General features: G+C 68.8%; 96 protein-coding genes and 1 pseudogene (2 of these 97 cut by a window edge). 63 read left to right on the forward strand and 34 right to left on the reverse strand.

Features of this window, described 5'->3' with window-relative positions; genetic code table 11:
* The 10 genes from AC6CH2_RS10385 to AC6CH2_RS10430 form a co-directional block, all read left to right on the forward strand.
* Positions 1-1958 carry the 3' portion of a RelA/SpoT family protein gene (locus AC6CH2_RS10385; protein ID WP_498269186.1) on the forward strand. 229 nt of this gene lie to the left of the window's left edge, so the window shows 1958 of its 2187 coding nt (coding positions 230-2187); the start codon falls outside the window, past its left edge; it ends in the stop codon at positions 1956-1958.
* A gap of 237 nt (positions 1959-2195) precedes the next feature.
* Entirely contained in the window at positions 2196-3818 is a 1623-nt protein-coding gene (locus tag AC6CH2_RS10390) for a hypothetical protein (protein ID WP_498269187.1), read from the forward strand.
* A 211-nt stretch (positions 3819-4029) separates the two neighbouring features.
* Entirely contained in the window at positions 4030-5037 is a 1008-nt protein-coding gene (locus AC6CH2_RS10395) for a glycosyltransferase family 2 protein (protein ID WP_498269188.1), read from the forward strand.
* Position 5038: 1 nt separating this feature from the next.
* Positions 5039-5983 carry a glycosyltransferase family 2 protein gene (locus tag AC6CH2_RS10400; RefSeq protein WP_498269189.1) on the forward strand — a complete coding sequence of 315 codons (945 nt, stop codon included), beginning with the start codon at positions 5039-5041 and terminating at the stop codon, positions 5981-5983.
* 485 nt (positions 5984-6468) lie between these two features.
* Positions 6469-8880: a penicillin-binding protein 1B gene (gene mrcB, locus AC6CH2_RS10405; protein WP_498269190.1), complete on the forward strand. Its 2412-nt coding sequence runs from the start codon at positions 6469-6471 to the stop codon at positions 8878-8880.
* A gap of 3 nt (positions 8881-8883) precedes the next feature.
* Complete coding sequence (locus AC6CH2_RS10410; RefSeq protein WP_498269191.1) at positions 8884-9516, forward strand: hypothetical protein; 633 nt, start codon at positions 8884-8886, stop codon at positions 9514-9516.
* A gap of 7 nt (positions 9517-9523) precedes the next feature.
* A complete protein-coding gene (yoaA, locus tag AC6CH2_RS10415) occupies positions 9524-11644 on the forward strand; it encodes a DNA repair helicase YoaA (RefSeq protein WP_498269192.1) in 2121 nt (706 codons plus the stop codon).
* Between the two features lie 20 nt (positions 11645-11664).
* The gene (locus tag AC6CH2_RS10420; protein ID WP_498269193.1) at positions 11665-12096 is read left to right on the forward strand and encodes a VOC family protein; all 432 of its coding nucleotides are present in this window, start codon (positions 11665-11667) and stop codon (positions 12094-12096) included.
* Positions 12097-12200: 104 nt separating this feature from the next.
* On the forward strand, positions 12201-12938 hold the full coding sequence (tsaB, locus tag AC6CH2_RS10425) for a tRNA (adenosine(37)-N6)-threonylcarbamoyltransferase complex dimerization subunit type 1 TsaB (RefSeq protein WP_498269194.1): 738 nt from the start codon (positions 12201-12203) through the stop codon (positions 12936-12938).
* 74 nt (positions 12939-13012) lie between these two features.
* Positions 13013-13252: a hypothetical protein gene (locus AC6CH2_RS10430; protein ID WP_498269195.1), complete on the forward strand. Its 240-nt coding sequence runs from the start codon at positions 13013-13015 to the stop codon at positions 13250-13252.
* A gap of 216 nt (positions 13253-13468) precedes the next feature.
* Here the strand turns inward: AC6CH2_RS10430 and AC6CH2_RS10435 are convergent, their stop codons facing one another.
* Together AC6CH2_RS10435 and gshB are read right to left on the reverse strand one after the other, a co-directional pair.
* The gene (locus AC6CH2_RS10435) at positions 13469-14350 is read right to left on the reverse strand and encodes an energy transducer TonB (RefSeq protein WP_498269196.1); all 882 of its coding nucleotides are present in this window, start codon (positions 14348-14350) and stop codon (positions 13469-13471) included.
* On the reverse strand, positions 14347-15306 hold the full coding sequence (gene gshB / locus AC6CH2_RS10440; protein ID WP_498269197.1) for a glutathione synthase: 960 nt from the start codon (positions 15304-15306) through the stop codon (positions 14347-14349). Before gshB ends, AC6CH2_RS10435 begins: the two co-directional genes overlap by 4 nt.
* A gap of 336 nt (positions 15307-15642) precedes the next feature.
* Here gshB and pilG point away from each other — a divergent pair, with 336 nt between their 5' ends.
* From pilG to AC6CH2_RS10480, 8 genes are all read left to right on the forward strand, one after another.
* Entirely contained in the window at positions 15643-16041 is a 399-nt protein-coding gene (pilG, locus tag AC6CH2_RS10445) for a twitching motility response regulator PilG (RefSeq protein ID WP_031372856.1), read from the forward strand.
* Positions 16042-16060: 19 nt separating this feature from the next.
* Positions 16061-16426 carry a response regulator transcription factor gene (locus AC6CH2_RS10450; protein WP_435395704.1) on the forward strand — a complete coding sequence of 122 codons (366 nt, stop codon included), beginning with the start codon at positions 16061-16063 and terminating at the stop codon, positions 16424-16426.
* Between the two features lie 4 nt (positions 16427-16430).
* A complete protein-coding gene (locus AC6CH2_RS10455) occupies positions 16431-16982 on the forward strand; it encodes a chemotaxis protein CheW (RefSeq protein WP_498269198.1) in 552 nt (183 codons plus the stop codon).
* 50 nt (positions 16983-17032) lie between these two features.
* A complete protein-coding gene (locus AC6CH2_RS10460; protein ID WP_498269199.1) occupies positions 17033-19051 on the forward strand; it encodes a methyl-accepting chemotaxis protein in 2019 nt (672 codons plus the stop codon).
* 156 nt (positions 19052-19207) lie between these two features.
* Complete coding sequence (locus tag AC6CH2_RS10465; protein WP_498269200.1) at positions 19208-26161, forward strand: Hpt domain-containing protein; 6954 nt, start codon at positions 19208-19210, stop codon at positions 26159-26161.
* Entirely contained in the window at positions 26154-27956 is a 1803-nt protein-coding gene (locus tag AC6CH2_RS10470) for a chemotaxis protein CheB (protein ID WP_498269201.1), read from the forward strand. Before AC6CH2_RS10465 ends, AC6CH2_RS10470 begins: the two co-directional genes overlap by 8 nt.
* Before the next feature lie 131 nt (positions 27957-28087).
* A complete protein-coding gene (locus AC6CH2_RS10475) occupies positions 28088-28597 on the forward strand; it encodes a chemotaxis protein CheW (RefSeq protein WP_498269202.1) in 510 nt (169 codons plus the stop codon).
* Positions 28594-29733, forward strand: a complete 1140-nt coding sequence (locus AC6CH2_RS10480; protein ID WP_498269203.1) for an acyltransferase family protein — start codon at positions 28594-28596, stop codon at positions 29731-29733. Before AC6CH2_RS10475 ends, AC6CH2_RS10480 begins: the two co-directional genes overlap by 4 nt.
* Before the next feature lie 204 nt (positions 29734-29937).
* Here the strand turns inward: AC6CH2_RS10480 and AC6CH2_RS10485 are convergent, their stop codons facing one another.
* Positions 29938-30675, reverse strand: a complete 738-nt coding sequence (locus AC6CH2_RS10485) for a 16S rRNA (uracil(1498)-N(3))-methyltransferase (protein ID WP_498269204.1) — start codon at positions 30673-30675, stop codon at positions 29938-29940.
* Entirely contained in the window at positions 30666-32093 is a 1428-nt protein-coding gene (gene bioA, locus AC6CH2_RS10490; protein ID WP_498269205.1) for an adenosylmethionine--8-amino-7-oxononanoate transaminase, read from the reverse strand. The genes AC6CH2_RS10485 and bioA overlap by 10 nt, the downstream gene beginning before the upstream one ends.
* Positions 32094-32143: 50 nt before the next feature.
* On the opposite strand from bioA, the gene nudE reads away from it, so the two are divergent.
* From nudE to AC6CH2_RS10515, 5 genes are all read left to right on the forward strand, one after another.
* Positions 32144-32713 (forward strand): ADP compounds hydrolase NudE, encoded by a 570-nt coding sequence (gene nudE / locus AC6CH2_RS10495; RefSeq protein WP_498269206.1) that lies wholly within the window; start codon positions 32144-32146, stop codon positions 32711-32713.
* Entirely contained in the window at positions 32710-33549 is an 840-nt protein-coding gene (gene cysQ / locus AC6CH2_RS10500) for a 3'(2'),5'-bisphosphate nucleotidase CysQ (protein ID WP_498269207.1), read from the forward strand. Before nudE ends, cysQ begins: the two co-directional genes overlap by 4 nt.
* On the forward strand, positions 33542-34381 hold the full coding sequence (gene mazG, locus AC6CH2_RS10505) for a nucleoside triphosphate pyrophosphohydrolase (protein WP_498269208.1): 840 nt from the start codon (positions 33542-33544) through the stop codon (positions 34379-34381). Before cysQ ends, mazG begins: the two co-directional genes overlap by 8 nt.
* 154 nt (positions 34382-34535) lie before the next feature.
* The gene (locus AC6CH2_RS10510) at positions 34536-34841 is read left to right on the forward strand and encodes an Mpo1-like protein (protein WP_498269209.1); all 306 of its coding nucleotides are present in this window, start codon (positions 34536-34538) and stop codon (positions 34839-34841) included.
* A 110-nt stretch (positions 34842-34951) separates the two neighbouring features.
* Positions 34952-35581 (forward strand): hypothetical protein, encoded by a 630-nt coding sequence (locus tag AC6CH2_RS10515; protein ID WP_498269210.1) that lies wholly within the window; start codon positions 34952-34954, stop codon positions 35579-35581.
* Between the two features lie 84 nt (positions 35582-35665).
* Here AC6CH2_RS10515 and AC6CH2_RS10520 read toward each other — a convergent pair whose 3' ends face one another.
* Positions 35666-36007, reverse strand: a complete 342-nt coding sequence (locus tag AC6CH2_RS10520; RefSeq protein ID WP_435395691.1) for a DMT family protein — start codon at positions 36005-36007, stop codon at positions 35666-35668.
* 106 nt (positions 36008-36113) lie between these two features.
* Between AC6CH2_RS10520 and AC6CH2_RS10525 the strand changes: the two genes are divergently transcribed.
* The 15 genes from AC6CH2_RS10525 to AC6CH2_RS10595 all read left to right on the forward strand — a co-directional run bounded on the left by AC6CH2_RS10525 (position 36114) and on the right by AC6CH2_RS10595 (position 50956).
* Positions 36114-36824 carry a response regulator transcription factor gene (locus AC6CH2_RS10525; protein WP_031373577.1) on the forward strand — a complete coding sequence of 237 codons (711 nt, stop codon included), beginning with the start codon at positions 36114-36116 and terminating at the stop codon, positions 36822-36824.
* Positions 36825-36836: 12 nt separating this feature from the next.
* On the forward strand, positions 36837-38168 hold the full coding sequence (locus AC6CH2_RS10530; RefSeq protein ID WP_498269211.1) for a sensor histidine kinase: 1332 nt from the start codon (positions 36837-36839) through the stop codon (positions 38166-38168).
* Between the two features lie 194 nt (positions 38169-38362).
* Entirely contained in the window at positions 38363-39940 is a 1578-nt protein-coding gene (locus AC6CH2_RS10535) for an efflux RND transporter periplasmic adaptor subunit (protein WP_498269212.1), read from the forward strand.
* Entirely contained in the window at positions 39937-40644 is a 708-nt protein-coding gene (locus tag AC6CH2_RS10540; RefSeq protein WP_498269213.1) for an ABC transporter ATP-binding protein, read from the forward strand. The genes AC6CH2_RS10535 and AC6CH2_RS10540 overlap by 4 nt, the downstream gene beginning before the upstream one ends.
* The gene (locus AC6CH2_RS10545) at positions 40641-41879 is read left to right on the forward strand and encodes an ABC transporter permease (RefSeq protein ID WP_498269214.1); all 1239 of its coding nucleotides are present in this window, start codon (positions 40641-40643) and stop codon (positions 41877-41879) included. Before AC6CH2_RS10540 ends, AC6CH2_RS10545 begins: the two co-directional genes overlap by 4 nt.
* Before the next feature lie 110 nt (positions 41880-41989).
* Positions 41990-43183, forward strand: coding sequence for a hypothetical protein (locus tag AC6CH2_RS10550; RefSeq protein ID WP_498269215.1), 1194 nt, complete (start codon positions 41990-41992; stop codon positions 43181-43183).
* 1574 nt (positions 43184-44757) lie between these two features.
* Positions 44758-45153 carry a diacylglycerol kinase gene (locus AC6CH2_RS10555; protein ID WP_498269216.1) on the forward strand — a complete coding sequence of 132 codons (396 nt, stop codon included), beginning with the start codon at positions 44758-44760 and terminating at the stop codon, positions 45151-45153.
* Positions 45154-45288: 135 nt separating this feature from the next.
* The gene (locus AC6CH2_RS10560; RefSeq protein ID WP_498269217.1) at positions 45289-46032 is read left to right on the forward strand and encodes a TerC family protein; all 744 of its coding nucleotides are present in this window, start codon (positions 45289-45291) and stop codon (positions 46030-46032) included.
* A gap of 187 nt (positions 46033-46219) precedes the next feature.
* Positions 46220-46843, forward strand: coding sequence for a LemA family protein (locus tag AC6CH2_RS10565; protein ID WP_498269218.1), 624 nt, complete (start codon positions 46220-46222; stop codon positions 46841-46843).
* A 58-nt stretch (positions 46844-46901) separates the two neighbouring features.
* Complete coding sequence (locus tag AC6CH2_RS10570; protein ID WP_498269525.1) at positions 46902-47780, forward strand: TPM domain-containing protein; 879 nt, start codon at positions 46902-46904, stop codon at positions 47778-47780.
* Positions 47780-48271, forward strand: coding sequence for a TPM domain-containing protein (locus AC6CH2_RS10575; RefSeq protein ID WP_498269219.1), 492 nt, complete (start codon positions 47780-47782; stop codon positions 48269-48271). Before AC6CH2_RS10570 ends, AC6CH2_RS10575 begins: the two co-directional genes overlap by 1 nt.
* A 198-nt stretch (positions 48272-48469) precedes the next feature.
* Positions 48470-49363 (forward strand): prolipoprotein diacylglyceryl transferase, encoded by an 894-nt coding sequence (lgt, locus tag AC6CH2_RS10580; RefSeq protein ID WP_498269220.1) that lies wholly within the window; start codon positions 48470-48472, stop codon positions 49361-49363.
* 4 nt (positions 49364-49367) lie between these two features.
* Complete coding sequence (locus AC6CH2_RS10585) at positions 49368-50162, forward strand: thymidylate synthase (protein ID WP_498269221.1); 795 nt, start codon at positions 49368-49370, stop codon at positions 50160-50162.
* Between the two features lie 96 nt (positions 50163-50258).
* Positions 50259-50438 carry a hypothetical protein gene (locus AC6CH2_RS10590; protein WP_498269222.1) on the forward strand — a complete coding sequence of 60 codons (180 nt, stop codon included), beginning with the start codon at positions 50259-50261 and terminating at the stop codon, positions 50436-50438.
* Positions 50435-50956 carry a dihydrofolate reductase gene (locus AC6CH2_RS10595; RefSeq protein ID WP_498269223.1) on the forward strand — a complete coding sequence of 174 codons (522 nt, stop codon included), beginning with the start codon at positions 50435-50437 and terminating at the stop codon, positions 50954-50956. Before AC6CH2_RS10590 ends, AC6CH2_RS10595 begins: the two co-directional genes overlap by 4 nt.
* Before the next feature lie 172 nt (positions 50957-51128).
* Here the strand turns inward: AC6CH2_RS10595 and AC6CH2_RS10600 are convergent, their stop codons facing one another.
* The 7 genes from AC6CH2_RS10600 to lptD form a co-directional block, all read right to left on the reverse strand.
* A complete protein-coding gene (locus AC6CH2_RS10600) occupies positions 51129-51833 on the reverse strand; it encodes a DUF1287 domain-containing protein (RefSeq protein WP_498269224.1) in 705 nt (234 codons plus the stop codon).
* Between the two features lie 4 nt (positions 51834-51837).
* The gene (locus tag AC6CH2_RS10605; protein WP_435396358.1) at positions 51838-52710 is read right to left on the reverse strand and encodes a symmetrical bis(5'-nucleosyl)-tetraphosphatase; all 873 of its coding nucleotides are present in this window, start codon (positions 52708-52710) and stop codon (positions 51838-51840) included.
* Between the two features lie 13 nt (positions 52711-52723).
* Entirely contained in the window at positions 52724-53107 is a 384-nt protein-coding gene (gene apaG, locus AC6CH2_RS10610; RefSeq protein ID WP_498269225.1) for a Co2+/Mg2+ efflux facilitator ApaG/CorD, read from the reverse strand.
* Positions 53108-53420: 313 nt separating this feature from the next.
* Positions 53421-54263, reverse strand: coding sequence for a 16S rRNA (adenine(1518)-N(6)/adenine(1519)-N(6))-dimethyltransferase RsmA (gene rsmA / locus AC6CH2_RS10615; RefSeq protein ID WP_498269226.1), 843 nt, complete (start codon positions 54261-54263; stop codon positions 53421-53423).
* Positions 54260-55252 carry a 4-hydroxythreonine-4-phosphate dehydrogenase PdxA gene (gene pdxA / locus AC6CH2_RS10620; protein ID WP_498269227.1) on the reverse strand — a complete coding sequence of 331 codons (993 nt, stop codon included), beginning with the start codon at positions 55250-55252 and terminating at the stop codon, positions 54260-54262. The genes rsmA and pdxA overlap by 4 nt, the downstream gene beginning before the upstream one ends.
* Position 55253: 1 nt before the next feature.
* A complete protein-coding gene (locus AC6CH2_RS10625) occupies positions 55254-56633 on the reverse strand; it encodes a peptidylprolyl isomerase (RefSeq protein WP_498269228.1) in 1380 nt (459 codons plus the stop codon).
* Positions 56630-59176 carry an LPS assembly protein LptD gene (gene lptD / locus AC6CH2_RS10630; RefSeq protein ID WP_498269229.1) on the reverse strand — a complete coding sequence of 849 codons (2547 nt, stop codon included), beginning with the start codon at positions 59174-59176 and terminating at the stop codon, positions 56630-56632. The genes AC6CH2_RS10625 and lptD overlap by 4 nt, the downstream gene beginning before the upstream one ends.
* A gap of 128 nt (positions 59177-59304) precedes the next feature.
* Between lptD and msrB the strand changes: the two genes are divergently transcribed.
* Positions 59305-59733: a peptide-methionine (R)-S-oxide reductase MsrB gene (gene msrB / locus AC6CH2_RS10635; protein ID WP_498269230.1), complete on the forward strand. Its 429-nt coding sequence runs from the start codon at positions 59305-59307 to the stop codon at positions 59731-59733.
* 821 nt (positions 59734-60554) lie between these two features.
* On the opposite strand, the gene AC6CH2_RS10640 is transcribed toward msrB, so the two are convergent.
* From AC6CH2_RS10640 to AC6CH2_RS10650, 3 genes are read right to left on the reverse strand one after another with little or no spacing between them, the layout of a single operon-like run.
* The gene (locus AC6CH2_RS10640; RefSeq protein WP_498269231.1) at positions 60555-61466 is read right to left on the reverse strand and encodes a histone deacetylase family protein; all 912 of its coding nucleotides are present in this window, start codon (positions 61464-61466) and stop codon (positions 60555-60557) included.
* A gap of 2 nt (positions 61467-61468) precedes the next feature.
* On the reverse strand, positions 61469-62023 hold the full coding sequence (locus AC6CH2_RS10645; protein ID WP_435396365.1) for a cob(I)yrinic acid a,c-diamide adenosyltransferase: 555 nt from the start codon (positions 62021-62023) through the stop codon (positions 61469-61471).
* A gap of 16 nt (positions 62024-62039) precedes the next feature.
* Complete coding sequence (locus AC6CH2_RS10650) at positions 62040-62633, reverse strand: hypothetical protein (protein ID WP_498269232.1); 594 nt, start codon at positions 62631-62633, stop codon at positions 62040-62042.
* 324 nt (positions 62634-62957) lie between these two features.
* Here AC6CH2_RS10650 and ubiH point away from each other — a divergent pair, with 324 nt between their 5' ends.
* The 3 genes from ubiH (at position 62958) to AC6CH2_RS10665 (ending at position 65849) form a co-directional block, all read left to right on the forward strand.
* Positions 62958-64220: a 2-octaprenyl-6-methoxyphenyl hydroxylase gene (gene ubiH, locus AC6CH2_RS10655; protein WP_498269233.1), complete on the forward strand. Its 1263-nt coding sequence runs from the start codon at positions 62958-62960 to the stop codon at positions 64218-64220.
* Entirely contained in the window at positions 64217-65416 is a 1200-nt protein-coding gene (locus AC6CH2_RS10660; protein ID WP_498269234.1) for an FAD-dependent oxidoreductase, read from the forward strand. Before ubiH ends, AC6CH2_RS10660 begins: the two co-directional genes overlap by 4 nt.
* Positions 65417-65522: 106 nt before the next feature.
* Complete coding sequence (locus AC6CH2_RS10665; RefSeq protein ID WP_498269235.1) at positions 65523-65849, forward strand: hypothetical protein; 327 nt, start codon at positions 65523-65525, stop codon at positions 65847-65849.
* Positions 65850-65994: 145 nt separating this feature from the next.
* Here AC6CH2_RS10665 and AC6CH2_RS10670 read toward each other — a convergent pair whose 3' ends face one another.
* From AC6CH2_RS10670 to AC6CH2_RS10690, 5 genes are all read right to left on the reverse strand, one after another.
* Entirely contained in the window at positions 65995-67308 is a 1314-nt protein-coding gene (locus AC6CH2_RS10670; RefSeq protein ID WP_498269236.1) for an MFS transporter, read from the reverse strand.
* 1268 nt (positions 67309-68576) lie between these two features.
* Positions 68577-69335 carry an EF-hand domain-containing protein gene (locus tag AC6CH2_RS10675; protein WP_498269237.1) on the reverse strand — a complete coding sequence of 253 codons (759 nt, stop codon included), beginning with the start codon at positions 69333-69335 and terminating at the stop codon, positions 68577-68579.
* A 169-nt stretch (positions 69336-69504) separates the two neighbouring features.
* On the reverse strand, positions 69505-70575 hold the full coding sequence (gene rlmM, locus AC6CH2_RS10680; RefSeq protein WP_498269238.1) for a 23S rRNA (cytidine(2498)-2'-O)-methyltransferase RlmM: 1071 nt from the start codon (positions 70573-70575) through the stop codon (positions 69505-69507).
* Positions 70576-70694: 119 nt separating this feature from the next.
* On the reverse strand, positions 70695-71249 hold the full coding sequence (locus AC6CH2_RS10685) for a deaminase (protein WP_498269526.1): 555 nt from the start codon (positions 71247-71249) through the stop codon (positions 70695-70697).
* Positions 71250-71266: 17 nt separating this feature from the next.
* A complete protein-coding gene (locus AC6CH2_RS10690) occupies positions 71267-73036 on the reverse strand; it encodes a glutamine--tRNA ligase/YqeY domain fusion protein (RefSeq protein WP_498269239.1) in 1770 nt (589 codons plus the stop codon).
* Between the two features lie 280 nt (positions 73037-73316).
* Here AC6CH2_RS10690 and AC6CH2_RS10695 point away from each other — a divergent pair, with 280 nt between their 5' ends.
* The 4 genes from AC6CH2_RS10695 (at position 73317) to msrA (ending at position 76896) form a co-directional block, all read left to right on the forward strand.
* Positions 73317-73613 carry a putative signal transducing protein gene (locus AC6CH2_RS10695; protein WP_498269240.1) on the forward strand — a complete coding sequence of 99 codons (297 nt, stop codon included), beginning with the start codon at positions 73317-73319 and terminating at the stop codon, positions 73611-73613.
* A gap of 238 nt (positions 73614-73851) precedes the next feature.
* Entirely contained in the window at positions 73852-74793 is a 942-nt protein-coding gene (locus AC6CH2_RS10700) for a DMT family transporter (protein ID WP_498269241.1), read from the forward strand.
* Positions 74794-74835: 42 nt separating this feature from the next.
* Positions 74836-75381 (forward strand): adenine phosphoribosyltransferase, encoded by a 546-nt coding sequence (locus AC6CH2_RS10705; RefSeq protein ID WP_435396563.1) that lies wholly within the window; start codon positions 74836-74838, stop codon positions 75379-75381.
* 849 nt (positions 75382-76230) lie between these two features.
* Positions 76231-76896: a peptide-methionine (S)-S-oxide reductase MsrA gene (msrA, locus tag AC6CH2_RS10710; RefSeq protein WP_498269242.1), complete on the forward strand. Its 666-nt coding sequence runs from the start codon at positions 76231-76233 to the stop codon at positions 76894-76896.
* Positions 76897-77098: 202 nt separating this feature from the next.
* On the opposite strand, the gene AC6CH2_RS10715 is transcribed toward msrA, so the two are convergent.
* Positions 77099-77743 (reverse strand): hypothetical protein, encoded by a 645-nt coding sequence (locus AC6CH2_RS10715; RefSeq protein ID WP_498269243.1) that lies wholly within the window; start codon positions 77741-77743, stop codon positions 77099-77101.
* On the reverse strand, positions 77740-78690 hold the full coding sequence (locus AC6CH2_RS10720) for a LysR substrate-binding domain-containing protein (protein WP_498269244.1): 951 nt from the start codon (positions 78688-78690) through the stop codon (positions 77740-77742). Before AC6CH2_RS10720 ends, AC6CH2_RS10715 begins: the two co-directional genes overlap by 4 nt.
* A gap of 150 nt (positions 78691-78840) precedes the next feature.
* Here AC6CH2_RS10720 and AC6CH2_RS10725 point away from each other — a divergent pair, with 150 nt between their 5' ends.
* Positions 78841-79380, forward strand: coding sequence for a peroxiredoxin (locus AC6CH2_RS10725; RefSeq protein ID WP_435396559.1), 540 nt, complete (start codon positions 78841-78843; stop codon positions 79378-79380).
* Positions 79381-79728: 348 nt separating this feature from the next.
* Entirely contained in the window at positions 79729-80256 is a 528-nt protein-coding gene (gene ahpD, locus AC6CH2_RS10730) for an alkylhydroperoxidase, AhpD family (protein WP_498269245.1), read from the forward strand.
* 621 nt (positions 80257-80877) lie between these two features.
* On the opposite strand, the gene AC6CH2_RS10735 is transcribed toward ahpD, so the two are convergent.
* Positions 80878-82425 carry a PKD domain-containing protein gene (locus tag AC6CH2_RS10735; protein ID WP_498269246.1) on the reverse strand — a complete coding sequence of 516 codons (1548 nt, stop codon included), beginning with the start codon at positions 82423-82425 and terminating at the stop codon, positions 80878-80880.
* Between the two features lie 583 nt (positions 82426-83008).
* Between AC6CH2_RS10735 and prmC the strand changes: the two genes are divergently transcribed.
* Both prmC and pip read left to right on the forward strand, forming a co-directional pair.
* Positions 83009-83872 (forward strand): peptide chain release factor N(5)-glutamine methyltransferase, encoded by an 864-nt coding sequence (prmC, locus tag AC6CH2_RS10740; protein ID WP_498269247.1) that lies wholly within the window; start codon positions 83009-83011, stop codon positions 83870-83872.
* 96 nt (positions 83873-83968) lie between these two features.
* Positions 83969-84910 (forward strand): prolyl aminopeptidase, encoded by a 942-nt coding sequence (pip, locus tag AC6CH2_RS10745; RefSeq protein WP_031374220.1) that lies wholly within the window; start codon positions 83969-83971, stop codon positions 84908-84910.
* A gap of 1456 nt (positions 84911-86366) precedes the next feature.
* Here pip and AC6CH2_RS10750 read toward each other — a convergent pair.
* From AC6CH2_RS10750 to AC6CH2_RS10760, 3 genes are all read right to left on the reverse strand, one after another.
* On the reverse strand, positions 86367-86861 hold the full coding sequence (locus AC6CH2_RS10750) for an NUDIX hydrolase (protein WP_435396565.1): 495 nt from the start codon (positions 86859-86861) through the stop codon (positions 86367-86369).
* A gap of 141 nt (positions 86862-87002) precedes the next feature.
* Complete coding sequence (locus AC6CH2_RS10755; protein WP_498269248.1) at positions 87003-87932, reverse strand: 5'-3' exonuclease; 930 nt, start codon at positions 87930-87932, stop codon at positions 87003-87005.
* 23 nt (positions 87933-87955) lie between these two features.
* The gene (locus AC6CH2_RS10760; RefSeq protein WP_498269249.1) at positions 87956-88540 is read right to left on the reverse strand and encodes a nitroreductase family protein; all 585 of its coding nucleotides are present in this window, start codon (positions 88538-88540) and stop codon (positions 87956-87958) included.
* Positions 88541-88666: 126 nt separating this feature from the next.
* Here AC6CH2_RS10760 and AC6CH2_RS10765 point away from each other — a divergent pair, with 126 nt between their 5' ends.
* Positions 88667-90985, forward strand: coding sequence for a DUF1631 family protein (locus tag AC6CH2_RS10765; RefSeq protein WP_498269250.1), 2319 nt, complete (start codon positions 88667-88669; stop codon positions 90983-90985).
* 202 nt (positions 90986-91187) lie between these two features.
* A complete protein-coding gene (locus tag AC6CH2_RS10770; protein WP_498269251.1) occupies positions 91188-92306 on the forward strand; it encodes an NAD(P) transhydrogenase subunit alpha in 1119 nt (372 codons plus the stop codon).
* 455 nt (positions 92307-92761) lie between these two features.
* Here AC6CH2_RS10770 and AC6CH2_RS10775 read toward each other — a convergent pair whose 3' ends face one another.
* The 3 genes from AC6CH2_RS10775 to AC6CH2_RS10785 are packed head-to-tail and all read right to left on the reverse strand — an operon-like array spanning position 92762 to position 94241.
* Positions 92762-93256: a DUF3106 domain-containing protein gene (locus tag AC6CH2_RS10775; RefSeq protein ID WP_498269252.1), complete on the reverse strand. Its 495-nt coding sequence runs from the start codon at positions 93254-93256 to the stop codon at positions 92762-92764.
* A 5-nt stretch (positions 93257-93261) separates the two neighbouring features.
* Positions 93262-93690 (reverse strand): hypothetical protein, encoded by a 429-nt coding sequence (locus AC6CH2_RS10780; RefSeq protein ID WP_498269253.1) that lies wholly within the window; start codon positions 93688-93690, stop codon positions 93262-93264.
* Positions 93687-94241 (reverse strand): RNA polymerase sigma factor, encoded by a 555-nt coding sequence (locus AC6CH2_RS10785; RefSeq protein WP_498269527.1) that lies wholly within the window; start codon positions 94239-94241, stop codon positions 93687-93689. The genes AC6CH2_RS10780 and AC6CH2_RS10785 overlap by 4 nt, the downstream gene beginning before the upstream one ends.
* 265 nt (positions 94242-94506) lie before the next feature.
* On the opposite strand from AC6CH2_RS10785, the gene AC6CH2_RS10790 reads away from it, so the two are divergent.
* Positions 94507-94803, forward strand: coding sequence for an NAD(P) transhydrogenase subunit alpha part 2 (locus AC6CH2_RS10790; protein ID WP_435395335.1), 297 nt, complete (start codon positions 94507-94509; stop codon positions 94801-94803).
* A 142-nt stretch (positions 94804-94945) separates the two neighbouring features.
* Positions 94946-96379, forward strand: a complete 1434-nt coding sequence (locus AC6CH2_RS10795; RefSeq protein WP_498269254.1) for an NAD(P)(+) transhydrogenase (Re/Si-specific) subunit beta — start codon at positions 94946-94948, stop codon at positions 96377-96379.
* Between the two features lie 1128 nt (positions 96380-97507).
* Here AC6CH2_RS10795 and AC6CH2_RS10800 read toward each other — a convergent pair.
* The 3 genes from AC6CH2_RS10800 to AC6CH2_RS10810 form a co-directional block, all read right to left on the reverse strand.
* Positions 97508-98113 (reverse strand): cytochrome P460 family protein, encoded by a 606-nt coding sequence (locus AC6CH2_RS10800; RefSeq protein ID WP_498269255.1) that lies wholly within the window; start codon positions 98111-98113, stop codon positions 97508-97510.
* The gene (locus AC6CH2_RS10805) at positions 98103-98609 is read right to left on the reverse strand and encodes a hypothetical protein (RefSeq protein WP_498269256.1); all 507 of its coding nucleotides are present in this window, start codon (positions 98607-98609) and stop codon (positions 98103-98105) included. Before AC6CH2_RS10805 ends, AC6CH2_RS10800 begins: the two co-directional genes overlap by 11 nt.
* Positions 98610-98725: 116 nt before the next feature.
* Positions 98726-99631, reverse strand: coding sequence for a helix-turn-helix domain-containing protein (locus AC6CH2_RS10810; protein ID WP_498269257.1), 906 nt, complete (start codon positions 99629-99631; stop codon positions 98726-98728).
* A 284-nt stretch (positions 99632-99915) separates the two neighbouring features.
* Between AC6CH2_RS10810 and pdxR the strand changes: the two genes are divergently transcribed.
* Positions 99916-101367, forward strand: coding sequence for a MocR-like pyridoxine biosynthesis transcription factor PdxR (gene pdxR / locus AC6CH2_RS10815; RefSeq protein ID WP_498269258.1), 1452 nt, complete (start codon positions 99916-99918; stop codon positions 101365-101367).
* Positions 101368-101754: 387 nt separating this feature from the next.
* Here the strand turns inward: pdxR and AC6CH2_RS10820 are convergent, their stop codons facing one another.
* Together AC6CH2_RS10820 and AC6CH2_RS10825 are read right to left on the reverse strand one after the other, a co-directional pair.
* Positions 101755-102117 (reverse strand): hypothetical protein, encoded by a 363-nt coding sequence (locus tag AC6CH2_RS10820; protein ID WP_498269259.1) that lies wholly within the window; start codon positions 102115-102117, stop codon positions 101755-101757.
* A gap of 161 nt (positions 102118-102278) precedes the next feature.
* Positions 102279-102731, reverse strand: coding sequence for a hypothetical protein (locus AC6CH2_RS10825; RefSeq protein ID WP_498269260.1), 453 nt, complete (start codon positions 102729-102731; stop codon positions 102279-102281).
* Positions 102732-102832: 101 nt separating this feature from the next.
* Between AC6CH2_RS10825 and sufT the strand changes: the two genes are divergently transcribed.
* The 8 genes and pseudogenes from sufT to AC6CH2_RS10865 form a co-directional block, all read left to right on the forward strand.
* Positions 102833-103384, forward strand: coding sequence for a putative Fe-S cluster assembly protein SufT (sufT, locus tag AC6CH2_RS10830; RefSeq protein WP_223620317.1), 552 nt, complete (start codon positions 102833-102835; stop codon positions 103382-103384).
* A gap of 478 nt (positions 103385-103862) precedes the next feature.
* A complete protein-coding gene (locus AC6CH2_RS10835) occupies positions 103863-105641 on the forward strand; it encodes a S8 family serine peptidase (protein ID WP_498269261.1) in 1779 nt (592 codons plus the stop codon).
* 521 nt (positions 105642-106162) lie between these two features.
* Complete coding sequence (locus tag AC6CH2_RS10840; RefSeq protein ID WP_498269262.1) at positions 106163-107938, forward strand: S8 family peptidase; 1776 nt, start codon at positions 106163-106165, stop codon at positions 107936-107938.
* 296 nt (positions 107939-108234) lie between these two features.
* Positions 108235-108750, forward strand: a complete 516-nt coding sequence (locus tag AC6CH2_RS10845; RefSeq protein ID WP_498269263.1) for a hypothetical protein — start codon at positions 108235-108237, stop codon at positions 108748-108750.
* 459 nt (positions 108751-109209) lie between these two features.
* Positions 109210-110550 (forward strand): annotated as a pseudogene (locus AC6CH2_RS10850) (M12 family metallo-peptidase); the annotation flags it as partial.
* Positions 110536-111165: a PKD domain-containing protein gene (locus AC6CH2_RS10855; RefSeq protein ID WP_498269528.1), complete on the forward strand. Its 630-nt coding sequence runs from the start codon at positions 110536-110538 to the stop codon at positions 111163-111165. The pseudogene AC6CH2_RS10850 and the gene AC6CH2_RS10855, both read left to right, overlap by 15 nt.
* A gap of 295 nt (positions 111166-111460) precedes the next feature.
* Complete coding sequence (locus AC6CH2_RS10860) at positions 111461-113464, forward strand: proprotein convertase P-domain-containing protein (protein WP_498269264.1); 2004 nt, start codon at positions 111461-111463, stop codon at positions 113462-113464.
* 631 nt (positions 113465-114095) lie between these two features.
* Positions 114096-115343: the 5' portion of a proprotein convertase P-domain-containing protein gene (locus tag AC6CH2_RS10865; RefSeq protein WP_498269265.1), read on the forward strand. Its footprint extends 768 nt past the window's final position; 1248 of the gene's 2016 nt are visible here — the first part of the coding sequence; the start codon lies at positions 114096-114098; its stop codon lies off the right edge, out of view.

Consider the following 115343-nt stretch of genomic DNA (forward strand, 5'->3'; position numbering starts at 1 on the left):
ACCCGGGCTGGGCGAAGGCCTTGGGGCCGGGCTTCGAACGCGAGCACCCGCTGTTGGCGGCCCTGCTCGACGGCCAGCGCGCCGCCGGCCAGGTCTGGGCGCTGCATGCCGAACAAGGCCGGCGCTCGGGCACCGAAGGCCTGCGCCGGCTGTTGCTGGCGATCGTGCGCGACTTGCGGGTGGTGCCGATCCTGCTGGCGCGGCAACTGGCGCGCATGCGCCATGCCGAACGCCTGCCGCCGGACACCCGCCGCGAACTGGCCGCGCTGACCCGCGACATCCATGCGCCGCTGGCCAACCGGCTCGGCATCTGGCAACTCAAGTGGGAGCTGGAAGACCTGGCCTTCCGTTACCTGGAGCCGCAGACCTACCAGAAGATCGCGCGCCTGCTCGACGAGAAGCGCGGCGACCGCGAGCGCTACATCGAACAGGTCAAGCGCACGCTGCGCGAGGCGATGGCGGCGCAGGGGCTCAAGGCCGAGGTCGCCGGCCGGCCCAAGCACATCTACAGCATCTGGAAGAAGATGCAGCGCAAGGACGTGCCGATCGGCGAGCTCTACGACCTGCGCGCGGTGCGGGTGATGGTCGAGGACCTGGCCTCGTGCTACGCCGCGCTCGGCGTGGTGCACGCGCAGTGGACGCCGATTCCTAGCGAGTTCGACGACTACATCGCCCGGCCCAAGCGCAACGATTACCGTTCGCTGCATACCGCCGTGGTCGGGCCCGAGGGCAAGACCCTGGAAGTGCAGATCCGCACCGAGGAAATGCACCGCCAGGCCGAACTCGGCGTGGCCGCGCACTGGAAATACAAGGAAGTCGGCAGCCACAGCGCCGATGCCGCGTTCGACCGCAAGATCGCCTGGATGCGGCGCCTGCTCGACAGCAAGAGCGAAGGCGGCAGCGACGGCGCCGATGCGGCGCTGGCGAGCGAGCTGGACACCGAACTGGTCGAGGACCGGGTCTACGTGCTGACCCCCAAGGGCGAGGTGATCGACCTGCCGACGGGAGCCACCCCGCTGGATTTCGCCTACCACGTGCACACCGAGGTCGGGCACCGCTGCCGCGGCGCCAAGGTCGACGGCCGCATCGTCCCGCTCGACCACAAGCTGCGCAGCGGCGACCGGGTCGAGATCCTCACCGCCAAGACCGGCGAGCCGCGCCGCGATTGGCTGGTGGCGGCCAACGGTTTCCTGGCCAGCAACCGTTCGCGGGAAAAGGTCCGCAACTGGTTCCACAAGCTCGACCGTTCGCGCAACGAACAGGCCGGGCGCGAACTGCTCGACAAGGAACTGCGCCGGCTCGGCGTGCTCGGCGCCGACCTGGCGCCGGCGCGGGCGCGCTTCAACCTGGCCAACGACGAGGACCTGTACGTGCAGGTCGCGCTGGGCGACATCGGCCCGCACCAGATCGGCCGCGTCCTGCTCGAGCACGAGCGCGCGTTGGCGGCGCCGCCGTCGACCGCGCCGACCTCGACCACCACCGTCCCGCCGGCGCCGCGCAAGACCCCGGGCAAGTCCACCGACTTCACCGTCGAGGGCGTCGGCAACCTGCTGGTGCAGATCTCGCGCTGCTGCCAGCCGCTGCCGGGCGAGCCGATCGCCGGTTACCTGACCCGCGGCCGCGGCGTCAGCGTGCACCGCCCGGACTGCAGCGCCTTCGTCCGGCTCGCCGCGGCCCAGCCGCAGCGCGTGCTGCCGGTCGAATGGGGCCGCAGGGGCAGCGGTTACGAGGTCGACATCGAGGTGCTGGCGCTCGACCGCAAATGGCTGCTCAAGGAAGTCACCAACGTCATCGCCCAGGCCAACGCCCACGTGATCAGCATCCGCAGCGACGTCGAGCGCAGCAGCGCCCAGGTGCGTTTGCGCCTGCGCCTGCGGGTCGCCGACTACGGCCAACTCTCGACCCTGCTCGGCAAGCTGTCCTCGCTGCCGGGCGTGGAGTATGCGCAGCGGCATTGAGTCGTTCGAGCGGTAAGCCTCCGCCTTGGGTAGGAGCGGCGCAAGCCGCGACCGCGAATCGGCGGGCCATCGTGAACCGATCCCGCGCGCGCGGAACCCGCCGAACATCCTAGGGATCCGCACACCCCGAGGATAGCGTCGTAGCTCTCTGCCGCGGTCGCGGCTTGCGCCGCTCCTACCCCGAAGGCAGGTGCGATCCCGGAGGCCACTGGCACACACGAAGAGGACGCGGCAGTCATGCAGCGGCGCTATCCTGTCGCGGTGAAGCACGACCCGCCGTCTCCGTCCGACACCGCCGCCCTGCGTATCGAACCGGTGGCGGGGGACTACAGCGCCTTGGGCTTCGGTCGGGCGCCGCCGCGTGATCGCGACCACGCGCTGCGCGCACGGCGCTGGGCGCTGCGCGCCGCGATCCTGATCGGCGCGGCCTTGCTGCTGACGTTGATCCTGAGCCGGCAGGCCTTGTCGGATTGGCTGTGGCCGGACACCCGCGCGCAAAGTCTGCGCGAAGAGGCGAACCGGGCCCTGGCCGAAGGCCGCCTGAGTTCGGTCGACGGCCACGGCGCGCGCGAGTTGTTCGAGGCCGCGCTGGCGCTCGACCCCGACCGCAGCGACACCCGCGAAGGCCTGGTCAAGGTCGGCCGGGTCGCGCTCGACCAGGCCCGCCAGGCGATCGACGGCGGGCATTTCGATTTCGCCCGGCAACGGCTCGACCTGGCGCGCCAACTGGCGACGCCGCGCGACCAGGTCGAGGCCATGGCGCGCCGGCTGCGCGAACGCGAGGCCGCCCATGCCGGGCTCGACCGGCTGGTCGCCGAAGCCGCCGCCGCACGCGCGCAAGGCCGGCTCGACGGCGCGCCCGATGCGGCCCTGCCGCTGTATCTGCGGGTGCTCGCGCTGCAACCGCAGCGCAACGACGCGCTCGAAGGCCGCGACGACACCCTTGCCGATCTGCTGCAGGCGGCGCGCCAGGCCTTGGCCGACGGCGACCTCGCCGGCGGCGCGCTCGGCATCCAGCGGGTGCAGGCCGCCGACCCCGGCCATGCCGACCTGCCGGATGCGTTGACCTTGCTGGAACGCCATGTCGAACGGCGCCGCCGCGACAGCGACCTGGCCCTGCGCCGGCAGCGTTTCGACGAGGCCCTGGCCGGTTACAGCGACCTGCTCGCGGTGCATGCCGACGACGATGCGGCGCGGCGCGGGCTGGCCGCGGTCGCCAATGCGTATGCGGCGCGCAGCGAGCGCCTCGCCGCGGATTTCCGCGTGACCGAGGCCGAGACCGTGCTGGCGAGCGCGCGCGGCATCGCCGAGAGCGCGGCGATCGAGGTGCCGGCGATCGCGCTGGCCCGGCAGCATCTCGACCGCGCCCGCGAATCGCGCAAGCGTTTCGATCAGCATGCGCCGGCGGCCCAGCGCCAGTCGCTGCGCCGCCTGTTGAGCGAAGCCGTCGCGGCCGAACAGCGCGGCGACCTGTTGACCCCGCCGGGCGACAGCGCCTACGACAAATTGCGCGCGGCCCAGGCGATCGCGCCGCAGGACCCGGCGGTGCGCGCGGCCGCGGCGCGCCTGCTGCCGGCCGCCAAGCGCTGCTTCGACAAGGAACTCAGCGCCAACCGCCTTTCGCGCGCCGGCGAATGCCTGGACGCGCGGCGCGCGCTCGAAGGCGGCGGCGCGCCGGCGCGGGAAGCCGCCGCGCGTCTGGCCCAGCGCTGGATCGCGGTCGGCGACGAACGCCTCGGCGCCGGCGAGTTGCGCGCCGCCCGCAGCGCGCTCGACGCCGCCCGCTCGCTCGACGCCCACGCCGCCGGGATCGAGGAACTCAGCGCCCGCGTGCGCAGCGCCGAGGCGGCTTCGAACTGAGGCGGGCGCGGTCCGGTAGCGATCGTGGCCGTTGTGCCGAGGGCCGCGGCCGCGGCAGCGCGGTTGGGGTCGGGTACAGCGTGCCGGCACCGCCTGAGCGATAATGCCGGGATCCTGCCAGGCCCGATGCTCACTTGCCCTTCGACCCGCCCTTCGCCGCCGTTCGATCTTCGTTGCCGCGGTGCCGCCCGCGCGCCGAGCGCGTGCGGGAATGAGCGCAGCCGAACCGCGCGATGGGGTCGTGGCCGGGATCGCGACCGTGGTGCTGTGCACCTATAACGGTGTGCGCTACCTGCCGGCCCAGCTCGACAGTCTGCTCGCGCAGCAACGGCGGCCGGACCGGATCGTGATCGCCGACGATGCCTCGACCGACGCCACCTGGACCCTGCTCGGCGAATTCGCCCGGCGGGCCGGCGAGCGGGGCATCGAGGTCGACATGCATCGTAATCCGGCCAATCTGGGCTACCTGCGCAACTTCGAGGCAGCGTTGCGGCGCGCCGGCGACGGCATCGTGTTCCTGTGCGACCAGGACGACGTCTGGCACCCGAACAAGCTCCAGGATTTTCTCGAATATTTCCGCCGCCGACCGGCGCTGACCGTGCTGCACGGCGACTCGCGCCTGGTCGACGGCGAAGGCCGGGATCTCCGCCAGCGCATGTTCCAGATCCTGGAGGTCGCCGATTGGGAGCTGGCGGCGTTGCACGCAGGCCGGGGCTTCGACGTGTTGCTTCGGCGCAATATCGTGACCGGCGCGACGATGGCGATGCGACGCGATCTGCTCGATCGCGCGCTGCCGATTCCGGACGGTTGGGTCCACGACGAGTGGCTGGCCCTGATCGCCGCGGCGACCGGCGAAATCGACTGCATCGAGGCGCCGACGGTCGATTACCGCCAGCACGGTGGCAACCAGATCGGCGCACGTCGGCGCACCTTGGTCGAACGGCTCGGGGGCGGCAAGCAGCGGCGCGAGCACATGCAGGCCATGGTCGCCAAGCTCGACTCGCTGCGCCGGCATGTCGATAGCAACCATCTGGAGGTCGGCGCGGACAAACGCGCCGCGATCAACGCACGCTGGGCCCACCTGCGCCTGCGCCTGGCGATGCCGGACGGCTTCGGCCGGCGCCTGCCGTTGATCCGCGAGGAATGGCGCCAGGGCCGGTATCACCGGTATTCGGCTGGGCTGCGCTCGCTGGTCTGCGACCTGCTGGGGCTGCGCTGACATGGCCGCCTCCTTATCGACGGCCGCGCCGCAGCGCATCGACGTCTGCGCCGCCATCGTGACCTATCACCCGCAGATCGACTTGCTCGAACGCGTCATCGCCGCGGTCCGGCATCAGGTCGGGCGCGTGCAGATCTTCGACAACGCCAGCACCGGCGAGGCCCTCGAAGCCTACTTCGCGCGGCTGCGCGGGCAGGGCGTCGAGGTGTTCCGCTCCGAGCGCAACGTCGGCCTGGGCTGTGCGATCAACCACGCCGCGCGCGCCGCGCGCGCTGCCGGGTTCGGCCAGGTGCTGTTGATGGACCAGGACAGCATCGTCGATGCGGACATGGTCGCGGTGCTGATGCAGCACCTGCAGGCCCTGCGCGAACAGGGGCCGGTGGCCGCGGTCGGGCCGCAGTTCCGCGACGAACGCACCGGCGAAGTCGCGCCGTTCGTGCAGATCGGCTTCCCGATGAACCGCAAGCTCTACGGCGGGCCGGGGCAGGTGGTCGACTGCGATTTCCTGATCACCTCGGGCACCTTGCTGCCGCTGGACGTGCTCGACACGGTCGGCGGCATGGACGAGGGCTTGTTCATCGACAACGTCGACATCGAGTGGAGTTCGCGCGCGCGCCATCGCGGCTATCGCCTGTACGGCATCTGCGATGCGCGCATGCAGCACCGCATCGGCGACCTGGTCCAGGTCTCCCGTCTGGTTCCGTACCGCACCGTCGTGCACAGCCCGACCCGGCTGTACTACATGATGCGCAACCGCGTGCTGCTGTACCGCCGCGCCGAAGTGCCGCGCCGCTGGATGGCGCAGGATCTGCCGCGCCTGGTCCTGAAATTCGTCGGCACGGCCTTGTTGCTGAAACCGCGGCTGGCCTATCTGCGCGCGATGCTGCGCGGCCTACGCGACGGTGCGCGCGGGCGAGACGGCGCGATGCCAAGCGAGTTCGGCTGAAACCGGAGCCGGCGCACCCGCCCAAGCGCACCGTCGCCCCCGCCACGCCCCGCGAGCGAACCTGCGATCGCGGCAGGTAGCATCGCCGGCCGGTTGGTTCGGCTGAAACCGGAGCCGACGCACCCGCCCAAGCGCCCGTCGCACGCGCCACGGCCCGCGAGCAAACCTGCGGTCGCGGCAGGCGCCATCGCAGGCCGGTTGGTTCGGCTGAAACCGAAGCCGACGCACCCGCCCAAGCGCCCCGTCGCCCGCCGTCCTGCCGGCCTGCGCGATGCCAGCAGGCGCGCCCATCCCGCCGCAAGCCCATCCCCGCCTGCGAAGCCCGGCGAGCCGCCGCCTCCAAGGCCGAGCGGCGCCCGTCGCCACCGGCCCCACCTCAGTCTGCATTCACCGGGTCTGAACGCCGATGCCGCCGCCGCAGGGGCCCGGGCACGGCTCCCGGATGCCTGCGCTAGACTTGCCGAGACTCCCTGTGTTGCATATCCGTGGCCCGAATCGATTACGACGAAGACGAGGTCGACAACGACCGCGATGACAGCAACGGCCCGGCGCCGACCTGGCGCCGCCGGCTGGTGACCTGGGCCCTGGCCGCGGTCGGCCTGGGGCTCGGTTTCCTGATTCCGTACACCCTCTATCTCAATCACGAAGTCGGCCAGCGCTTCGGCCAGTTGCGCTGGCAGATCCCGACCCGGGTCTATGCGCGCCCGCTCGAACTGGCGCCCGGCCTGGCCCTGGACCCGGGCACGCTGAAGACCGAACTCGACGCCGCCTCGTACCGCGAGGACGGCGGTGCGCGTCCCGGCACCTATGCGCGCGAGGGCGGCCGCTTCACTATCGCCAGCCGCGGCTTCAACGACGTCGACGGCGCGGTGCCGGCGCGGCGCATCGAAGTGGTGGTGTCCGGCGGCCGCGTCGCCAGCGTGCGCGATCTGACCTCGCGCAAATCGCTGAAGACCACCCGCCTGGACCCGGCGCGCATCGCCACCCTGTACGGACAGAAGCAGGAAGAGCGCCGGCTGGTGCGGATCGAGGAAGTGCCCGAGTTGCTGGTCACCGGCCTGCAGGCGGTCGAGGACCGCGACTTCGCCCACCACATGGGCATCGACCTCAGCGGCATGGCGCGCGCGGCGTTCAAGAACGTCGCCGCCGGCCGCGCCAAGCAGGGCGCCAGCACCCTGACCCAGCAGCTCGCGCGCAGCGGCCTGCTCGGCATCGGCCAGGAACAGACCCTGACCCGCAAGGGCAAGGAAATCATCTACGCGCTGCTGATGGAGGCGCGCTACGACAAGCGCACCATCCTCGAGGCGTACTTCAACCAGGTCTATCTCGGCCAGCGCGGCTCGCAGGCCATCCACGGCGTCGCCGCGGCGTCCGAGTTCTGGTTCGGCCGCGACCTGCGCGAGCTCAGCACCGAACAGATCGCGCTGTTGATCGGCATCGTCCGCGGCCCGTCCTACTACGACCCGCGGCGCAACCCCGAGCGCGCGCTGGAGCGGCGCAATTTCGTCCTCGGCGAAATGCATGAAACCCAGCTGATCGACGACAAGGAATTCCAGCGTGCGCTGAAGACGCCGCTCGGCATCACCCAGAACCCTGGCAACATCGCCGCCAACCGTTTCCCGGCTTATGTCGACCTGGTCCGCCGCCAACTGGCCCGCGACTACCCGGCCGATGCGCTCGCCGGCGCCGGCCTCAGCGTGATGAGCGGCATGTCGCCGTCGGCCCAGGCACAGGCCGAAGGCGCGGTCGCGCGCACCCTCAAGAGCCTCGACGGCAAGCGCCGCCCGCCGCTGCAGGCCGGCCTGGTCGTCACCGACGTGCACAACGGCGAAGTGGTCGCGGTGGTCGGCAGCCGCGAGTTCACCCAGCACGGGTTCAACCGCGCAGTCGAAGCGCAGCGCCCGGTCGGCTCGTTGCTGAAGCCGTTCGTGTACCTGCTGGCGTTGGCTCAGCCGAGCGAATTCAGCCTGGCCTCGTGGGTCGACGACTCGCCGGTCACGGTCAAGCTCGGCCGCGGCCGCAATTGGAACCCGGGCAATTCCGACGGGCGCAGCCACGGTCTGGTGCGGATGATCGATGCGCTGGCCATGTCCTATAACCAGGCCACCGTGCGGATCGGCATGAAGGTCGCGCCGGAACGCGTGGCCGACCTGATCAAGACCCTGGCCGGCATCGAAGCGCCGAACAACCCATCGTTGATCCTCGGTGCGGTCGACCAGAGTCCGTACGCGATGGCGCAGCTGTACCAGTTCCTCGCCTCGGGCGGCGAAATCCAGCCGCTGCATGCGGTGCGCGGCGTACTCGGCAACGACGGCAAGGCGGTCAAGCGCTACGACACGGAACCGGCGCCGGCGCAGGAAGGCGACGCGATCGCCGCGCGCCTGATCACCATCGCCCTGCAGCAGGCGGTCAGCAACGGCACCGGCCGGCAGTTGATCGGCGACGGCCTCGGCCGACTCTCGCCGGCGGGCAAGACCGGCACCAGCAACGACGGCCGCGACAGCTGGTTCGCCGGCTGGACCGGCGACCACCTGGCGGTGATCTGGGTCGGCAACGACCAGAACCAGACCACCGGCCTGTACGGCGCGACCGGTGCGATGCGGGTGTGGTCGGCGATCTTCTCGCGCCTGCCGACCGCGCCGCTCAAGGTCACCGACAAGGGCCTGGATTGGCAGTCGGTGATCGGCACCCACGCCACCGACGCCAGCTGTGCCGGTGCGCGCCGCTTCCCGTTCGTGGCCGGTTACGCGCCGCAATACGCTCCGTGCCCGGCGCCGCAGACCGAAGGCGAATCCTCCGGCGGCGGTTGGCGCGAATGGTTCGGCCTGGGCAAGGACAACGAAGAACCCGCGCGCGAACCGGAGCCGTCTCCCGATTCCCCGCCCCCGGAGCAGTAAGTCATGCATTGCAGTGAATCCACCGGCGCCTTCCCCCGAGGGGCCCGGCGCAAAGGCGTCGTCCTGGTCGCGCTGGCCTGCCTGGCCAGCGCCTGCGCGGTCGCGCCGCCGCAGCCCACCCAGTTGGCCGAAGCGAATTTCAACGGCGAGGCCGCGGTCGCCGCGGTGCGCGCCGCCGCCGGCGGCGCCGCGCGCGAGCTCGACGTGCAGCCGATCCGCGACCCACAAGTCGAGGACCTGCGGCAGCAGGCCGCGCAGCTGGAACGCGCCCGCAAGTACGCCGAAGCCGCCGCCGCGCTCGACCAGGCCCTGCAGATCAACGCCGCCGACCCGGCCCTGCTGCAGGAACGCGCCGAGGCGGCGCTGCTGCAGCACCGTCTCGACGACGCCGAGCGTTATGCGCAGAAGGCGTTCGATTCCGGCTCCCAGATCGGCCCGCTGTGCCGCCGTCATTGGGCGACCATCGCCCAGGTGCGCCAGGCCAAGCTCGACGGGGTCGGCGCGGCGATGAAACTGGCGCAGAAGCAGGAGCACTACGACGCCCTGGTGCCGCAGCGCAGCCAGCTCACCGAGGCGAAGAAGCAGGCCCAGGCCAAGATCGACGTCTGCACGGTCGCGGCGCCCGCAAGATACTGAGCCGGATATGGAACCCAGCCGCCTTGGCGTAGCCAGTCGTGCCGCGCTGAGCGAGGGCGGCGATCTCGCGCGCAACATCGCCGCGTTCGCGCCGCGCTCGGCCCAGCAGGACCTGTCGGTAGCGATCGCCGACGCCTTCGAATCGCGTACCGCCTTGCTCGCCGAAGCCGGCACCGGCACCGGCAAGACCTTCGCCTACCTGGTCCCGGCCTTGCTGTCGGGGCTCAAGACCATCGTCTCGACCGGTACCCGAGCGCTGCAGGATCAGCTCTACCACCGCGATTTGCCGCGGGTGCGCGACGCGCTGGGCGTCGGCCTGAAGACCGCGCTGCTGAAAGGTCGCGCCAATTATTTGTGCAAGTACCGCACCGAGCAGGCCAAGGGCGAGCCGCGCTTCACCAGCCGCGAATACGCCGCCCAGTTCCAGCGCATCGTCAGCTGGGCCGGGCGCACGCGCATGGGCGATCTGGCCGAACTGGACGCCTTGCCGGAAGATTCGCCGCTGTTGCCCATGGTGACCTCGACCGCGGAAAACTGCCTCGGCAGCGAGTGCCCGATGTTCGGCGACTGCTTCGTGGTCCAGGCGCGCCAGCGCGCCCAGGCCGCCGACCTGGTCGTGGTCAATCATCATCTGCTGCTCGCCGACCTGGCCCTGAAACAGGAAGGCTTCGGCGAAATCCTGCCGGGCGCGCAGGCCTTCGTCGTCGACGAGGCGCATCAGCTGCCCGACCTGGCCTCGCAGTTCTTCGGCGAGGCGATCAGTGCGCGGCCGCTGGTCGAATTGGCGCGCGACGCGCTGGCCGAATGCAAGCAGGTCACCGGCTCGCTCGCGAGCGTGCAGGGGCCGGCGCGCGAACTCGAACAGGCGGTGCGCACGGTGCGCGCGGCGATGGACGAATTGCCGGTGCGCGCGACCCGCCGCCGCGCCGCCGAATTGCCGGAAGTGGAAGCCGCGTTCGATACGCTCGCCGCCGCCCTGCGCGGCATGCGCAGCACGCTGGAACCGTTGCGTGGCGCCGCGCCGGGTTTCGACAGCTGCCATGCCCGGGCCAAGGATTTCGAAGCCAAGCTGCGGCGCTGGCGCGGCCCGACGGTCGCGCGTGCGCCGGTCGAAATCGAGCTCGACGAGGAAGACGACGATTTCGAGCCGCCGCGCCGGCCCGTCGCGGAGGTCGCGGTCGCAGCGGACGACAGCGACGATGCCGTCGACGAGGAAGAGGAAGAGCAGGCGCCGGCCGGCCCCGACAGCAGCGTGCTGTGGTACGAACTGACCGCGCGCGGTTTCCGCCTCAGCCGCACCCCGCTCGATGTCGCCGGCCCCTTGGCCGAACATCGCGAACGCTCGCGCGGATCGTGGGTGTTCACCTCGGCGACCCTGGCGATCGGCGGCCAGTTCCAGCACTACGCGACCAAGCTCGGCCTGGTCGAGCCCAAGACCTTGCTTGCGCCGAGCCCGTTCGACTGGGCCGAGCAAGCGCTGTGCTATCTGCCGACCGGACTGCCCGACCCGGTGGTGCGCCATTACAACGAGAGCATGGTCGACAAGCTGCGGCCGGTGCTCGAAGCCTCCGGCGGCCGCGCCTTCGTCCTGTTCGCCTCGCACCGCGCCTTGCGCGAAGCCGCCGAACTGTTGCGCGGCGGCCCCTGGCCCTTGTTCGTGCAGGGCGAAGCGCCGCGCCATGTGCTGCTGGAACGCTTCCGCGCTTCCGGCAACGGCGTGCTGCTCGGCGCGGCGAGCTTCCGCGAGGGCGTCGACGTGGCCGGCGAGGCGCTCAGCGTGGTGGTGATCGACAAGCTGCCGTTCGCCGCCCCCGACGACCCGGTGTTCGAAGCGCGGCTGGACGCGATCCGCCGCAGCGGCGGCAATCCGTTCCGCGACGAACAACTGCCGCAGGCGGTGATCGCGCTGAAGCAAGGCGCCGGGCGCTTGATCCGCAGCGAAACCGATCGCGGCGTGCTGGTGCTGTGCGACCCGCGCCTGATCTCGAAGAGTTACGGCAAGACCTTCCTGGATTCGCTGCCGCCGTTGCCGCGCACGCGCCGGATCGAGGACGTGGCCGGTTTCTTCGCCGGCGAGCCCTTGCATCTAGAATCGTCCTCGTCGGTCGATGAGGACCACTACCGCTGATCCGCGAGGAGGGCAGGACCATGACGGAACGCAAACCGCGCGTGCACGGCCTGGGGGGCGTGTTCTTCAAGGCCGACGATCCGACCGCGCTGGCGGCCTGGTACGCCAGGCATCTCGACGTCGGCACCGAAAACTGGGGCGGCGCCCTGTTCCCCTGGGGCCGGCTCGATGCCGACGGCCGGGCGACCGGCGAGAAGGGCTATACGCTGTGGTCGCCGTTCAAGGCCGACACCGAGTATTTCCAGCCCAGCAGCAAGCCCTACATGGTGAATTTCCGCGTCGACGACCTCGAATCGACCCTGGCCGGCCTGCGCGAAGAAGGCTGCCAGGTGCTCGACCGCTTCGAGGACGGCGAGCAGGGCAAGTTCGGTTACGTGCTCGACCCCGAAGGCGGCCTGATCGAGCTGTGGCAGCCGAACCCGAACGACCCGGCGGTCGCCGACGGCGAGTGAGGCGCCGCTCCGCCCGCACCGTGCGAGCGCACGCAGCGCGGCGGCCGCGGCACCGCCCGCATGAGACAATCGCGGCGCAAGGCCGCCTTACATCATCGAGCCCCATGAAACTGCTAGCGTTCGAAACCGCCACCGAAGCCTGCTCCGTCGCCTTGTGGCTGGACGGCGAAGTGCGCGAGCGCTTCGAACTGGCGCCGCGCCGCCACGCCGAGCTGTCCTTGCCCTGGGCCGAGCAGTTATTGGCCGAAGCCGGCGTGCGCCGATCCGAACTCGATGCCATCGCGGTCAGCCGCGGCCCCGGCGCGTTCACCGGCGTGCGCCTGGCGATCGCGCTCGCGCAAGGCATCGCCCTGGCGCTGGACCGTCCGATCGTGCCGGTATCGACCCTGGCCGTGCTGGCCCTGCGCGCGCGGGCGCTCGCCGGCGCGAACGCCGGCGCCGATGCGCTTCGTGTGTATGCCGCGATCGATGCGCGCATGGGCGAGGTCTACACCGGCGCCTTCGAATTGCGCGGCGGCGATGCGCGCGCGCTCGACGAAGAAACCGTGGTCGCTCCCGATGCGGCCGCGGTGCCCGGCGATGCCGCCGGCTGGCTCGGCGTCGGCACCGGCTTCGCCGCGGCCCACGGCGCGCTGCAACAGCGGCTCGGCGCGCGTTTCGCCGGGATCGATGCCGAAGCCCTGCCGCATGCGGCCGACCTCGCGCGCTTGGCCGCGCTCGCGTATGCGCGCGGCGAAGCGGTCGCCCCCGAACTGGTCGAGCCGGCCTACCTGCGCAACAACGTCGCCCTGACCATCGCCGAGCAGGTCGCCCTGCGCAGCGAACGCAAGGCCGCACCCTGATTCATCGCGCAGGTTCGCGCAGTCGTTCAGACATGACCGCATGAGTTCGCTCATGTGACTGGAGTTGGATGCTGATGGCGAGGTTTCAGCCCCTCACTTGGCTTTACGATGTGATCGTCGAGGACGAAGGCATTCGCTTCGTGGTTTTCAAGAAACTGACTGCTCACTTTCTCGAAAGGGACCGCATTGAAGAGGTCGTGGAGGTCGGCATGGCCTCGATAGGCTCTTTCTCGGCGTTCAACTTCAAGAGCCGATTTCTTGTCCGATCCTTCATGATCCGCTTGAACGCGGCTGGTTCGCACGCCAAGTATTGATCACCCCTGCCAATGCCGAACAGTTCGAGGCTTGGTTGAGGCGGCACGGAATCGGAGTCAGATAGACATCTTGCAACAGGCCTGACAAGACGGGCGCCGTTATTCGCACGTCCCCACTAATGAAGACGCAGGTGATGAACGCCGTGCTCGGATACGATCAATCAATCCGCGACGGTAGGCCAACGCAAGGCGAGCCGACCCGGGCCATGCAGAGCGTCAATCGTCGACCAGCGACCCGCCCGGCAGGAAGTTCCAGGTGCGGGTGACGTGCAGGACGTCGGGGTTTTCTTCGGTGCGCGGCAGCGGCGGGTAGGGCTCGGCCAGCTTGGCGATGCGCAGGGCCGAGGCGTCGAGCAGGGCGATGCCGCTGCTGCGGATGATGTCGGCGCGTTCGACGCTGCCGTTGCGGCGCACCGCGACGCTGATCACCACTTGCCCGGCGAGCCGGCGGCGGCGGGCTTCGTCGGGGTAGTTGAGGTTGCCGACGCGCTCGACCCGGTCGACCCATTCGCGCAGGTAGCCGGCCCAGGCGTACTCGGTGGTGCTGGCCGAGACGAACTTGCGGGTCGGGCGTTTGGCGTAGCGCTCCGAGCGCATATGGATCTCGGCGGCCAGGCGGGCCATGTCGATGTCGTGTTCGATCTTGCGCGGGCCGGGCGGCAGCGGCCGCTCGGTCGGGGTCTGGGTGCTGCGGTCGCGCGCGGTCACGGTCTCGCCGCGGGTGCTGCTGACCACGCGCGCGACCGGTTCGGGCTGGGCGGTCGGCGACTGGGCGCGCAGCGCCATCTGGGCGACGCCGGCCTCGGCCTGCGGGGCCGGGCCGGACTGGTTGTCGCGCGGGCGCGTGCTCTTGTCGTGCTCGCCGCCGCCCTGGTTGTTGGCCTGGGCCAGGAAGTCGGCCTGCTTGGGCGTCAGCGCGGTCTGGGTCTGGGTCAGGATCACGTCCAGGGTCGGCACGACCGGCGCGGCCTGTTCCAGGGTGTAGCCGACGCCGAGCACGACGATGCCGTGCACCAGCAACGACAGCACCATGGTCGCGCTGAAGCGCTGCGGCCCGGCGATGCCGCCGGCCGGGGAGGCGGGGGCGGCGGCGCTCATGCGGCCTGGGCGGCGACGCGGGCCTCGATCGCGTCGAACAGCAGTCCGGCGATGTTGAGACCGAATTGTTCGTCGAGCTCGCGGATGCAGGTCGGGCTGGTGACGTTGAGCTCGGTCATGTAGTCGCCGATCACGTCCAGGCCGACGAACAGCATGCCGCGGCGCTTCATCTCCGGGCCGACTTCGGCGGCGATCCAGCGGTCGCGCTCGCTGAGCGGGCGGCCTTCGCCGCGGCCGCCGGCGGCGAGGTTGCCGCGGAACTCGTCGCCCTGCGGGATGCGGGCCAGGGCGTAGTCCACCGGCACGCCGTCGACCAGCAGGATGCGCTTGTCGCCGTCGCTGATCTCCGGCAGGTACTTCTGCGCCATGACCAGGTGGCGGCCCCCGTCGGACAGGGTCTCCAGGATCACGTTGACGTTCGGTTCGCCGGCGCGGACGCGGAAGATCGAGCGCCCGCCCATGCCGTCTAGCGGCTTGAGCACGGCTTCCTGGTGGAAGGCGAGGAATTCCTTGACCGCGGCCGCATTGCGGCTGACCAGGGTCGCCGCGCAGCACTGCGGGAACAGCAGGGCGGCGAGCTTTTCGTTGTAGTCGCGCAGGCCCTGCGGGTCGTTGACCACGAAGGCCCCGGCGCGCTGGGCCATGCTCAGGATCTGGGTGTCGTGCAGATACTCGGCGTCGACCGGCGGGTCCTTGCGCATCAGCACAACGTGACCGGCGGTCAATTTGATTTGTGACCAAATCCCCAGTTTGTACCAGCCGCTGGGGTCGTCGCGCACTTCCAGGGCCGTCGCCTTCGCCATCGCATGGCCACCGTGTAGGCTCAGTCCGCCCGGCTGCACGTACCAAAGCCGATGTCCCCGGCGCTGCGCTTCCAGTAGCATGGCGAAGGTCGAGTCCTTGGCGATCTTGATCGACCCGATCGGGTCCATCACGACGACGATGTCCAACGGCATGGGAACGGAATCCTGAAAGATTGACGGCGATGGTAGCAGGCGGGTCGCCGGTATCTGTCATGATGACGGGGTCGGAAACGGTCGCGCTGCGTCCATTTGCGACACGCAGCGATCAACAGGCTACTGCGCGATGCGACGGGGCGACGATGCGCGGACCGGTGAACCGGCCTGCACAACGTTCGGTAGCGCACGGCGAGCCTGGTTCCGGACGACGGAATCGTTGCGTATTCAGTTTCCAGGCACGGAATGCGCGCTTGACAGCCTGCGTGCGGCTTGGAATAAAGACGGCTTCGCGACGCCCGGGGAAATCGGCGTTCGCAATGGGGGATACAAAGAATGCTCGACGAGGTTCGTAGCGGCAGCCTCGATGGTCTAAGGGTCATGGTGATCGACGATTCCAAGACCATCCGTCGAACCGCCGAGACACTGTTGAAACGCGAAGGGTGCGAGGTGGTTACGGCCATCGACGGATTCGAAGCGCTGGCGAAGATCGCCGACCAGCAGCCACAGATCATTTTCGTGGATATCATGATGCCGCGTCTGGACGGTTATCAGACGTGCGCGCTCATCAAGAACAATCAACTGTTCAAGGGCACGCCGGTGATCATGCTGTCTTCGAAGGACGGCCTGTTCGACAAGGCGCGGGGCCGCATCGTCGGGTCCGAGCAATACCTGACCAAGCCTTTTACGCGCGAGGAACTCCTCGACGCGATTCGCAAGCACGTACACGCCTGACCGGGGGGTAAGGCACACCATGGCACGCATCCTGCTTATCGAGGACTCGCCGACGGATACCGCGGTCCTGACCCAGTTGCTTCAGCGCAATGGGCACGAAGTCTTCGCTTCGGGCAGCGCCGAGGACGGCATCGAAGCCTGCAAGCGCGAGTTGCCGGACCTGGTGATGATGGACGTGGTGTTGCCGGGCATGAACGGATTCCAGGCCACGCGCGCGCTCAGCCGCGACGCGCAGACCAGCGCGATCCCGGTCCTGATCGTGAGCACCAAGGGCATGGACACCGATCGCGCCTGGGGCATGCGCCAGGGCGCGCGCGACTACATCGTCAAACCGCCGCGCGAGGACGAACTGATCGCGCGGATCAACGCATTGCTGGGTAACTGAAACGATGACGCTCAAGCCGCCGTTCGATGTGCTGACCGATTACGAGCGCCGCAGTCTGGCGCACGTGCCCGGGCTGCCCGAACAGCTCGACGCGCCCGGCCTGTGGCGCGGCGTCGGCTACCGCATCGGCGAACGGCGCCTGGCGTCGACCTTCGCCGAGGTGGTGGAAATCCTGTCGCTGCCGCAGGTCACCCACGTCCCCGGCTCGCAGCCGTGGATGCTCGGCCTGGCCAACGTCCGCGGCAACCTGCTGCCGATCGTCGACCTCAAGCAGTTCCTGGAAGGCGAGCGCACGGTGCTGCACGAGGGCCAGCGCATCCTGCTGGTCCGCCAGCCCGGCGGCGACGTCGCGGTGCTGATCGACGAGCTCTACGGCCAGCGCAGCTTCCACGATCAGCAGCAGATCGCTCTCGATGAAGGCGCCGAGCAGGGTCTCACCGAGGGCCGCTACGCGTATTTCATCGACCGGGCCTACCGCCTGGACGACCGGTACTGGGGCATCTTCAGCCTCGACCGCCTGGCCCGCACTCCCGAATTCCGACAAGCAGCGGCCTGAGCCGCTCCCTTCATCAGCCCGACTAGTAAGTTCACCGAGGTTTGCGAACCATGAGCACTGTGATGGACAACGCCGGCAAGAGCCGCCTTCTGGGCGCCAACACCTGGCTGATCGTACTGGCCGTATCGGTGCTGGTGTTCGGTCTCAACACAGGCTATGCGACCTGGAAAGGCGCCAGGCTCGGCGGCGCCGGTTCGGCGGCCTCGAACCTTCAGGTGAACTCGCAGAAGCTCGCCATTCAAGGCCGCGAAGCGGTCGGCGGCGCGAAGGACGCGTTCGCCGAGTTCAAGAAGACCAAGGCCGCGATCGACGAAGACGTGCAGACGCTCAACGCCAACTTCGGCGACACCGCCGGCGTGTCGGGCCCGATCGGCGTGGTCACCAAGAGCTGGCAGCCGCTGGGCCAGAGCGCCGAACAGGTGATCGCGAGCGAGAAGGCGGTGCTGGCTCTGGCCGGCAATGCCGACAGCTTCTCCAGCCGCGTGCCGCAGCTGCAGGCGCGCCTGGACGAACTGGTTCGCGCCATGTCGGCCTCCGGCTCGCCGTCCTCGCAGGTCTACATCGCCCTGCGCCAGGTCGTGCTGTCGGCGACCATGGCCCGACGCATCACCGAAATCCGCGCCGGCGGCAGCGGCGCCGGCATGGCCGGCGAAGCGCTGGTCCGCGACGCCACCGTGTTCGGCAACGTCCTGACCGGCCTGCGCAAGGGCGACACCTCGTTCGGCGTGACCGCGCTGTCCAACTCCAGCGCGCTGGCCGCGCTCGGCCAGGCCGAGGCGTTGTGGCTGGAAATGAAGAAGGACCTCGACGCGATCTCGGCCAGCTCCAAGGACCTGTTCCAGGCCCAGGCCGCGGCCGAGTCGATCACCAGCGGCTCGGAACGGCTGTTGAGCGAAAGCGAAACGCTGTTCAGCGCCTTCACCGCGTTCGGCTCGCTGCGCGACAAGAGCGTGTTCGGCAATCTGTGGCTGTCGATCATCTCCGGCCTGGCCGCGCTGGTCGCGATCGCCGGCTTGCTGTTCTCGCTGAACTACGCCCAGCAGCGCCGCTACCAGACCACCAAGGAACTCAACGACCGCAACCAGGAGGCCATCATGCGCCTGCTGGACGAAATGGGTTCGCTCGCAGAAGGCGACCTGACGGTCAAGGCGACGGTGACCGAGGACATGACCGGCGCGATTGCCGACTCGATCAACTTCGCCGTCGAGCAGCTGCGCAGCCTGGTGCAGACCATTACCGACACCTCGGTGCAGGTCGCCTCTTCGGCCCAGGAAACCCAGGCCACCGCGATGCACCTGGCCGAAGCGGCCGAACACCAGGCCCAGGAGATCAACTCCGCCTCCGACCGCATCAGCGAAATCGCCGCCTCGATCGACCAGGTCTCGAAGAACTCGGCCGAGTCGGCCGACGTGGCGCAGCGCTCGGTGCAGATCGCGACCAAGGGTGCGGGCGTGGTGCGGCAGACGATTCAGGGCATGGACTCGATCCGCGACCAGATCCAGGAAACCTCGAAGCGAATCAAGCGCCTGGGCGAAAGCTCGCAGGAAATCGGCTCAATCGTCGAACTGATCAACGACATCTCGGAACAGACCAACATCCTGGCGTTGAACGCGGCCATCCAGGCGGCGTCGGCGGGCGAGGCGGGCCGCGGCTTCGCGGTCGTGGCCGACGAAGTGCAGCGACTCGCAGAACGCGCCTCGAACGCAACCAAGCGAATCGAGACGCTGGTCCAGACAATTCAGTCCGACACCAACGAAGCTGTCAGCTCGATGGAACAGACGACCTCGGAAGTGGTCGCGGGTGCGCGCCTGGCCGAGGACGCCGGTACCGCGCTGGGCGAGATCGAAAAGGTGTCGTCCGACTTGTCGAACCTCATTCAGGGCATTTCCAGTGCGGCCCAGCAGCAGTCCAGCGCCGCCTCGAACATCACCCAGACCATGAACACGATTCAGCAGATCACCTCGCAGACCTCGCAAGGCGCCAACCAGACCGCAGCGTCGATTGGAAACCTGGCGCAACTGGCGGCCGACCTGCGCCGTTCGGTCGCCGACTTCAAGCTGCCGGCCTGACCCGGCGGCAGCCGAGACACGACGCGGCGCTTTGAAACGGCGGCTTTGGGACGGGATTAAAAGAAGGGTTGTATCGAGGATGAAGCTTCCGACACATCGCTGGCAGAGCCACGGTCCGCGTCTGCGACGCGGTCCCGCCGACAGGCGGGTCGCGTCATGACCGCGTTGCGCGAAGCGATCGACACCACCACGCTGGGCTGGATCAAGCCCGAGCTGGACGAAACCCTGCGCCAGGCGCGCCAGGAGATCGAGGCATTCGCCGAAGATCCCGCCGACGCCGCGCGCATGCGGGTCTGCGCGAACCATCTGCACCAGGTGCACGGCACCTTGCGGATGGTCGAGCTGTACGCGCCGGCGATGGTCGCCGAGGAAATGGAGCGTCTGGCCATCGCCCTGCAGCAGGGCCAGGTCGCCGACCGCGACGAGGCCTGCGCGGCGCTGATGCGCGGCGTGGTGCTGCTGCCCGACTACCTGGAACGATTGCAGGGCGGGCATCGGGACATTCCGATCGTGCTGCTGCCGCTGCTCAACGAGCTGCGCGCCACGCGCGGCGAGTCCGGGCTCAACGAAAGCGTCCTGTTCGCCCCCAATCTCGACCGACCGCTGCCGGCGCATCTGCCGCCGCCGCTGCCGGTCGGCAGCGCCGCCGGCCGCAACGCCAGCGCGCCGCATCTGGCCTCGCTGCGCGACGCCCTGGCCGGCTGGCCGGAAGACGGCGCGCCCTCGAACCCGGCCCAGCTCGCCTCCGCGATCGACGGCCTGCTCGCCGACGTCGTGCTGGAACCGGTGCGGCGCATGTTGTGGGTGGCCTCGTCGGTCGCCCACGCCCTGCGCGACGGCGCCCTGCCGGCCACCCGCGCCCTGCGCCAGGCCTTCGGCGGCGTCGACCGCGAAGCGCGGCAGATGCTGTCCGACGACGGCTTCAGCGCGCCGCGCGGCGAACCCGCGGCCGAGCCGACCCGTCAGCTGCTGTATCACGTCGCCCACAGCGACGGCCGCCATCCGGCGCTCGACGACCTGCGCCAGACCTTCGAACTCGCCGCGCACCTGCCCAGCGAGTCGGAACTCGAACACGCCCGCGGCAGCCTCAGCGGGCGCAACCGCGCCCTGCTCGACACCGTTGCGGCGGCGATCAAGGAAGACCTGCTGCGGGTCAAGGACGCCCTCGACCTGCACCTGCGCACCAATCAGACCGACCCCGGCGAACTGCGCCCTCAGGTCGACGCGCTGGCCCGGGTCAGCGATACGCTGGGCATGATGGGGCTGGGCATGGCCCGCACCGTGGTGCTGCAGCAGCGCGAAGCCATGCACGAAATCGTCGAGGGCCGCCGCGCCGCCGACGAGGGCACCTTGCTCGACGTGGCCGGCGCCTTGCTCTATGTCGACGCCTCGCTGGACGACCAGGTCTCGCGCCTGGGCCTGCCGGACGACAAGGCCGAAGAGGACCTGCTCGCCGGCGAGGCGCGCAAGGTGCTCGACGTGGTCGCCCGCGAAGCCATCGCCAACTTCGGCGACGCGCGCCAGTCCTTCGTCGCCTTCGTCGAAACCAAGTGGGACCACGACGAACTGACCGAAGTGCCGCGCGTGCTCGACGAAGTCGCCGGCGCCTTGCGCATGATCGAACTGCCGCTGGCGGCGGACTACCTGACCGGGGTCAAGCGCTACACCGAAGTCGAACTGATCGGACGCCGCCGCGTGCCCAGCGGCCAGCAGCTCGACACCCTGGCCGATGCGCTGGCGAGCCTGGAGTACTACCTTGAGGCGCTGCGCGAGCAGCGCCCGAACCGCGACGACATCCTGGACATCGCCCGCCAGAGCCTGGAAACCCTGCGCTACTGGCCGCTGCCGGACGTGATCAGGGTCGAACCGGCGGCCGAAGCCGCAGCGCCCGCGGCGCCGGTCGACGCATCGCAGGCCGACGCAACGCAGGCGCCGGCGGTCGAGACTTCGGCGGCCGAAGCCGCCGCCACCGACGGCCTCGAGTCGTCCGATAGCGAACCGACGCTCGCAGCGCCGTTCTCGGTGGAAGCCTCTGCGGCCGACACCGCCGAAGCGACCGCGGCGGCGCACGCCGAGGCCGTCGCCTCGGACGCCGAAAGCGAATCCACCGCGGCCGAAACCTCCGTGGCCGAGGCCGGCATTGCCGCAGCCGGCGCAGACACGGCGACCCCGGCGCATGCCGGCGGCGCGCTGATCGACGCCACCCTGCTCGACGCGGTGCCCGACGCGCCGCCGTCGATGCTCGGCCAGTCGGCCGCGACCGGCGGCTTCGAACAGGTCGACGACATCGACGACGAAGTGCGCGAGATCTTCCTCGAGGAATTCGAAGAGGAAATCGCCAACCTCGACAACCTGCTGCCGGCCTGGCGCGAAGCGCCGGACGATCTGGCGCGCGTGCAGCCGGTGCGGCGCGTGTTCCACACCCTCAAGGGCAGCGGCCGCCTGGTCGGCGCGCGTACCCTGGGCGAGTTCAGCTGGAACATCGAAAACCTGCTCAACCGCGTGCGCGAACACGGCCGCGCGGCGAGCCCGGAAGTGATCGACCTGGTCGAGCACGCCCATCGCGCGCTGCCGGGCTTCTACGCCGCCCTGCGCAACCAGGGCCCGCTGACGGTCGACGTCGCCGGCATCGAGGCGCACGCCGATCTGCTCGCGACCGGCGAAGAGGCATTCTATAAGCCGCCGCAAGCTGCCGTCGAAGCCGAAGCCGTGGCCGCGCCGGCGATCGACGGGCCTTACGTGCCGGCCTCGGTCGACCCGGTCCTGCTCGAAATCCTCGACGGCGAAGTGGCCGGCCACCTGGTCACCATCGAAGCCTGGCTGGCGGCCTCGCAGCCGCATCCGCAGCGCGCCAACGACGGTCTGCAGCGTTCGATCCACACCTTGAACGGCGCCTTCGCGATGACCGAAGTGCCGGTCATCACCGACGTCACCGCGCCGACCGAAGCCTACGTCAAGCGCCTGCTCGCCAGCGCCGCGCCGGCCAGCGCCGAAGGCGTGGCCGCGTTGGCCGCGGTGGCCGACGCCATCCGCCGCACGGTCGAGGCGCTGAAGTCGCCGACCCCGCACGTGCCGATGTTCCTCGGCCTGCCCGAACGCATCGCCGCGCTGCGCGACAGCCTGCCCGACGCGCGCTCGCCGATGATCGCCGAGGAGATCTACCACGACGAGGTCCTGCCGGAAGGCCAGGATCTGTCGGAGCTCACCGTCAACGACCTCAGCGCGTTCGGCAATTACGATCCCGCGCGCGAATTCGGCCAGGCCGACGGCGATGCCGCCGCGCCGAAGCCGGTCTCGAGGACCGATTTCGACGGCGACGAACTGAGCCTGGGGCTCGATCTGCTGCCGAGCGGTTTCGCCGACAGCACCCTGGAGGTCGCGCGTCTCGAGGCCGAGCGCGCCGAAGCGGCTCGTCTTGAGGACGAGCGCTTCGAAGCCGAACGCCTGGCTGCCGAGCAGGCCGAGGCCGAACGCCTCGAAGCCGAGCGCCTCGAAGCCGAACGTCTGGCCGCCGAACAGGCCGAAGCCGAGCGTCTCGAAGCCGAGCGCCTGGCCGCCGAGCAAGCCGAAGCCGAGCGCCTCGAAGCCGAACGTCTGGCCGCCGAACAGGCCGAAGCCGAGCGTCTCGAAGCCGAGCGCCTGGCTGCCGCACAGGCCGAAGCCGAGCGTCTCGAAGCCGAACGCCTGGCTGCCGAACAGGCCGAAGCCGAGCGTCTCGAAGCCGAGCGCCTGGCTGCCGAACAGGCCGAAGCCGAGCGTCTCGAGGCCGAACGCCTGGCCGCAGAGCGAGCCGAAGCCGAGCGTCTCGAAGCCGAACGCTTGGCCGCCGAACAGGCCGAAGCTGAGCGTCTCGAGGCCGAACGCCTGGCCGCCGAGCGGGCCGAGGCCGAGCGTCTTGAAGCCGAACGCTTGGCCGCCGAGCAAGCCGAAGCCGAACGTCTCGAAGCCGAGCGCCTGGCTGCCGAACAGGCCGAAGCCGAGCGTCTCGAGGCCGAACGCCTGGCCGTCGAGCGGGCCGAGGCCGAGCGTCTTGAAGCCGAACGCCTGGAAGCCGAGCGTCTGGCCGAGGAAGAACGTCTCGAATACGAGCGTCTCGAAGCCGAGTACGCCGCCGAAGCCCAGCGCGCCGAACAGGCCCGCCTGGAAGAAGCGGCGCGCCTCGAGGCCGAACGCATCGCCGCCGAACAGACCGAAGCCGAGCGCCTCGAAGCCGAGCGCCTCGCCGCCGAGCGGGCCGAGGCCGAACGTCTCGAAGCCGAGCAGGCCGAAGCCCAGCGTCTCGAAGCCGAACGCCTCGCCGCCGAGCAGGCCGAGACCGAACGTCTTGAAGCCGAGCGCCTGGCCGCCGAGCAGGCCGAAGCCGAACGCATCGCTGCAGAACGCGCCGAAGCCGAGCGCGCTGAAGCCGAGCGTCTGGAATACGAACGTCTCGAAGCCGAGTACGCCGAAGCCGACCGCATCGCACGCGAGCAGGCCGAGACCGACGCCCAAGCCGATGCCGAACAGCCCGCGACCGATCTGGCCCAGGCCCGTCTCGACGACCGCGGCACCGACAGCGAAGCCGCGGCCAACGACAACGACGAAGCGCCCAGTGCCGAGGTCGAGCGTCCGGCCGCAGCGGTGTCCGCGGGCGCCAGCGCGGCGGTGCAGACCGGTATCGCCGCCGGCGTGCCGGCGGCGTTGGCCGCGATCTTCGCGCACGCCTCCAACGCCAATCCCGACCCGGACGAAGCGCTCGACGTCAGCGAGCTCGATCCCGAACTCGTCGACATCTTCGTTGAAGAGGGCGGCGACCTGCTCGATCATTCCGACGGCCTGCTCGCGCAACTGCGCGAGACCCCGGGCGAACGCGAGCCGCTGGTCGGGCTGCAGCGCGATCTGCACACCCTCAAGGGCGGCGCGCGCATGGCCGGCATCATGGCCGTGGGCGAACTCGGTCACGTCATGGAGTCGCTGCTCGAAGCGGTCGTCGACCATCGAACCGAACTCGGTCGCGACGGCCTGGTCCTGCTCGAACGCGGTTTCGACCGCCTGCACGCCATGGTCACCCGGGTGGGCACCGGCCGCGCGATCGCGATGCCGGAAGCGTTGATCTCGGTGTTCGAAGCGCGCTGGCGCGGCGAGGCGATGCCGAGCTTCGCCGGTCTGGAACCGGTCGAAGCCGAGGCCGCCCAGCCGCAGTCGCAGTCCAAGCCGGACGCGTCCGAACAGGACGGCCTCAAGCCGCTCTCGGCGCCGATCATCGACGCGCCGCTCGGCGACGAAGACGAGATCGGCGTGCGGGCGCCGCAGGAACAGGTGCGCATCCGCGCCGACCTGCTCGACCGCCTGGTCAACTACGCCGGCGAAGTCGCGATCTATCGCGCCCGCCTGGAGCAGCAGCTGGGTGCGTTCCGCGGCGCGATCGCGGAAATGGCGCAGACCAACCTGCGTATGCGCGACCAGTTGCGCCGCCTGGAAATCGAAACCGAAGCGCAGATCATCGCGCGCTACCAGCGCGAGGGCGATGCGGGCGACCAGTCGTTCGATCCGCTGGAACTCGACCGCTTCTCGACCCTGCAACAGCTGTCGCGCGCGCTGACCGAATCGGCGGCCGACCAGAACAGCCTGCAGAACACCCTCGACGACCTGACCCGTCAGTACGAAACCCTGCTGTTGCAGCAGTCGCGAGTCAGCTCGGAGTTGCAGGAAGGCCTCATGCGCACGCGCATGGTGCCGTTCGACACCCTGCTGCCGCGCCTGCGCCGCGTGGTCCGCCAGGCGTCCAGCGAGCTCGGCAAGCAGGTCACGCTCAAGCTCGAAGGCACCCAGGGCGAACTCGATCGCAACGTGCTCGAACGCATGACCGCGCCGCTGGAGCACATGCTCCGCAACGCCGTCGCGCATGGCCTGGAGCGTCCGGAACAGCGCCGCGCCGCCGGCAAGCCGGAAGAAGGCACGGTGCGCATCGCGGTGCGCCGCGAAGGTTCGGAAGTCGTGCTCGAAGTGGCCGACGACGGCGCCGGTCTCGATCGCGCGGCGATCCGCCGCCGCGGCGAGGAACGCGGCCTGGTCCGCGCCGACGCGGTCATCGCCGAAGCCGACCTGGACTCGCTGATCCTCGAACCGGGCTTCTCCACCGCCGACGAGGTCAGCCGCCTCGCCGGCCGCGGCGTCGGCATGGACGTGGTCGCCAGCGAAGTCCGCCAGCTCGGCGGCACCCTGGACATCCACTCGCGTCCGGGCCACGGCGTCCACTTCACCCTGCGCTTGCCGCAGACGCTCGCGGTCACCCAGGCGGTGTTCGTGCGCATCGGCGACATCACCTTCGCCGTGCCGATCGCTTCGGTGCGCGGCGTCGGCCGCCTGTCGCGCGAACTGCTCGACGCGGGCGAGGCGAACTACCGTTACGGCGGCGAGGACTATGTCGTCCACGACCTCGGCACCCTGATCGGCCACGCGCCGGCCAAGGCCGAAGGCCAGCTGCAGATGCCGTTGCTGCTGATCCGCTCCGGCGATCTGCGCGCCGCCATCACCATCGACCAGGTCATCGGCAACCGCGAAATCGTGGTCAAGCCGGTCGGCCCGCAGGTGGCGTCGGTGCCGGGCATCTTCGGCGCGACCATCATGGGCGACGGCCGCGTGGTGGTGATCCTCGACGTCGCGCCGCTGGTGCGCCGCCGCACCGCGCAGTTGCTCGACTTCGCCCAGGTGGTCGAACCGCCGCCGGCCCCGGCGGAAACCCGCCGCGTGCCGCTGGTGATGGTGGTCGACGACTCGGTGACGATGCGCAAGGTCACCGGCCGCGTGCTCGAACGCCACAACTTCGAGGTCATCACCGCGAAGGACGGCATCGATGCGCTCGAACGCATGGCCGAGCGCGTGCCCGACCTGATGCTGCTCGACATCGAAATGCCGCGCATGGACGGATACGAGCTGGCCACGCAGATGAAGGCCGACGCGCGCATGCGCGACGTGCCGATCGTGATGATCACCTCGCGTACCGGCGAAAAGCATCGCCAGCGTGCGTTCGAGATCGGTGTCGAGCGTTACCTCGGCAAGCCTTATCAGGAGCTTGAATTGATCCGCAACGTGTTCGAACTGCTCGGAATCGCGCGTCATCATGGCTGAAGCAGAACGTCGCGTAGCGTTGTTGGCGCGGGCCGGCGTGGCCTGCGACCGTTTGCGCAGCGCGCTCGGCGATGCCGGCGCGAACCTGGTGCTGGTGGGCGACCCGACCGCGCTGGAACCGGACGCGCTCGACGCCGCCGATCCGGACGTGGTCGTGGTGGTGCTCGACCCGGCCACCGAGGACGCGCTGGACCGTTTCGAGAACCTGCTGGTCGATCCTTCGATCGAGGTGATCTTCGAGGAAGCCGAACTGACGGTGTCGCGCGAGGGTTGGGACGAGGCGCGTTGGGCGCGCCATCTCAGCGCCAAGCTGCACCGCCACGACGACGTGTTGCCGCCGGGCCGCGAGCCCGAGCCGGAACCCGATCCGATGCTGATCTCGACCGGGTTCGAGCGACCGCTCGCGGCGGGATCGCCGCTGGCGCAGGAGCCGGTCGGGTTCGATCCGGCGTCGGCCGAGACCTCGCTCGACCCGCTGTCGTTCGTCGCCGCCGAACAGATTGGCGAACTGGCGCGGGTCGCACCGTCGCCGCCGCCGGTCGAGGACGATATCGAGTTCCTCACCGCCGAAGCGGCGATCGAGGACGATGCCGAACGGCTCGACATCGATGAAATCGTCGCCGAACCGCTCGAAACCGAAGAGTTCGCCGCTACCGAAGAGCTCGTCGCCACCGAAGCGGTCGTGGCCGACGACTTCGACCTGGGCCATCTGACCCTGGAAGCGGTCGACAGCCGGGACGACGTCCCGGGCAACGCCGCGCCGTATTCGCCGACGCTCGAGGAGTGGGTGGAGCCGGCCGCGGCGCAGGCCGACGTGCCCGCACTCGACGAAGCCGGGCTCGGCGATCTGGAAGTGTGGCGCGCGCCGCCGCAGGACCAGGTCCGCGAGCTGTTCGATTTCGACAGCGCTTTCTCGATCCAGGACGACAAGCCCGAACCCGGGTTCGAATCCGAGTCGGCGCCGACGGTCGCGCCGCTCGATTTCGACGACGGCCGCAACGAACGCGCCGCCGCCGAAGCGCGCAACTTCGAGAGCGATTTCGAATTCGATTTGAACGAAGACCTGCCGGCGGCGCCGAAAGCGCCGCTGCCGCCAGCGCCGGCAGTGCCGGACTGGTCGTTCAGCGACGAGGCCAGTCTGGTCAGCGCGGCCACCGGCCAGAGCGGCGCGCACGGCAACGCCGGCGTCGGCAAACACGATCTAGACGAAATCGAGCGGCGTATTTCCAGCCTCGAGCTGGTCGACGACAGCCAGCCCGTCTCGACCCGCAACGGCGCCGTGCTGGTGCTCGCCGGCATCGGCGGACCCGATGCGGTGCGCCAATTGCTCGGCGCGCTGCCGGAGAATTTCGGTCGGCCGGTGCTGGTGCAGCAGCGCCTAGACGGCGGCCGCTACGACAAGCTGGTCGCGCAGATGCAGCGCGCCACCTCGGTGCTGGTCAAGCTCGCCGAAGCCGGCACGCGCACCATCGACGGGGTGATCTACATCCTGCCGGCGGGGCTCGGCATCGAAGTCGGCGACAACGGCATCCAGTTCGTCGAAGGCGGCGAAGTGCTCGACGTCTTGCCGGCTTCCGACAGTGCGGTGTTGTTGTTCAGCGGCGCCGACCCGGCCCAGGTCGACACGGCGATGACGCTGTCCGCGCACGGCGCGATGGTCGCCGGCCAGTCGCCCGACGGTTGCTACGATGCGGCCGCCGCCAGCGCGGCGATCGCGCGCGGCGCCGGCAGCGGTCAGCCGGCCGAGCTCGCCGCCAAGCTGGCCTCGCGCTGGTCGGCGCAGAGCGCGATTTGAGGCGCCGGCCAAGCGCTTGAACGCCGTCGCCAGGCGCGACGGCACCGAATCCCGGATTCCGGCGTCATCGAATCCACCGCAACAGATCCACCGGTTGAAGGCCGCGCGAGCCGCGGCGAGGACGCGAAGCGATGTCGAACGAGAACCAGGTCAGCGACGCAGCCCCCGAAACCAGCGCGCACGCGGACATCCGCGGCGTGTTGATCCAGGTCGGCGGCGGACGACTGCTGCTGCCCAACGCGACCATCGCCGAGGTGCTGTCCTACGCGCCGCCGGCGCCGATCGACGACGCGCCGCGCTGGCTGCTCGGCCAGATCCGCTGGCGCGGTTGGCATCTGCCTCTGGTCGCGTTCGGCGAACTGTCCGGGCTGGCCCGCGAGCAGGGCGGCCTGGGCAGCAAGGTCGTGGTGTTGAAGGCGCTCAGCGCCGCCTCGCGCCTGCCGTATTTCGCCCTGTTGACCCAGGGCTTCCCGCGCCTGGTCACGGTGTCGCGCGACAGCCTGTCGGTCGCCGGGCGCGAAGGCGACGTGCTGCCGCATGCGGTGCAGGCGCGCGTGCTGCTCAACGACGATCCGGCGCTGCTGCCGGATCTGGAAGCGCTGGAAGCGATGATCGGCGAAGCGCTCGCACAGTCGGCGTGAGTCCGGCGCCGCAGGCCGGCGGCGCGGCGCCGCAGTCGCGCCCTGTATCCGGTCCGCCGTCCGCCGCGGCGGCGCCGAAACGTTTCGCTTCGGTCGACGCCCTGCGCGGCCTGACCGTCGCGGCGATGCTGCTGGTCAACAACCCCGGCGACTGGGGCCACGTCTATGCGCCCTTGCAGCATTCGCAATGGCACGGCTTCACCCCGACCGATCTCGTGTTCCCGATGTTCTTGTTCATCGTCGGCGTGTCGATCGCGTTGGCGCTGATGCCGCGCCGCGAGCACGGCGTCGCCGCGGCGACACTGCTTCGACCGGCCTTGTGGCGCGCCCTGCGCATCGTCGGCCTCGGGCTGTTGCTGCATGTCTGCGCGATGTGGGCGATCGGCCACGAGCAGTTGCGCATTCCCGGGGTCTTGCAGCGGATCGGCCTGTGTTTCGCGGCCGCGGCGCTGATCGCGCTGTACGTGCCGGCGCGGGTGCAATGGATCGCCTGGGCGGGGTTGCTGCTCGGCTACGCCGGCTTGCTCGCCTCCGGCGGCAGCTATGCGCCGTTCGACAACATCGCCAGCCGCGTCGACAGCGCCTTGTTCGGCGCCCACGTCTTCCAGATCGATGCGGCCAGCGGCCGCGGCCACGACCCCGAAGGCCTGGTGTCGACGCTCGGCGCGCTCGCGACCACCTTGCTCGGCCTGCGCGCCGGCGATTGGTTGCGTCGCGGCGCGGTGCGCGCGCTGTGGATCGCCGGCGCGGCCTGTCTGCTCGCCGGCTGGGCCGCGGCGCATTGGCAGCCGCTCAACAAGAATCTGTGGACCCCGGCCTACGTGCTGTGGAGCGGCGGTCTGTCGTGTTGGGTGCTGGCCGTGTTCCACCAGCTGATCGACCGTCGCGGCTGGCCCGCGCTCGGGCGCGCCTTCGGCGTCAACGCGATCGCCGCTTACGCCGGCTCGGCCCTGTTGCTGTATCTGCTGATCGGCATGGGCTGGCTGCAACCGGTGTATCGGCGCGGTTTTGCCGACTGGATGACCCCGTGGTTCGGGCCTTACTTGCCCTCGCTGGCGTTCGCGCTGGTCTTCGTTGCGTTGTGGTGGGGCGTGGTGCGCTGGCTGGATGCGCGGCGGATCTATTTCAAGATCTGAGCGCGGTTGCCTGGCTGGATGGGGCAACGCAACGGCTAATCCCCGCACGTGCTGCGCAGGCGCCGCCCCTTTGCAAGGGGGTAACGGCACTGGCCGCGGGGTGATGGGTTCTCGAAGGGAGCATCGGCAGTGCCGCGCACCGCTGTTCGCCCCGTTGTAGGGCAGGGGATTTGCTTTGCCTCGGGGCGACAACGAGTCGTAGTCTCAGGCCAGATCGCCGAACCTCGCCTGCAGTGCCGCGATCGCCGCCAAGCCGGCGGTTTCCGTGCGCAGGATGCGCGGGCCCAGCCGCAAGCCCTGGAAGCCGGCATCGCGCAGCTGCTGGCGGTCCAGCGGCGACCAGCCGCCTTCCGGGCCGATCGCCAGCAACACCGGCGCCGCGCTCGCGACCGCCAAGGTGGCGAAGGCGAGTTCGCCTTCGGGGTCGAGGATCAGGCGCAGCCCGCCCGGCGGCAACGCCGCCAGGGTCGCCGCCAACGAACGCGGCGCCGACACTTCGGGCACGCGGGCGCGGCCGCTCTGTTCGCAGGCCGAGGCGACCACGCTGCGCCAATGCGCATGGCGTTTCTCGGCGCGCGCTTCGTCGAGCTTGACCTCGCTGCGCTGCGACCACAGCGGATGCATCGTGTGCACGCCGAGCTCGGTGGCCTTCTGCAGGATCAGGTCCATTTTCTCGCCGCGCGCGATGCCCTGCAGCAGCACCAGGGGCAGCGGCGACTCGCGCTCGACTTCCTGCGCCGACTCGACCGCCACCCGCACCTCGCGCTTGCCGAGCGCGACGATGCGGCCGTGGTAGTCGCGGCCGTCGCCGTTGAACAGCACGCAGGCATCGCCGACCTCGTGGCGCAGCACGCGGGCGAGATGGGTCGCGGCGCCTTCGGGCAGCGCCACCTCGCGGCCCGCGCCGAGCTCGGCGTCGACATGGACTCGGGTCAGGCGCATGCGGCGGTCTCCCGCACGGCCTGGTCGATCGCCGCGCGCGTGGTGTCGGCGAGCAGGGCCAGGGCCTCTTCGTCGATCGAATACGGCGGCATCCAGTACAGCACGTCGCCGAGCGGGCGCAGCAGCACGCCGCGTTCGAGCGCGGCGCGGTAGGCGTGCAGGCCGATGCGCGCGGCAGGGTCGAACGGGGTGCGCTTGTCGCCGTTACGGGTGAGTTCGAAGGCGACGATCATGCCGGCCTGGCGCACGTCGGCCACGTGCGGGTGATCGGCGAACTCGGCGGCGAGCCGGGCCATGCGCGCGCTGGTGGCGCGATTGCGGACCAGGATGTCGTCGTCGCGGAAAATATCCAGGCTGGCCAGCGCCGCCGCGCAGGCCAGCGGGTTGCCGGTGTAGCTGTGCGAATGCAGGAAGGCGCGTTCGCGCGAATCGTCGAGGAAACCGTCGTAGATCGACTGCGTGGTCAGCACCGCGGCGAGCGGCAGGGCGCCGCCGGTCAGGCCCTTCGACAAACACAGCAGGTCGGGCATGACCCCGGCCTGCTCGCTGGCGAACAGGGCGCCGGTGCGGCCGAAACCGACCGCGATCTCGTCGGCGATCAGGAACACGCCGTGCTCGTCGCACAGTTCGCGCGCCAGTTTGAGATACAGCGGGTCGTGCATGCGCATGCCGCCGGCGCATTGCACCCGCGGCTCCAGGATCAGCGCGCAGACTTCGTCGGCATGGCGTTCGAGCAGGTCGCGCAAAGCCGCCGCGGCGACCTGCGCGCGTTCGGCCGGGCTCTGGCCGGGTTCGCACAGGTAGGCGTCGGGCGAGGGCGCGAACAGCGACTCCGCCAGCAGCGGCGCGTAGATGCGCCGGTACAGCGGGATGTCGCCGACCGCGAGCGCGCCGAGGGTCTCGCCGTGGTAGCCGTTCTCCAGGGCGATGAACTTGGTCCGGCCTTCGATGTCGCGGTTGCGGAACCAATGGAAGGCCATCTTCAGCGCGACCTCGACCCCGGCCGAGCCGTTGTCGGCGTAGAACACCTTGCTCAGCGGCGCGCGTCCTTCCTGGCGCGGCGCCAGCGCCAGCAGGCGCTCGGCGAGCTCGACCGCGGGCGCGTGCGAGCAGCCGGCCAGGATCACGTGCTCGAGGGTCCGCGCCTGGGTCGCGATGGCCTCGGCGATGCGCGGCTCGGCATGGCCGAACAGGTTGGTCCACCAGCTCGAGATCGCATCCAGATAGCGACGCCCGTCGTGTCCGATCAGCCACGGTCCGCGCCCGCTCGCGATGGGCAGCAACGGCAGCGTATGGGGGTGTTCGCGCATCTGGGTGCAGGGATGCCAAAGCACCGCCAGGTCGCGTTCTCGCCAGGAGTCCGCCGCGTCGGCGCCCGGCTCTGTTAGCATCGTCGTGTCGTGAGTGATCTCTCGCATCCCCCTATTATCGTGCCTTTCCGCTCCCCGCTCACGCCCGGAGCCGCGCCATGACCCGGCGGCTGCCGACCATTCATCACGTCACCGAGCACGAGGCCGGTCCGTACCGGCTGGAACGGCTCGATCTCGAGTTTTCCAACGGCGAACGCCGCCAGTACGAGCGCCTGCATGGGCGCGGCCACGGCGCGGTCGTGGTGGTGCCGATGATCGACGAGGACACCGTGCTGCTGGTGCGCGAATACGCCGCTGGAGTGCATCGCTACGAGCTCGGCCTGGTCAAGGGCCGCATCGACGCCGGCGAGAGCCCGATCGAGGCCGCCGACCGCGAGCTCAAGGAAGAAGCCGGCTACGGCGCGCGTTCGCTGACCGTGCTGCGCTCGCTGACCCTGGCGCCGACGTACATGAGCCACCAGGCCCATCTGGTCCTCGCCCGCGATCTCTACCCCGAGCGCCTGCCCGGCGACGAACCCGAGGAGCTCGAAGTGGTGCCGTGGAAGCTCGACGACCTGCACGAGCTGATCCTGCGCCAGGATTTTTCCGAGGGCCGCAGCATCGCCGCGTTGTTCATCGCGCGCGAGTGGCTGCGCAACGGCGAACCGCAGCCGGAGCCGCAGGCATGAGCGCCGCCGAGCCGAGCCGGCCCCTGCTGAGCCAGGCCCAGATCGAAGGCGCGATCGAGATCGCACGTGCCGCCGCGGGCGCGATCCTGGCCGTCTACGAGAGCGAGTTCGCGGTCGAGCGCAAGGCCGACGCCTCGCCGGTCACCGCCGCCGACATGGCCGCGCACCACCTGATCCTCGACGGGCTCGCCCGTCTGACCCCCGACATCCCGGTGCTGTCGGAAGAGTCCGCGCACGAAGTCAGCTTCGAGCAGCGCCGGCACTGGTCGCGCCTGTGGCTGGTCGATCCGCTCGACGGTACCCGCGAATTCGTCAAGCGCAACGGCGAGTTCTCGGTCAACCTGGCCTTGATCGACCACGGCGAGCCGGTGTTCGGCCTGATCCAGGCGCCGGTCGGCGGCGCGCTGTGGTACGCCCAGCGCGGCGGCCGCGCCTACCGTCGCGACGGCGACGACGAGCGCGAAGTGCGGGTGCGCGCACCGGCGGCGCAGCCGTTGCGGGTCGCGGCGAGCCGTTCGTTCCACAGCGACCGCGCCGAGCGGGCGATGGCGCGGCTGCAACGCGAAGCGCCCGGCGGCATCGACATGCTCAGCCTGGGGTCTTCCCTGAAATTCTGCCGGATCGCCGAGGGCGGTCTCGACCTGTACCCGCGTTTCGGCCCGACCAGCGAATGGGACACCGCCGCCGGCCAGTGTGTGCTCGAAGCCGCCGGCGGCGCGGTGTTCGATCCGCAGGGCCGGCCGTTCCGCTACAACCAGCGCGCCGGCATTCTCAACGGCGATTTCGTCGCCGTGGGCGACCTCGCCCTGCCGTGGAAGGAGTGGCTCGATGGCTGAAGTGCTGAACCTGCCGCCGGGCATCGCCGGGCTGCTCGCGATCATGGCGCGCCTGCGCGATCGCGACAGCGGCTGCCCCTGGGACCTCGAACAGGATTTCGCCTCGATCGCGCCGTACACGATCGAAGAAGCCTACGAAGTCGCCGACGCCATCGATCGCAAGGACCTGGTGTCGCTGAAGGACGAACTCGGCGACCTGCTGCTGCAGGTCGTGTTCCATGCGCGCATGGCCGAGGAGCAGGGCGCGTTCGCCTTCGACGACGTGGTCGCGGCGATCAGCGACAAGATGGTGCGCCGGCATCCGCACGTGTTCGGCGACGCCAGCGTCGAGGACGTCGAGGCGCAGACCGTGGCCTGGGAAGAACAGAAACGCCGCGAGCGCGAAGCGGCAGGCGAGGTCGACACGTCGGCCCTGGCCGGCATCGCCCGCGGCCTGCCCGAGTGGCAGCGCGCGGTGAAACTGCAAAAGCGCGCGGCCGCGGTCGGTTTCGACTGGCCCGACGTCGCCCCGGTGATCGCCAAGCTGCACGAGGAAATCGAGGAAGTCCGCGCCGAGTTCGCCGCGGTCGCGGCCGCGCCCGACGATGCGGCCGCGCGCGCGCGCCTCGAGGACGAGATCGGCGACGTGCTGTTCGTCTGCGCCAACCTCGCCCGCCACGGCAAAGTCGACCCGGGCGCGGCGCTGCGCCGCGCCAACCTCAAGTTCGAACGCCGCTTCCGCGCGATGGAGACCCTGGCCGCGCAGGACGGCCTGGCCCTGGCCGAGTTGCCGCTGGAAGGCCAGGACGCTTACTGGGACCAGGCCAAGCGCGCCGAACGCGGCGAGTCCTGAGCGGCGCCGCCGAGCCGCGTTCCACCGCGCACGCTCGACGGTGCCCCCGAGCTTGCGGCGTTGCCAACGGCGCGGCAGGATGCGGGCAGGTTCGGCGACGACGGGGCGAAACGCTCCGGTTGAGCGACGCGCGCGATCAAGCGAGGGCAGGGACATGGCGAACCGTTTTTCGAGTTTCCGCGAGTTCTACCCGTTCTATCTGAGCGAGCACAGCAACCGCACCAGCCGGCGCCTGCATTTCATCGGCAGTTGCGGGGTGCTGGCGTTGCTCGCGCTGGCCTTGTGGCAGGGGCGGCCCGGGCTGCTGCTCGCGGCGCTGGTCTGCGGTTACGGTTTCGCCTGGGTCGGGCATTTCTTCTTCGAGAAGAATCGCCCGGCCACCTTCAAGCACCCGCTGTATTCCTTCCTTGGCGACTGGGTGATGTTCAAGGACATCCTGACCGGCAAGATCAAGTTCTGAAGCACCTGCGGGAACCCTTCGGGGAAAGACCCATCGGATAAAACCACCGGGAAGCCGGCGCGAGCCCAAACCGATCGGCCGCGCGCGGCCCATCCATCAAGGAAGATGCCGTGATTTCGAAGAACGCTCTGTACGGCCTGATGTTGACTTGCCTGTGGCCGGGCGCGGTGTCGGCGGCGACCGCCGCGCAGCCCGATGTGCCGATGCGTGTGTCGCCGTGGCTCAGCGACAGCATGGACAGCAAGACCTGTCCCATCGTTCACCTCTATCTCGCCGGGGCGCGCTCCGCCGAAGCCGCCTCGGCCCAGGGCGGCCCGATCGAGGCCGGCCCGATCGAGGGCGGCGCCGCGCTGGCGACGGTGTGGCGCAACCGCGACGACGAAACCTCGGCGCTCGAGGCCTGGCCGGCGCTGCATCTGTCGGTGGCCGGCAGGCCCTATGCCTTGCGCCGCGAGGGCGCGCATTCGGATATCGAGATCTTGGGCCTGGAGCGGCAGCGTGGACAGACCCTGCGCTGGTCGAATCCCGGCGAGAAGATCTCGGCGGAGCTGCGCCTGGGCCCGCCGAGCCGGTCGGTCGAGCAGGATGGGCGCTGGGTACGGTTGCCGGCGGCGCAGGCGGTGCAGGCGCACGCGGACGGCGCCAGCAGCCTGACCCGCTGGAGCGGCCGGCTGACGATCGACCTGCACGGCCAGCGTTGGCGGCGCGAGGTCGAGGTCGAGTCCTTGTGCGGTCCGTGACGGGCCGACCGCGATCGCTCCACCGAGCCCGGTTTAAACAAGCTCAGCTCGACAAGCTCCGCTGAACAAGCTAAAGCAGCGCGCTCAATCCAGGAAAATAAGCCAGGCCGCGACCACGATCAGGCCGAAGCCGGCCCAGTGGTTCCATTTCAGCGGCTCGCCGAGGTACCAGGCCGAGAAGCCGGCGAACACCAGCAGGGTGATCACCTCCTGCATGCCCTTGAGTTGCGGCGCCGAGTACACCGCGCTGCCGAGGCGGTTGGCCGGCACCTGCAGGCAGTACTCGAACAGGGCGATGCCCCAGCTGACCGCGATCGCCAGTACCAGCGGCGACGACTTGTATTTGAGATGGCCGTACCAGGCGAACGTCATGAAGATGTTCGAGCCGAGCAGCAGCAGGATCGGGTAGAGACGGTCGGCAAGCATCGGCGCGTTTCGTGACGGAGTGAGCGGTCAGCGTAGCGAGGGTCTTCACGGGCCGTCCACCTTGGCGAGGGCAACCTTCACAAAACTGAAGGAATGGAGAGGCTGCATGCAGGGTACGAGAGACGGAGGGCTGGTCCTGATCGTCGAAGACAACCGCAATATCTCCGAAATGGTCGGCGAGTACCTCGAAAGCCGCGGCTTCGAGGTCGACTACGCGGCCGACGGTCTCGACGGTTACCGCCTTGCCACCGAGAACAGTTACGACGTGATCGTCCTGGACCTGATGCTGCCGCGCATGGACGGCATCGAGGTCTGCAAGAAGCTGCGCGAGGAAGCCCGCAAGTCCACCCCGGTGCTGATGCTGACCGCACGCGACACGCTCGACGAAAAACTCACCGGCCTGAGCGCCGGCGCCGACGATTACCTGACCAAGCCGTTCGCGATCCAGGAACTCGAAGCGCGCCTGCGCGCCCTGATCCGGCGCGAGCGCCGCCAGGTCGGCGGCGAGGTGCTCAAGGTCGCCGACCTGGTGCTCGACCCGGCCAGCCTGCGGGTCACCCGCGGCGGCAGCGAGCTGCAGTTGTCGCCGATCGGCCTGCGCCTGTTGACCATCCTCATGCGCGAATCGCCGCGCGTGGTCAGCCGCCAGGAAATCGAGCGCGAAATCTGGGGCAACGGTTTGCCGGATTCCGACACCCTGCGCAGCCACCTGTACAACCTGCGCAAGACCATCGACAAGCCGTTCGACAAGCAGCTCTTGCATACCGTGCAGAGCGCCGGCTACCGGGTGGCAGACATCTCGCAGCCGCCGGACTGACCGGCCGAGATCATGCCGCAGGGGCTACCGCGCAAGATCAAGCTTGCGTTCATTCTGCAAGCCTTGATCGGCAGCATCGCGATCACGCTGGGCATCCTCCTGGCGGGGCTCGCGGTGCGCCACGTGGTGCTCGAGCAGCGCATGCAGCGCGAGGCCGACGACTACTGGGCCGGGCGCATCCGCGACCCGAACTACCCGCTGCCGCGCACCTCGACCACGCGCGGCCATTTCGTCTCCGCCGGCGACAGCGATTCGATGTTGCCGGCGCTGATCCGCGGGTTCGACTCGGGCCTGCACGACCTGCCCGGCGGCGGCCGGGTGGTATTGGTCGACCGGCGCGAGCCCGGCACCTTCTACATGATCTACGCCACCGAGCTGATCGACGAGGCGATCCTCTACACCGGGCTGTTCTCGCTGCTGCTGTCGCTGCTGACGACCTACCTGATTTCCTGGCATACCTACCGCACTTCCAAGCGCCTGGTCTCGCCGGTGAGCTGGCTGGCCAACGTGGTCTCGCAATGGGACCCACGCGATCCCGACACCAGCCTGATCGAGCCGATCAAATTCCCCTACGACCCCGGCAGCGAGGTGCGCCGGCTGTCGAGTTCGCTCAGCGGCCTGGCCGAGCGGGTCAGCGACTTCGTCGAGCGCGAACGCGACTTCACCCGCGACGCCAGCCACGAACTGCGCACGCCGCTGACGGTGATCCGGGTCGCCACCGACCTGATGCTGGCCGACCCCGACACGCCGCTGCGCGCGCAACGCTCGCTGCTGCGCGTGCAGCGCGCCGGCCGCGACATGGAGGCGGTGATCGACGCCTTCCTGATCCTGGCGCGCGAGTCCGACGTCGAGCCGCAGTCGGAAGAATTCCTGGTCCGCGACATCGTCGACAACGAAATGGAGCGGATCCTGCCGCTGCTCAACGGCAAGCCGGTCGAGCTGCATCTGTACGACGAAGGCGGGCCGCGCCTGAACGCGCCGCCGCACGCGCTCGGGGTCATGGTCGGCAACCTGCTCAGCAATGCAGTGCGTTTCACCGACCAGGGCCGCATCGACGTGCGCCTGAGCCGCGACAGCATCGAGATCCGCGACACCGGCATCGGCATGTCGGTGGAGACTCTGACCAAGGCGTTCACGCCGTTCTACCGCGCCGACTTCTCGGCCGGCGACGGCAAGGGCATGGGCCTGTCGATCGTGCGCCGGCTCGGCGAACGCTTCGGCTGGCCGGTGACTCTGACCAGCGCGCCCGGGCAGGGCACCACCGCGGTGATCCGTTTCCGCCCCGGCAGCGCGACTCTCAGCACCCACATGCCGCCGCTGCCGCGCCGCCCCGGCGCCGACTGAGCCCGGCCGCCGGCTGCGACGCTTTCGCGCCCTGGCGAATCCCTGTGCAGAACGCCGGTCGCCGGGCCGGTTCCGCTTGCGCGGGCGATGGACGAAACTGAACCGTTCGCGCGGGCCTCGGTCCGGGCAGCGAGTGCTGTCAACCGCATTCAGCCACGCGCGTTCGCGCCTTCATAGCCCACGATCCGAGTCCCATGAGCGCAGCCAAGCCGACCTCACCCGCGACGAACAAGAACGGGCGCCGCAAATCGCCATGGCCCAAGCGCATCGTCGCCGCCGCGGTGGCGCTGGCCTTGGCCGGCGGCGCCTGGACGTTCTACCGGCAGCGAAACGCCGAACAGGCCGCGGGCGCCTATCGCACCGCCAAGGTCGAGCGCGGCGACATTCGCGTCGCCATCTCGGCCACCGGCGCGCTCTCGGCGATCTCGACCGTCGACGTCGGCAGCCAGATCTCCGGCCAGGTCACCGAAGTGCTGGCCGACTACAACGACCGGGTCAGCAAAGGCCAGGTGATCGCGCGCATCGACCCGGCCACCTACGAAGCGCAGATCGCTCAGGGTTCGGCTCAGGTCAGCAGCGCCCGCGCCAGCCTCGCCACCGCGCAGGCGACCCTGCGCAATGCCGAGCTCGACTATCAGCGCAAGTCGGAACTGGCCAAGAACCAACTCGTCGCGCGCAGCGATGCCGACCTGGCCCGCGCCGCGCGCGACCAGGCCCGTGCCCAGCTGGCTGGCGCCGAGGCCCAGATCAACCAACAGATCGCCTCGACCCAGACCTCGCGCCTCAACCTGCAGCGCACGGTGATCCGCGCGCCGGTCGACGGCGTGGTGCTGACCCGCAGCATCGAACCCGGCCAGACCGTGGCCGCGAGCCTGCAGTCGCCGGTGCTGTTCCAGATCGCCGAAGACCTGTCGAAGATGGAGATCGTGCTTGCCATCGACGAGGCCGACATCGGCCAGGTCAAGCCGGGCCAGAGCGTCAACTTCACCGTCGACTCCTTCCCCGACCGCCAGTTCCGCGGCGCGGTCCAGCAGGTGCGGTTGTCGGCGACCAATACCAGCAACGTCATCACCTATCCGGTCGTGGTCTCGGTCGACAACGGCGACGGCGTGCTGCTGCCGGGCATGACCGCCAACGCCGAGATCGAAGTCAGCCGCCGCGACGACGTGCTGCGGGTCAGCAACGCCGCGCTGCGCTACAAGCCGGCCGACGAAGCGGCCGGTGCCGGCGCGGCCGGCGGTCCTCCCGGCGGCGCGCGCGGCGGCCTCGGCGGCGAACTGCCGCGGGTGGCGCAGGCGCTCAAGCTCGACACGAACCAGCAGGCCGCGTTCGACGCCGCGCTGGAGCAAATGAAACAACGCATGGCCGCGCGCACCGCGGCCCCGGCCGCGGCGCCGTCGGGCGGTGGCGGCGGCGCGCCGATCATCATCGGCGGCCGCGGCCGCGGCCCCGGCGGCGGTGGCGGCAACAACAACCGCAACCGCGGCGGCGGAGCCGTTTCCGGCGCGGCGCGCCAGCGCATGCAGGAACGTTTCAACCAGCAGTTCGGCGCGTTCCGCTCGATGCTCAACGACGCTCAGCGCAAACGATGGGACGCCGAGATCGCCAACCTGGTGACCGCGCGGCGCGTACCGCTGTACAAGCTGGTCAACGGCGAGCCGGAGCAGATCGTGGTCCGGGTCGGCGCCAGCGACGGCAGCTGGACCGAAGTCTCGGGCAACATCCGCGAAGGCGACGAGATCGTGGTCGGCAGCGGGCGCGGCGCGAAATGAGCGACGCCGCTGACGCCACCGCGGTCATCGAAACCCGCGCGCTCGGCAAGGTCTACTCGCCGGGCAGCGAGGCCGAAGTGATCGCCCTGCACGGCGTCGAAATGTCGATCGCGCGCGGCGAGTTCGTCGCGATCATGGGGCCGTCGGGTTCGGGCAAGTCGACCCTGATGAACCTGATCGGCTGCCTCGACACGCCGACCAGCGGCGTGTACCTGTGCGACGGCATCGACATCGCCAGCCTCGACGCCGAAGAACGCGCAATCCTGCGCCGCGACAAGATCGGTTTCGTGTTCCAGGGCTTCAACCTGTTGCCGCGCATGAGCGCGCTGGAGAACGTGGCGATGCCGATGGGCTATGCCAACGTGCCGCGCGAAGAGCGTACGCGCCGCGCCCAGGAGGCGCTGGATGCGGTCGGCCTGAGCGGCCGCGCCGGCCACCGCCCGAGCGAGTTGTCCGGCGGCCAGCAGCAGCGCGTGGCGATCGCTCGCGCCCTGATCAACCGGCCGCCGATCCTGCTCGCCGACGAACCCACCGGCGCGCTCGACACCCGCACCGGCGAGGAAATCCTGGCTCTGTTCAAGCGCCTGCAGGCGGAGGACCACACCGTCGTGCTGATCACCCACGACCCGGACGTGGCCGCGCACGCCGACCGCACCTTCGTCATGCGCGACGGCGAACTGCACGTGCAGGAGGCCGGCGCATGAGCCTGATGGAAGTCCTGCGCACCGCCATCTTCGCCCTGCGCGGCAATTGGCTGCGCAGCGCGCTGACCTCGCTCGGCGTGATCATCGGCATCGCCGCGGTGATCGTGATGGTCTCGGTCGGCCAGGGCACCCAGTCTGAAATCGACAAGCTGGTTTCGGGCCTCGGCTCGAACCGGCTCGACATCAGCTCGGGCGGCGGCGGACGCGGCACCGGCGGCGTGCGCCTGAGCGCATCGAGCTTTTTCACCCTGACCGAGGCCGACGCCGAGGCGATCCGCAACGAAGTCTCGGAAGTGCAGTACGTCGCCGCCTCGCTGCGCGGCGGCACGCAGGCGGTCTATGCCGAGAACAACTGGTCGACCCAGTGGCAGGGCGTGCAGGCGGATTTCTTCGACATCAACGGCTGGACCATCGCCTCGGGCGCGAGCTTCGAGGCGCGCGACTACGGCAGCGGCGCCAAGTCGGTGATCCTCGGCGAAACCGTACGACGCGAGCTGTTCGGCGACGAGGACGCTATCGGCCAGACCGTGCGCCTCGGCCGGGTGCCGTTCACTGTGGTCGGCACGCTCAGCCCGAAGGGGCAGGGCGGCTTCGGCCAGGACCAGGACGACGTGGTGCTGGTGCCGCTGGAGACCGGGCGCCGGCGCCTGCTCGGCGCGATGGGCCTGCCGACCGGCGCGGTCATGCAGATCGCGGTCGGGGTCGGCCGCGCCGAAGACGTGGCCTATGCGCAGGAAGAAATCGAAGGCCTGCTGCGCCAGCGCCACAAGATCCAGCCCGGCGGCGACGACGACTTCAGCGTGCGCAACATCGCCGAGGTGGTCGCCACCCGCACCCAGACCACGCGGCTGATGTCCCTGTTGCTCGGCGCGGTGGCGACGATCTCGTTGATCGTCGGCGGCATCGGCATCATGAACATCATGCTGGTCTCGGTGACCGAGCGCATCCGCGAGATCGGCCTGCGCATGGCGGTCGGCGCCGGCCCGAGCGATATCCAGCGCCAATTCCTCGCCGAGGCGATGTTGATTTCGTTGATCGGCGGCGCGCTCGGCATCGCGATCGGCGTGGTCGGCACGATCCTGGTCGGCAAGTTCGGCGCTCTGCCGATCGCCTTGAACGGCCGGATCATCGCCCTGGCGGCGGGATTCTCGATCGCTACCGGCCTGTTCTTCGGCTATTACCCCGCGCGCAAGGCCTCGCAGCTGGACCCGATCGAGGCACTGCGCCAGCAATAACGCGAGCGCCGCGACCAACGGCACAGGTGCCTGCCGCCCGTCCGTGACATCGTGCCGGCGGCGATCCGGGATGGCCGGATCGGAACGGATCGGGTCACATCGGAGCGGACATGAGCAAGTGGTGGTTGGTGGTGTTGTTGCTGTGGCCGTTGCAGGAGGCCGCGGCGCAGGCCGGCGCGACGCCGGCGACGGTGATCGTCCTGGGCGTCGACCACGCCGCGCAACTGGTCTCCGAACGCGACCAGCCGGCGTTGCTGGACGCCTTCCTCGATCGCGCCCGGCCCGATGCGATCTGCGTCGAGCGCGCGCCGGAAGCGTTCGCGCGCGGCGATTTCTACGAGTTCACCTACGAGGTCCAGGACGTGGCGGTGCCGTTCGCGCGCCGGCACGGGATCGAGCTGTGCCCGATCGATTGGGAGCCGCCGGTGGAGGACCAGCGGCTCGGCTTCGGCCTGAGCCTGGACGCACCGCCGGAACTGCGTCCGCTCAAGGGCTTCATGGGCTTTCTCGCGTTCGGCCCGGAGGCGCTGGCGCGCGACTTCTTCCATGCCGACGACCCGGCCAGGCTGCACAAGGTGACGAACTGGGCGGCGACCCCGGCGGCCCGCGCCAAAAACGACCTGCCGCGCCGGCTCTATCTCTACCGCACCTACCTGCAGGCGCAGCGCATCGCCGCCGCGGCGCACGCGCATCCCGGCGGTACCGTGGTGGTGGTCGTGGGCGAATTCCACAAGCACGACATAGAAGCGATCCTCAAAGACGACCCCGGCGTGCGCCTGGTGCAGCCGTCGTCGTTGGGCCGGCCCGATGCGAAGGCGCTCGCCGCGCACGACCGTATCGAATACCGCACCGCGATCGCGAGTTTCAACCTGCTCGGCCTGCAATCGTCCGGGCCGGTGGACTACGGGTACGTCGGCCGCGCGGTGGATGCGCTGGAAGCCGCCGGCGCGACGCCGCAGGCGCGGTTGTTCCGGGTGCGGCTGGACCTGCTGCAAGGCCGGATTGAGCGCGGCGACGCCATCGCCCGCTACCGCGCGATCGCGGCCGAGGCCGGCGATGCCCGTTTCGCCTGGACCGGCGTCAAGGACGGAGCGCGCGTGGATTCCTGGTTCGACCCCTTCGGCAACCTGGACGTACGCCGCCGCGCCCTGCTGGAGGCCGCGCGGGAATCCTGGACCGCCGGCGATGCCGCCGCCGCCAACGAATTGCTGGACGCCTGCAGCGAAGGCCTGAGCCCGCGCCAGCGCGACCAATTGCGCGGCTATTGGCAGCGAGACGTGGCGGTGGCGAGGCCTGCGCGATAGGAGTCGAGCAGGCTCCGACGGTGCGTGTTCGCCTCGATGTTTCCCGTCCCTTTGTAGGAGCGGCCTGAGCCGCGACAAGGGGACTCGCAGCGGCCGCAAGGCCGACGTTATCGATCGAAGCGTAGTGGTTTCGCAGGGTAGGAGCGGCGCAAGCCGCGACATCGCTGCGGCGGTCTTGCGGCGCATCGTTCAAGAAAGATCAGGATCCGGATTAGATCAAGATCAAACCCAAAGCTTCCGCCACTAAAGCGGCGGGTTACTTTCTTTTGTCTAAAGCAACAAAAGAAAGGTAACCAAAGAAAAATGCTCCTTTTTGAATCAAGGGCCCGCGTGTTCGATGCATTCGCGGGGATTTTTCATACGGGACATCCCTGTCCCGATGAAAAACGGCGCGCATCCCTGCGCGCCGCTCTTCGGGTCTTCTTATGCCTTCGCGAGTGCGTATCGACGCACAGCACCAGCCAAACAACAGAACCTGAGGGCGGCGACGCCATCCCCTGTAGGAGCGGCGTAAGCCGCGACCAGGGAACGTGCAGAACCAACGAGGCCGACGCCGCCCATCGAAGCGGCGCGCTTTCGCCGGGGTAGGAGCGGCGCAAGCCGCGACCGCGAATCTGCGGCCGCCTGCGCGGGTGCGGGGTTGCGTGGTCGCGGCTTACGCCGCTCCTACAGTGGTCGGTACGCGGCGCCGTTGCCGTTGCCTTGATTTTGATCTGCCGCTTTGCCGGTCACAGAAGACCCGGAGGGCGGCCCGCAGGGATGCGGGCCGTGCGCAAGCAGGCCATGGATGGCCTGTCTGGAGCATCCCTGCGCCGGCATCGATCGCGCGGGCCTGTGATTCAAAACAAAGCACTTTTCTTTGGTTACCTTTCTTTTGTTGCTTTAGACACAAGAAAGTAACCCGCCGCTTTAGTGGCGGAAGCTTTGGGTTTGATCTTGATCTTGATCTCGTTCGATGAGCGATACGCCGCAAGACCGCTGCAGCGCTGTCGCGGCTTGCGCCGCTCCTACCCCTGGCGAAAACTTGCCGCTTCGACGGATGACGACGGCCTCGTTGCTCCTGCGCGTCCCGTGGTCGCGACTCGCCTCGCTCCTACAGGGACAGGCGCGCATCCCGTGGACCAGGCCGGCCTTCTCGGCGGCGACCACGCGGGGCCGCCCTACGGGGCCGGTCGATCGGTAATGCAAGACCGCAGCCGAAATCGATGCCGGTCAGCCGACGCCCCCCGAATCTCATCAACTCCCACGACTCCCACAACCCCCACAACCCCCACAACCCCCACAACCCCCACAACCCCCACAACCCCCACAACCCCCACAACCCCCACAACCCCCACAACCCCTTCCGCGCCCCGGCCCGCCCGCCCGCCCCCAAAACTACGATCCGACCCCCTGCGGTCAGGGCGCCCCTGCCGAGCTTGTGGCAAAATCCCCGCCCTGTAGCGGCCGTCGGCCGCGCCCGGCCCGTTCCGGCCCCGCACGATCGAGACCCGCGTCCATGCCGACCTTCGAGCCGTCTCCGCCCGAGTGCCTCCGTCGTACCGCGATCGTCCCGGTGCAGGGAATCCGCCTCCATGGCTGACGAATACGGGCATCTGCCGCGTGGTCCCGGACGCATCCTGAAAGCCGCCACCTGGTCGTTCCAGGGGCTGCGCGCGGCCTGGTTGCACGAGTCCTCGTTCAGGCTCGAGGTCTATCTGTTCCTGGTCCTGGCGCCGGTGGGCTGGTGGTTCGGCGAAAGCGGGGTCGAGCGGGTGCTGCTGATCGGCTCGATCCTGCTGGTGTTGAGCGTGGAACTGCTCAATTCCGCGGTCGAGGCGGTCATCGAACGCTACGGCCCGGAGTTCCACGAACTGGCCGGACGCGCCAAGGACATGGGCTCGGCGGCGGTGTTCGTGCTGCTGATGAACGTGCTGCTGACCTGGGCCGCGATCCTCGGCCCGCGCTTGTGGGCGCACCTGCTGGGCTGAGCGCGCCTGCGCATGCATTGCGGCCGGCCTCGTCGCCGGCCGATCCGGGCCGCCTCGGCGGCCCACCGGCGCGCCCCCGCGGCGCGCCGTCTGCGGGTCCGGCCCGCGGTTTCTCCGTTATCGACATCTTGAGGTATGCCGCACGTGATTGAATTGCTGACCGATCCGCAAGTCTGGATCACCCTGATCACCCTGAGCGCGATCGAAATCGTGCTGGGCATCGACAACCTCGTCTTCATCTCGATCGCGGTCAGCAAGCTGCCCTACGAGAGCCGCGAGAAGGCGCGCAAGTTCGGCATCGCGGTGGCCTGTATCTCGCGCATCGCACTGCTGCTGACCCTGGCCTGGCTGGCCGGCCTGACCAACGATCTGTTCAGCGTGTTCGGCCAGGGCATCTCGGTGCGCGACCTGGTGCTGATCCTCGGCGGCGCCTTCCTGCTGGTAAAGGGCTCGATGGAGGTCAAGGACCTGATCGTCGGCGAAGACGAATCCGAAGACGTGCACACCAAGCCGGCGGCCTCGTTCATGGCGGTGATCGCCCAGATCGCGGTCATCGACATCGTGTTCTCGCTGGACTCGGTGATCGCTGCGGTCGGCATGGCCAACCACACCCCGGTCATGGTCGCCGCGATCCTGCTCGCCGTGGCGGTCATGCTGCTGGCGTCCAAGCCGCTGGGCTATTTCATCGACCACAACCCGACCATCAAGATGCTGGCGCTGGCCTTCATCGTCCTGGTCGGCGTGTACCTGATCGCCGACGGCCTGGAAGTGCATATCCCGAAGGGCTACATCTACGGCGCGATGGGCTTCTCGGCCCTGGTCGAATGCCTGAACCTGTGGGCGAAGAAGCGCGCCTCGCGGCGCGTCAGCGCCGAATAATCCGGCGCCGGGCGGCCCCGGGCCGCCAATCGATCGCAGCGCAGGGCCGGCAAGCGATTGCCGGCCCTGTTCGTTTGCGGCGGCCCGCTCCACGCGCCCGGACCCGCAGACATCGTCACACCGCGTCCATTGCGCCGGCCGGCGGCCGATGCTGGAATGCGGCCGTCACCCAGCAGGAGTCCGCGCCATGTTCCGAGCCTTGATCGTGCTTGCGCTGACCGCGCTGCTCAGCGGCTGCGGCTACAACACCATCCAGCAGAAGGACGAGGCGGTCGCCGCGGCCTGGTCGCAGGTGCTCAACGTCTACAAGCGCCGCGCCGACCTGGTGCCGAACCTGGTGGCGACGGTGAAGGGCTATGCCAGCCACGAGCAGCAAGTGCTGACCCAGGTCACCGAGGCGCGCGCCAAGGTCGGCAGCATCAATGTGGACGCCAACAATCCCGAGTCGCTCAAGCAATTCGAGCAGGCCCAGGGCGAGTTGCGCGGGGCGATCGGACGCCTGCTCGTGGTCAGCGAGAACTACCCGCAGCTCAAGGCCGACCAGGGCTTCCTGAGCCTGCAGACCCAGCTCGAAGGCACCGAGAACCGGATCACGGTCGAACGCCAGCGTTATATCGGCGCGGTCCAGGACTACAACACCTACATCCGCCAGTTCCCGACCAATCTGACCGCGAAGCTGTTCGGCTATTCGACCAAGCCCAACTTCACCGTCGAAAACCCGGCCGAGATCCAGCAGGCGCCGAAGGTCGATTTCGGCCAGCCGGCGCCGGCCCAGCCTGCTCCCACCCAGCCCGCCCCGGCGCAGGGCTGATCGCCGGCCGATGTCGGCGCCTCCCGCACGCGCAGGCGGGTCCGCACGCGGCACGCCGATCGGCTGGGCCGCGGCCTGGCTGAGCCTGCTGCTGTGGGCATCGGCCGCATGGCCGGCGCTGGCGCAGACGCTCGCGCCCATCCCGGCGATGACCTCGCCGGTGGTCGACACCACCGGCACGCTCGATGCCGACACGCGAGCGCGGCTGGAAGCGCAGGCGCGCGAGCTGCAGCAGCGCAAGGGCAGCCAGTTGCAGGTGCTGATGGTGGCGAGCACCGCGCCCGAGGAAATCGAGCCGTACGCGGTGCGCGCCTACGAGCAGTTCAAGCTCGGGCGCAAGGAGGTCGACGACGGCGTGCTGCTGGTCGTGGCCAAGGACGACCGGCGCGTGCGCATCGAAGTCGGCTACGGCCTGGAGGGCGCGATCACCGACGCCCAGTCCGGCCGCATCATCCAGGAATACCTCGCGCCGAAATTCCGCAGCGGCGATTACGCCGGCGGCCTGACCGACGCGACCGCCATGCTGGTCAAGCTGATCGACGGCGAACCGCTGCCGCCGCCGATGGCGCGGCAGACGCAGGGCGACGGCAACGGCGGCGAGCAGGGCTGGGTGCTCGCCTTCTTCATCGCGATTTTCGGCGGGCAGGTCGTACGCGCCGTGCTCGGCCGGCTGCCGGCGCTGGTGCGCGGGCTGGCCTCAGGACTGGTCGTCGGCGGCATCGCCTGGCTGCTGGCGCTGGCCTGGTGGCTGGTCGGCCTGACCGCGCTGGTCGGCTTGTTCGTCGGCCTGCTCGGCGGCGGCGGGCAGTTCGTCCGCAGCGGCGGCTGGGGCGGTTACGGCGGCGGTGGCTGGGGCGGCGGCGGTGGAGGCGGTGGAGGCGGCTGGTCGGGCGGCGGCGGTTCCAGCGGAGGCGGCGGCGCCTCGGGGAGTTGGTGATGCGTTGGCTCCGTCATCTGTGCGCGCCCTCGGCGCGGCGTCTGTTTCCCGAGGCCGCGCTGCAGCGCATCGCCGAAGCCATCGCGGCGAGCGAATCGCGCCACCACGGCCAGGTTTGTTTCGCGGTCGAAGAACGCTTGCCGTTGCGACAGTTGATCGCCGGCGTGGACGCGCGCGCGGCGGCGCAGGCCGCGTTCGCCCAGCTGCGGGTCTGGGACACCGCCGGCAACAGCGGGGTGCTGTTGTATCTGTTGCTGGCCGACCATCGCATCGAGATCGTCGCCGACCGCGGCTATGCCGCGCGGGTCGGGCCCGAACGCTGGCAGGCGGTCTGCGACGGCATCCAGCAGGCTTTGAGCGCCGGCGCCGCCGAGGCGGCGGTGCTCGGCGGCATCGCCGCCTTGTCGGACATCGTCGCAGAACACTTTCCGCGCGAACGCGGCGCGCCCGGCGACGGCAACGAATTGCCGGACCGCCCGGTCTTGCTGTAACCGGCTCGGCTGGCGCCGCGGGCTTCGGCGCCGCCGGCCATCCGCATCGGCACCACGCGCGCGCGAGTTTGCCGCAATGGGCCGGATCGCTGTCGAAACACCGTATCCGTGCCGGTTTCAGGGGCCGGGCGGCGCCCCGGGTACGGGCCGCGTGGGGCACAATACGGCGGTCATCGTCCCTCAAGAATCGTCCGCCGCATGACCATCCTGCACCAGATCGACCCGATCGCGATCTCTCTCGGCCCGCTGCAAGTCCACTGGTACGGGATCATGTATCTGCTCGGTTTCGTCACCGCCTGGTGGCTGGGGCGACGCCGGGTCCGCGACGGGCGCCTGCCCGGCGTCGGCGAGCAGGCCTACGGCGATCTGCTGTTCTACGCCATGCTCGGCGTGGTGCTCGGCGGGCGCATCGGCTACGTGGTGTTCTACAACTTCGCCGAATTGCTCAAGGACCCCTTGATGCTGTTCCGCATCTGGGAAGGCGGCATGAGTTTCCACGGCGGCCTGCTCGGGGTGATGGCCGCGGCGCTGTGGTGGTCGCACCGTCAACGCACGCATTTCTTCGACGTGATGGATTTCGTCGCCCCGCTGGTGCCGCCGGGCCTGGGTTTCGGCCGCCTGGGCAACTACATCGGCGGCGAGTTGTGGGGCAAGCCCACCGAAGCCGGCTGGGGCGTGATCTTCCCGCGCGCGCCGGAGTTCGCCGGCTGGACCGCCGAGCAGTTGCAGACCCAGTTCGCCGGCGGCGGCCTGGACCGGTTCGCGCGTCATCCCTCGCAGCTGTACCAGGCGCTGCTCGAAGGCCTGGTGATGTTCGCCGCGTTGTGGTGGTTCTCGAGCAAGCCGCGTCCGCGCTATGCGGTGTCGGGCCTGTTCGCGCTGTTGTACGGTTGCTTCCGTTTCGTGGTCGAGTTCGTGCGCGTGCCCGATGCGCAGATCGGCGATCACGGCTACCTCGCGTTCGGCTGGCTGACCATGGGCCAGGTGTTGAGCGTGCCGCTGATCGTGCTCGGCCTGTTCTGGCTGTGGCTGTCGACGCGTTCGCCGACCCTGCAACCGCAGCCGCTCGCGGCCGAACCGGCGAAGGGCTGAGACCATGCAGCAGTACCTCGACCTGCTACGCCACGTGCTGGAGCACGGCACCGAGAAATCCGATCGCACCGGCACCGGCACGCGCAGCGTGTTCGGCTGGCAGCTGCGCTTCGACTTGAACGCCGGCTTCCCGCTGGTCACCACCAAGAAACTGCACCTGCGCTCGATCGTCCATGAGCTGCTGTGGTTCCTCAAGGGCGAGACCAACACGGCCTACCTGAAAGAACACAAGGTCAGCATCTGGGACGAGTGGGCCGACCCCGACGGCGAACTCGGCCCGGTCTACGGCAAGCAGTGGCGTCGCTGGGCAGGCGCCGATGGCGTCGAGATCGACCAGATCCGCTGGGTGATCGACGAGATCAAGCGCAATCCCGATTCGCGCCGGCTGATCGTCAGCGCCTGGAACGTCGCCGACCTGCCGCGGATGGCCCTGATGCCCTGCCATGCGCTGTTCCAGTTCTACGTCGCCGACGGCAAACTCAGCTGCCAGCTGTATCAGCGCAGCGGCGACATCTTCCTCGGCGTGCCGTTCAATATCGCCAGCTACGCGCTGCTGACCCACATGGTCGCGCAGGTCTGCGGCCTGGGCGTCGGCGATTTCGTCCATACCCTCGGCGATGCGCATCTGTACTCGAACCACTACGAGCAGGCGCGCGAGCAGCTCGCGCGCACGCCGCGGGCGCTGCCGAGCTTGAAACTCAATCCCGAAGTCCGGGACATCTTGGACTTCGGCTACGACGACATCGCGATCGAGGGCTACGACCCACTGCCGGCGATCAAGGCGCCGGTCGCGGTCTAAGCCGGCCGCCGGCGCGACCGTGCTAGACGCGGTTTGAACGCGCGCGAGGTTAGCGTGGTCGCTGCCGGCGCCATCGATGGCGCCGCAGGAGAGAGCATGCTGCGAGCAGCCATTGCCGGCTCGGCATTGGGCTTTTCATCGCGTTCGTTGCCGGCGCATGCGCCGATGCGGCGCGACGGCGGCGTGTGGAAGCTCGACGTTATCGAGTTCGACGGCGACGGCCGCTCGATGCCGCGTGTGCGGCTGTCGCACCTTCTTGAAGAGGCCCTGGAATGATCGCATCCGCCCTCCCGCAACTGAGCCTGATCGCCGCGCTCGACCGCAAGCACGCCATCGGCCGCGACAACGCCTTGCCGTGGCGCCTGTCCGACGATCTCAAGCGTTTCAAGGCGCTGACCCTCGGCAAGCCGCTGCTGATGGGGCGCAAGACTGCGCAGTCGCTCGGCCGCGCCTTGCCGGGCCGGCGCAACCTGGTGTTGACCCGTTCCGGCGAAGTGCCGTTCGCCGGCATGGAAGCGGTGGGTTCGGTCGAGCAGGCATTGGAACTGGCGCAGGCCGACGGCGCCGCCGAGTTGTGCGTGATCGGCGGCGGCGAGGTCTATGCGCTGTGCCTGGCCGCGGCCACGCGTCTGTACCTGACCCGGGTCGATACCGAAGTGGAAGGCGCCGACGCCTTTTTTCCGCGCTTCGATGCGGCCGAGTGGCGAGTGGTCTCGCGCCAGGCGCATGCGGCCGACGCGCGCAACGAGTTCGGGTTCGAGTTCGTCGATTATCTGCGCTTGGGAATGGACTGACGGAGAGTCCATAACGGGCGGCTTTGGATCGCCGCCTTCGCGGTGACGATGGCCATGAAGGGACGTGCGAGAACGAGCTTTCGACCGGGCGCTCAAGCTTAGGGGCGCGGTCGTGCAAGTTCTGTAGGGGTGAGTCCGGTGGACCCCGCCTTCGCGGGGATGACGGCACTGGCTAGCGCGCCAGGCTCGCGCTGCCGCGCTCCAGCCGTGGCCGATAGTGGCCGGTGATGGCGTAGTCGAACAGCAGGTCGTCTTCCTGGGTGCCGCGGGCGATGTTGTGCAGGATCAGCGGCCGGCCCCGGTAGGACTTGCGGTCGGAGACGATGCCGATGTGCGGCACGCCGCGGCCGAGGTCCCAGGTGACCAGATCGCCGGGCCGGTAGTCGGCGGCGCGGTCGCTGACCGGCAGCGACCAGCGCTGGCGCTCGAACCAGCGGCGCAGGTTCGGCACGCGGCGGTGATCGATGCTGCGGTCGGTCGCGGTCGCGCGCCACATCGACGGATAGGCGGCGAAGTTCGCGCGCATGTCTTCGTGCACGGCTTGCTGCAGGTCGAGCCCCTGGGTGCGCAGGGCGCGGATCACTACGTCGGTGCAGACGCCGCGATCGGCGGCGACGTCGCCGCCCGGATAGGACAAGCGCACATAGGCCGGGTCGTAGAGACGGGTCACGCCGATCTGCGCGCGCGCGGCGGCGACCAGGGGCGGCGACGGCATGCGCGTGGCCGCGTCGCCGGCTGGCGACGAAGTCTCGCTGCTCTTGTCCGGCCCGGGCGCTCGCGGCGCCGGCTCCTGCGGCGCGCGCGAGCAGGCCGCAGCGAACGTCAGCGCGGCGGCAGCCGCGATCGCGCAAGCGGTGGATCGCCGTCCGTGGCGCATCGGCTCAGCCCTGGTTCTGCGGCTGGCGCGGCGGGCGAGGCCGCGGCGGATTGGCCGGCACGTCGCGCCCGGGCACCTGCACCAATCGCAGTTCGTCGGTGTCGAGTTGCAGCGCGGTCAACTTGCCGCCCCAGACCGCGCCGGTGTCGATCGCATGCACGCCATGGCCGATGAAAAGGCCGAGGGTGGACCAGTGCCCGCAGACGATCTTGAGGTCGCGCTCGGCGCGGCCCGGCACTTCGTACCAGGGGTAGAGGCCGACCGGCTGGGTGCCCGGGCTGCCCTTGTCCTCGAAGGCGATGCGGCCGCGCGGCGTGCAATAACGCAGGCGGGTGAAGATGTTGATGATCGCGCGATGGCGATCGATGCCGGCCAGCTTGGGATTCCAGGCCGGGCGGTCGCCGTACATGTTCTTGAGCAAGCGCCGGTACTGGTCGCCGTGCAGCCGCTCTTCGACCTCGCGCGCATGGCGCTCGGCCATGCCGGTGGTCCACTTCGGCGCCAGGCCGGCGTGCACCATCATCCAGCCGAGCTTGCGGTCGACCTGGACCAGCTTCTGCATGCGCAGCCAGCCGAGCAGTTCGTTGCGGTCCTCGGCCAGTACGATGCGCTGCAGGTCGGGGTTGACCTTGCGCTGTTCTTCCTCGGTGCGCTCGCCGATCGCGAGCAGCGACAGGTCGTGGTTGCCGAGGACGACGATGCTGCTCTGGCGCAGCGAATGCACCAGGCGCAGGGTCTCCAGCGACTGCCCGCCGCGGTTGACCAGATCGCCGCAGAACCACAGCGTGTCGCGCGCCGGATCGAACGCGATCCGTTCCAGCAAGCGCTGGGTCGCGTCGTAACAGCCCTGGAGGTCGCCTATTGCCCAAACGCTCATACGTGGTCCGCGCTCAATGCAGGGTGCGCGGGATGGTGAGCGTGAACGGCGGAATCTGCGCGTCGAAGCGGGTGCCGTCGTCGGCGACCATCGCGTAACTGCCTTCCATCGTCCCCAAGCTGGTTTCCAGCACGGCGCCCGAGGTGTACTCGTAGTCGTCGCCCGGACGCAACCACGGTTGTTCGCCCACCACGCCTTCGCCGCGCACTTCCTGCACCTTGCCGTTCGCGTCGGTGATGACCCAGTGGCGCGATATCAGGCGCGCGGGAATCTTGCCGGCGTTGCGGATATGAATGGTGTAGGCAAAGACGTAGCGGTCCTGCTCCGGTTCGGACTGATCGTCCAGGTAGCGGGTCGCCACGTCGATGTCGAAAGCGTAGTCGTGGTGGTGTTCCATGGCGGCAGTTTAAGCAAAGCGGGCATGAAGCGGGAATGAGTCGTGAAAATAACCGCATCGCCCCGGAATTCCCGGCCGAAATCGCCGGCCGAAATCGCCGGCCCGTAGCGAGCCGGCCGCAGGTCGTGATAATCGGCGGGCGGGCCTCGGTGGAAACCGCGAGGATAATCGCCGTGGCTCGCGGCCTGCGGCCGGTGCGGCGAACCCGCTCGGGCGCGGTAGCATCGGGCCGGCGTCCGGTACGCGACGCCGCAGGACACGCTTTGCGCCTTCGCTGCGGGCATGCCCGCGGCTCGGACGCGCCGTACCGGCGCTAGTTCCGGCCGGGCTCGGCCAGGACTGCGCCGCTGGCGGCGAGCGAGTTGGCCAGGGTCACGAAATCGGCGACCTCGATCTGCTCGGCGCGCGCGTCCGGGCGCAGCCCGGCGGCTTCGATCGCGGCGCCGTCGCAGACCTGCGACAACGCATTGCGCAGGGTCTTGCGCCGCTGGCCGAAGGCGTCGCGGACCACTCGCGCGAACAGCGCATGGTCGACGATGCCGATCTTGTCGGGCGCGTGCGGGATCATCCGCACCACCGCCGAATCGACCTTCGGCGGCGGACGAAACGCGCCCGGCGGGACATCGAACAGGGCGATCACCTGGCAATACGCCTGCAGCATCACGCTGAGGCGGCCGAAGACCTTGCTGCCGGGGCCGGCGGCCATGCGGTCGACCACTTCCTTCTGCAGCATGAAGTGCATGTCGCGGATCGCCGCGGCATGGTCGAGCGCATGGAACAGGATCGGCGAGGACAGGTTGTAGGGCAGGTTGCCCACCAGACGGATCTTGTCCTCGTTGGCCAGCGCGGTGAAATCCACGGTCAGCACGTCGCGGTGGATCACTTCCAGGGTGCCGTGGGCGCGCGCGCCGTCGGTCAAGGGAAAGATCAGGTCGCGGTCGAACTCGATCACGGTCAGTTCGCCGTGGCGGTCGAGCAGGGGGAAGGTGATCGCGCCCTGGCCGGGGCCGATCTCGACCAGACGGTCGCCGGGCTTGGGGTCCACCGCGTGCACGATCATGGCGATGATGCCGCCGTCATGCAGGAAGTGCTGGCCCAAGTGTTTCTTGGCCTCGGGCTTGAAGCCCTTGGCGTGCGATCTGGCCGTGCCGGTCATGGCGTGCCTCCGGACGTGCTGCGGCGGGTGCGCGCGATGCGCGCGCAGGTTTCGGCGGCGGCGATCAGGCTGGACGGATCGGCCAGGCCGCGGCCGGCGAGGTCGAGCGCGGTGCCGTGATCGACCGCGACGCGCGGATAGGGTAGTCCCAGGGTCATGTTCACCGCACGCTCGAAGCCGCTGTACTTGAGCACCGGCAGGCCCTGGTCGTGGTACATCGCCAGCACCGCGTCGAAGCCGCGCAGCTTGGCCGGCAGGAAGGCGGTGTCGGCCGGCAGCGGGCCGACCAGGTTCAGGCCTTGCGCGCGCAGCGCCGCCAGCACCGGCTCGATGACCTCGATCTCCTCGCGGCCCATGTGGCCGGCCTCGCCCGCGTGCGGGTTGAGGCCGAGCACGGCGAGGACCGGTGCGGCGATGCCGAAGTCGCGGCGCAGCGCCGCCTCGACGATGCGCAGGGTGCGGGCCAGCGCGACCGGCTCGATCGCGTCGGCGACCGCGCGCAGCGGCAGGTGGGTGGTGGCCAGGCCGACCCGGACGATGTCGTTGGCGAGCATCATCACCACCTCGCAGCCGGCCTGGTCGGCGAGCAGCTCGGTGGTGCCGGTGTAGGCGATGCCGCCCTCGTTGATCACCGCCTTGTGCACCGGGCCGGTGACCAGGCCGTCGAACTCGCCGCGCAGGCAGCCCTCGGCGCCGGCACGCAGCGCGCCGATCACCGCTGCGGCGTTACGCGGCTCGGGCTGGCCGAAGGCGGGGACGACGGCGTTAGGCAGGTCGACCAGGGCCAGTTCGCCGGGTGCCCGCGAGGGGCGGTCCGGCGGCAGCAGGGTCAGGGGCAGGCCGAGTGCGTCGGCGGCGGCGCGCAGGCTGCGCGCATCGGCGAAGGCGACCAGGTCGTAGTCGCGCGGCTGCTGCAGCAGCCGCAGGCAGAGCTCCGGCCCGACGCCGGCCGGCTCGCCCGGCACCAGCGCGAGCCGGGGCAGGGTCACCTCAGCCGCCGGAGGCGGCCGGCTTGGCCGGTTCCGCCGGTGCGGCGTTTTCTTCCGCGGCCTTGCCGATGCGGAAGTCGACGAAGGCTTCGCCGCGCTTCTCGCGCAGGTAGCGGTTCCATTCTTCCTCGAGCTTGCGGCGGCCGATGGTCTCCTGGACCTGGGCGCGCTTGCTCTGGTCGGCGACGTCGCTCTGGCGGCTGCCGATGCGCTGGACGATGTGGTAACCGGCCTGGCTGTGGATCGGCTGGGAAATTTCGTTGTCGGCCAGCGCCGCGACGGCGCCGCCGAACTCGGGACCGAACTCGTCCTGGGTGAACCAGCCCAGATCGCCGCCCTTGGCCTGCGAGGCCAGGTCTTCCGAGCTTTCCTTGACCACGTCCTCGAACTTGGCGCCGCCGGCGATACGTGCGCGCAGGGTCTCGGCCTTGGCCTTGGCCTGCGCTTCGCTGACGGTGTCGCTGATGCGGACCAGGATGTGGCGGGCGTTGAACTGGGTGACCAACTTCGGGCCGGACTGCGAGGCGTCGCGGACTTCGACCAGCTTGAGCAACTGGAAGCCGCTCGGGCCGCGGATCGGCTCGGTGACCTGGCCGGCGCTCATCTTTCGCATCAGCTCGGCGAACGCGGCCGGGATTTCGTCGAGGCCGCGCCAGCCCAGATCGCCGCCTTCCAGCGCATTGGGGCTGTCGGAATAGCGCACGGCGGCGGCGTTGAAGTCCATCTCGCCCTTGTCGATCAGCGCCTTCACGCCTTCGACCTTCTTCTGCGCGGTCGCGATCTGCTCGGGCGTGGCGCCTTCGGGCAGGGCGATCAGGATGTGGGCGAGGTGGTACTGGGTGCCGCTGTTGGCCTGCGCGGCCAGGGCCGCGTCGATTTCGGCGTCGCTGACCGAAATGCGGGTCTGGGCGAAGCGCTGGCGCAGACGCTGGACCAGCAGTTCGTCGCGGATCGAGCTGCGGAAGTCGTTATAGGAGCTGCCGTCGCGGGCCAACTGCTGGCGCAGCTGGTCGACGCTGATCTTGTTGGAGGCGGCGATGTTGCCGATGGCCTGATCGATTTCCTGATCGGTCACCCGCACGCCGGTGCCCTGAGCCTGGGCGACCTGGATCTTGAGCAGGATCAGGCGCTCGAGCACCTGGCGCTCGAGCACGTCGCGCGGCGGCAACTGGTCGGTGCGGCCGGCGTACTGGCTCATGATGTTGGCGATGGCGCGGTCGAGCTCGGTCTTGAGGATCACGTCCTCGTCCACCACCGCCGCGATGCGGTCGATCGGTTGCAGATCCTGAGCCCGGACGTTCCCGCCGAACAGCAGGCCGGCGGCCAGCAGACTTGCCAAAACCGGGCTCGCCAGGAGCGGGCTCGCGAAGAATTTGTTCATAGGGTCGGTTCGAGAGTCGAGTCGGCGTCGTCGCCGCGATTTTGGCGGCTGACCGTGGGAGACGGCGGCGCCAGATACAGGTCGTCGCGGTTATAGCCGAGAATAGCACGGCGCAAAACGCGCTCCGTGTTCTGGCCGGCGGAGCCTAGGCCCTTGAGCTCGAACTCCACCTGAAGCGAGCTGTTGAGGTCTTCGGAGCGATTGCGCTGGTAGCGGCGGGCGATCAGGCGGACCGCCAGGCAGCAGCTTTCCCACTGCACGCCGGCGATCTGTTCGAGCGCGCGCTTGTCCTTGATCGAGTAGTAATAGCGGCCGACCACGCTCCAGTTGTCGTTGATCGGGTACAGGAACGAGAAATCGGCCTGCTCGAACAGGTCGCGCCTGTCCTTCGGCGCGGTCGGCGAGACCGACAGGTCGCGGCGGTAGCGATAGCCGAAATTGACCACGCCGTTGTTGCCGAACAGGTAGCGCGCACGCAGGCTGGCGAGGTCCTCGCTGCGCAGCTTGGGGTCCCACTGGTAGGTCGCGTTGATCGTCCAGCGGTCGCTCGGCGACACGCTGACGTCGGCCACCCAGGCCGACTTGCCCTGCTTGATCGGGGTTTCGGCGCCGGCGACGACGCGGATGTCGTCGAAGTACTGGATCTGGCCGATGCTCGCCGCCAGCCGCTCGCGGCCGTCGTCCTGGCTGATCAGGCGCGTGGTCAGGGCAGTGGTGAGCTGGTTGGCGTCGGTCTGGCGGTCGGCGCCGGTGTAGCGGTTGTCGCGGAACAGCGCGCCCCAGCTGAACGACATCGGGTTGGTGTCGAACAGCGGTATGCCGGCCTGGTCGCGGTACGGCGCGCGCAGGTAGAACACGCGCGGTTCCAGGGTGTGCAGGTAGTGGTCGCCGCGGATTTCGGTCTCGCGATCGAAATACATGCCCGCGTCGATCGAGGTGATCGGCACGCTGCGGTTCGGCGACTTGTCGTAGAAGCTGCGCACCAGCTCCGGGGTGTTGGGCACGGTCGGGTTGGCGGCGACGAAGGCCGCGGCCTGCTGCTCGGCCATCTGCTCGGCCATGCCGCGTTCCAGCTCGTAGGCGGTGTAGCGCCAGGCCAGCTTCGGGCGGATGAACCAACTGGCGCCTTCGAGCGGGAAGCTGACGAAAGGCTTGACGTCGAAGCGGCTGCCGCCGGGCATGTCGCGGCGCAACCCGACCGGCGCGTTGGGATCGCCGGGGGTGAACTTGACGTCCTCGTGCTGGAAACGCACCGCCTCGGTGTCGACGCCGGCTTCGACCCACTTGCCGAATGGCTGCGCCCAATGGAAGGTCGCGCGCGGCAGGCGGTCGTAGGCCAGCGAATTCTCCTGCAGGGTGAAGTCGGCCAGCTGGTTGTGGTCGGCGATCAGGCTCGCGTCCCAGTAGCGGCCGCGGCCGTACAGGCCGACTTCGCTGCGCAGCGAGATCGCCGACTGGCCGTACAGGCTGTTGCTGAAGTCCTGCAGGTAGTATTTATCGCTGACCCAGGCCAGATTGGCCGAGGCATACCAAGTGCCGTCGAGGCGGTGGGTGGTCTTCAGCGCGAACTCGCCGCGGTTCTTGTCGGGCATGCGGTCGCGCGGGATCTGCACCGGCGGGTCGCGGCGGTAGTCGGTGTAACGACCCGGGTCGTTGCCGGCCAGGTCGTCGTTCGGCATCCAGTTGCCCGAGACCTCGCCCGAGCCGCTGCCGTACAGCCAGCGGAACTCGCCGCCCATGGCCACGCCGCGCTTGCTCATGTAGCGCGGATACAGGGTGGCGTCGTAGTTCGGCGCCAGGTTGAGGTAGATCGGCTGGCGCCAGTCGAAGCCGTTCTTGCCCGACAGGCCGATGTTCGGGTACAGCAGGCCGGTGCGGCGGCGATCGTCGACCGGGAACACGAACCAGGGCACGTACAGCACCGGCACCTTGCCGATGCGCAGGGTGGCGTTGCGCGCCACGCCCATGCCCTCGGCGGTGTCGATGTCGATGCGGTGGGCGCGCAGCTCCCAGGAGCGCTGGTTCGGCGCGCAGGTCGAATAGGTCGAGCCGTGCAGGGCGCCCTTGGCGCCGTTGAGCTCGATGCGCTCGGCCCCGCCGTTGCCGCGGCGCGCGGTCAGCTGGTATTCGACGTCCTCGATCCGGTGCTGGTCGGCGTTCTGGTCGCCCTCGGCGCGCTCGGCGACCAGGCGCATGCTCGAGTCCTGGTAGCGGACATGGCCCTCGGCCGTGTACTTGCCCGATTCCTGGTGGTAGCTGAGCTTGTCGGTACCCAGGAACTGGTCGCCGCGGCTCAAGCGCACATTGTCCTGGACGACGATGTTGTCGTCGGTGCCGGCCCGCTGCAGGGTGCCGCCGTCGATATCGGTCGGCTGTTCGGCGCGTTGTTCGGCGGTGCCGGTCGGGGCCGGGGCGTCGTCGAAGGACGGCACCGCGTCGATCAACGGGCACAGGCCCCAGTTCTCGTTGTCGTCCGCCGCATAAGCGGGCAGGGCGATGGCGATGCACAGCGACAACGGGAGCAGGCGAAGGGGTTTGCGCACGCGAGCATCCGGTGGACGGAAAAACGGTCGTTAGCTTGCCGTATCCCTTGCAAGCGGGCAACGCGGGCGCCATCTAAGCGGCATCGGCGTTCATTTTCCCCGAACGCGACCGCCCCCACGGAGGAGTCATGAGCCAGCACCCCAGTCCGCCCTCGGCACCGGTCGAGAAGAGCGAAGCTGAATGGCGCGAGCAGCTGTCGCCGGAGCAATACGCCGTCTGCCGTTGTTCGGCGACCGAGCGGGCCTTCACCGGGCGCTTCTGGAACCACAAGGAGACCGGCACCTACACCTGCGCCGCCTGCGGCGAGGCCCTGTTCTCCTCGCAGGCCAAGTACGATTCCGGCAGCGGCTGGCCGAGCTACTGGCAGCCTTTGCGCCCCGACGCGGTGACCGAGGTCGCCGACGAGAGTCACGGTATGCGCCGGATCGAGGTCAAGTGCGCGCGCTGCCAGTCGCACTTGGGCCACGTGTTCCCGGACGGCCCGAAGCCGACCGGCCTGCGCTACTGCATCAACTCCGCGGCGCTGGGGTTCGAGCCGGAGCCGGCGGCGGGCTGATGCCGGCTCCGGGCGCGCCCGGCCCTTCTTAAGGCGCCGGCTAGCCCCCGATCGCGGCCCGGGCCGCTCCTGCCCCGGCGAGGACACCCGGCTTCGGCGGACGACGACGGCCTCGTCACCCCCGCACATTCCGCGGTCGCGACTTACGTCGCTCCTACAGGGGCGAGTGCGCGGGATTTGCGGTGCTGGGGCTGGCCTTTTAGGAGCGGCGTAAGTCGCGACCACGGCCTCTCTCGCCGGCCGGCGTCCCAAGGGTAGGAGCGGCGCAAGCCGCGACCGTGATCCCCAAGCCGGTGCGTCCCTGTTCGCGGATCGTGGCGCCTAAACCTTCGATCTGCTCCGCCCTGGCCCTTGCTCTGGCGCTAGCCGTGCGCCGCCTCGACCTAGCGAAGGCCATAGAAGACCCGGAGGGCGGCGCGCAGGGATGCGCGCCGTTTTTCATCAGGACAAGGACGTCCCGTATGAAAAATCACCGCGTATGCATCGAACACGCGGGCCCTTGATTCAAAGAAAAGCACTTTTCTTCGGTTACCTTTCTTTTGTTGCTTATGACAAAAGAAAGTAACCCGCCGCTTTAGTGGCGGAAGCTTTGGGTTTGATTTTGATTTGAAATTTTCGGATCGAGACGCCGCGAGACCGCCGCAGCGATGTCGCGGCTTGCGCCGCTCCTACCCTGCGAAACCACTGCGCTTCGATCGATAACGTCGGCTTTGCGGCCGCTGCGAGTCCCTTGTCGCGACTCACGTCGCTCCTACAAAGGCCGGGGACCCTACAACGCATGCCACGAATCCACCGGAGCGACGCAAGTCGCGACCGCACCCTCACTCCATCAAGGCGCCCACATGCGCCACCGCGCTCTCGCGCAGCGCTGCCAGGTCGTAGCCGCCTTCGAGCATCGACACCACCCGCCCCAGTGCGTGGCGCTCGGCGATCGCGACCAGCTCGCGGGTGATCCAGGCGAAGTCCTCGCCGTCGAGTTCGACCTGGGCCAGCGGGTCGCGGCGGTGGGCGTCGAAGCCGGCGGAGATCAGCACCAACTGCGGACGGAACGAGTCGATGGTCGGCAGCAGGTGCTCGCGCCAGACCTTGCGGAAGCCTGCACTGCCGGTGCCGGCCGGCAGCGGGGCATTGATGATGTTGCCGATGCCGCGCTCGTGGGCGTAGCCGGTGTCCGGGTACAGCGGCATCTGGTGCGAGCTGACGTACAGCACTCGCGGGTCGGTGTCGAAGATCGCCTGGGTGCCGTTGCCGTGATGGACGTCGAAATCGATCACCGCCACCCGCTCCAGGTGGTGTTTTTCGCAGGCATGGGCGGCGGCGACGGCGATGTTGTTGAACAGGCAGAAGCCCATCGCGGCATCGCCGGTGGCGTGGTGACCGGGCGGGCGCACCGCGCAGAACACGCGCTTGTCCTCGCCCTTGATCACGCTGTCGACCGCGGCGATGCCGGCGCCGGCGGCGCGCAGCGCGGCCTCGGCCGAGCCGGGCGCGAGCACGGTGTCGGGGTCGAGCGCCATCGGGCCGTCGACCTGGGTATCCAGGATCAGCGAGAGCAGGGCGTCGCCGTGCGCGCGCAGCAACTGGCCGCGGCTGGCGCCGGGCGCTTCGCGCCAGTCGAGCGAAGGGTAGGCCTCGCGCAGCGCTTCGGTGACGGCGACCAGACGCAACGGCCGCTCGGCATGACCCGGACCCGGGTCGTGGCGCGTGCAGGCCGGATGCGTGTAGATGCGCATCGCTAGCCCTTGCGGCGTTCGTGGTTCCACAGCACCTCGCCGTGGCCGCTCGCGCGCGCCAGCACGCGGGCCAGCACGAACAGCAGGTCGGAGAGGCGGTTGAGATAGCGCACCGCTTCCGGGCGCACGCTGTCCAGCCGCGCCAGGGCGACGGTTTCGCGCTCGGCGCGGCGCACCACGGTGCGGGCGATGTGGCAGCGCGCCGCGGCCTCGCCGCCGCCGGGCAGGATGAAATCCTTCAGCGGCGGCAGTTCTTCGTTATGGCCGTCGAGCCATTGTTCGAGGCGGTCGATGTCGGCGTCGAAGATCGCCGCATGGCCGGGAATGCACAGCTCGCCGCCGAGGTCGAACATCTGGTGCTGGATCGCCACCAGCTGTTCGCGGATGGCGTCCGGCAATTCGCTGGCGAGCACCAGGCCGATCGTCGAATTGGCCTCGTCGACCGTGCCGTAGGCGGTGACCCGGGCCGAGTCCTTGGCGATGCGGCTGCCGTCGCCGAGGCCGGTGCTGCCGTCGTCGCCGGTGCGCGTATAGATTTTCGAGAGACGGTTGCCCATCGATCGAGGCGCGCGGTCAGAGCTTGCGGGCGCCGTCGGAGTGCGTCGCCGACGCCTTCGACTTGGCCGCGGACGCGGCGATGACCTGGACCACGGCGGCGATGCCGACATAGGTCGCGGTCGTCTGCAGGTAGGGCAACAGCCACTGGGCGTAGTTGGCGGCCCAGCCGGCGACGCTCTTGTCGGCGACCGAGTCCGACAGCCAGTAGAAGCTGCCCTGGCTCAGCAATTGGCAGATCACGGTCGAGGCGAGCAGGGCGGCCACGGTCCGGCCGAGCGTGCCCCAGTTGCTCCGGTAGTTGCGCGAGACCCACAGGCCGCCGGCCCACATCGAGAAATAGGCCGGGACCAGGAACCAGTACGCCGCCGAGACGCAGTAGTGGTCCCAGAAGCTGATGCCCTGGCGGGAAATCACCGCGTAGTCGACGACCACGGCCAGCGCCATCAGCGCCGGGAAGGCCCAGCGGGTCCAGTGGCGCAGATAGAAGCCGCCGATGAAGAACACCGCCCACGAGGCGTCGGGGATCGGCGTCCAGTGATTGACGCGGGTGGCGACCATCAACAGGGCCAGCAAGGCCAGGACGAGGCTGCGTTGGGTGTTCGGCTTCATGACTGTGGCTCCTGACGCCGGACTGGCGCGCCAATCCGCCCATTCTAAGGAACCTGCGGCGAAAGTGCCGGTTTGCGTCCCGGGGTGAACGGATCGCAGCGCGATCCGGTGCTAAGTGCTTGATCCTTGGCGACGAAGAGCGACCCGTGCACAAGATCCTGGCCGCCTCCGACAGACTCGCCGCGGGCGCGGTCGTATCATGAACGCATGAATCCAGTCGTAGACACCCCCGAGGGGCAGGCGCCGGCTGCGGCGACGCCCGCTCCCGTCGAGCCCGCTCCCCTCGCGTCCGCTTCCGCCACATCCGCCGCGGACGAATCTGCGGTGTATGCCAGCCACGACGTCCTGATCGTCGGCGGTGGCTTGGTCGGCGCCAGTCTCGCCATCGCGCTCGACCGGCTCGGCCTCGATGTCGGCCTGGTCGAGGCGGCGCCGCCGGGCGCCTTGCCGGCGGTGTTCGACGAACGCAACCTGAGTTTCGCCGAAGCCACCGTCAACGCCCTGACCGCCCTCGGCGTGCTGGCCAAGTTGCGCGCGCCGACCGGTTCGATCCGGCGCATCCATATCAGCCGCCGCGGCGACTTCGGCCGCGCGATGCTCGAAGCCGAGCGCTACGGCCGCGAGGAATTCGGCCGGATCGTGGTCGCGCGCGATTTCGGCGAGGCGCTGGAAGCGCGCCTGGCCGAACTGCCGCGCCTGCAGCGTTACCGCCCGGTACGTTTCGTCGGTCTGGCCGACGGCGACCCGGCCTGGCGCGCGATCCGCGTCGCCGACGGCGCCGGCGAGCGCGTCCTGCGCGCGCGCCTGCTGGTCGCCGCCGACGGCACCCGCAGCGGCGTGCGCGAAGCGCTCGCGATCGGCGCCGACGAATACGACTACGGCCAGACCCTGTTCGTGACCCGGTTGCGCGGCGAACGCGCGCCCGACGGCACCGCCTACGAGCGGCTAGGCGCCGAAGGCCCGACCGCGCTGCTGCCGCGCGGCGATCGCCACTACGGCCTGGTCCACAGCGTCGCCACGGCCGACGCCGACGAAGTCGCCGGGTTGGACGAAGCCGGCTTCCTCGCCCGTGTCCAGGACGCATTCGGTTGGCGCGCCGGGCGCTTCCTCGCCTGCGGCGCGCGCAGCCTGTACCCGGCGATCCGGGTGCTCGCGCGGCGCATCACCGGGCCGCGCGCGGTGCTGGTCGGCAACGCCGCCCAGACCATCCACCCGATCGGCGCACAGGGTTTCAACCTCGGCCTGCGCGATGCGATGACCCTGGCCGAACTGATCGAGCGCCGGCTCGCAGCCGGCGGCGCCGACGGCAAGATCGATTGCGGCGGCGCGGACCTGCTGGAACGCTATGCGCAGCGACGCGCCACCGACCGCGAGCGCACCGTCGCGTTCTCCGACGGCGCGGCGCGGCTGGCCGCCAACGACAGCGGCCTGATGCGGCCGCTGCGCAGCCTGGGCCTGTTCGCGGTCGATCGCCTGCCGAGCGCGCAGTCGTTCCTGGTCGGCGGCGCGATGGGCTATCGCGGCGACGTGCCGGCCTTGTGCCGCGGCGAGCACGACGACCTGCATGCGTCCGGAGGCCGCGCATGAGCCGGCGCGATCTGCTCGACGTGGTCGTGGTCGGCGCCGGCGTGGTCGGCGCGGCGGCGGCGCTCGCCTTCGCGTGCGACGGCCTCGACGTGGCCCTGGTCGAAACCCGCGAACCGCCTCGCTGGAACGCCGAGCGTCCGGACCTGCGCGTATACGCTTTCGCCCCCGACAACGCCGCCCTGTTGAACGATCTGGGCGTCTGGTCGGGTGTGCGCGAGGCGCGTCTGCAGCCGTATCGCTCGATGCGCGTGTGGGACGCGGCCGGCGGCGGCGAACTGCGTTTCGATGCCGACGCGTTCGGCCGGCGCGAGCTCGGCTGGATCGTCGAGCACGCTTTGCTGGTCGACAAGCTGTGGGCCGCATTGCCGACGGCCGGCGTGCGACTGCATTGCCCCGACCAAGTCGATTCGCTGGAACTCGACGCGCCCGACAGCGTCGGGGTGATCCTCGACGGCGGGCGTCGCCTGCGCGCGCGGCTTGTGGTCGCCGCCGACGGCGCCGAATCCAAGCTGCGCCGCCTCAGCGGCATCGACGCGCCCAGCCACGATTACGGCCAGCGCGGCCTGGTCGCCTACGTCGACAGCGAACTGAGCCATGAAGCGACCTGCTGGCAGCGGTTCCTGCCGGGCGGGCCGCTGGCGTTCCTGCCGACGCTCGGCGATGCCGGCGCGCGCGACCGTCGCAGCTCGATCGTCTGGACCCTGCCCGAGGCCGAAGCCGAGCGCTTGCTCGCCAGCGACGACGCGGCGTTTCTGAGCGAACTCGAACGCGCCTTCGGCGGCCGCCTGGGCGCCTTGACCCGGGTCTCGCAACGCGCCGCGTTTCCGCTGCGCCGGCAACTGGCCGAGCGCTACCTCGCCGGCCGCGTCGTGATCGCCGGCGATGCCGCCCATGTCGTGCATCCCCTCGCCGGGCAGGGCGTCAACCTGGGCCTGCGCGACATCGCTGCGTTGCGCGGCAGCCTCAAGCAGGCGCAGCGGCGCGGGCTCGACCTGGGGTCGCCGACCCGCCTGGCGCGTTGGGCGCGCGAACGGCGCAGCGAGAACGCACTCGCGGCCTACGGCTTCGAGGGCTTGAACCGGGTGTTCTCGAACGACGGTGTCGCCGCGACCCTGCTGCGCGGGCCGATGCTCGGCCTGGCCGGCAAGCTGCCGCCGCTGACGCATTATTTCTGGAAACGCGCGGCCGGGTTGTAGCGCTGGCATCCGGCGCCGCTCCGCTGAGATCGACCCGGTCACGGCCGGCCGTCGAATCGCGGCGCACTGCTGCGATACGATCGTGCGCACCGACATGGAGCGTGCGATGAAGCCAAGCGATGGATCGAAACCCAGCCGCTGGCAACGCTGGTCGGTACTGCTGATCGCATCGTCGCCGCAGTGGGCCGTCGCGACGAGCCAGTGCCCGCCCGGCACCGGCGAGAAGGGCCCTGTGTTCTGGGCGCTGGGCTTCGGCCTGCTGGGCCTGTTCTTCGTCCTGGGGCTCGCGGCGGTACTCGGCGCGGTCCGCGCGACCGGCGGCCTGAAGTGGACGCGGCGACTGCCGTTGTTGCTGGCCGCGCTGGTGGCCATGCTCTGCCTGTGGACCCTGGGCCTGTGGCTGTTCGGCAGCTACTTCGTCATGGTCTGCTGACCCGCTCCGACGATGACGTGCTTACTGTCGCCGCTGCTGGCACTTTCGGCCGCGGCTCGTGGTGTTGCCCCCGTTTGACGAGGGGGCGAACGGCCGCGCAGCGGCCGTGGGGATTTGCCTCGGCTGCGAGCTGAAGCTCTCTCGCTCAATGCTCGTGAAACCGCCGCCTGGTCTTCAGCAGGTACACCGACACCAACACCCCGATCACCGCCACCGCCATGACGTAGTACGCGGCGGTCATGCCGCCGAACCTCGGCGCCAGGACACCGATCAACGGCGGCGTCAGCGCCCCGAACACCGCGTAGGCGACGTTGTACGAGAACGACAGCCCGGAGAAACGCACCGGCGCCGGGAAGGCGGCGATCATCACCGCCGGGATCACCCCGACCACGCCGACGAACACGCCGGCCAGGGCGTACAGCGCCAGGAAATTCGCGCCGCCGTGGTTGAGGTCGTAGTACAGCGCGTAGCTGCTCGCGAACAAGCCGAGCGAACCGATCAGCAAGGCGCGGCCGCGGCCCAGGCGGTCGACCAGCAGGCCGCCGCCGATCGCACTGAGGGTCAGGCAGAACGCGGCCAGGCTGTTGCCGAGGAAAGCGCGTTGCGGGGCGATGCCGAACTGGCTCTGCACCAGGGTCGGCGTCATCAGGATGATCACCACGATCGCCGCGGTCAGCAGCCAGGTCACCAGCATCGACAGGACGACCCCGGCGCGATGGTCGCGCAGCACCTGCTTGAGCGGCAGCTCGCGCACCAGTTGCCGGCTCTCGCGCATCGCGGTGAACACCGGCGTCTCGCTGAGCCAGCGCCGCAGGTAGACGGCGAGAAACCCGAACACGCCGCCGATCAGGAACGGCACCCGCCAAGCCCAGCCCAGCACCTCGGCGGGCGCGAACCAGGTGTTGATCGCGGTCGAGATCAGCGAACCGATCAGGATGCCCGCGGTCAGGCCGGCGGTGAGGCTGGCGCAGGCGAAGCCGACCCGGCCCGGCGGTGCGTGCTCGGCGACGAAGGTCCACGCGCCCGGCACCTCGCCGCCGATCGCGATGCCCTGGACGATGCGCAGGAACAACAGCAACAGCGGCGCGGCGATGCCGATCTGGGCGTAGGTCGGCAACAGGCCGATGCACAGGGTGGGCAGCGCCATCAGGAACACGCTCAGCGCGAACATGCGCTTGCGCCCCGAGCGGTCGCCGAAGTGAGCCATGACGATGCCGCCGATCGGGCGCACCAGGTAGCCGGCGGCGAAGATCCCGTAGACCTGCAGCTCGGCCAGCCATCCCGGCATGCCCGGCGGGAAGAACAACTGCCGCAGCGTCGCGGTCAGGAACACGAAGATCACGAAATCGTAGAACTCCAGCGCGCCGCCGAGCGCCGACAGCAGCAGAGTGCGCGTGTCCTTGCGGTCGAGCCGGCGCGCGGGGACGGAGACGGACGGCGACACGGGGCTGGCGGTCATAGGTCGGGCAGGGCGGGCGGCAGGTGGAGTCGGGCACTATGCCGCAACGAGGGCGGGGTGCAAGCGGGGCTGGCGGGGTTGTTCCTGCCCTGGAGCTACCCCATCAGTGTGTTGCTACGTACCTGTACCTGTAGGAGCGACGTGAGTCGCGACCGAGGGATGCGCACAAGCGACAAGGCCGAGGTCATTCGTCGAAGCGGCGTGCCTTCGCCAGGGTAGGAGCGGCGCAAGCCGCGACATCGTTGTGACGGTCTAGCGGCGTGGCTATCCAGCAAGATCAGGATCGACATCAACATCAAGATCAAACCCAAAGCTTCCGCCACTAAAGCGGCGGGTTACTTTCTTTTGTCATAAGCAACAAAAGAAAGGTAACCAAAGAAAAGTGCTTTGTTTTGAATCACAGGCCCGCACGAACGGCGCATCCGCGGTGATTTTTCATACGGGACCTCCCTGTCCCGATGAAAAACGGCCCGCATCCCTGCGGGCCGCCCTTCGGGTCTTCTATTGCCTTCGCTAGAGCGAGGCGGCGCACGGCAATAGTCAAAGCTAAAGCCATTAATGGAAATCCAAGCGCGGCGACGCCATCCCCTGTAGGAGCGGCGTAAGCCGCGACCGCTGGACGCGCAGAGACAAAAGGCCGTCGCCGCTCGTCGAGGCGGCGTGCTTTTGGCCGGGGTAGGAGCGGCGCAAGCCGCGACATCGCTGTGGCGGTCTAGCGGCGTCTCTCTGAGGCAAGATCAAGATCAACCCCCAAGCTTCCGCCACTAAAGCGGCGGGTTACTTTCTTTTGTCCAAAGCAATAAAAGAAAGGTAACCAAAGAAAAATGCTTTGTTTTGAATCACAGGCCCGCACGAACGGTGCATCCGCGGTGATTTTTCATGCGGGACATCCCTGTCCCGATGAAAAACGGCCCGCATCCCTGCGGGCCGCCCTTCGGGTCTTCAATTGCCTTCGCTAGAGCGAGGCGGCGCACGGCAACAGCTAACGACAAGACAACAGCAACGACAACGGCGGAGAAACTCGGCGGTCATTCGGCTATGGCACGGTCGCTGCGAAGCCGTTGTCACGTATCGTGGCTGCGCCGCTGCTACCCCTGCGACAGCGCGCCGCTTAAATTGCATCGGCATTGCCGGATCTGCGCGTCCCTTGGTCGCGGCTTACGCCGCTCCTACAGGGGGGGCGCTGTGTTGCGCTGCTTGCCGCCTCCCGTAAACACGAACGCCCCCGTTTCCGGAGGCGTTCGCGGGAGGCGAAGGTCAGATGACGATCAACGCATCCAGCCCGACAGCTCTTTCTTGCTCAGGCGCCCATTGTTGTCGATGTCGACCGCGCGGAACTCCGCGGTCAGGGTCGCGTTGCTGCGCGCTTCGGCGCGGCTGAGGTGCCCGTCGTGGTTGGCGTCGAGGGCGTCGAAGTCGATCTTGTACTCGCCGACCACCGAGTTCGGCGGGCTGGAGGTGATCGTGACCTGCGGCTGCACCGGGGCGACCGGGGCGGGCGGCGGCGTCGGTTGCGGAACCGCGTCGGTCTGCTGAGTGGCTTCGGCGGTCGCCGCCGCGGCGGCCTGCGCCACCGTGGTCGCGTCGGTCGCAACCGAACTTGCGATGCGCGCGGCGTCGCCGGCGGCGCGCGCTTCGATCGCCGCACCGGTCGGATTGCTGCCGGCGGTCGCAGCGGCCTGCGCCGACCGCGCCGCTTCGGCAGCGATGGTGGCTTGGCGTGCGGCCTCCTGGGCCTGGATCGCCGATTGCTTGGCTTGATAAGCGGTCGCCTCGGCGGTCAGGGCGCCGCGTTCGCTCAACGCGCCTTCGTTGCGTGTCGCGGCTGCGGCCTGGGCCGCGGCCTGCGCGGTCGAGGCATCCTGGCGGGCCGCGCGGGCTTCGCCGGCGGCCATCTCGGCCTTCTCGACCGCATCGTGCTTGGACTGGACCTTGGTTGCGGTCTGGGCCGCGGCGGCGCTGGCGCCGAGTGCGGCGACCAGCGCCAGGCCGATCAGGGTGTGCGGGTGAGTCGCGTGCTGTTTCATCGCAGTAACCTCGCGTGGGGACACCGCGACGCTAGACCCGGTTCGGTCAAGTCGATGTAAAACAGCGAAACCGCGCCTGAACGAACGCGGCGCCCGGCATGAATGCCGGATGTCGGCAGCGACGCAACCGACCTGCGGTAGGCTTTTCCCGGCGTACCCCACCGCCGGCTTACTTCGGCGTCGCGAACACGGTGATCTCTTCGCGGTCGTGGTACAGCTGGCGCGCGCGCACGATCATCGGGCGATGGGTCTGGTACTCGAACGCTTCCAGGCAGGTCTTGGTTTCTTCCCAGCGCTTCTTCATCGGCAGCTTGAGATTGAAGATCGCCTGCTTGCACCAGCTCTCGCGGAACCAGGTGGCCATGCGCTCGGCCACGCGCGCGGGTTGCTCGACCATGTCGCAGACCATCCAGTCGAGCTTGCGCTTGGGCTGCCACGAAAAACCGTCGGCGCGCAGATGATCGACGCGGCCGCTGTCGAGCAAGGCCTGGCGCAGCGGACCGTTGTCGACCGAGGTCACCATCATGCCGTTGCGCATCAACACCCAGGTCCAGCCGCCCGGCGCGGCGCCGAGATCGGCGGCTTGCATGTTGTCGCGGACCAGGCGCTCGCGTTCGTCGGCGTCGAGGAAGGTCAGCAAGGCTTCTTCGAGCTTGAGCGCGGAGCGGCTCGGCGCGTCCGGATGCATGCGCAGGCGCGGGATGCCGAGCGGCCACGGCGAGCTGTCGCCGGGTTCGGACATCGCCAGCATGGCGTGATCGCCGGCGAGGAAGGCGACGTGCAGGCGCGGGCGCCGCGCATCGTCGGACTTGCTGAGCCAGCCGGCTTTGCGCAGCGCCGGGCGCAGGGCGTTGCCGAAGCTGCGCGCGAGGCCGGCGAGCGGCTTGTGTTCGTCGGAGTCGGGATGCTCGACCACCAACTCGCCGAACATGGAAACGTTGAGGCCGCTGCCGGCCTGCGCTTCGAGCGCGGCCAGCATCGGGCTGATCCGGTCGGCCGGATCGAGGCCGCGCAGGTCGGCCAGGCGCACCAGCTTCTGGCGCGCGAAGATCAGCGACGACCACGGCAGCGCGCGCGACAGCGCCCTGGCGTCCTCGACGATGAACTCGACGTAGCCGCTGTTGCGCTCGGTACGCGCATAGCCGGGGTGGCCGGCGCGCGCGGCGCGTTCGTTCAATTCGCCGGCAAGCTCGGGTTCGAAACCGGCGCGGCACCAACACAGCAGGGCGTTATCGGTCATCGTGGGAACTCGCTTTCTTCAGGGTAGGAGCGGCGCAAGCCGCGACCGTGCGGTCGCATCGGCCGCGCGGCATGCATGGAGCCGTTCGCGGTTCAAACCGCGCCCGTCCCGGAACGACGTCAGTACGCGATCCCGCTCTCGCCGTAACGACGCAGCACCTCGCAGGCGGCGTCGCGCTGCAGGTCGCGGCGTACCGCGATGCCGCGGCGTTCAAGCTCGCCGGCCCAATCCGCCGGCAATGGGCCTTCGTCGAACTCGGTCAGCCGCATCACGTCTTCGGCGCGCGCGCCGATCAGCAAGGTGTCGATGCCTGCCCAGAAGCTGGCGCCGTAGCACATGCAGCACGGCTGCGCGGAGGTCGCCAGGGTCATCGGGCCGATCTCGTTGAGGCGGAATACGCTCAATGCGGCCTGCGCGCACATGAAGGCCATCATCTCGGCATGCGCGACCGAGCAGTTCTGCGGCACCACACGATTGACGCCGACACCGACCACCAGGCCGTTGCCGTCGAACACCGCCGCGCCGAACGGCCCGCCGCTGCCCGTCTCGATGTTGTGGCGCGACAGCTCGACCGCCAGCGCGACCTTGTCTTCGTCGTTGAGATAGGCGCGCTTGCGGTCGACGACCTCGTCGATCCACTCCGGCAGCGCCAGCGTCACCGATTTGGTCAACAGGTTGGGGATCTTCGGGCTCATGCCTGGGCGGCCCAGGTGTCGCGCAAGGTCACGCTGCGGTTGAACACCGGGCGTTCGGCGCTGTGGTCGTAGCGGTCGGCGACGAAATAGCCGACACGCTCGAACTGGAAGGCCTGCTCGCGTTCGGCGGTCGCGGCGGCCGGTTCGACATAACCGGTCACCGCGCGGCGGGAATTCGGGTTGAGATGATCCTGGTAGGTCTTGCCGTCGCTGTCGTCGTCCGGTGCGGCGACGTCGAACAGGCGGTCGTACAGACGTACTTCGGCGGCGATGGCGTGGCGCGCGCTGACCCAGTGGATGGTGCCCTTGATCTTGCGGTCGGCGCCGGCCATGCCCGGACGCGATTCCGGATCGAGGGTGCCGCGCAGCTCGACGATCTCGCCGGCCTCGTTCTTGATCACCTCGTCGCAGCGCAGGATGCCGGCGCCGCGCAAACGCACTTCGCCGCCCGGGATCAGGCGCTTGAAGCCCTTCGGCGGCACTTCCTCGAAGTCCTCGCGCTCGATCCACAACTGGTTCGAGAACGGCACCTGGCGCGCGCCGAAGCGTTCGTCCTTCGGGTGGTTGGAGAAATGCAGCGACTCCTCGTGCTCGTCGCCGAGGTTGGTGATGACCAGCTTGAGCGGGTCGAGCACGGCCATGCGGCGCGCTGCGGCGGCGTCGAGGTCCTCGCGCAGGCAGCCTTCGAGCACTGAGTAGTCGATGGTCGAGTTCTGCTTGCTCACGCCCAGGCGTTCGGCGAACAGCCGCAGCGAGGCCGGGGTGTAGCCGCGGCGGCGGATGCCCTGCAGGGTCGGCATGCGCGGGTCGTCCCAGCCGTCGACCAGGCCTTCCTGCACCAGCACCATGAGCTTGCGCTTGCTCATCACGGTGTAGTTGAGGTTGGCGCGCGAGAACTCGATCTGGCGCGGAATCGCCGCTTCGTTAGGCAGGCCGCGCGCGAGCAGCGGCGCCAGCAGCTCGGGCGAGTTCGGCAGGTCGACCCGGCTCACGCACCAGTCGTACAGCGGGCGGTGGTCTTCGAACTCGAGCGTGCACAGCGAGTGGGTGATGCCCTCGCAGGAGTCGCTGAGCGAGTGGGCGAAGTCGTACATCGGGTAGATCGGCCAGGCGTCGCCGGTGTTCTGGTGCGCGACCTTCTTGATCCGGTACAGCGCCGGGTCGCGCAGGTTGATGTTGCCCGAAGCCATGTCGATCTTCGCGCGCAGGGTGCGCGCGCCGTCGGCGAACTCGCCGGCGCGCATGCGCTGGAACAGGTCGAGGTTCTCCTCGACGCTGCGCTCGCGGTACGGCGAGTTGCGGCCCGGCTCGTTGAGGTTGCCGCGGTAGGCGCGCACTTCCTCGGCGCTGAGGTCGCAGACGAAGGCGTCGCCCTGGCGGATCAGCTTCTGCGCGGCGAGATAGAACACCTCGAAATAGTCCGAGGCATGGCGCAGCTCGGCCCACTCGTAGCCGAGCCAGCGCACGTCTTCCTGGATCGCGGCGACGTATTCGGGATCTTCCTTGGCCGGGTTGGTGTCGTCGAAACGCAGGTTGCAGCGCCCGCCGAATTCGTTGGCGACCCCGAAATCCAGGCAGATCGCCTTGGCGTGGCCGATGTGCAGATAGCCGTTGGGTTCGGGCGGGAAACGGGTCCGGATCGCCTGGTGCTTGCCGCTGGCCAGGTCCTCGCGGACGATCTGGCGGACGAAGTCCTGCTTGACCGCGGCGGGAGCGGCGGAGTCGGTCGGAGATTCGGGAGCGGTGCGGGCGGGATCGGCGGACATGCGTCACGGCAAAGGCTGGGAAGGTCGTGAAGTTTAGCCTTTGGCGGCGGTCCCTGCCTCGCGGCGGCCCGGCGGCCGGGCCGAAACGCCGCTCGGACGAATCATCAGGACGGTCGGGGCGCGGGCGTCGGCTGCCCGTATGCGTCCTCGCCATGGCGCTGGCCGGTTTGCGCGGCTTGCCTGGAACGCTGCGTCCGGGCGCCGTTCACGGGCCAAGCCGGTCGGCGCGGCGTATGCTGGCCGCAGACTCGCGAGGCCGCTGCGCCGAAGGACTGCGACGATGAAAGTCGTCTATGAAGCCGCCCATCTGATCGACGCCCATCTGGTCCGGCATGCGCTGGAGGCGGCCGGCATTCCGGTGTTCATGAAGGGCGAGGCCTTGCTCGGCGGTATCGGCGAGTTGCCGTTCGGTCCGGTCCAGGTCTGCGTGCCCGAGGCCGCCTGGCCGCAGGCGCGCGAGGTGGTCGAGTCGCTGTCGTTGGGCGAACCGCCGCCGGCGAGCGAACCGGCCGACGCCGACCCGCGCGAGTCGGCCCCGAACGGGGCGATGCCGCCGCCGGGCCTGCTTCCGGCCTGAGCCCGGGCCGCGACGCCCGGACCGCCGCCAGCCCTCGACCGCTCCGGCGGAAGCGGGCCACGGCAGACAGGCCGCGTGCCTGATGCCTCTCTCTCTCTACTCATCGAGCCTCGTGGCGCGTCCGGCCGAATGCCGGTCGCCGACGCGGGGCCTCCGGATCGCTCCGACCGCGCTCCGGTGCTCATGGAGTCCTGCTCATGTCTCGCGCATCGTTTCGGCTGACCTCGGGGAGGCGCGCATGAGCGCCTCGTCTTCCTCCGCCACCCTGCGTACGCCGCTGATCGAGATGCTGATCGGCGCCTCGGTGATCAGCAGTTCGGCGGTGTTCGTCAAATGGGTCGAGATCGGCCCGGCCGCCTCGGCGTTCTGGCGCATGGCCCTGGCCGGGGTGATCCTGCTGGCGCTGCTCGGCCAGCCCTGGCGGCGCGGCCGCATGCGCCATTGGCGTCCGGACGCGCGCACCCTGGGCCTGGTGATGCTCGGCGCAGCCTTCCTCGCGCTGGACCTGTGGCTCTGGCACCGCAGCATCCTGTATGTCGGGGTCGGCTTGGCGACATTGCTCGCCAACTTCCAGGTCTTCGTCCTCGCCGGTGTCGGCGCCCTGGTGTTCGGCGAACGCGCCGGCTGGCGCTTGTGGGTGGGCCTGCTGATGGGCCTGGTCGGCCTGGGCCTGTTGCTCGCGCCGGGCTGGGAAAGCGTCGACGCGCGTTTCCGTCTCGGCGTGATCTACGGCCTCGGTACGGCGCTGGCTTACGGCGTGTTCCTGCTCGCGTTCCGTGCCGCGCAGGCGCGGCGCCGGCAGACCCCGAACGAGGCCCTGCAGTGGTGGCTGTGCCTCGGCAGCGCGGCGATGCTCGGCGTGTCGGTGCCGTTCGGCGGCGAGAACCTGGTCCCCGCCAGTGCCCACGACTGGGCGATCCTGTTCGCCTACGCCGCGATCGCCCAGGTGCTGGGCTGGCTGGTGATCGGCCGCGCCATGCCGCAACTGCCGGCCGGCATCGTCGGCCTGTGCCTGCTGCTGCAGCCCTTGCTGGCCTACGTCTGGGACGTGCTGCTGTTCCACAAGCACCTGGGCGGCATGGAATTGCTCGGCATCGGCCTGTCCCTGGCCGGGATCTTCCTCGGCCTGTTGCGCGGCGACCAGCCGATGTTTTCGGTGCGTCGCGGCGACGCCGCCTGAGCTGCGCTTTCCTCATCCTCCTGTCTGCGGCAAGGTAAGCGCATGAACGAACCCCTGAAGAACGACTCCCTGAAAAGCATCGATGCGCTGATCCGCGCGGTCGCCGATTTCCCCAAGCCGGGCGTGACCTTTCGCGACATCACCCCGCTGCTGGCCGACGCCGGCGGTTTCGCGCGCTGCATCGACGCCCTGGCCGAACCCTGGCAGGGCAGCGGCGTGCAGGCCGTGTGCGGCATCGAGTCGCGCGGTTTCATCTTCGGCGCCGCCCTGGCGCAGAAGCTGCACGCCGGCTTCGTGCCCGTGCGCAAGCCGGGCAAGCTGCCGCCGCCGTTGATCGCGGTCGAATACGAACTGGAATACGGCCGCGACCAGTTGCAGGTGCGCAGCGATGCCCTGAAGCCCGGCGAACGCACCCTGCTGGTCGACGACGTCCTGGCCACCGGCGGCACCCTGGCGGCCGCGCGCGAACTGGTCGAGCGGCTGGACGCGGTGCTGGTCGGCGCGAGCGTGTTGATCGAACTCGACGCGCTGCGCGGCCGCGAACGCTGGTCGGGCGATGCGCCGGTGCATGCGTTGTTGCATTACTGAGGGTTGGGGGGCGCGGCTCGCGTTGCGATGGCGCATGTTTTCAGGCGGGTGGCGAGGCGATCGGGAGCCTGCGCGGTCGCGACTTGCGTCGCTCCTACCCTGATGGGCTGGCGTCGGCATCGGCGCGAGATTGAGGCGTCGTGGTCGCGACTTACGTCGCTCCTACATAGGCCTGACGCTTGCAACGCAATGCCGTGAGTCCATCCCCTGTAGGAGCGACGTAAGTCGCGACCGCGGAACGCGCAGAGGCGACGTGGCCGTCATCGTTCGTAGAAGCGGGGGCACTCTCGAAGGGTAGGAGCGGCGCAAGCCGCGACCACGGGACATGTAGAGGCCGCAATGCCTTCGTGATCGATCGAAGGGATAATTTTTCGCGGGGTAGGAGCGGCGCGAGCCGCGACCGCGCCGTTGCGGGCTCGCGGCGCATACTTCGTGGAAGATCAACATCAAGATCAAGATCAAACCCAAAGCTTCCGCCACTAAAGCGGCGGGTTACTTTCTTTTGTCTAAAGCAACAAAAGAAAGGTAACCAAAGAAAAATGCTTTTCTTTGAGTCAAGGGCCCGCACGAGCGATGCCTCCGCGGTGATTTTTCATACGGGACATCCCTGTCCCGATGAAAAACGGCCCGCATCCCTGCGGGCCGCCCTCCGGGTCTTCGATTGCCTTCGCTAGTGCGCGGCGGCGCACGGCCAAAGCCAAGGCCAAATCCAAGGCCGAAAGCAAAACCGGGGTGGGCGGGGTGATGCCGGGCGCTGCCAACTCGAAGCCAACCCACCCGCTTGAATCCCGGCCCCGATCCCCACATTTCAACCGCACGGCGTCCTTCGACGCAGACGGAGACAAGACGATGGCCGGTTCCTCCATTCCTGGCGTGGGCGCGTTCAAACAGCGCATGCCGCAACGTGAAGATGCGTTGCCCGGGCGCGGTACGCCGCTGCCGCTGGACAATGTCCATCATGTCCTGGGGCGGCCGTTGCGCGACGATTTCGAAGGGCTGGCGCGGGTCCAGTTCGGGATGGGTTGCTTCTGGGGCGCCGAACGCAAGTTCTGGTCGCTGCCGGGGGTATTCACGACGGCGGTCGGGTATTCGGGCGGTTACACCCCCCATCCGAGTTATCGCGAGGTCTGCGGCGGTCAGACCGGGCACACCGAAGCGGTGTTGGTGGTCTACGACCCGAAGCTGATCGCATTCGAGGATCTGCTCAGGGTGTTCTGGGAGAGTCACGACCCCACCCAGGGCATGCGCCAAGGCAACGACGAAGGCACGCAGTACCGGTCGGCGCTGTATTGCGAGACCGAGTGCCAGTACCAGGCCGCCCTGGCCAGTCGCGATGCCTTCCAGGCGAAGTTGCGCGAGGCCGGGTACGGCGAGATCACCACTGAGATCGTGCACCCGGCACCGACGTTCTACTACGCCGAGAACGAGCACCAGCAATATCTGTCGAAGAATCCGATGGGCTATTGCGGCCTCGGCGGCACCGGAGTGAGTTGCCCGATCGGCGTGGTCGTCTGAGCAGGGCGAATCCCGGGAAGCCCGAGACGGCGCACTTCGGCGCGCCGTTTCTTTTGGTCGACGGCGAGATGCGCGGCTACCGGCCGACGGCCCCGGCCAACGCGTTTGCGCCAGACCCTTAGGCCGGAGGAAGCGAGGATAACGGCCCGTCGGCCGGCACCGGCGCTCGGTAGGCCTGCATCCGTGGACCGCTAGGCCTCGATCAATAGACCTGGATCGAGCAGGCGTAGACCAGCTCGCAGGCGCCCTTACCGCTGTCGGTGCGGCTCATCGAGCTGTCCCAGCGCAGGCCTTGCTCGTTCTCGACCCGCACCAGCCAGCCGTCGACGCGCACGCGCTGGTCCTTGCGCACGCGCTTGAGCGCGCGGGCGACTTCGGCGCTGGCCGGAATGATGTGCAGATTGCCGACCGAGCGTTGCATCTCCTCGACCGGAATCGGCGGCTTGCCGTAATAGCGATAGGTCAGGAAACGCACTTCCTGGGTGATGTCGAGTTGCGACAGGACCGTGTCCTCGCGCATCCGCCCCCAGCCGATCGCGAGGTCGGTCGGCGAGAATTCGGCCTCGCGTCCCATCCGGTAGTCGCGCCGCGACAGCACCCGGCCGTCGATGCTGAAACCGGCCAGCGGCGTCGCCGCACCCGGTTCGAGCCGGAACGGCTGCAGTGAAGCGGGCACTGGAGTCTGCAGGGGTTCGGCCCCGTCGGCCACGCGCGGCGGCATCGGGCAGTCGATGCTCGCGCCATCGGCCGGGGCGGGGAAGTGCAACGGACGCGGCGACACCGGCGAGTACCACCAGCCGATCGCGCTCAGGATCAGGCAACACACGACCCAGGCACGTGGGCTCATCGCGTGTTCCGAGCCGGCTTGCGCGCGCCGTGGCCGTTACCGCGCGGCGGCTGCAGCAACGAGGCCGGCAACTTGCGCAGTTCCTCGGCCAACTGCAGCAGGAAATCCGACATGGCCGAACTGCGCCGCCACAGCATGCCGATCTGCCGGTGCGGCGGGTCGCCGGCGAAGCGCAGCAGGTGGATATCGGGCGATTGCGGCACCGGCGGCTGCACCGCGAGCATCGGCAGCAAGGTGATGCCGACCCCGGCGGCGACCATCTGCCGCAGGGTCTCCAGGCTGGTGGCGCGAAAGCCGTCGCGCTCGTCGGCGCCGGACATGCGGCAGACGTCGAGCGCCTGGTCGCGCAGGCAATGGCCTTCTTCGAGCAGCAGCAGGTGCTGATCGTCGAGATCGTGCAGTTCGAGGGTGTCGCGCCCGGCCATCGGGTGCTGTTGCGGCACCGCCAGCAGGAAGGGCTCGTCGAACAGCGGTTCGACATGCAACTGGTCGTCGTGGATCGGCAGCGCCAGCAGGCCGGCGTCGAGGCGGCCGTCGCGCAGCCGGGCCAGAATCTGGTCGGTCTTTTCCTCGACCAACAGCAATTCCAGGCGCGGGAAGCGCTTGCGCAGCCCCGGCACCACATGCGGCAGCAAGTAAGGACCGAGGGTGGGAAACAGCCCCAGCCGCACCGTGCCGGCTTCCGGGTCCTGGCTGCGACGGGCGATCTCGCTCATCTGCTCGACGTCGGCGATGACCTTGCGCGCGCGCTCGGCGATGTCGCGCCCCACCGGGGTCAGCATGACCCGGCGCGGCGCGCGCTCGACCAGCGACACGCCGAGTTCTTCCTCGAGCTTCTTGATCTGGGTCGAAAGCGTGGGCTGGCTCACGAAGCTCGCGGCGGCGGCGCGCCCAAAATGCTTGTGATCGGCCAAGGCGACCAGATATTTGAGATCACGCAGGTTCATCGATGGTCGCCAATTGACATAGACTATCGCCATAATAGGAACAATTCATTTCAGTAATCAATTGCTGGGGTGCAACATACGACCCCTGAGTTGTTCCTTCGGCAGCAACCCCCCTGTTCATCCCTCCCATCCCTTCAAGGAGTCATCCGAATGCTTTCGATCGGCGAAAAGTTCCCGAAATTCAAGGTCAAGGCCACCGTCGGTATCGAAAACCTCGACACCGCGTTCGCCGACATCGACAACGACACCTACAAGGGCAAGTGGCTGCTGGTGTTCTTCTACCCGAAGGACTTCACCTTCGTCTGCCCGACCGAGATCAAGGGCTTCGGCGACCTGAACCAGCAGTTCCTCGACCGTGACTGCCAGGTGCTGGCCGCCTCGACCGACAGCGAGTTCGTGCATCTGGCATGGCGCAAGGACCACAAGGACCTGCGCGACCTGCCGTTCCCCATGCTCGCCGACATCAAGAAGGACCTGACTTCGGCCCTCGGCATCCTCTCGGAAGACGGCGTCGCCCAGCGCGCCACCTTCCTGGTCGATCCGGAAGGCGTCATCCGTTTCGTCTACGTCACCGACGGTTCGGTCGGCCGCAACCCGCAGGAAGTCCTGCGCGTGCTGGACGCCCTGCAGACCGACGAGCTGTGCCCCTGCAACTGGACCCAGGGCGAGAGCACCCTCAAGGTCGCCTGATCCGTTCGGATCGCACGACCCGGGAGTGATTCCCCGCGGAGCCGGATTCCGTGACCCGGCTCCCCTCTGGTTCTGCCTGCGCTGGCGGCCCGCCGCCAGCGCAGTTCTCAAAGTAGTCCCGCATGCGGGCCGGCCTCGCCGGTCCTCCCTCCCTCCCGTGCGGGATGCCCGCAGTCGGGGTTCGCCCCGACTGTTCCTATCCGCTCCATCCCGTTCGTGTCGTTTCCCAGCCAGCCAGCCGTGCGCGATGCGCATGCCCGCCAGGCGATGGCGCGTGCCCGGTCCCCGCGGCCGCCGTCCCGTGCCGCCGCGACCCGACGATCCCCCGCCGATTCCAGGAGTTCTCCGATGAGCCTTTCCGATCTTCGCAACTCGCTTCCCGATTACGCCAAGGACCTCAAGCTCAACCTCGACAGCGTGCTCAGCGACGCCGGTTCGCCGGGCCTGGACGGCAAGCAGATCCGCGCCATCGCCCTGGCCTCGGCGATCGCCTCGCGCCACAAGCCGCTGGCCGCGGCGATCGAAGCCTTCGCCGCCGAGCAGCTGTCGCCGGAAGAAATCAACGGCGCCAAGGCCGCGGCAGCGGTGATGGCGATGAACAACATCTATTACCGCGCCACCCACCTCATCCAGAACGAAGAGTACGGCCAGTTGCGCGCCGGCCTGCGCATGAACGTCATGGCCAACCCGGGCATCGACAAGATGACCTTCGAACTGGCTTCGCTGGCGGTGTCGGCGATCAACGGTTGCGGCGCCTGCATGGATTCGCACGAGAAGGTCGTACGCAAGCACGAGGTCAGCGCCCAGGGCGTGCAGAGTTCGCTGAAGATCGGCGCGGTGGTGCATGCGGTGGCGGTGACCTTGGAGCAGATGTGATCGGTTGATACGATCGATCAGTTCGATGTTGCTTCGAAATCGCCGGCGAATGCCGGCGATTTCGTTTGTGGGCAGGTCGTGTTGCTTCTGCGTGTTGCTTGGTCGCGGCTCACGCCGCTCCTACAGGGGGATTCGCCACATCGCGTTGGGCCTGGTGCGGGCTCGCTCTGTAGGAGCGGCGCAAGCCGCGACCGCCATGTCCGACTCTCGCGTCGTCTCCGGGTCCGTCCCTGTAGGAGCGACGTGAGTCGCGACTGCGACCTCTCACCTCGCGCCGATGCCGGCCGCGGCCCGTCAGGTAGAAGCGGCGCAAGCCGCGACATCGTTGCTCTATCTCGCGGTGTCCCGACCAGAAAGATGCTGATCAAGATCAAACCTAAAGCTTCCACCACTAAAGCGGCGGGTTACTTTCTTTTGTCTAAAGCAACGAAAGAAAGCTAACCAAAGAAAAGTGCTTTTCCTTGAATCAAGGGCCCGCGTGTTCGATGCGGGACATCCCTGTCCCGATGAAAAACGGCGCGCATCCCTGCGCGCCGCCCTTTGGGTCTTCTACTGCCTTCGCTAGCGCGCAGCCACGCGCAGCTACGGCAACGGCAACCGTCGCCGGTTTCGCGGTCGCTCTCAACGCACCTCGAACTCGTAAATCCGCGTCGCCGGGTCGCCGTTCTGGGTCGGGGTGCCGATGTTGAGCTTGATGTAGCGGGCCGAGGTGGCGCCGATCGAATGGGTCGAGGTGCTGGCGGTGTTGGCGCTCACCGTGACCGGGGTGCTCCAGGTGCTGGCGTTGGTCGAGGTCTGGATGGTGAAGGCCTTGGTGTTCCAGGCGGTGGATTCGCCGCCGGCGCCGGCGTGTTTGATCACGAAACTGCTGACGGTCTGCGCCGAGCCCAGGTCGACTTGCAGCCAGGACGACGCCGCCAGCGAGCAGAACTTGTCGGTGTTGCCGCCGGAGGTGCTGCCGTTGACCGCCTTCGCCGGGCCTTCGCTGCTGTTGCAGGCGGTCGAGCCGGTCGCGGGCTTGTTGAGAGCCAGGTTGACGTTGCCGCTGCCGACCGAGACGGTCTGGGTCTTGGTATGGGTCGCGTCGCCGTTGTCGGTAACGGTCAGAGAGACGGTGTAGTTGCCGGCGCTGGCATAGGTGCGGGTCGGGTTGGTTGCGGTCGATGTCGAGCCGTCGCCGAAGTTCCAGCTGCGCGAGGCGATGCTGCCGTCGCTGTCGCTCGAGGAGTCGCTGAAGCTCGCGGTCAGGCCGTTGACGCTGACGCCGAAATTCGCCACCGGCGCGGTGTTGCCGCTGACCGCGTTGTTGATCGCGGCGGCGTACTGCGCGGTCGTGCCCTGGGCCCAGCACTTCTGGATGTCGTCGTATAGCCACAGGAAGCCGCCGCTGATGCCGGCGCTGGTCTTCCAGCCGGCCATGCGGGTCTGCACCTGCGCCGGACTGTCGCCGGCGGTGCAGCCGCTACCGTGCTTGGTCCACAGGCCGGGCATGACGGTCATGCCCATCGCCGTGTTCCAGCTCGCCGGGTCGTTGCCGGCGCCGCCGTCGTAGACCTGCAGGTAGATGCGATCGACCGAGGCGCCGAGATTGTCTTTGACTCCTCGCCAGAAGCTGGTGTTGGTGTACGGCGCGAAGGTGATCTTGTAGCCGAGCCCGACCAGCATCTGGCCGAACTTGGTGGTGTCGGCGACGTTGTAATGGCTTTCGTCGTCGAAGTTGACCGCGTCGGCGCCGGTGGCGGTCTTCAGCGCCTGGAAGTTGCGGTAAAGGATGCTGGTGCTGCCGGTGCCGCAGACGATCGTGGTGCCGCAGCCGGCGGCGGTGCCGTTGGCCAGGTTGGCCATGCGCTCGAAGTCGGGCACGCCCCAGGCGCCGATCGAAACCTCGACCCGCTTGACCGAAGTCGGCGCGGTCTTCAACGAGGCCAGCCGCGCCGGCCAATCGGCATCGGCACCGATGTAGGCGCCGTTCCTGACGATCGGGATGTCGTTGTAGACCAAGTCGCCGTTGGCCTCGATATGGATGCTCCACAGGAACACCGTGGTGAAACCGGAGTTGCGCAGGTCGTTGATCACGGCCTGGCCGCCGGAATAGAACGGTCCGCCGCCGAAGATCGCCGACTCGGCGGCGTGCGCGGCCGGTGCGACGGCGGTCAGGGCGAGCGTCATCAGCGCCGGTGCGATCAAGGCAGGCAAAGCGCGCGTGGGCCGTCGGGCTTCGGCACCGGTGGAGTGGGGGCGATTCGGAAGGTGCTGGTTCGATTTCGGCATGGAGCGATCCCCTGCAGTGGACGTCACGGCGTGACGCGATGGCATCGATGCGCGTTGGCTGGCGGTGGCGAGCGATGAGCTCCTACCGCGACGACGCGCTCCCTGCCGCCGATGAGCGGCGACGCGGCGACATTGGGAGCGGCAAAATCGGCGTGTCAACATTTGGATCGATTTAAATAAGGGTAAAAACGTTTAAATGCGGCGTGTCCCGGATTTTTTCCCGCTCAATCAAAGCGCTGCGCGTGGTGACCGAAGATCGCGAAACCGAGACGCACCGCGCGCTGCGGCGTCCGGGCGCGCTGCGCCGCAACAGGGTTTCGCGCGGCGACGCTGCCGCGGAGATGGATCGACGCGAGTACGAGTGTGCTTGCGAGGACGCTCGCCGAGCGATGTACGGACGGGCAGGGCGATACGGCATCGTGCCCGCATAACCGGGTACGCAGACCCGCGCATCCGCGGCCGGCTCGCGTAGGATGCGGCGATGACTTCCCCTTCCGACCCGCACCGCGACAGTGGCGCCGAACGCGTCGACGCCGCCTTGTGCCGGGCGCGCGCGCTGATCGGCCGCGGCGAGGCCGAGATGTTGCTCGCGCATGCGCTGGGCCGACCGCGCAGCTGGCTGTTCGCCCACGACGATCATGTGATGGATGCGGTCGCCGCGCAGGGCTATCGGCGCCTGGTGGAGCGTCGTATCGCCGGCGAACCGGTGGCCTATCTGCTCGGCCAGCGCGGCTTCTGGCGTTTCGACCTGGCGGTGACGCCGGCGACGCTGATCCCGCGTCCGGAGACCGAACGCCTGGTCGAACTGGCTCTGGCGCGCCTGCCCGAAGACCGCGACCTTACGGTGGCCGACCTCGGCACCGGCAGCGGCGCGATCGCCCTGGCGCTGGCCTTCGAGCGTCCGCGCGCGCGGGTGATCGCGGTCGACTTCAGCATGGAGGCGCTCGAGGTCGCGCGCGCGAACGCGGCCTCGCTGCGATTGAATAATGTCGAATGCCGCCACGGCGACTGGTTCGCGCCGTTGGCGGGCGAACGCTTCGACCTGATCGCGAGCAACCCGCCGTACATCGAGGACGGCGACATCCATCTGCAGCAGGGCGACCTGCGTCACGAGCCGCTGACCGCGCTGGCATCCGGCGCCGACGGGCTCGATGCGATCCGCGTGATCGCCGGCGAAGCGCCGGCGCATCTGCGGCCGGGCGGCTGGCTGTTGATCGAACACGGCTGGGAGCAGGGCGCGGAGGTGCGCGCCTTGTTGACCGCGGCCGGCCTGGCCGATGCGGTCACCGAACGCGACCTGGAAGATCGCGACCGCGTCAGCCTGGCGCGTATGCCCGGTGCTTGACTCGGGCCTGCGACCGGGGTTGCCGACGCCCGATCGGGTCACGCCATCGCGGCCGGGTGCCGTTAGACTTCCCGTATTCCGACTGCGAGGCCTGCGATGCGCACGCTCTATCCCGAGATCGAACCCTTCGACACCGGCACGATCCAGGTCGACGACCGCCACACCCTGTACTACGAACAGTGCGGCAATCCCGACGGCAAGCCGGTGGTGCTGTTGCACGGCGGCCCCGGCGCGGGTTGCAGCCCGAAGATGCGCCGTTTCCACGACCCGGCCAAGTACCGCATCGTCCTGTTCGATCAGCGCGGCAGCGGCCGTTCGACCCCGCACGCCGATCTGGTCGACAACGGCACCTGGGAGCTCGTCGCCGACATCGAGAAACTGCGCGCCAAGCTCGGCATCGACCGCTGGCAGGTGTTCGGCGGCTCCTGGGGCTCGACCTTGGCGCTGGCCTATGCCGAAACCCATCCGCAGCGCGTGACCGAACTGGTCCTGCGCGGGATTTTCATGTTGCGCCGCTGGGAGCTGGAGTGGTTCTACCAGGAAGGCGCCTCGCGCCTGTTCCCGGATGCGTGGGAGCATTACGTCAATGCAATCCCGTCGGTTGAGCGCCACGACCTGATCAGCGCCTTCCATCGCCGCCTGACCAGCGAAGACGAAAAGACCCGTCTCGACGCCGCGCGCGCCTGGAGCGTATGGGAAGGCGCGACCAGTTTCCTGCACGTCGACGACGATTTCGTCAGCGGCCACGAAGACGCGAAGTTCGCGCTCGCCTTCGCCCGCATCGAGAACCATTACTTCGTCAACGGCGGCTTCTTCGAAGTCGAAGACCAGTTGCTGCGCGACGCGCACAAGATCGCCGACATTCCGGGCGTGATCGTGCACGGCCGCTACGACGTGGTCTGCCCGGTGCAGAACGCCTGGGAACTGAAGAAAGCTTGGCCGAAAGCCGAGCTGACGATCACCCCGGCGTCGGGGCATTCGGCGTTCGAGGACGAGAACGTGGACGCCTTGGTGCAGGCGACGGATCGGTTCGCCTGATCGCGGTTCGCTGACGGAGCAGCATCCGTACCGGCCCTTGCACCTACCCAAGAGCGGCTGCGAACTGGCAACGGTTGCCTTGCTTTGCCTTGCCTTTGCCGTATGCAGCTTGGCGCTCGCGGAGGCAACAGAAGACCCACAGGGCGGCCCGCAGGGATGCGGGCCGTTTTTCATCGGGACAGGGAGGTCCCGTATGAAAAATCACCGCGGAAGCACCGCGAGTGCGGGCTGGTGATTCAAAACAAAGCAACTTCTTTGGTTACCTTTCTTTTGTTGCTTATGACAAAAGAAAGTAATCCGCCGCTTTAGTGGCGGAAGCTTTGGGTTTGATCTTGATATTGATCGATTAGACGAAAGAGGCGCCGCAAGACCGTAACGACGCAGTCGCGGCTCGCGCCGCTGCTACCCTGGCGCAAGCACTCCGCCTCGGCGAACGGCGACGGCCCCATCATCTCTGCGCGTCGCGGTCGCGACTCACGTCGCTCCTACAGGAGCACACCCGAAGACGACGCGACATTGAGATAGGGCGGTCGCGGCTCGCGCCGCTCCTACCCTGGCGCGAGCAAGTCACCTCGGCAAACGGCGATGGCCCCGTCATCTCTGCGCGTCGCGGTCGCGACTCACGTCGCCCCTACAGGGGCACACCCGAAGACGACGCGACATTGAGATATGGCGGTCGCGGCTTGCGCCGCTCCTACCCTGGCGCAAGCACTCCGCCTCGGCGAACGGCGACGGCCCCATCATCTCTGCGCGTCGCGGTCGCGACTCACGTCGCTCCTACAGGGGCGCACCCGAAGACGACGCGACATCGGGACATGGCGGTCGCGGCTCGCGCCGCTCCTGCCCTGGCGCAAGCACGCCGCCTCGGCGAACGGCGACGGCCCCGTCATCTCTGCGCGTTCGCGGTCGCGACTCACGCCGCTCCTACAGGAGCACACCCGAAGACGACGCGACATTGGGACATGGCGGTCGCGGCTTGCGCCGCTCCTACCCTGGCGCAAGCACTCCGCCTCGGCGAATGGCGACGGCCCCATCATCTCTGCGCGTCGCGGTCGCGACTCACGTCGCTCCTACAGGGGCGCACCCGAAGACGACGCGACATTGAGATAGGGCGGTCGCGGCTTGCGCCGCTCCTACCCTGGCGCAAGCACTCCGCCTCGGCGAATGGCGACGGCCCCATCATCTCTGCGCGTCGCGGTCGCGACTCACGTCGCTCCTACAGGGGCGCACCCGAAGACGACGCGACATTGAGATATAGCGGTCGCGGCTTGCGCCGCTCCTACCCTGGCGCAAGCACGCCGCTTCGACAGTGGGCGACGGCTCGGTTTTCTCTGCGCGGCCGCAGTCGCGACTCACCTCGCTCCTACAAAGGCGGACCCCGCATCAGCAACATCTCGTCGTAACCACCCACGCAGCCGTCGTCGCTATGCCGCCGTCCCCTCCAGGCGCCCCTCGCTCAGGCGGCGCTGCCGTCCGGGTTGCGGTCGATCATCCACAGGCCCGCCCAGAGCTTCAGGTCGAGCTCGAAGCCTTCGGCCTGCTTGCGCATCAGCCAGGCCGGGGCCTCGGCGCGCGGGACTTCGTGGACCAGGATGTCTTCGCCGTCGATGCCGCCGCCGTCGCCGACCTTGCGCAGGCCGGTGGCGCGGACGAAGGCGATGCGTTCGCTGCTCATGCCGGCCGAGGTCGGGCCGGTCAGCAGCACTTCGACGCGGGCCGGTTCCCAACCGGTTTCCTCGACCAGCTCGCGGCTGGCGGCCGATTCGAGGGTGTCGTGGGCGTGGTCGTCGCCGACCAGGCCAGCCGGCATTTCGATGGTGCGCGCGGCCAGCGGGACGCGGTACTGCTCGACGAACAGGATCCGGTCCTCCGGCGTCACCGCGACGATGATCACCGCCATGCCCTTGCCGTGGGTGCGTTCGGCGTACTCCCAGTGGCCGCGGCGCATCATCCGCAGCCATTGGCCGTCGTACAGGGTCTCGACTCTTTCGGCGTCGTGCTCGCGGTCGTGTCGGTCGGAGTGTCCGTGGTCGGCCGGCGTCATTGCGTTCCTCGCGTCATGGCATCGCAGTGTTGTTGCAAGACTGCGATGCTACGACGGAACCTGTGACGTCGCGAAGTCCAGCCCCACCGCTTCATGCAGGCGGCGGCGGGTCATCGGCCCGAACCGCAGGCGATCGCACAGTTCCAGCAGGCCGGCGCCGTCGGCCTGGCCGCGCACGAAGTGGCCGCTGCTGTCGCCGAGCGGGGCGTCGAGCGCGATCGTCGCCAACTGGCGGCACAGCAGAGCCTGAGCGTGGTGTTCACGCAGTCGTGCGGCCGCGCTGGCGGCGCCGCGCACGCGCAGGAACGGCACTTCCTCGACCCGCGCGAGCAAGGCGTCGAGGGTATCGAAATGGCCGAGCAGGGCCGCCGCGGTCTTGGCGCCGATGCCGGGCACGCCGGGGATGTTGTCGACCGCATCGCCGGTCAGGGCCAGGTAGTCGGCGATCTGGCGCGCGAGCACGCCATGCCGCGCCGGCACGCCTTCGGCGGTCCAGCGCTGGCCGCGGGCGAAGTCCCACTGCTCGTCGTGGCCGTCGAGCAGTTGCGACAGGTCCTTGTCCGCCGAGACGATCACGCCGCGGTAGCCATGCGTGCGCATGCTCGCCAGTGCGCTGCCGATCAGGTCGTCGGCTTCGTACTCGACATGGGCCAGCACCGACAGGCCCAGCGCGCTGCACAAGGCCTTGCAGTGGCCGAACTGGCGGCGCAGCGCTTCCGGCGCCGGGTCGCGGTTGGCCTTGTAGGCCGGATACAGGGCGTTGCGGAAGCACGAGTCCAGGGCTTCGTCGAAGGCGATCGCGATGTGGCGCGGGCGCTCGCGTTCGATCAGCTCGAGCAGGAAACGGGCGAAACCGTGCACGGCGTTGGTCGGCCAGCCCTCGGCGTCCTGGAACTCGTCCGGAATCGAATGCCAGGCGCGAAACACGTACAGGCTGGCGTCGACCAGATAAAGCGGTGTGCGCGGCGCGATAGTCATGGCGTCATTCAAGCACGCGGCGCTCAGGTCGGCGACCAGATCTGGGTCAGATCGGCCGGGTCCGGGCGGTCGCGCTCGGGCGCTTCGAGCTTGGGCGTGCCGATATGGATGAAGCCGGCGATGCGTTCCTCGGCGGCCAGGCCCAGCCAACGCTGGACCTGCTCGTCGTAGGCCGGCCAGCCGGTCAGCCACACCGCGCCGAAGCCGAAGGCCTGCGCGGCCTGCAGCAGGGCGAAGCAGACGCAGCCGGCGGTCAGGGTGCGCTCGAACTCGGGGATTTTTTCGTCCGGGCCCAGCTTGGCGATCACCGCGACGATTATCGGCGCGTGAGAAAAGCGTGTGCGATCTTTCTCCACGGCGCCGGCGCCGGCCTCGGGAAACAGCTCGATGCCGCGTGCGGCGACGCGTTCGCCGAGCACGTGGCGGTCGTCGCCGCGCAGGATCAGGAAGCGGAACGGCACCCGCTTGCCGTGGTCGGGCACGCGCACGGCCGTCCGCAACATACGCTGAAGCGTCGATTCGTCCGGTCCGGGGGCCGAAAGTTGCTTCGCCGGCACCGAACGTCGGTTATCGAGCGCGCGCAGCAAGTCGAGATCATTGGGTTGCATGGAAGACAAATTGACTCCTGTCACAAAAATGAACGGCAATGCATTAATGGACGCATCTTGGCACTATCCTGCAGAGGCAGTCGGAAACCGACGCGCCTGCGTCAAGCATCCAGGGGAACTTCGCTAGTGTCCGGTCATTTGCACGGCGTCGCTCAGACCACGCGCACCGACCCGTCGCGCGTGCTCGAAGAAATCAAACGACAGACGCTCGAGCAACTCGGGGGGCTGCCGGGCACCCTGTACGCACCGATCGAAGAAGCCCTGAAGGCCGAATCGCTGAAAGGCGACGGCCGCAATCACCAATACGAAGACCAGGCCGCATTGTGGGTCCTGCGCCAGCAGCAGGCCAGTCATGTCATGGCGTTTCGGCAGCAGGTCGGGCTCGGTTTCGAGGCCTTCCGCTCGCCGGCCTCGGCGGTCGGCGGCCTCGGCGGTTCGCCGCTGCAACTGGTCGGCGAACAGCAACTGGCCTTCGACCTCGACGGCGAACGCCTGACCGAAGCGCTGGAACAGCGCTATCTGCGGCCGCTGGAGATGCTGCAGGGCCGGCTCAAGATGCTGTCGGCCTCGATCGGCGCGCCGGCCGGCATCAACCCCTTCGGTCCCTACCGGCTGGTCAAGGCCTTCATCTCGGTCTACGCCGAAACCCAGGTCACCGAAAGCCTGCGCGTCCGCCTGTTCCGCGAGTACGAGCACGAGCTCGCGCGGCTGCTCGGCGATCTCTACGGCCGCATCAACAACTTGCTGGCGACCGCGGGCTACGGCGTCGGTCACGGCAGCATGGCGCCCGGCGCGCCGGTACGCGCGGCCGAAGAACGGCGCGAGCGCAATACGCTCGACGACGTATTCGACACCGTGCCTCATCGCGAGTCCTCGACGCCTATGCACGATTACAACGCCGCGACGGGCGGCTACGGCGGCGAAAGCCATGCCGGCCACCCTGGCGCAGCGCGTGCGACCAATTACGGCGGCGGCCACGATCCGTCGCAGCCGGTCTCGCAGGCCGACGTCGCGGCGATGGCCAACGAACTGGCCGAGCTGCGCTCGCAACTGCACGCTTGGCGCGAAGGCCTGGTCAAGGCCGGCGGGTTGCCGCCGGCGCACATGCCGCAGCGTTCGATGGCGCCGCGGCGCGAGCTGCGCGTCGAGGAAGTGGTCGGCATGGCCTCGCTGCTGCAGCCCGAGCCGCCGGACGCCTATGCGCGCGCGCTGGCGGTGTCCGGACGCCTCGGCGAAACCATCCGCGACCAGCTCTACGACGGCGCGCGACGGCTCGGCTTCAATCCGGACCAGACCTGCTTCAGCGCCGAGGAGGACGATGCGATCGATCTGGTCGCGCTGTTGTTCGACTCGCTGTTCCGCAACCACGCCCTGCAGGACCGGGCACGCCGCGTCTATGCGCGCCTGGTCATGCCCTACGTCAAGGTCGCGCTGACCGACAACGAAGTGTTCGTCAAGCGCGAACACCCGGCGCGGCGCCTGCTCGACGCGATCACCGAAGCCTGCGAAGGCAACGACGGCGAGACGCCGCAGGACCGCGACCTGCTCGAGCGCGCCTCCTCGATCTCGCAGCGCATCGTTTCGGACTACAACGAAGACCTCGCGGTGTTCGAGCTGGCCCACGCCGAACTCGACGCGCTGCTGGCGCAGCATCGGCGCCGCATCGAATTGCAGGAACAGCGCGCGGCCAAGGCCACCTACGGCCGCGAGCGTCTCGGCGCGGCGCGCGGCCAGGCCGACGCGGCGGTGCGCGAGCGCATCGGCGAAGCGCGCCTGACCCAGGCGGTCGCCGATTTCCTGGCCACGCCCTGGCGCCATCACATGGTGCAGGTGCTGTTGCGCGAGAACGAAGATCCCAAACGCCGCGCGCAGGCGCTGGCGCTCGGCGACGCCCTGGTCATGGCCGATCGCCTCGCCGCCGAGAACCGGGGCCGCGAACTGGCCGACCAGTTGCTCGCGTTGCAGCCGATCATCGTGCAGTGCCTGGCGAGTTCCGGCCTCGACGACAGCGCCGCCCAGCACGGCATGGCCGGTCTGGTGCGCGCGCTGGTCACGCCGGATATCGAACGCGCCAAGCATCCCTTGCCGACGACGGCCGAAGTCGAGGAAGACGTCGCCGAGGAGCGCCGCCTGTATCTCGCCGCCGGCAGCACCTCGGCCAATCACGATCCCCTGCTGGCCGAACGCATGCGCCAGCTCGAACCCGGCGACTGGCTGCGGCTGACCAACACCCAGGGCGAGACGATCGCGGTCAAGGTCGCCTGGAGCAGCCCGCTGACCTCGCGTTTTCTGCTGGTCAACCGCCGCGGCGTACGCGCGCTGGTCGCCTCGGCCGAAGAGCTGGCGACGCTGGCCTCGGCCGGCCGCCTCGTGGTCGGCGCCGAACGCACTGCATTCGACGAAGCCATGCGCCAGGTGCGCCGACATCTGGACCGGGTGATCTGAGTCCGGCCCCGCGCCTGCCAGACTCCACCTCGACCCCGACCCGCCGCCAGGCGGGTTTTGCATTCAGGCCGGCCGAGCACATTCGATGTGGGCGTTCGATCGGGGCATTGGTTCCGGGCATTGTCGTGATGTCGGAGGCATCGAGATCGCACGGCCGCCGGTCATTCCGCTACGATGCGGCGAACGGGGCACGGAGCGAAGCATGTCGGGCATCACGATTGGCGTTGCGAGCGAGACGGCGGCCGGAGAGAAGCGCGTGGCGCTGACGCCGGAGACCTGCAAGAAACTGATCGCCCGAGGTGCGCGCGTGCGCATCGAACGCGGCGCCGGGCGTGCCGCCAGTTTCACCGACGAGGCCTATGTCCAGGCCGGTGCGGAACTGGCCGACGATGCCGCCGCGGCGCTCGGCCAGGCCGATGTGGTGCTGTGCGTGCAATCGCCCGATCCCGCCCGCCTGGGCGCCTTGCGCGAAGGCGCGGCGCTGGTCGGCCTGCTCGCGCCGCAGGCCGATGCCGCGCGCGGCGAGGCCATCGTCGCTAACCGCCTGCAGGCGTTTCCGCTCGAACGGCTGCCGCGCACGACCCGCGCGCAGGCCATGGACGTGCTCAGCTCGCAGGCCGGCATGGCCGGCTACAAGGCGGTGTTGATCGCCGGCCAGCTGGCGCCGCGTTTCTTCCCGATGCTGACCACCGCGGCCGGCACGATCCGGCCCTCCAAGGTGCTGATCGTCGGCGCCGGCGTCGCCGGACTGCAGGCGATCGCCACCGCCAAGCGCCTCGGCGCGCAGGTCGAAGGCTTCGACGTACGCCCGGAAACGCGCGAGCAGATCGAATCGCTGGGCGGCAAGTTCCTCGACCTGGGCGTCAGCGCCGCGGGCGAGGGCGGCTATGCGCGCCAGCTCACCGAGGAAGAGCGCGCCGAGCAGCAGCGCCGGCTCGGCGAGCATCTCAAGAACATCGACGTGATCGTCTGCACCGCCGCGGTGCCGGGGCGTCCGGCGCCGAAGATCGTGACCGCGGCGATGATCGCCGGCATGAAGCCGGGCAGCGTGCTGGTCGACCTGGCCGCCGAAACCGGCGGCAACTGCGAACTGACCCGGCCGGGCGAAACCATCGACGTCGAAGGCGTGACCATCGCGGGCCCGTTGAACCTCGCGAGCAGCGGCGCGGTCCATGCCAGCGAGATGTATGCGCGCAACGTGTTCAATTTCGTCAGCCTGTTCGTCAACGACGGGGCGGTGAACTACGACTGGAACGACGAATTGCTGGCGAAGACCGTGTGGCCGGAACGGCCGGCGGCGGTGGCGGCCGCGACGGCGTAAGGCCGTCGACGTCGCCTGCGTTGACGGCCCGTCTGTAGGAGCGAGGTAAGTCGCGACCGCGGGACGCGCGGAGACGACGGGGCTGTCGTCGCTCGTCGAATCGGCGCGCTCTCGCCAGGGTAGGAGCGGCGCAAGCCGCGACCGCGCCATTGCGGTCTTGCAACCGCGAGTGCGCGGCGGCGCACAGCCAAAGCAAGGGCCGCAGTCGCAAACAGCTGACGCGCGCGGCGCCGCCATCCCCTGTAGGAGCGACGTGAGTCGCGAGCGCGGAACGCGCAGGGACCTCAACGCCTATGTCATCCATCGAAGCGGCGCGCTTTCGCCGGGGTATGAACGGCGCAAGCCGCGACCGCGAACCTGCGGCCGCCGGCGCGGGCGATCGGGGTTGCGCGGTCGCGGCTTGTGTCGCTCCTACAGGGGCGGCGGCGCAACCACGAGAGCGGCCGCCGCGCATCTCAATCGCGCGACGGACGCGGCCGGTCCGGCTTCGGCGGCGCGGGGTTGGCCAGCGCCCACGCACGGCGCTGCTCCGGGGTCATGCCGCGCCATTTGGCCATCAGGGCGCGCCGGCCTTCGTCGTCGAGGCCGCGCATCTTGGCGTACAGGGCGCGCATCTGGCCGCGATCCTCCGGGCTCATGTGCTCCCAGCGCTTCATGCCGCGACGCGCGTTCTGGCGCTCGTCCGGGGTCATCTGCTGCCAGCGGCGGGCGTGTTCGAGCATGCGCTGGCGCTCATCGGGCGAGTTGTTCCAGCGATCGCGCATCGGCGCGATCAGTTGCTCGCGCTGGGCCTGGCTCAGCTGCTCCCAGGCCGGCAACGGCGCGGCGCTGCGGGCGGCGGCCGGCGGGTCGCCGGCGAAGACGGGGGCGGCGGCGAGCAGGGCCAGGGCGGCGAGGATCGGGCCCAGGCGGCGGCTCTTGCAGGTGCGGCTAGGGAAGGTGCGGCGCATGGCGCTTACTCCGTGGGATTCGGCAGGGCGTCGCCGTTGGACGCCAGCCACAGGTAGAGGTCGGGGTTCTCGTCGAGCGCAGCGACGGCGGTGCCGGGGTCGTAGGCGGCGTCGGCCGGCGCCAGGCCCGCCACGGCCGGCGCGGTCTCGGGCGCCGCCGGCGCGCCGCCGTTGCCGCCGACGTGCAGGCCCAGGACCAGGGCGAACGCGGCCACGCCGCCGCTGGCCAGGGCCCAGCCGAGCACGCCGGCGCGGCGCACCGGCGCGGCCGAGGCCTCGCTGCGGATCGTGCGCAGGCGCGCGCGGGTCTGCGGGGTCACCTGCTCGACGGCGCGTGCGTGCAGGGCGCGCATGGCCTGGTCGAAACGCTGGTCGCGATCCACTGCGGAGTGAAGCTGGGGGGCCGCTGCGGGCCGTTCGTTCGGGGTCGTCATCGCCATTCCTCCAATTGCCGCTGCAGGGCTTCGCGCGCGCGCGACAGATGGGTTTTCACCGCGCCTTCGCTGCAACCCATCGCCCGCGCGGTCGTGGCGACGTCGAGTTCTTCCAGGATCCGCAGGCTGAAGGCCTCGCGTTGCCTGCGCGGCAGCCTGGCCAGCGCCTCGCTCAGGCGCGCATAGGCTTCGCGGCCGTCGTGAGTACGCTGCGGGTCCGGGCCGTCGTCGGCCCAGTCCAGCGGCGCGTCGTCCTCGCGCGGCGCCGGCGCCAGCCAGCGCAGGCGGAAGGTCCGCCGGCGCTGGATGTCGACGATCCGGCTGCGCAGGATGCTCCAGAACAACGGGGTCCATTCCGAGGCCGGGCGCTCGCGGTAAGCCAGCATCTTCATCATCGCGTCCTGGACCGCGTCGAGGGCGTCCTCGCGGTGGCGCAGGCCGAGCTCGGCGAAGCGGAACGCCCGCGTGCCCAGCCCGGCCAGGAAGGCGTCGATGGTCGCCGGCAGGCGCGCGGCCGGCTCCGGCAGCCCGTCCCCGGGCAGCGGCGGCATGTCCTGGACCCGCGGATCGGCATCGATGCTCACGCTGTCCAGCATACGGGCGCCTGGCGGTTGCAGCACCTGGACGGCTCCTCAGTGCGCCGCGGCCCGGGGGCGCGCGCTGGGGTCGGACGGGGTCGGCATGGGGATTCCTGTGCGGTGGAATGTGCATTGCTTACGGAATCCGGCAACGCCCCGGGGCCGGATCGGTTGACAACGCTGGCGCCGCATTCACGGCCGGTTATGATGCGGCAGACATCGCATGGGGAAAGAACGGATGAGCGACGGGTTCGTGGCGCTGTACATCTTCATGCTGGCGGGCATCGCCGGCCACGTGATCATCTCGCGGGTGCCGGTGATCCTGCACACACCGCTGATGTCGGGTTCCAACTTCATCCACGGCATCGTCCTGATCGGCGCGATCATCGTGCTGGGGCACGCCGAGACCACCCTGGAAAAGGCCATCGGCTTCGTCGCCGTGCTGCTCGGCGCCGGCAACGCCGCCGGCGGCTACGTGGTGACCGAACGCATGCTGGAGATGTTCAAGTCCAGCAAGAAGGCGGGTGGCGCATGAGCGGATTGTCGTTTGACGGCGGGACTCGGGACTCGCGGCTCGGGACTCGCAACAGCGCCGAGGGGGCCGCGAACGCCCGTGACTTCCGCTTCGGACGTCGAATCCCCAGTCCCCAATCCCCAGTCCCGGCGGAGGCGATCGCATGATCTGGCTGGGTATCTTGGTCAAGTGCAGTTACCTGGTCGCCGCCACCCTGTTCCTGCTGGGCCTGCAGCGCATGGCCTCGCCGGTCACCGCGCGCAGCGGCATCCGCTGGGCCGGCGCGGGCATGGTCATCGCGACCGTGGCGACCTTCTTCCAGCCCGACCTGCACAACATGGGGTTGATCCTGCTGGCGGTCGGCATCGGCACGGCGCTGGCCTGGGTCTCGGGCAAGAAGGTCGCGATCACCGACATGCCGCAGATGGTCGCGCTGTACAACGGCATGGGCGGCGGTTCGGCGGCGGCGATCGGCGCGGTCGAGCTGTTGCGCCTGTCGGCGCGGCTGCCGGCCGAGCCCTTGCACGCGCAGATCGAACGCGGCGTGATCGAAATGCAGACGCCGAACATCGCCCTGGTGCTGGCGGTGGTCGGCGCGGCGATCGGCGCGGTGTCGTTGTCGGGTTCGGTGATCGCCTGGGCCAAGCTCGACGGGCGCCTGGACAAGCGCGTGGTGTTCCCCGGCCAGCAGATCTTCAACGGCCTGATCGCGTTGGCGATGGTGGCCTGCGGCATCGCCGCGGTGATGACCCTCAACGTGCCGGTGATCATCGCCTTCTTCGTCCTGGCCCTGCTGCTCGGCGTGCTGATGACCCTGCCGATCGGCGGCGCCGACATGCCGGTGGTGATCTCGCTCTATAACGCCTTCACCGGCCTGGCCGTGGCCTTCGAAGGTTACGTGCTCGGCAACGAGGCGCTGATCATCGCCGGCACCATGGTCGGCGCGGCCGGCATGCTGCTGACGCGTTTGATGGCCAAGGCGATGAACCGGCCGATCAGCGGCGTGCTGTTCTCCAACTTCGGCGGTGGCGGCCAGGCGCAGGAAATCAGCGGCACCCAGAAGCCGATCGAAGCCGGGGACGTCGCGGCGATGATGGCCTTCGCCGAACGCGTGGTGATCGTGCCGGGCTACGGCCTGGCGGTGGCGCAGGCGCAGCACAAGATCTGGGAACTGACCCAGAAGCTGACCGAGCGCGGGGTCAAGGTGAAGTTCGCGATTCATCCGGTCGCCGGCCGCATGCCCGGCCACATGAACGTGCTGCTCGCCGAAGCCGGCGTGCCCTACGACATGATCGCCGACATGGACGACATCAACCCCGAATTCGCCAACACCGACGTGTCGCTGGTGATCGGCGCCAACGACGTGGTCAACCCGGTCGCCAAGACCGACCCGTCCTCGCCGATCTACGGCATGCCGATCCTGGACGTGGTCAATTCCAGGAACACGATCGTAATCAAGCGCGGCAAGGGCACGGGTTTTGCGGGCATCGAAAACGCGTTGTTCTACGCCGACAACACCCGGATGCTGTACGGCGACGGCGCGGAAATGGCCAGTGCGCTGGTCTCGGAACTGAAGGCGCTCGACGGCGGGCATTGAGCCCGCCGGTTCGGGTGTGCGTGGTGGCCGCGATGGCCACGCGGAGCAGTTGTGCTGAGATTTTGATCGGCTCTTCGCTCTGTTCTGCCGCTACGCTGTCTTGTTCTCGCCTCTGTAGGAGCGACGCGAGTCGCGACCGCGGGACTTGCAGAGGCGACAAGGCCGCCGCGATTCGCCGAGGCCGCGTGCTTTCGCCAGGGTAGGAGCGGCGCAAGCCGCGAGATCGTTGTGACGGCCTCGCGGCCCATTCCTCAGCCGCGACCGCCATCTCAACTTGCCTCGTAGCCGCAAGGCCTCTGTAGGAGCGACGTGAGTCGCGACCAAGAGACTTGCAGAGGCGACAAGGCCGCCGCCGTTCGTCGAAGCGACGGACTTTCGCAGGGTAGGAGCGGCGCGAGCCGCGACCGCCATCTCTCAACCTGCCTCGTAGCCGCAAGGCCCTTGTAGGAGCGACGTGAGTCGCGACCAAGGGACTTGCAGAGGCGACAAGGCCGCCGCCGTTCGTCGAAGCGACGGACTTTCGCAGGGTAGGAGCGGCGCGAGCCGCGACTGCGCAGCTTCGGTCTCGCGGCGTTTCGTGGCCGCAGCCCTGTAGGAGCGACGTGAGTCGCGACCACGAACGCGCATAGACAACGAAGCCGTCGCTATTCGTAGAAGCGGCATGCTTTCGCCAGGGGTAGGAGCGGCGCAAGCCGCGACATCGCTGCGGCGGCCTTGCGGCGCGTCGTTCATCGAACGAGATCAAGATCAAGATCAAACCCAAAGCTTCCGCCACTAAAGCGGCGGGTTACTTTCTTTTGTCATAAGCAACAAAAGAAAGGTAACCAAAGAAAAATGCTTTTCCTTGAAACAAGGGCCCGCGCGTTCGATGCATCCGCGGAGATTTTTCATACGGGACATCCCTGTCCCGATGAAAAACGGCGCGCATCCATGCGCGCCGCCCTCCGGGTTTTCTATTGCCGTCGCTAGCGCGAGGCGACGCACAGCAAGGCTCACGCCAAAGCCAAGCCAGAAGCCACGGTCGCGGTCAGAGGGTAGATCAGGGTGCAGAGACAGAGGCGAAAAGAACTTGCGGTGCCGCTGGGTGACGGCCGGTCTCGATGCGCTCCCGATTCGGGCGCGCCACTTTCAATCCCGCCTGGCCGGCACAGGGGCAGCCGCCGAATCCTCGCGCCAGCGGCTGAACACCTGGTCATTGTCTTTCTGGCTGGCATGGCAGGCGGCGCAGTCCTCGCGCTGGGCGGTGCGCAGGCGGTCGCGACGTTCGCCGGCGGCGAATTCGGCGTAGCCCCAGCCGCCGGTGGCGGCGAAGCGCGCGCTGTCCTTGACCATCACGTCGATATGTCGGCGCGTCCCCTGGTCGATGGTGGCGTCGCCGTTGTCGCGGGTTTCGAACAGGTCGTAGACCAGCACCGAACCGTCGGCGAAGCGCCCGCTGCGATAGCCGTCGAGCGCTATGGCATTCGCGTAGATATGGTGCAGTCCGCCGAAGCGAGGGTAGGCGGCGTGGCCGGAAGTGATCAGGCCGCTCTTGATGTGGGTCCAGCGCGAATAGCCGACCGGGAAGGGTAGCGTGTCCGGGCCGGGGAGCGTTGCCGCGATGCGGGCGGGATCCGCCTTGGCCGGATCGGCGCCGGCGAATCCGCCGGCGGCGAGCGCGCCGCTCGCGGCAACCAGCGCGACGGCGGCGGCCCACAGCGCCGCACGGCCCGGACGCGGGGCTTCAGCGGCCACGTGCGGTGCCGCCCGGTTGCAAGGCGCGGCCCACGCACCAGGCGATCGGCCAGGCCACGAAGCAGACGTGGACCAGGATACTGAGCACGATCCACAGCACGTCCTTCGGGATGCCGCCGCCCCCGGCGCGCGACAGCGGCACGACGATGAAATTCATCGCCACGAACAGCCACAGGCCGTACAGGGTCGACGACAGCCATGGCCGGCGCAGCATCCAGCTCAACTTGGTCGCGGCATAGGCGTAGACCGCGGCCATGGCCAGCGCGATCAGATAATGCAGGGTCAGCCCGAGCGCGGCGGTCGAGGCGCCGCCGGCCAACGCTGCGTCGCGTCCGATCAGGCCCGAGGCGACGCTATGCAGGATGCGTTGCGCCGGCACTCCGGCGGTGATGCCCCAGTAGGTGATGGCGTAGACGATGTCGAGCGTAGCCGCGATCAGGCCGCCGGTCAGTGTCCAGAGCGGCAAAGATCGCGCGGTGCGGTGGGCAGGGGTCATTGCGCGAGGTCCTGGCGGAGTAGAGCGGGCCGGCGCTGCGAAGAAAGCAGCGTCCGAAAAGATGCAGGGTAGCGGCCGGTGCGGCGCAGCATCGGCTGCGCCGCGTGGCGCGGCGGCTAGGCGGCGGCGCGCGCGAGTTGCCGGTCGAGGCGCCGCGCCTGGGTGGCGGTAAGGCCGAACGAATTCTTGAAGGCGCGACAGAACGCGCTCTGGCTCTCGAAGCCCAGGGCCTCGGTGATCTCGCACACCGGCATGCGGGTTTCGCGGACCATTCGCCAGGCACGGTCCGAGCGCAGGCGCGAGGCGAATTCGGTCGGCGTTTCGTCGAACACCTCGCGATAGATCCGGATCAGGTGGCAGGGCGAGTAGTTGGCGCTGCGCGCGAGCCGGTTGAGATCGAGACGGATCTCCGGGTGGCGCCGGATCAGGTGCTGCACGCGCAGCAGCCTGAGCAGAGTCTGCTGGCGCCGGCGCTGGGTGCGGCCGCTGCAGCGCGGCAGCCGCGTCTGCAGATCGCGCTGTTGATCGATCAGCAGCGCGCACAGCGTGCGCAACAGCGCGTCGCCATTGGCGCCCAGCGTGCTCGGCGCGCCGAATCCGGTGTCGGCGGGCTGCGCAGCGAGCCGCGCCAGCCGCACCATCAGCCGTTGCGCGTCGCGCGGCGCCGGGCCCTCCCAGGGGAACAGCTCCTCGGTGGTGTTGTCGGCGCCGGTCTGCAGATAACCGCGCCAGGCGGTATCCGGGCCGCACAGGCACAACCACCAGCACGGCAGGCGCGCACTGGTGCGCAGGCGGCCGTCGCGCCAGATCTGCAGGTGGCCGGGTTCGAGCTCCCACATGCTGTCGGCGGCTTCCAGGCGCAGCGGTCCGCGCAACGGTAGCCACAGCGACAGCCAGCCGGCCGGCAGGTCGAGCTGGACGGCGCGTCCGGAGGCCCGGACCAGATGCAGGGTCGGCCGTGCGGCCGACTGCGACAGGTCGAGATGCTCGGCGAAATGAATCCGGTGATGTTGCAGGTTCATGCGACCCTCGTCCGGGAGGCGTGGCGGGCAGGCGCCACGTTCGTTGGCTCCTAAGCTAGCCATCCTTGGCCTGCATCTGCAGGGCCAATAATCCCGGCTTCGAAGGAGCCAATCGGCCCCGCCCGGCTGCGAGCGCCAACGCCGTCACGGAACGCGTTGCGCCCAGGCTGTCGTACGCATGTGCCGACCTGGACCAAGTCGCTGACCGGCCCTCGCAACTGGCCCATTGGCTTGGCAATATCGACCGTACAGGCGGCCCGAGGGGGGCCAATCCGGAGCCGCGAATGTACCTGCCGCTCGATGGCCGAGGACCGTTGCACGGGCAATTGGTCCGCTCGCTCAAGGACGCGGTGATGACCGGGCGGCTGCCGTCCGGACTGCGGTTTCCACCGACCCGGCTGCTGGCCCAGCAGCTCGGCGTGTCCCGCAATACCGTGCTGGCCGCTTACGAGCAACTGCGCGCCGAGGGCTTCATGCAGGCGCGGGTCGGCTCCGGCAGCTATGTCGCCATGCCCGGCGCGCCGGTGCAGCCGCGCTCGGAACCGCCGCAGCGGGTCGCGCCGCAGAGCGCCTATGCCCGGCGCCTGCGCCGCTATCACGACCACGCCCAGATGCCGGGCCGGCGGGTGCCCGGCGCCTTGCACAGCTTCCAGTACGGGGTGCCTTTCACCAATCCGCTGCTGACCTCGGCCTGGGCGCGGGCGCTGTCGCACGCGGCGGTCTACACCCAGCCGCATTACCCGACCGCGCAGGGCCTGCCGGCCTTGCGCGCGGCGGTTTGCGAATATCTGTCGTTGCGCCGCGGCGTGCAGGCGCGGCCCGAGGACATCGTGATCGTCACCGGCACCCAGCAGGCGGTCAGTCTGACTGCGCGCGTGGTGCTCGACGAAGGCGACGAGGTGGTGATCGAAGAGCCGCAGTACTTCGCCGTGCGCGAAGCCCTGCAGATCCATGGCGCTCGGCTGCTGCCGGTGCCGGTCGACGGCGAGGGCCTGCGCACCGATCTGCTGCCGGAGCGTCCGCCGCGGCTGATCTGCGTGACCCCGTCGCACCAGTTCCCGACCGGCGCGCTGATGTCGCTGGCGCGCCGTCGCGCCTTGCTCGACTACGCCTGCCGCCACGATTGCTGGATCTTCGAGGACGACTACGACGGCGAATTCCGCTACGACGCGCAACCGCACGCGGCCCTGTGCGGCCTCGACGACAGCCGCCGGGTGATCTATACCGGCACCTTCTCGAAAGTGCTGTTTCCTTCGCTGCGCCTGGGCTACATCGTCGCGCCGCCGGGTTTGCGCGACGACCTGATCAGCGCCAAGTGGGTCGACGATTTCGGCTCGCCGGCGATCGAGCAGGCCGCACTGGCCCACTTCCTCGCCGACGGCGGTTTCGAACGCCACCTGCGCCGCACTGCGAAGACATTGAAACAACGCCGCGACGTCCTGCTGAACGCCCTGCGCCGTCTGGCCGGCGACGCCATCGACATCGACGATTCCCACGCCGGCATGCACCTGGTGGTGTGGCTGCGCGAACGCAGCGTCGCCCAAGGCGAGGCCTTCATCGCCTATGCGCAGAGCCGGGGATTAGGGCTGTACTCGATCGTCCCGTACTACTTCCAGCCGCCCGCCCGTGCGGGCTTGCTGCTGGGCTTCGGCGCGATGTCGGTGGCCGAGATCGAAGAAGCCGCGCGCGTGTTCGCAGTGTGTTTGAGCGAGATGGATTGGGCGAGCGTGGGGTAGGGAAGTGGCCGTCCCGGTCGGCGATGCGATTGCATCCGCCGGCGTTTGTGCATCGTTTTGCCCCTTTGCCCCTTTGCCCTTTGCCCTTTGCTTTTGTCTTTGCTGTGCGTGCCTAGCACTTGCGAAGGCAATAGAAGACCCGAAGGGCGGCGCGCAGGGATGCGCGCCGTTTTTCATCGGGACAGGGATGTCCCGTATGAAAAATCCCTGCGTTGGCATCGCTCGTGCGGGCCTGTGATTCAAAACAAAAGCATTTTTCTTTGGTGACTTTCTTTTGTTGCTTTAGACAAAAGAAAGTTACCCGCCGCTTTAGTGGCGGAAGCTCTTATCGTTTGATCTTGACCTTGCCTCTCAAGAAGCTATAAGCAAGTGCAAAGCTTCCGCCCCCTAAAGGGTGCGGGTAACTTTCTTTTGGCCAAAGCCCCAAAAGAAAGTCACCAAAGAAAAGGGCTTTTCCTTGACGAAGCTCCCCTGCGAGCACGCAGCTTGCGCTGGGATTTTCCGATAAGACGTCCCTGTCTTATCGGAAAACGCCGCACGTCCTGTGCGGCGCCCTCCGGGTCTCCCCTTGACCGGCAAAGCGGCAAAGCAGATCAAAACCCCGGCAACGGCAACGGCGTCGTGGTTGAGATAGATACCCATCCCGGCCGGCGATGGCGGCTGAACGAACGCAGTCGGCTTGTGACCGTAGGAAATCCAGTAGGACGCCGCTCCTACCCTGCGACGGCACGCCACTTCGATGAGCAACATCGGTGTTGGCGTTTCTGCGCGTCCCGCGGTCGCGGCTCACGCCGCTCCTACAGTGGCGGATTCGCAACCTCTTACTTCACCCCAGGCAGAGCTGCGGCCTCGAAGGCCGAGCAGAATTCCGGTGAAAGGACGAATCCCCAGACAGGCAGGGAAGCCGAAGCTCAGCGCGAAGCCACCACCGCCACCACCGCGGCGGCGGCCAGCCAGGCCAGGTCGGTGCCGGTGTTGGCGAGCTGGATCAGGGTCCAGGCGAAGTGCGGGCCCAGCTTGGGCGCGGCCTCCAAGGGGTCGAGCCCCAGCATGGCGCCGACCTGGGACGAGGCGATGCCCCAGTTGGCCACCACCACGATCACCGCGGTCGCGGACAGGCCCAGCGCGGCCCGGCGCGCGCCAGGGCGCCAGCCGCCCAGGCGCAGCATCCAGGCGATGTCGAGCGCCCCGATCACCGCCATCCAGCTGAACTGATGGTCGTAAGCCACCGAGAACAGCACCCAGAACGCGGCGAAACCGAAGGTGCCGAGCATCAGCAGCAGCCACGAGAACGGGGTGACGCGGCGTTCGTGGCGGTCGGCCGAGGCCGGGCTGCGCTGTTCGGTCGGGTGGGCGACGGTCATGGGCGGAACACTGTGGGCGGGGCAAGCCCTACAGCATAGCGGTCCCAGGCCGGTAGAATGGTGCGACTTGTGCTGCGGCACGGCATCCCCATCTTTCCGCCATGTATTCCCGCAGCAGCGAACCCGTCCGTTTCGAGCGCGATTGCGCCGTCGTCCTGGTGCCCCAGGGCGACCAGGTCACCTTGCCCGCGGGCAGCGTCGGCTATATCACCCAGGCCTTGGGCGGCAGTTACACCGTTTTCGTCGAAGGCAACCTGTTCCGCATCGCCGGCCGCGATGCCGACGCGATCGGCAAGGAGCCGCCGGAACCGCTGGAATTGCCCGAGGGAGCCGACGACGAAGCGGTCGAGCAACTGGTCTGGCGCCAACTGCGCACCTGCTTCGACCCGGAGATCCCGATCAACGTGGTCGAGCTCGGCCTGGTCTACGAGGCCACCGTCAAGCACCGCGACGACGGCCAGCGCATGGTCGAAGTGCGCATGACCCTGACCGCGCCGGCTTGCGGCATGGGCGACATCCTGGTCGACGACGTGCGCGCCAAGCTCGAGATGATCCCGACCGTGGCCGAGGCCGACGTCGAGCTGGTGTTCGACCCGCCGTGGAACCGCAACATGATGTCCGAGGCTGCCCGACTCGAAACCGGCATGCTCTGAACCGGCATGCCCTGAGCCGGAATGCCCTGAACGCGACGGCAGCCGACGCTGCCGCTCGCATCGCGCGTCGCCGGCGCCCGCCGGCACGCCGCCCGACCACCTGAACGCGCTGAACCAGACACGCTGAACCGATCGGCCGAAGCCGTCGTCGGCGTGTCTCGTCGCGTCCGTTCGCCTGGCCACCGATCGCGTCGCTGCGATCCGCGCAGGATCCATCCGCGCCTCCGGCCGCGAGGCCGCATGCGCCGGCGCACTGTCGTAATGCGTGACAGAAGGCACGGACGGAGCCCGGTTAATTGGCCTGCGCCGGCTTGAACGCACATTTACCCAGCGCTTAGCGTGACAACGCGGACCGGGTCACAGCGAGTCCGTACACAAACAGCGCGGACGCTGTCGCGGACAACGAAGGAATGGGTTCGGGCAGACCACCGCGCGTTGACGCCGTCCTTCGGCACTTCGTTTTTTGGGGGTTTCATCCATGTCCGATCGTTCCATGCGCGCGATGCGCAAGCACGCGCTCGCCGCCGCCACCGCGACCGCCCTGTCCTGCGTCGCGATGTCCGCCTTCGCCGCCGACCGCATCAACCTCGCCGCCCTGGCCAACGAAAGCCAGGACGAATTCATCGTCAAATACCGCGACGGCAGCGCCCAGCGCAGCAACCCCGCCACCCTGGAGCGTTCGCTGAGCAGCGCCGCGACCGGGTTCGCCGGCAAGGGCAAGGCCCTCGGCCTCAAGCACCTGCGCCGCACCGCACTCGGCTCGGACGTGGTCCGCGCCGGCCGCAAGCTCGACCGCGTCGAAGCCGAATCGCTGATGCGCCAGATCGCCGCCGACCCGAACGTCGAATACGTCGAGCCGAACGCGCGCATGTATCCGACCGCCACCCCGAACGACACCCGTTTCGGCGAGCAGTGGGGCTACACCGATGCCGACGCCGGCATCAACGCCACCACCGCCTGGGACGTCAGCACCGGCACCGGCGTGGTCGTGGCCGTGATCGACACCGGCATCGTCAGCCACAGCGACCTCAACGCCAACATCCTGCCGGGCTACGACTTCGTCAGCGACGCCGCCGCCGCGCGCGACGGCAACGGCCGCGATTCCGACCCGAGCGATCAGGGCGACTGGTTCGTCGCCGGCGAGTGCGGGCGCAACTACAACAGCAATTCGAGCTGGCACGGCACCCACGTCGCCGGCACCGTCGCCGCGGTGACCAACAACGCCAAGGGCGTGGCCGGCACGGCCTACAACGCCAAGGTCGTGCCGGTGCGCGTACTCGCCAAGTGCGGCGGCAGCCTGGCCGACATCGCCGACGCCATCACCTGGGCCTCGGGCGGCACCGTCTCCGGCGTGCCGGCCAACGCCAATCCGGCCGAAGTCATCAACATGAGCCTCGGCGGCGCCGGCGCCTGCGGTTCGACCTACCAGGCCGCGATCAACGGCGCCGTCTCGCGCGGCACCACCGTCGTGGTCGCCGCCGGCAACAACAACGGCAATGCCGCCGACGCGCGTCCGGCCAACTGCACCGGCGTGATCACCGTCGGCGCGGTCGACAGCGCCGGCGCGCGTTCGGTGTGGAGCAGCACGCAGAAGTCGAACTACGGTTCGGTGGTCGACATCGCCGCCCCGGGTTCCAACATCCTGTCGACGCTCAACGCCGGCACCACCACCCCGGGCGCGGAAAGCTATGCGTCCTACGGCGGCACCTCGATGGCGACGCCGCACGTCGCCGGCGTGGTCGCACTGCTGCAGGCCAAGGCGACGACGCCGAAGACTCCGGCCGAGATCGAGACCCTGCTCAAGAACACCGCGCGCGCCTTCCCGCAGACGCCCGACCAGCCGATCGGCGTGGGCATCGTCAACGCCAAGGCGGCGCTGGACGCGCTGGGCGGCACCCCGAACCCGGGGACCCAGACCTACAGCAACGGCACCGACTACAACATCCCGGACAACAACACGACCGGCGTGTCGAGCAGCATCGTGGTGTCGGGCCGCACCGGCAATGCGCCGAGCAACGCCTCGGTGACGGTCAACATCGTCCACCCGTACAAGGGCGACCTGAAGGTCGACCTGATCGCGCCGGACGGCTCGGTCTACAACATTCACAACCGCAGCGGCGGCAGCGCCGACAACGTCAGCGGCACGTTTACCGTGAACCTGTCGAGCGAAGCGCTCAACGGCACCTGGAAGCTGCGCGCGGTCGATGCCGCGGCGGCCGACGTCGGCCGCATCGACACCTGGAGCATCACGTTCTGATCGACCGCCGAGGCGCTGTATCGGCTTAGGCAAACCGACCCCGGCTTCGGCCGGGGTTTTTTTTGCGTTATCCCGCGCAGGGCAGGGCGCGGCACGATCGAGGCGCGCAAGCGGGTTGTGCGGCCGGCGACGACTCGCTGCACCTGGATTGCGTGCGATGAAGCTCAGCAAGCGCAACGACACGGCCCCGCCGCGAAGCCGGACCACCCGTGCAACAAGATGTGTCCGCTGCCGCTTTTTCGTGCCTGGGGTAGGGGGATTTTGCGCTTCTGCGTTGTGACGCCGATTGCATAAGCGAGTAGCAAATGCGTGATTCGATTCACTCTTATGGGGCAAATGGACAGCGCCAAAGCCTTGTCGCCGCGTCCGCGCAATCGCTAGCGTGAGTGGACGGATCGCATCGGCTTTCGCCGGATGCGCTTCGCGAACAAGTCCGGGCACCGCGGCGTCCTCGTCGTCGCCGCGGTCCACCGGACGACTCCGCCGCATTGCGGCCACTTCAGTTTAGGGGTTCTCAACAGATGTCCGTTCGTTCGAATCGCGTACACGCCCTTGCCGCCGCCACCGCCCTGGTGCTGGCTTCGACCGTCGCCGGGTCGGCTTTCGCCGCCGACCGCGTCAACCTCAGCGGCCTGCAGACCGCCGCCAAGTTCGACCGTTTCATCGTCAAGTTCCGCGACGGCAGCGTCGAGCGCAGCAGCGCCGCGAGCGTGCAGGGTGCGCTCAGCACCGCCGCGACCGCGTCGGCCGGCAAGGTCAAGGGCAAGGCAGCGCTCGGCCTGAAGCACCTGCGCCGCACCGCCATCGGCGCCGACGTCGTGCGCGCCGATCGTGCGCTGGACCGCGCCGAAGCCGAATCGCTGATGCGCCAGATCGCCGCCGACCCGAACGTGGACTTCGTCGAAGTCGATGTGCGCCGCCATGCCCTGTTGACCCCGAACGACACCCACTACGGCGTGCAGTACGGCTTCAACGGCGCCAACGGCGGCATGCGCGTCGATCAGGCTTGGGACGTCTCCACCGGCAGCGGCGCGGTAGTCGCCGTGCTCGATACCGGCATCACCCCGCACAGCGATCTCAACGCCAACATCCTGCCGGGCTACGACTTCATCAGCGACACCTTCGTCTCGCGCGACGGCGACGGCCGCGATTCCAACCCGAACGACGAAGGCGACTGGAACAACGCCACCGAGTGCGATCAGCCCGGCTACGACGTCGACGCCAGCAATTCGAGCTGGCACGGCACCCATGTCGCCGGCACCGTAGCCGCGGTGACCAACAACGCCAAGGGCGTCGCCGGCACCGCGTTCAACGCCAAGGTCGTGCCGGTGCGCGTGCTCGGCCGTTGCGGCGGTTACGACTCCGACATCTCCGACGCGATCGTCTGGGCGTCGGGCGGCAGCGTCTCGGGCATCCCGGCCAACGCCAATCCGGCCGAGGTGATCAACCTCAGCCTCGGCGGCGGCGGCGCCTGCCCGAGCAGCTACCAGACCGCGATCAACGGTGCGGTCGGCCGCGGCACCACCATCGTCGTGGCTGCCGGCAACGAAAGCGCAAACGTCTCGACCTCGACGCCGGCCAACTGCGCCAACGTCATCGCGGTCGCCGCGACGACTTCGACCGGCGCCAAGGCGGGCTTCTCGAACTACGGCACCGGCATCGACGTGTCGGCGCCGGGCGACCAGATCGCCTCGACCCACAACGGCGGCACCACCACCCAGGGCGCCGAGCAGTACGTGTACATGAGCGGCACCTCGATGGCGGCGCCGCACGTCGCCGGCGTGGTCGCGCTGCTGCAGTCGAAGGCGGCCACGCCGAAGACCCCGGCCGAAATCGAAACCCTGCTCAAGAACACCGCGCGCGCTCTGCCGGGCGCCTGCTCGGGCGGCTGCGGCGCCGGCATCGTCAATGCCAAGGCCGCGCTCGACGCGCTCGGCGGCACCCCGCCGACCGGCGTGCAGACCTACACCAACGGCACCGACGTCGCCATTCCCGACAACGCCACGGTCGAAAGCAGCATCGTGGTGTCGGGCCGCACCGGCAACGCGCCGAGCACCGCTTCGATCTCGGTCAACATCGTCCACACCTACAAGGGCGACCTGAAGGTCGACCTGGTCGCGCCGGACGGCACCCTGTACAACCTCCACAACCGCACCGGCTCGGGCACCGACAACGTCATCGGCACCTTCACCAAGAATCTGTCGAGCGAGCTGCTCAACGGCACCTGGAAGCTGCGCGTCAACGACAACGCCTCGCAGGACACCGGCCGCATCGACACCTGGAGCATCACGTTCTAAGCCCGCCGGCAGGCCGCGAATGCGGCCCGCCGTCGTTCAGAGCCCCGGTTTCGACCGGGGTTCTTTTTTAGGGGGCGCAGTCACGGAGGTGAACGCAGGCCGACTTATGGCTTTGCGCGATGGCACGCTCACGTGCGCCGCCGAGCGCGGGGAGTAAGCTCGGCCTGTCGCCGGCTGCGGGCCGAGACCGTTCGCGATGCGCGCCGTGCGTCAACGCAACGCACTGCAACGCGCTCGCTAACCCCGGACCCCAGGCTCATGCGTTCCACCGATACCCGCTGACAGGAGAAGCCCGCATGCTGTTCCCGATTCGTACCCTGTGGCTGTCGTCCACGGCCTTGTTCCTCTCCATTGCGATGACCGCCTGCATGGCCTCCAGCACTCCCGACAACGCACCCGGCGCCAAGCCGCAAGCGAATTCCGAGGTCAATCCGGAAGTGAATCCGAACCCCAGGCGGGCGCCGGCCCAGGTCGGCGAACCTGTCGGCGGCGGTCCGTTCGCGCAATTCATCGTCAAGTACCGCGACGACAGCACGCCGCTCAAGCAGCAGGACGCGGTGCAGACGCGCTTGAACCAGACCGCGCAGCGCCTGCAGGGCGTCGCCGGCAAGAGCGGCACGCCAACCCTGACCTGGAAGCACCGCATGGGCATCAACGCCGACGTGTTCAGCGTCAGCCCGGCGCTCGATCGCGCCGGCGCGCAGCGCCTGATGCAGGCCTTCGCCGCCGATCCGGACGTGCAGTTCATCGAGCCCGACAACCACGTCGCGCTCGATCCGATCATCCGCGGGCCTGAGGTCATCGAGAAATAAGCGATCGAGGGGAGTCATCGAGAGAAGCGAACGAGAGAATCCATCGAGACGCCTGCAAGGCTGCAAGAAATTCATTGACGCAGGCCACGTAATCTTCGCTGCGAAGCACAACGACCCCGGAATTTTTCCGGGGTTTTTTGTTGCGCGAACGTTGTTGCGAAGCGGAGGTTTTCGCGCGCCGGTTTGCGCGGATTTCGAGCGCGCGAAAGAGTTTTCCGATGCATGACCTGCATCACGAACGGCGCCATCGAATCGAACGCCGAAGCATTGCCGCGGCCGTGCGCGAAACGTTAGCGTCGGAATGCGGACGCAACGACGAATCGGTCCGCAATCGAGCTACGCAACGCCAGACCGGACACGATGGCAACCAGCGCCGCCGAACAGGCCGTCGCCTGCCACGATGTTCCGGCGACCACCTTTCGGCCGCGCCTGCGGCTTTCACCTTCGGGGGTTCCACCAATGACCAATCCGTCCCGCAGCCGCGCCCGTGCGCGCGGTCTGAACACCGTTCGTCTCGCCGTACTCGCTTCCGCGATCGCCGCATTGCCGGCGTTCGCCGCACAGCCCTTGTTCGTCGGCGACGCCACCCCGCGCGCCGGCATCGCCGGCAGCCAGGGCTCGTCCGCCCTCAAGCACGCCCAAAGCCTGGCCGCCGCGCCGGCCACCGCCTCGCTGCGGCTCAAGCGCGCCGATCCGGCGGTGGTCAGTGCGCAGACCCGCGAGATCGAGCTGCAACTCGGCGGCCACCTGGTCAATGCCGTGCTCGACAACGCCCGTGAGACCCGCGGCGGCAGCACCGTCTGGATGGGCCATCTGCGCGGCACCGGTAAGGCCGCCGCCCGCACTGCGCGCGAAGTGCGCAACGACGAACGCAACTCGGTAGCCCTGGTGCGCCGCGGCAACGGCGTCACCGGCAACGTCCGCGTCGACGGCCAGCTGTATCGCATCCGTCCGCTCGCCGACGGCAGCCACGCGGTGATCGAGGTCGACGAAAGCCGTATGCCGCCGGACCACGCCGCCGACTACGACGAGGCGAACCTGCCGCAGATCGACATGCGCGCGGTGGCGACGCAGGCTACCCGGAGCGGCGGCGGCCTGGTCGGCCCGGCCGCGATCGAACCGGGCGCCACCGCCACCATCCGCGTCCAGGTGGTTGCGACCAACGACGCGGTCACCGCCTATGGCGGCGACATGGAGGCCTTGATCGAACTGGCCGTGGCCGAAAGCAACCAGGGCTACGTCAATTCCAACGTCGGCATCAACATGGTGCTGGCCAACTACCGCACCGTGCAATACACCTCGGTCGGCGACGGTCACGCCACCGACGTGGACCGCTTCGAAGGCACCAACGACGGCTACATGGACGACATCCATGCCAGCCGCGATACCAACGCGGCCGACGTCAACGTGCTGGTGATCAACGACGACAGCAACTGCGGCCGCGCCGCCGCGATCGGCTCGAACGCGGCTACCGCGTTCGCGACCGTGCATTACGATTGCGCGACCGGCTATTACAGCTTCGCCCACGAAATCGGCCACCTGCTGTCGGCCCGCCACAACCCGCAGAACGACCCGAACACGCAGCCCTACGCCTACGGCCATGGTTACCAGTACATGCCCGCGCAGGGCGCGCGCTGGCGCACGATCATGGCTTACCAGTGCCCCGGCACGGCCTGCACCCGCCTGAACTACTGGTCCAACCCGGACATCACCTATGGCGGCGCGGCGATGGGCACGGCCGACGTGAGCCACAACCAGCGCGTGCTGGTGCAGACCAAGGCGGCGATGGCTGCGTTCCGCGCCGCCCCCGGCGCCAACGTCGCTCCGGTGGCGAACTTCAGCTCCAGCGCCAGCGGCCTGACCGTGAGCTTCACCGACAGCTCCAGCGACAGCGACGGCAGCATCGCCTCGCGCAGCTGGAGCTTCGGCGACGGCACCAGCTCGACCGCGACCAATCCGAGCAAGACCTATACCGCGGCCGGCACCTACAGCGTCGTGCTGACCGTCACCGACGACGACGGCGCCACCCACAGCAAGACCGCTTCGGTCACCGTCAACGCCAGCGGCGTGCAGACCTACAGCAACGGCACCGACGTCGCCATCCCGGACAACAACGCCTCCGGCGCCAGCAGCAGCATCGCCGTGTCCGGGCGCAGCGGCAACGCACCGAGCAACGCCAGCATCTCGGTCAACATCGTCCACCCGTACAAGGGCGATCTGATCGTCGACCTGATCGCGCCGGACGGCTCGGTCTACAACATCCACAACCGCAGCGGCGGCAGCGCCGACAACGTCAGCGGCAGCTTCACCAAGAACCTGTCGAGCGAGCCGCTCAACGGCACGTGGAAGCTGCGCGCGGCCGACCGCGCCTCGCAGGACGTCGGCCGCATCGACAGCTGGAGCATCACCTTCTAATTACGTTTGCGCTTCGCGTTTTGAGGAACCTCCACCGGAGGGACCTCGTGCACGGGGGACCCCGGTCCGAGGACCGGGCTCCTGAAACACCGGCGGGCTTAGGGGAGCCCGCTTTCCGCTCGACGCCGCTCCGAAACGGCCGCGACGAGCTGCGATCCGGACGCGGACCGCAGCTCGCTGCGGACGCGCCCGCCTGCCGTCCGGCCCTTCGCCTCGAGGGGCCGGGCGGACCGGGCCGGCCGGACTGCGCTGCGGATCTCGCCACCACGTCGTCCTTCCCAACATGGAGCAAGCAATGAAACGACTGACCGCTTCCCTGGCCCTGCTCGCACTGTCGATCGGCAGCGCACTCGCCGCCCCGACCCTGCGTCCGGCGGCTTTCGACAACGCCCGACTCTCGCGCATCGACCGTGTCGCCCTGCGCAGCATGCCGGCCGTGGACGTCGCCAAGCTGCGCGCCGAAGACCTCAAGCGCGGCCGCAATGAGGCGCCGCGCTTCGCCACCGCCCTGCCGGTGGACATGAACACCCTCAACAGCGGCACCTGGGAAGATCTCGACGCCGGCCACGTGGTCTGGCGCACGCGCATCGAGTCCAAGAACGCCCTGACCCTGAATTTCCATTTCGACCAGTTCAAGCTGCCTGCCGGCGCGCGCATGCTGATCTATCCGGCCGACCAGGCGCCGGGCTCCAGCGCCGCGCGCGTGCGCAGCTTCACCGCGGCCGACAACAACGACTTCAACGAACTGTGGACGCCGGTGGTGATCGGCGACGAAGCGGTGATCGAAGTGGTGGTGCCGCGCGCCAAGGTCGGCGAGCTCAAGCTGCACCTGGCTGCGGTCAACCACGATTACAAGGGCCTCGGCCGGCTCGCGCGCGACGCCGCGCTGGAGCAGGCTACCGGCGTGTCGGGCAGTTGCAACATCGACGTGGTCTGCCCCGAGGGCAACGGCCATCGCGACGTGATCCGTTCGGTCGCGGCCTATTCGAAGCAGGGCACGATGTGGTGCACCGGCTCGCTGGTCAACAATACCGCCAACGACAAGAAGATGTACTTCCTGACCGCGAACCACTGCGGCATGACCACCGCGGCGATCGCGTCGAGCATGGTGGTGTACTGGAACTACCAGAACTCGACCTGCCGCGCGCCGGGCTCGGCTTCCAGCGGCGCCAACGGCGACGGCTCGCTGTCGCAGTCGCAGACCGGCGCGGTGGTGCGCGCGACCAACGCCGCCTCCGACTTCACCCTGCTCGAACTCAACACCGCGGCCAACCCGGCGTTCAACCTGTTTTGGGCCGGCTGGGACCGCCGCGACCAGAATTTCGCCGGCGCCACCGCGATCCACCATCCCAACGTGGCCGAGAAGCGCATCAGTCATTCGACCACCGCGACCCAGATCAGCGGCTACAACGGCGCCAGCGGCACCACCCACCTGCACGTGTTCTGGCAGGCCAGCGGCGGCGTGACCGAGCCGGGTTCGTCGGGCTCGCCGATCTACAGCCCGGAAAAGCGCGTGCTGGGTCAACTGCACGGCGGCCCGTCGAGCTGCTCAGCGACCGGCGCCAACCGCAGCGACTACTATGGCCGCATCTTCACCTCCTGGACCGGCGGCGGTTCGGCCGCGACGCGCCTGAGCAACTGGCTCGATGCCGCCGGCACCGGCGCCCAGTTCATCGACGGCCTCGATTCCAGCGGCACGCCGACCAACACCCCGCCGGTGGCGAACTTCAGCTCGAGCGCGAGCGGGCTGACCGTGAGTTTCACCGACAGCTCCAGCGATAGCGACGGCAGCATCGCCTCGCGCAGCTGGAACTTCGGCGACGGTACCAGTTCGACCGCGACCAACCCGTCCAAGACCTACAGCGCCGCCGGTACCTACACCGTTAGCCTGACCGTCACCGACGACGATGGCGCCACCCACACCAAGACCGCCTCGGTCACGGTCGGCACCGGCGGGGCCCAGACCTATACCAACGGCACCGACGTGGCCATCACCGACAACGCCACGGTCGAAAGCTCGATCGTCGTGTCCGGCCGCAGCGGCAACGCGCCGGCCAGCACGCCGGTCGCGGTCAACATCGTCCACACCTACAAGGGCGACCTGAAGGTCGACCTGGTCGCGCCGGACGGTACCCTCTACAACATCCACAACCGCACTGGCGGCAGCGCCGACAACGTCAGCGGCACCTTCACCAAGAACCTGTCGAGCGAACCGCTCAACGGCACCTGGAAGCTGCGCGTCAACGACAATGCCAGCGCCGACACCGGCCGCATCGACAGCTGGAGCATCACGTTCTGATCGGCTGAGGCATCGCCGGTCCACATCGTGGCGATGCGTGTACGAAAACCCCGGCTTCGGCCGGGGTTTTCGTTTGGGGTACATGGCGCCGAGCGTGCGCATCCGACCGCGTCGAACACCGCGACTTCGATGCCCGACGGCACGGCCAAGAAGCGGCTGGGACGGGAGCGGGCGAGCTCCGCTCGCACCGGAGCAGCGTCGTCGGGTCGGCGCGGGACGCCAGCTCATAGCGCCATCGCGCCGGAGTTCCCGGCGTTCGTGTCGTGCATTGCATCATGAACGCGTACGGGTTCTCAGTTTCCATTTCCGCTCGCGCACACCGATTTCAATCGAAACAAATCTTGGTTGTATGCGTGACGCGAGGCACGGATGCGATGTCGACTGGGCGGGTTTGCGTCTTGTTGTGCGCGACGCGTGTGCCTCAGAGTCGCGCCGTGGTCGTAGCGGCACGCTAGCAATACGCACCACGCGTCGTAGAAATAACGCACGCTCAGGGGAAGCCTGCGGCCTTGCTGCATCAAACGCTGGAGCATCCAGTTTCCCATCGCCTGACCCCGTCGCCATCGCCATCGTCGAACACACCGGCCCAGCCGGCGTCGCGGTCTTGCCTCTACTACGGACGGAGAGACTCATGAAACGACTTTATGGTTCCCTGCTGTTGCTCGGACTGTCGATCAGTGCCGCACTTGCCGCACCGGCCACGCGCCCGGCGGCCTTCGATCACGCCAACATCTCGCGCCTGGACAAGATCGCGCTGCGCGCGATGCCGGCGGTGGACGTCGCCAAGTTGCGCGCGGAAGACCGCGTGCGCGAGGCGCGCAACGAGATCCCGCGCTTCGCCGCCTCGCTCGACGTCGACATGACGCCGCTGAACTCCGGCGTGTGGGAAAAGCTCGACGAGGACCACCTCATCTGGCGCCAGCGCGTGCGTTCGGACAAGGCCTTGTCGCTGAATTTCGGCTTCACCGAATACCATATGCCCGCCGGCGGCCGTCTGCTGGTCTATCCGGTGACCCAGACCGCGGGCGGCGACCGCAGCCTGATCCGCGAATACACCGATCGCGACAATAATCCGGCCGGCCAGTTGTGGACGGCGATCGTCCCCGGCGAAGAGTCGGTCATCGAAGTGGTGGTGCCGGCGGCCAAGGCCGGCGAGCTCAAGCTCAAGCTGACCAAGGTCGGCCACGACTACGTCGGTTTCGGACCGCTTTCGCGCCGCCTCGCCGCGGCCGCCAGCGGCGAAAAGGGCGTCTCGGGCGCCTGCAACATCGACGTGGTCTGCCCCGAGGGCGACGGCCGCCGCGACATCATCCGCTCGGTCGCGGCCTATTCGAAGAACGGTTCGCTGGCCTGCACCGGCTCGCTGGTCAACAACACCGCCAACGACAAGAAGATGTACTTCCTGACCGCCCACCATTGCGGCATGGGCACGGCGTCGACCGCAGCCAGCATCGTGGTGTACTGGAACTACCAGAACTCGACCTGCCGTCCGCCGAACACGCCCGCCAGCGGCGCCAACGGCGACGGCTCGATGGCCAACACTCAGTCCGGTTCGACCTACAAGGCGACCTACGCGACCTCCGACTTCACCCTGCTCGAACTGAACACGCCGGCGAACCCCGCGTTCAATCTGTTCTGGGCCGGCTGGGACCGCCGCGACCAGAACTATCCGGGCGCCATCGGCATCCATCACCCGAACGTGGCCGAAAAGCGCATCAGCAATTCGACCGAGCCGACCTCGTTCGTGGCCTGGGGCGGCGGCGCCGGCACCACCCATCTGCGCGTGCAGTGGCAGCCGACCGGCGGCGTGACCGAACCGGGTTCCTCGGGTTCGCCGATCTACAGCCCGGAAAAGCGCGTGCTCGGCCAGTTGCACGGC

It is taken from the genome of Lysobacter sp. GQ73 (assembly GCF_059758755.1).

Bases quoted from the DNA above. Each gene is read 5' to 3' on its own strand.
- cysQ (WP_498269207.1), top strand. From the start codon at position 32,710: ATGAGCGCCGCCGAGCCGAGCCGGCCCCTGCTGAGCCAGGCCCAGATC.
- AC6CH2_RS10640 (WP_498269231.1), bottom strand. From the start codon at position 61,466: ATGCGCATCTACACGCATCCGGCCTGCACGCGCCACGACCCGGGTCCG.
- AC6CH2_RS10540 (WP_498269213.1), top strand. From the start codon at position 39,937: ATGAGCGACGCCGCTGACGCCACCGCGGTCATCGAAACCCGCGCGCTC.
- AC6CH2_RS10455 (WP_498269198.1), top strand. From the start codon at position 16,431: ATGACGCTCAAGCCGCCGTTCGATGTGCTGACCGATTACGAGCGCCGC.
- gshB (WP_498269197.1), bottom strand. From the start codon at position 15,306: ATGCCGTTGGACATCGTCGTCGTGATGGACCCGATCGGGTCGATCAAG.
- AC6CH2_RS10545 (WP_498269214.1), top strand. From the start codon at position 40,641: ATGAGCCTGATGGAAGTCCTGCGCACCGCCATCTTCGCCCTGCGCGGC.
- AC6CH2_RS10750 (WP_435396565.1), bottom strand. From the start codon at position 86,861: ATGATGCGCCGCGGCCACTGGGAGTACGCCGAACGCACCCACGGCAAG.
- AC6CH2_RS10720 (WP_498269244.1), bottom strand. From the start codon at position 78,690: ATGAACCTGCGTGATCTCAAATATCTGGTCGCCTTGGCCGATCACAAG.
- AC6CH2_RS10460 (WP_498269199.1), top strand. From the start codon at position 17,033: ATGAGCACTGTGATGGACAACGCCGGCAAGAGCCGCCTTCTGGGCGCC.
- AC6CH2_RS10845 (WP_498269263.1), top strand. From the start codon at position 108,235: ATGCTGTTCCCGATTCGTACCCTGTGGCTGTCGTCCACGGCCTTGTTC.
- AC6CH2_RS10735 (WP_498269246.1), bottom strand. From the start codon at position 82,425: ATGACGCTCGCCCTGACCGCCGTCGCACCGGCCGCGCACGCCGCCGAG.
- AC6CH2_RS10835 (WP_498269261.1), top strand. From the start codon at position 103,863: ATGTCCGATCGTTCCATGCGCGCGATGCGCAAGCACGCGCTCGCCGCC.
- AC6CH2_RS10510 (WP_498269209.1), top strand. From the start codon at position 34,536: ATGGCGAACCGTTTTTCGAGTTTCCGCGAGTTCTACCCGTTCTATCTG.
- AC6CH2_RS10625 (WP_498269228.1), bottom strand. From the start codon at position 56,633: ATGAACAAATTCTTCGCGAGCCCGCTCCTGGCGAGCCCGGTTTTGGCA.
- AC6CH2_RS10395 (WP_498269188.1), top strand. From the start codon at position 4,030: ATGAGCGCAGCCGAACCGCGCGATGGGGTCGTGGCCGGGATCGCGACC.
- bioA (WP_498269205.1), bottom strand. From the start codon at position 32,093: ATGCGAGAGATCACTCACGACACGACGATGCTAACAGAGCCGGGCGCC.
- AC6CH2_RS10475 (WP_498269202.1), top strand. From the start codon at position 28,088: ATGTCGAACGAGAACCAGGTCAGCGACGCAGCCCCCGAAACCAGCGCG.
- AC6CH2_RS10400 (WP_498269189.1), top strand. From the start codon at position 5,039: ATGGCCGCCTCCTTATCGACGGCCGCGCCGCAGCGCATCGACGTCTGC.
- AC6CH2_RS10555 (WP_498269216.1), top strand. From the start codon at position 44,758: ATGGCTGACGAATACGGGCATCTGCCGCGTGGTCCCGGACGCATCCTG.
- AC6CH2_RS10775 (WP_498269252.1), bottom strand. From the start codon at position 93,256: ATGCGCCGCACCTTCCCTAGCCGCACCTGCAAGAGCCGCCGCCTGGGC.
- mazG (WP_498269208.1), top strand. From the start codon at position 33,542: ATGGCTGAAGTGCTGAACCTGCCGCCGGGCATCGCCGGGCTGCTCGCG.
- AC6CH2_RS10565 (WP_498269218.1), top strand. From the start codon at position 46,220: ATGTTCCGAGCCTTGATCGTGCTTGCGCTGACCGCGCTGCTCAGCGGC.
- AC6CH2_RS10760 (WP_498269249.1), bottom strand. From the start codon at position 88,540: ATGCAACCCAATGATCTCGACTTGCTGCGCGCGCTCGATAACCGACGT.
- AC6CH2_RS10650 (WP_498269232.1), bottom strand. From the start codon at position 62,633: ATGAAGCCGAACACCCAACGCAGCCTCGTCCTGGCCTTGCTGGCCCTG.
- apaG (WP_498269225.1), bottom strand. From the start codon at position 53,107: ATGGAACACCACCACGACTACGCTTTCGACATCGACGTGGCGACCCGC.
- AC6CH2_RS10535 (WP_498269212.1), top strand. From the start codon at position 38,363: ATGAGCGCAGCCAAGCCGACCTCACCCGCGACGAACAAGAACGGGCGC.
- AC6CH2_RS10465 (WP_498269200.1), top strand. From the start codon at position 19,208: ATGACCGCGTTGCGCGAAGCGATCGACACCACCACGCTGGGCTGGATC.
- AC6CH2_RS10575 (WP_498269219.1), top strand. From the start codon at position 47,780: ATGCGTTGGCTCCGTCATCTGTGCGCGCCCTCGGCGCGGCGTCTGTTT.
- AC6CH2_RS10670 (WP_498269236.1), bottom strand. From the start codon at position 67,308: ATGACCGCCAGCCCCGTGTCGCCGTCCGTCTCCGTCCCCGCGCGCCGG.
- AC6CH2_RS10560 (WP_498269217.1), top strand. From the start codon at position 45,289: ATGCCGCACGTGATTGAATTGCTGACCGATCCGCAAGTCTGGATCACC.
- ahpD (WP_498269245.1), top strand. From the start codon at position 79,729: ATGAGCCTTTCCGATCTTCGCAACTCGCTTCCCGATTACGCCAAGGAC.
- AC6CH2_RS10660 (WP_498269234.1), top strand. From the start codon at position 64,217: ATGAGCCGGCGCGATCTGCTCGACGTGGTCGTGGTCGGCGCCGGCGTG.
- AC6CH2_RS10585 (WP_498269221.1), top strand. From the start codon at position 49,368: ATGCAGCAGTACCTCGACCTGCTACGCCACGTGCTGGAGCACGGCACC.
- AC6CH2_RS10690 (WP_498269239.1), bottom strand. From the start codon at position 73,036: ATGTCCGCCGATCCCGCCCGCACCGCTCCCGAATCTCCGACCGACTCC.
- AC6CH2_RS10700 (WP_498269241.1), top strand. From the start codon at position 73,852: ATGAGCGCCTCGTCTTCCTCCGCCACCCTGCGTACGCCGCTGATCGAG.
- AC6CH2_RS10780 (WP_498269253.1), bottom strand. From the start codon at position 93,690: ATGACGACCCCGAACGAACGGCCCGCAGCGGCCCCCCAGCTTCACTCC.
- AC6CH2_RS10420 (WP_498269193.1), top strand. From the start codon at position 11,665: ATGACGGAACGCAAACCGCGCGTGCACGGCCTGGGGGGCGTGTTCTTC.
- AC6CH2_RS10550 (WP_498269215.1), top strand. From the start codon at position 41,990: ATGAGCAAGTGGTGGTTGGTGGTGTTGTTGCTGTGGCCGTTGCAGGAG.
- AC6CH2_RS10810 (WP_498269257.1), bottom strand. From the start codon at position 99,631: ATGAACCTGCAACATCACCGGATTCATTTCGCCGAGCATCTCGACCTG.
- AC6CH2_RS10820 (WP_498269259.1), bottom strand. From the start codon at position 102,117: ATGTTGCTCATCGAAGTGGCGTGCCGTCGCAGGGTAGGAGCGGCGTCC.
- AC6CH2_RS10590 (WP_498269222.1), top strand. From the start codon at position 50,259: ATGCTGCGAGCAGCCATTGCCGGCTCGGCATTGGGCTTTTCATCGCGT.
- AC6CH2_RS10725 (WP_435396559.1), top strand. From the start codon at position 78,841: ATGCTTTCGATCGGCGAAAAGTTCCCGAAATTCAAGGTCAAGGCCACC.
- AC6CH2_RS10645 (WP_435396365.1), bottom strand. From the start codon at position 62,023: ATGGGCAACCGTCTCTCGAAAATCTATACGCGCACCGGCGACGACGGC.
- rsmA (WP_498269226.1), bottom strand. From the start codon at position 54,263: ATGACCGGCACGGCCAGATCGCACGCCAAGGGCTTCAAGCCCGAGGCC.
- pilG (WP_031372856.1), top strand. From the start codon at position 15,643: ATGCTCGACGAGGTTCGTAGCGGCAGCCTCGATGGTCTAAGGGTCATG.
- lgt (WP_498269220.1), top strand. From the start codon at position 48,470: ATGACCATCCTGCACCAGATCGACCCGATCGCGATCTCTCTCGGCCCG.
- AC6CH2_RS10605 (WP_435396358.1), bottom strand. From the start codon at position 52,710: ATGAGCGTTTGGGCAATAGGCGACCTCCAGGGCTGTTACGACGCGACC.
- AC6CH2_RS10785 (WP_498269527.1), bottom strand. From the start codon at position 94,241: ATGCCGCCGCTGCCCGGGGACGGGCTGCCGGAGCCGGCCGCGCGCCTG.
- AC6CH2_RS10470 (WP_498269201.1), top strand. From the start codon at position 26,154: ATGGCTGAAGCAGAACGTCGCGTAGCGTTGTTGGCGCGGGCCGGCGTG.
- tsaB (WP_498269194.1), top strand. From the start codon at position 12,201: ATGAAACTGCTAGCGTTCGAAACCGCCACCGAAGCCTGCTCCGTCGCC.
- yoaA (WP_498269192.1), top strand. From the start codon at position 9,524: ATGGAACCCAGCCGCCTTGGCGTAGCCAGTCGTGCCGCGCTGAGCGAG.
- pip (WP_031374220.1), top strand. From the start codon at position 83,969: ATGCGCACGCTCTATCCCGAGATCGAACCCTTCGACACCGGCACGATC.
- AC6CH2_RS10705 (WP_435396563.1), top strand. From the start codon at position 74,836: ATGAACGAACCCCTGAAGAACGACTCCCTGAAAAGCATCGATGCGCTG.
- AC6CH2_RS10715 (WP_498269243.1), bottom strand. From the start codon at position 77,743: ATGAGCCCACGTGCCTGGGTCGTGTGTTGCCTGATCCTGAGCGCGATC.
- AC6CH2_RS10840 (WP_498269262.1), top strand. From the start codon at position 106,163: ATGTCCGTTCGTTCGAATCGCGTACACGCCCTTGCCGCCGCCACCGCC.
- AC6CH2_RS10770 (WP_498269251.1), top strand. From the start codon at position 91,188: ATGTCGGGCATCACGATTGGCGTTGCGAGCGAGACGGCGGCCGGAGAG.
- AC6CH2_RS10410 (WP_498269191.1), top strand. From the start codon at position 8,884: ATGCATTGCAGTGAATCCACCGGCGCCTTCCCCCGAGGGGCCCGGCGC.
- AC6CH2_RS10755 (WP_498269248.1), bottom strand. From the start codon at position 87,932: ATGACTATCGCGCCGCGCACACCGCTTTATCTGGTCGACGCCAGCCTG.
- AC6CH2_RS10485 (WP_498269204.1), bottom strand. From the start codon at position 30,675: ATGCGCCTGACCCGAGTCCATGTCGACGCCGAGCTCGGCGCGGGCCGC.
- msrA (WP_498269242.1), top strand. From the start codon at position 76,231: ATGGCCGGTTCCTCCATTCCTGGCGTGGGCGCGTTCAAACAGCGCATG.
- AC6CH2_RS10790 (WP_435395335.1), top strand. From the start codon at position 94,507: ATGAGCGACGGGTTCGTGGCGCTGTACATCTTCATGCTGGCGGGCATC.
- AC6CH2_RS10430 (WP_498269195.1), top strand. From the start codon at position 13,013: ATGGCGAGGTTTCAGCCCCTCACTTGGCTTTACGATGTGATCGTCGAG.
- AC6CH2_RS10600 (WP_498269224.1), bottom strand. From the start codon at position 51,833: ATGCGCCACGGACGGCGATCCACCGCTTGCGCGATCGCGGCTGCCGCC.
- prmC (WP_498269247.1), top strand. From the start codon at position 83,009: ATGACTTCCCCTTCCGACCCGCACCGCGACAGTGGCGCCGAACGCGTC.
- AC6CH2_RS10390 (WP_498269187.1), top strand. From the start codon at position 2,196: ATGCAGCGGCGCTATCCTGTCGCGGTGAAGCACGACCCGCCGTCTCCG.
- AC6CH2_RS10795 (WP_498269254.1), top strand. From the start codon at position 94,946: ATGATCTGGCTGGGTATCTTGGTCAAGTGCAGTTACCTGGTCGCCGCC.
- AC6CH2_RS10520 (WP_435395691.1), bottom strand. From the start codon at position 36,007: ATGCTTGCCGACCGTCTCTACCCGATCCTGCTGCTGCTCGGCTCGAAC.
- sufT (WP_223620317.1), top strand. From the start codon at position 102,833: ATGTATTCCCGCAGCAGCGAACCCGTCCGTTTCGAGCGCGATTGCGCC.
- AC6CH2_RS10595 (WP_498269223.1), top strand. From the start codon at position 50,435: ATGATCGCATCCGCCCTCCCGCAACTGAGCCTGATCGCCGCGCTCGAC.
- AC6CH2_RS10450 (WP_435395704.1), top strand. From the start codon at position 16,061: ATGGCACGCATCCTGCTTATCGAGGACTCGCCGACGGATACCGCGGTC.
- AC6CH2_RS10695 (WP_498269240.1), top strand. From the start codon at position 73,317: ATGAAAGTCGTCTATGAAGCCGCCCATCTGATCGACGCCCATCTGGTC.
- AC6CH2_RS10525 (WP_031373577.1), top strand. From the start codon at position 36,114: ATGCAGGGTACGAGAGACGGAGGGCTGGTCCTGATCGTCGAAGACAAC.
- msrB (WP_498269230.1), top strand. From the start codon at position 59,305: ATGAGCCAGCACCCCAGTCCGCCCTCGGCACCGGTCGAGAAGAGCGAA.
- AC6CH2_RS10825 (WP_498269260.1), bottom strand. From the start codon at position 102,731: ATGACCGTCGCCCACCCGACCGAACAGCGCAGCCCGGCCTCGGCCGAC.
- AC6CH2_RS10805 (WP_498269256.1), bottom strand. From the start codon at position 98,609: ATGACCCCTGCCCACCGCACCGCGCGATCTTTGCCGCTCTGGACACTG.
- nudE (WP_498269206.1), top strand. From the start codon at position 32,144: ATGACCCGGCGGCTGCCGACCATTCATCACGTCACCGAGCACGAGGCC.
- AC6CH2_RS10675 (WP_498269237.1), bottom strand. From the start codon at position 69,335: ATGAAACAGCACGCGACTCACCCGCACACCCTGATCGGCCTGGCGCTG.
- AC6CH2_RS10855 (WP_498269528.1), top strand. From the start codon at position 110,536: ATGGCTGCGTTCCGCGCCGCCCCCGGCGCCAACGTCGCTCCGGTGGCG.
- AC6CH2_RS10665 (WP_498269235.1), top strand. From the start codon at position 65,523: ATGAAGCCAAGCGATGGATCGAAACCCAGCCGCTGGCAACGCTGGTCG.
- AC6CH2_RS10435 (WP_498269196.1), bottom strand. From the start codon at position 14,350: ATGAGCGCCGCCGCCCCCGCCTCCCCGGCCGGCGGCATCGCCGGGCCG.
- pdxR (WP_498269258.1), top strand. From the start codon at position 99,916: ATGTACCTGCCGCTCGATGGCCGAGGACCGTTGCACGGGCAATTGGTC.
- rlmM (WP_498269238.1), bottom strand. From the start codon at position 70,575: ATGACCGATAACGCCCTGCTGTGTTGGTGCCGCGCCGGTTTCGAACCC.
- AC6CH2_RS10530 (WP_498269211.1), top strand. From the start codon at position 36,837: ATGCCGCAGGGGCTACCGCGCAAGATCAAGCTTGCGTTCATTCTGCAA.
- AC6CH2_RS10860 (WP_498269264.1), top strand. From the start codon at position 111,461: ATGAAACGACTGACCGCTTCCCTGGCCCTGCTCGCACTGTCGATCGGC.